Source organism: Amycolatopsis sp. NBRC 101858, assembly GCF_030269325.1.
In the GTDB taxonomy this organism is placed as follows: domain Bacteria; phylum Actinomycetota; class Actinomycetes; order Mycobacteriales; family Pseudonocardiaceae; genus Amycolatopsis; species Amycolatopsis ponsaeliensis.
The window spans coordinates 1-113109 of the sequence record NZ_BSTD01000007.1; the positions used below are offsets into that span (position 1 = coordinate 1).

The 113109-nt window shown below is 70.1% G+C and carries 113 protein-coding genes and 7 pseudogenes (1 of these 120 only partly in view); 49 read left to right on the plus strand and 71 right to left on the minus strand.

Translation table 11 applies throughout. From position 1 onward, the window contains the following. Window positions 1–223 (plus strand): hypothetical protein (locus QSK39_RS43415; RefSeq protein ID WP_285483652.1); only part of this gene is annotated, 223 nt, incomplete at its 5' end. A gap of 307 nt (window positions 224–530) precedes the next feature. Beyond that, entirely contained in the window at window positions 531–791 is a 261-nt protein-coding gene (locus QSK39_RS43420) for a DUF3040 domain-containing protein (protein ID WP_285483653.1), read from the plus strand. Between the two features lie 22 nt (window positions 792–813). On the opposite strand, the gene QSK39_RS43425 is transcribed toward QSK39_RS43420, so the two are convergent. From QSK39_RS43425 to QSK39_RS43435, 3 genes are all read right to left on the minus strand, one after another. Continuing rightward, complete coding sequence (locus QSK39_RS43425; RefSeq protein ID WP_285483654.1) at window positions 814–1173, minus strand: YciI family protein; 360 nt, start codon at window positions 1171–1173, stop codon at window positions 814–816. Between the two features lie 75 nt (window positions 1174–1248). Then, the gene (locus QSK39_RS43430) at window positions 1249–1746 is read right to left on the minus strand and encodes a hypothetical protein (RefSeq protein WP_285483655.1); all 498 of its coding nucleotides are present in this window, start codon (window positions 1744–1746) and stop codon (window positions 1249–1251) included. Further along, window positions 1743–2015, minus strand: a complete 273-nt coding sequence (locus QSK39_RS43435) for a hypothetical protein (protein ID WP_285483656.1) — start codon at window positions 2013–2015, stop codon at window positions 1743–1745. Before QSK39_RS43435 ends, QSK39_RS43430 begins: the two co-directional genes overlap by 4 nt. 199 nt (window positions 2016–2214) lie before the next feature. Between QSK39_RS43435 and QSK39_RS43440 the strand changes: the two genes are divergently transcribed. Then, the gene (locus tag QSK39_RS43440) at window positions 2215–6120 is read left to right on the plus strand and encodes a glycoside hydrolase family 2 TIM barrel-domain containing protein (RefSeq protein WP_285483657.1); all 3906 of its coding nucleotides are present in this window, start codon (window positions 2215–2217) and stop codon (window positions 6118–6120) included. An 82-nt stretch (window positions 6121–6202) separates the two neighbouring features. Here the strand turns inward: QSK39_RS43440 and QSK39_RS43445 are convergent, their stop codons facing one another. Both QSK39_RS43445 and QSK39_RS43450 read right to left on the minus strand, forming a co-directional pair. After that, complete coding sequence (locus QSK39_RS43445) at window positions 6203–6769, minus strand: DM13 domain-containing protein (RefSeq protein WP_285483658.1); 567 nt, start codon at window positions 6767–6769, stop codon at window positions 6203–6205. An 80-nt stretch (window positions 6770–6849) separates the two neighbouring features. Further along, window positions 6850–7785, minus strand: coding sequence for a universal stress protein (locus QSK39_RS43450; RefSeq protein ID WP_285483659.1), 936 nt, complete (start codon window positions 7783–7785; stop codon window positions 6850–6852). Window positions 7786–7936: 151 nt separating this feature from the next. Between QSK39_RS43450 and QSK39_RS43455 the strand changes: the two genes are divergently transcribed. Both QSK39_RS43455 and QSK39_RS43460 read left to right on the plus strand, forming a co-directional pair. Beyond that, on the plus strand, window positions 7937–9148 hold the full coding sequence (locus QSK39_RS43455) for an alpha/beta hydrolase (RefSeq protein WP_285483660.1): 1212 nt from the start codon (window positions 7937–7939) through the stop codon (window positions 9146–9148). Between the two features lie 9 nt (window positions 9149–9157). Beyond that, complete coding sequence (locus QSK39_RS43460; RefSeq protein ID WP_285483661.1) at window positions 9158–10372, plus strand: alpha/beta hydrolase; 1215 nt, start codon at window positions 9158–9160, stop codon at window positions 10370–10372. 16 nt (window positions 10373–10388) lie between these two features. On the opposite strand, the gene QSK39_RS43465 is transcribed toward QSK39_RS43460, so the two are convergent. From QSK39_RS43465 to QSK39_RS43480, 4 genes are all read right to left on the minus strand, one after another. Beyond that, window positions 10389–11687, minus strand: a complete 1299-nt coding sequence (locus QSK39_RS43465) for an FAD-dependent monooxygenase (RefSeq protein WP_285483662.1) — start codon at window positions 11685–11687, stop codon at window positions 10389–10391. A gap of 23 nt (window positions 11688–11710) precedes the next feature. Further along, a complete protein-coding gene (fadD11, locus tag QSK39_RS43470; protein WP_285483663.1) occupies window positions 11711–13594 on the minus strand; it encodes a fatty acid--CoA ligase FadD11 in 1884 nt (627 codons plus the stop codon). A gap of 56 nt (window positions 13595–13650) precedes the next feature. After that, window positions 13651–15999, minus strand: coding sequence for a Hint domain-containing protein (locus QSK39_RS43475; RefSeq protein ID WP_285483664.1), 2349 nt, complete (start codon window positions 15997–15999; stop codon window positions 13651–13653). Between the two features lie 82 nt (window positions 16000–16081). After that, window positions 16082–18532: a hypothetical protein gene (locus tag QSK39_RS43480; protein WP_285483665.1), complete on the minus strand. Its 2451-nt coding sequence runs from the start codon at window positions 18530–18532 to the stop codon at window positions 16082–16084. 359 nt (window positions 18533–18891) lie between these two features. On the opposite strand from QSK39_RS43480, the gene QSK39_RS43485 reads away from it, so the two are divergent. Beyond that, window positions 18892–19332, plus strand: coding sequence for a DUF6292 family protein (locus QSK39_RS43485; protein WP_285483666.1), 441 nt, complete (start codon window positions 18892–18894; stop codon window positions 19330–19332). A 31-nt stretch (window positions 19333–19363) separates the two neighbouring features. On the opposite strand, the gene QSK39_RS43490 is transcribed toward QSK39_RS43485, so the two are convergent. Continuing rightward, a complete protein-coding gene (locus QSK39_RS43490; RefSeq protein ID WP_285483667.1) occupies window positions 19364–20518 on the minus strand; it encodes a permease in 1155 nt (384 codons plus the stop codon). Window positions 20519–20809: 291 nt separating this feature from the next. Between QSK39_RS43490 and QSK39_RS43495 the strand changes: the two genes are divergently transcribed. Next, window positions 20810–21673 (plus strand): formate/nitrite transporter family protein, encoded by an 864-nt coding sequence (locus tag QSK39_RS43495; protein ID WP_285483668.1) that lies wholly within the window; start codon window positions 20810–20812, stop codon window positions 21671–21673. A gap of 34 nt (window positions 21674–21707) precedes the next feature. Here QSK39_RS43495 and QSK39_RS43500 read toward each other — a convergent pair whose 3' ends face one another. Both QSK39_RS43500 and QSK39_RS43505 read right to left on the minus strand, forming a co-directional pair. Next, window positions 21708–22310: a DUF4142 domain-containing protein gene (locus QSK39_RS43500; protein ID WP_285483669.1), complete on the minus strand. Its 603-nt coding sequence runs from the start codon at window positions 22308–22310 to the stop codon at window positions 21708–21710. Between the two features lie 323 nt (window positions 22311–22633). Next, the gene (locus QSK39_RS43505) at window positions 22634–23248 is read right to left on the minus strand and encodes a TetR/AcrR family transcriptional regulator (RefSeq protein WP_285483670.1); all 615 of its coding nucleotides are present in this window, start codon (window positions 23246–23248) and stop codon (window positions 22634–22636) included. A gap of 83 nt (window positions 23249–23331) precedes the next feature. Here QSK39_RS43505 and QSK39_RS43510 point away from each other — a divergent pair, with 83 nt between their 5' ends. Together QSK39_RS43510 and QSK39_RS43515 are read left to right on the plus strand one after the other, a co-directional pair. Next, the gene (locus QSK39_RS43510) at window positions 23332–24183 is read left to right on the plus strand and encodes an SDR family oxidoreductase (RefSeq protein WP_285483671.1); all 852 of its coding nucleotides are present in this window, start codon (window positions 23332–23334) and stop codon (window positions 24181–24183) included. Between the two features lie 345 nt (window positions 24184–24528). Continuing rightward, window positions 24529–25395 (plus strand): SAM-dependent methyltransferase, encoded by an 867-nt coding sequence (locus tag QSK39_RS43515; protein WP_285483672.1) that lies wholly within the window; start codon window positions 24529–24531, stop codon window positions 25393–25395. Between the two features lie 7 nt (window positions 25396–25402). Here QSK39_RS43515 and QSK39_RS43520 read toward each other — a convergent pair whose 3' ends face one another. From QSK39_RS43520 to QSK39_RS43530, 3 genes are read right to left on the minus strand one after another with little or no spacing between them, the layout of a single operon-like run. Next, complete coding sequence (locus QSK39_RS43520) at window positions 25403–25675, minus strand: hypothetical protein (RefSeq protein ID WP_285483673.1); 273 nt, start codon at window positions 25673–25675, stop codon at window positions 25403–25405. Beyond that, the gene (locus tag QSK39_RS43525) at window positions 25666–26193 is read right to left on the minus strand and encodes an ABC transporter permease subunit (RefSeq protein ID WP_285483674.1); all 528 of its coding nucleotides are present in this window, start codon (window positions 26191–26193) and stop codon (window positions 25666–25668) included. Before QSK39_RS43525 ends, QSK39_RS43520 begins: the two co-directional genes overlap by 10 nt. Then, a complete protein-coding gene (locus tag QSK39_RS43530) occupies window positions 26183–27085 on the minus strand; it encodes an ABC transporter ATP-binding protein (protein ID WP_285483675.1) in 903 nt (300 codons plus the stop codon). Before QSK39_RS43530 ends, QSK39_RS43525 begins: the two co-directional genes overlap by 11 nt. An 81-nt stretch (window positions 27086–27166) precedes the next feature. Here QSK39_RS43530 and QSK39_RS43535 point away from each other — a divergent pair, with 81 nt between their 5' ends. Beyond that, complete coding sequence (locus QSK39_RS43535; RefSeq protein WP_285483676.1) at window positions 27167–27622, plus strand: GbsR/MarR family transcriptional regulator; 456 nt, start codon at window positions 27167–27169, stop codon at window positions 27620–27622. Between the two features lie 15 nt (window positions 27623–27637). On the opposite strand, the gene QSK39_RS43540 is transcribed toward QSK39_RS43535, so the two are convergent. The 7 genes from QSK39_RS43540 to QSK39_RS43570 form a co-directional block, all read right to left on the minus strand. Beyond that, window positions 27638–28153: an ATP-binding protein gene (locus QSK39_RS43540; protein ID WP_285483677.1), complete on the minus strand. Its 516-nt coding sequence runs from the start codon at window positions 28151–28153 to the stop codon at window positions 27638–27640. A 32-nt stretch (window positions 28154–28185) separates the two neighbouring features. Then, the gene (locus tag QSK39_RS43545; RefSeq protein WP_285483678.1) at window positions 28186–28578 is read right to left on the minus strand and encodes an STAS domain-containing protein; all 393 of its coding nucleotides are present in this window, start codon (window positions 28576–28578) and stop codon (window positions 28186–28188) included. Then, a complete protein-coding gene (locus tag QSK39_RS43550) occupies window positions 28575–30686 on the minus strand; it encodes a transglycosylase domain-containing protein (RefSeq protein WP_285483679.1) in 2112 nt (703 codons plus the stop codon). The genes QSK39_RS43545 and QSK39_RS43550 overlap by 4 nt, the downstream gene beginning before the upstream one ends. Before the next feature lie 7 nt (window positions 30687–30693). Beyond that, window positions 30694–31152, minus strand: a complete 459-nt coding sequence (locus QSK39_RS43555) for a hypothetical protein (protein ID WP_285483680.1) — start codon at window positions 31150–31152, stop codon at window positions 30694–30696. A gap of 76 nt (window positions 31153–31228) precedes the next feature. Further along, window positions 31229–31687, minus strand: a complete 459-nt coding sequence (locus tag QSK39_RS43560) for a nitroreductase family deazaflavin-dependent oxidoreductase (protein WP_285483681.1) — start codon at window positions 31685–31687, stop codon at window positions 31229–31231. Continuing rightward, complete coding sequence (locus QSK39_RS43565) at window positions 31684–32877, minus strand: FAD-dependent monooxygenase (RefSeq protein ID WP_285483682.1); 1194 nt, start codon at window positions 32875–32877, stop codon at window positions 31684–31686. Before QSK39_RS43565 ends, QSK39_RS43560 begins: the two co-directional genes overlap by 4 nt. Window positions 32878–32895: 18 nt before the next feature. Continuing rightward, window positions 32896–33453 (minus strand): TetR/AcrR family transcriptional regulator, encoded by a 558-nt coding sequence (locus QSK39_RS43570; RefSeq protein ID WP_285483683.1) that lies wholly within the window; start codon window positions 33451–33453, stop codon window positions 32896–32898. A gap of 110 nt (window positions 33454–33563) precedes the next feature. Here QSK39_RS43570 and QSK39_RS43575 point away from each other — a divergent pair, with 110 nt between their 5' ends. The 5 genes from QSK39_RS43575 (at window position 33564) to QSK39_RS43595 (ending at window position 37425) form a co-directional block, all read left to right on the plus strand. Beyond that, complete coding sequence (locus tag QSK39_RS43575; protein WP_285483684.1) at window positions 33564–34244, plus strand: response regulator; 681 nt, start codon at window positions 33564–33566, stop codon at window positions 34242–34244. After that, a complete protein-coding gene (locus QSK39_RS43580) occupies window positions 34241–35602 on the plus strand; it encodes a HAMP domain-containing sensor histidine kinase (RefSeq protein ID WP_285483685.1) in 1362 nt (453 codons plus the stop codon). The genes QSK39_RS43575 and QSK39_RS43580 overlap by 4 nt, the downstream gene beginning before the upstream one ends. A 201-nt stretch (window positions 35603–35803) precedes the next feature. Then, window positions 35804–36019: a hypothetical protein gene (locus QSK39_RS43585; RefSeq protein ID WP_285483686.1), complete on the plus strand. Its 216-nt coding sequence runs from the start codon at window positions 35804–35806 to the stop codon at window positions 36017–36019. Then, a complete protein-coding gene (locus tag QSK39_RS43590; RefSeq protein ID WP_285483687.1) occupies window positions 36016–36723 on the plus strand; it encodes a winged helix-turn-helix transcriptional regulator in 708 nt (235 codons plus the stop codon). The genes QSK39_RS43585 and QSK39_RS43590 overlap by 4 nt, the downstream gene beginning before the upstream one ends. A 60-nt stretch (window positions 36724–36783) precedes the next feature. Next, a complete protein-coding gene (locus QSK39_RS43595) occupies window positions 36784–37425 on the plus strand; it encodes a DUF4142 domain-containing protein (protein ID WP_285483688.1) in 642 nt (213 codons plus the stop codon). 9 nt (window positions 37426–37434) lie between these two features. Here QSK39_RS43595 and QSK39_RS43600 read toward each other — a convergent pair whose 3' ends face one another. After that, window positions 37435–37773: a hypothetical protein gene (locus tag QSK39_RS43600; RefSeq protein ID WP_285483689.1), complete on the minus strand. Its 339-nt coding sequence runs from the start codon at window positions 37771–37773 to the stop codon at window positions 37435–37437. A gap of 172 nt (window positions 37774–37945) precedes the next feature. Between QSK39_RS43600 and QSK39_RS43605 the strand changes: the two genes are divergently transcribed. Further along, window positions 37946–38440 carry a MarR family winged helix-turn-helix transcriptional regulator gene (locus QSK39_RS43605; RefSeq protein ID WP_285483690.1) on the plus strand — a complete coding sequence of 165 codons (495 nt, stop codon included), beginning with the start codon at window positions 37946–37948 and terminating at the stop codon, window positions 38438–38440. A 185-nt stretch (window positions 38441–38625) separates the two neighbouring features. Here the strand turns inward: QSK39_RS43605 and QSK39_RS53145 are convergent, their stop codons facing one another. Further along, complete coding sequence (locus QSK39_RS53145) at window positions 38626–38862, minus strand: DUF6292 family protein (protein ID WP_353051114.1); 237 nt, start codon at window positions 38860–38862, stop codon at window positions 38626–38628. Continuing rightward, window positions 38859–39773, minus strand: coding sequence for a cytochrome c oxidase assembly protein (locus QSK39_RS43610; protein WP_285483691.1), 915 nt, complete (start codon window positions 39771–39773; stop codon window positions 38859–38861). The genes QSK39_RS53145 and QSK39_RS43610 overlap by 4 nt, the downstream gene beginning before the upstream one ends. Window positions 39774–39864: 91 nt before the next feature. On the opposite strand from QSK39_RS43610, the gene QSK39_RS43615 reads away from it, so the two are divergent. Next, window positions 39865–42102 carry a heavy metal translocating P-type ATPase gene (locus QSK39_RS43615; protein WP_285483692.1) on the plus strand — a complete coding sequence of 746 codons (2238 nt, stop codon included), beginning with the start codon at window positions 39865–39867 and terminating at the stop codon, window positions 42100–42102. Here QSK39_RS43615 and QSK39_RS43620 read toward each other — a convergent pair. From QSK39_RS43620 to QSK39_RS43650, 7 genes are all read right to left on the minus strand, one after another. Further along, window positions 42081–42653, minus strand: a complete 573-nt coding sequence (locus QSK39_RS43620; protein WP_285483693.1) for a vitamin K epoxide reductase family protein — start codon at window positions 42651–42653, stop codon at window positions 42081–42083. The two genes, QSK39_RS43615 and QSK39_RS43620, sit on opposite strands and share 22 nt — an antisense overlap. After that, entirely contained in the window at window positions 42650–43390 is a 741-nt protein-coding gene (locus QSK39_RS43625) for a DsbA family protein (protein ID WP_285483694.1), read from the minus strand. Before QSK39_RS43625 ends, QSK39_RS43620 begins: the two co-directional genes overlap by 4 nt. Window positions 43391–43418: 28 nt before the next feature. Beyond that, window positions 43419–45158, minus strand: coding sequence for a chloride channel protein (locus QSK39_RS43630; protein WP_285483695.1), 1740 nt, complete (start codon window positions 45156–45158; stop codon window positions 43419–43421). Window positions 45159–45203: 45 nt separating this feature from the next. Further along, entirely contained in the window at window positions 45204–45632 is a 429-nt protein-coding gene (locus tag QSK39_RS43635; protein ID WP_285483696.1) for an SPW repeat domain-containing protein, read from the minus strand. Window positions 45633–45906: 274 nt separating this feature from the next. Next, window positions 45907–47199 (minus strand): ArsB/NhaD family transporter, encoded by a 1293-nt coding sequence (locus QSK39_RS43640; RefSeq protein WP_285483697.1) that lies wholly within the window; start codon window positions 47197–47199, stop codon window positions 45907–45909. 16 nt (window positions 47200–47215) lie between these two features. Then, window positions 47216–47662 (minus strand): CBS domain-containing protein, encoded by a 447-nt coding sequence (locus QSK39_RS43645; protein WP_285483698.1) that lies wholly within the window; start codon window positions 47660–47662, stop codon window positions 47216–47218. A gap of 39 nt (window positions 47663–47701) precedes the next feature. Then, window positions 47702–48907, minus strand: coding sequence for a cation:proton antiporter (locus QSK39_RS43650; RefSeq protein WP_285483699.1), 1206 nt, complete (start codon window positions 48905–48907; stop codon window positions 47702–47704). A 201-nt stretch (window positions 48908–49108) separates the two neighbouring features. Here QSK39_RS43650 and QSK39_RS43655 point away from each other — a divergent pair, with 201 nt between their 5' ends. Further along, window positions 49109–50485: an APC family permease gene (locus QSK39_RS43655; RefSeq protein ID WP_285483700.1), complete on the plus strand. Its 1377-nt coding sequence runs from the start codon at window positions 49109–49111 to the stop codon at window positions 50483–50485. Window positions 50486–50488: 3 nt separating this feature from the next. Here QSK39_RS43655 and QSK39_RS43660 read toward each other — a convergent pair whose 3' ends face one another. Next, a complete protein-coding gene (locus tag QSK39_RS43660) occupies window positions 50489–51526 on the minus strand; it encodes an ion channel (protein WP_285483701.1) in 1038 nt (345 codons plus the stop codon). Between the two features lie 183 nt (window positions 51527–51709). Here QSK39_RS43660 and QSK39_RS43665 point away from each other — a divergent pair, with 183 nt between their 5' ends. Genes QSK39_RS43665 through QSK39_RS43675 form a run of 3 tightly spaced genes read left to right on the plus strand, consistent with a single transcriptional unit; the run spans window position 51710 to window position 54658 of the window. Then, a complete protein-coding gene (locus tag QSK39_RS43665; protein WP_285483702.1) occupies window positions 51710–52897 on the plus strand; it encodes a quaternary amine ABC transporter ATP-binding protein in 1188 nt (395 codons plus the stop codon). Further along, window positions 52890–53738, plus strand: coding sequence for an ABC transporter permease (locus QSK39_RS43670; RefSeq protein WP_285483703.1), 849 nt, complete (start codon window positions 52890–52892; stop codon window positions 53736–53738). Before QSK39_RS43665 ends, QSK39_RS43670 begins: the two co-directional genes overlap by 8 nt. Window positions 53739–53752: 14 nt before the next feature. Beyond that, window positions 53753–54658 (plus strand): glycine betaine ABC transporter substrate-binding protein, encoded by a 906-nt coding sequence (locus QSK39_RS43675; RefSeq protein ID WP_285483704.1) that lies wholly within the window; start codon window positions 53753–53755, stop codon window positions 54656–54658. 44 nt (window positions 54659–54702) lie between these two features. On the opposite strand, the gene QSK39_RS43680 is transcribed toward QSK39_RS43675, so the two are convergent. The 9 genes from QSK39_RS43680 to ehuB all read right to left on the minus strand — a co-directional run bounded on the left by QSK39_RS43680 (window position 54703) and on the right by ehuB (window position 60289). After that, entirely contained in the window at window positions 54703–55062 is a 360-nt protein-coding gene (locus QSK39_RS43680; RefSeq protein WP_285483705.1) for a nuclear transport factor 2 family protein, read from the minus strand. Window positions 55063–55164: 102 nt separating this feature from the next. Next, on the minus strand, window positions 55165–55515 hold the full coding sequence (locus QSK39_RS43685) for a hypothetical protein (RefSeq protein WP_285483706.1): 351 nt from the start codon (window positions 55513–55515) through the stop codon (window positions 55165–55167). Then, on the minus strand, window positions 55502–55909 hold the full coding sequence (locus QSK39_RS43690; protein ID WP_285483707.1) for a hypothetical protein: 408 nt from the start codon (window positions 55907–55909) through the stop codon (window positions 55502–55504). The genes QSK39_RS43685 and QSK39_RS43690 overlap by 14 nt, the downstream gene beginning before the upstream one ends. Window positions 55910–55911: 2 nt before the next feature. Then, window positions 55912–56775 carry a universal stress protein gene (locus tag QSK39_RS43695; RefSeq protein ID WP_285483708.1) on the minus strand — a complete coding sequence of 288 codons (864 nt, stop codon included), beginning with the start codon at window positions 56773–56775 and terminating at the stop codon, window positions 55912–55914. After that, window positions 56772–57191 carry an SPW repeat domain-containing protein gene (locus tag QSK39_RS43700; protein WP_285483709.1) on the minus strand — a complete coding sequence of 140 codons (420 nt, stop codon included), beginning with the start codon at window positions 57189–57191 and terminating at the stop codon, window positions 56772–56774. The genes QSK39_RS43695 and QSK39_RS43700 overlap by 4 nt, the downstream gene beginning before the upstream one ends. Before the next feature lie 87 nt (window positions 57192–57278). Further along, the gene (gene ehuA / locus QSK39_RS43705; protein WP_285484341.1) at window positions 57279–58043 is read right to left on the minus strand and encodes an ectoine/hydroxyectoine ABC transporter ATP-binding protein EhuA; all 765 of its coding nucleotides are present in this window, start codon (window positions 58041–58043) and stop codon (window positions 57279–57281) included. A gap of 1 nt (window position 58044) precedes the next feature. Continuing rightward, complete coding sequence (gene ehuD / locus QSK39_RS43710) at window positions 58045–58701, minus strand: ectoine/hydroxyectoine ABC transporter permease subunit EhuD (RefSeq protein WP_285483710.1); 657 nt, start codon at window positions 58699–58701, stop codon at window positions 58045–58047. Between the two features lies 1 nt (window position 58702). Beyond that, window positions 58703–59374, minus strand: a complete 672-nt coding sequence (gene ehuC, locus QSK39_RS43715) for an ectoine/hydroxyectoine ABC transporter permease subunit EhuC (RefSeq protein ID WP_285483711.1) — start codon at window positions 59372–59374, stop codon at window positions 58703–58705. Window positions 59375–59386: 12 nt separating this feature from the next. Next, window positions 59387–60289: an ectoine/hydroxyectoine ABC transporter substrate-binding protein EhuB gene (gene ehuB, locus QSK39_RS43720; protein ID WP_285484342.1), complete on the minus strand. Its 903-nt coding sequence runs from the start codon at window positions 60287–60289 to the stop codon at window positions 59387–59389. Window positions 60290–60507: 218 nt separating this feature from the next. On the opposite strand from ehuB, the gene QSK39_RS43725 reads away from it, so the two are divergent. The 4 genes from QSK39_RS43725 (at window position 60508) to QSK39_RS43740 (ending at window position 63126) form a co-directional block, all read left to right on the plus strand. Then, window positions 60508–61116 (plus strand): DUF4232 domain-containing protein, encoded by a 609-nt coding sequence (locus QSK39_RS43725; protein ID WP_285483712.1) that lies wholly within the window; start codon window positions 60508–60510, stop codon window positions 61114–61116. Further along, window positions 61113–61355, plus strand: a complete 243-nt coding sequence (locus tag QSK39_RS43730; RefSeq protein WP_285483713.1) for a YrhK family protein — start codon at window positions 61113–61115, stop codon at window positions 61353–61355. The genes QSK39_RS43725 and QSK39_RS43730 overlap by 4 nt, the downstream gene beginning before the upstream one ends. Window positions 61356–61447: 92 nt before the next feature. Next, on the plus strand, window positions 61448–62353 hold the full coding sequence (locus tag QSK39_RS43735) for an ABC transporter ATP-binding protein (RefSeq protein WP_285483714.1): 906 nt from the start codon (window positions 61448–61450) through the stop codon (window positions 62351–62353). Continuing rightward, window positions 62350–63126, plus strand: coding sequence for an ABC transporter permease (locus QSK39_RS43740; RefSeq protein WP_285483715.1), 777 nt, complete (start codon window positions 62350–62352; stop codon window positions 63124–63126). The genes QSK39_RS43735 and QSK39_RS43740 overlap by 4 nt, the downstream gene beginning before the upstream one ends. Window positions 63127–63386: 260 nt before the next feature. On the opposite strand, the gene QSK39_RS43745 is transcribed toward QSK39_RS43740, so the two are convergent. After that, window positions 63387–64415 carry an acyl-CoA desaturase gene (locus QSK39_RS43745; RefSeq protein WP_502873367.1) on the minus strand — a complete coding sequence of 343 codons (1029 nt, stop codon included), beginning with the start codon at window positions 64413–64415 and terminating at the stop codon, window positions 63387–63389. Between the two features lie 353 nt (window positions 64416–64768). Here QSK39_RS43745 and QSK39_RS43750 point away from each other — a divergent pair, with 353 nt between their 5' ends. After that, window positions 64769–65125, plus strand: coding sequence for an STAS domain-containing protein (locus QSK39_RS43750; RefSeq protein ID WP_285483716.1), 357 nt, complete (start codon window positions 64769–64771; stop codon window positions 65123–65125). 27 nt (window positions 65126–65152) lie between these two features. Here the strand turns inward: QSK39_RS43750 and QSK39_RS43755 are convergent, their stop codons facing one another. Both QSK39_RS43755 and QSK39_RS43760 read right to left on the minus strand, forming a co-directional pair. Further along, the gene (locus QSK39_RS43755) at window positions 65153–65377 is read right to left on the minus strand and encodes a hypothetical protein (RefSeq protein WP_285483717.1); all 225 of its coding nucleotides are present in this window, start codon (window positions 65375–65377) and stop codon (window positions 65153–65155) included. Next, window positions 65374–65976 carry a sigma factor gene (locus QSK39_RS43760; protein WP_285483718.1) on the minus strand — a complete coding sequence of 201 codons (603 nt, stop codon included), beginning with the start codon at window positions 65974–65976 and terminating at the stop codon, window positions 65374–65376. Before QSK39_RS43760 ends, QSK39_RS43755 begins: the two co-directional genes overlap by 4 nt. Before the next feature lie 214 nt (window positions 65977–66190). On the opposite strand from QSK39_RS43760, the gene QSK39_RS43765 reads away from it, so the two are divergent. Genes QSK39_RS43765 through QSK39_RS43775 form a run of 3 tightly spaced genes read left to right on the plus strand, consistent with a single transcriptional unit; the run spans window position 66191 to window position 68495 of the window. Further along, a complete protein-coding gene (locus tag QSK39_RS43765; RefSeq protein ID WP_285483719.1) occupies window positions 66191–66925 on the plus strand; it encodes a GAF and ANTAR domain-containing protein in 735 nt (244 codons plus the stop codon). Window positions 66926–66951: 26 nt separating this feature from the next. Then, window positions 66952–67701 carry a GAF and ANTAR domain-containing protein gene (locus QSK39_RS43770; RefSeq protein WP_285483720.1) on the plus strand — a complete coding sequence of 250 codons (750 nt, stop codon included), beginning with the start codon at window positions 66952–66954 and terminating at the stop codon, window positions 67699–67701. Window positions 67702–67727: 26 nt separating this feature from the next. Continuing rightward, a complete protein-coding gene (locus tag QSK39_RS43775; protein ID WP_285483721.1) occupies window positions 67728–68495 on the plus strand; it encodes a GAF and ANTAR domain-containing protein in 768 nt (255 codons plus the stop codon). Between the two features lie 33 nt (window positions 68496–68528). Here the strand turns inward: QSK39_RS43775 and QSK39_RS43780 are convergent, their stop codons facing one another. The 3 genes from QSK39_RS43780 to QSK39_RS43790 form a co-directional block, all read right to left on the minus strand. Next, on the minus strand, window positions 68529–68915 hold the full coding sequence (locus QSK39_RS43780; protein WP_285483722.1) for a hypothetical protein: 387 nt from the start codon (window positions 68913–68915) through the stop codon (window positions 68529–68531). Further along, window positions 68912–69466: a hypothetical protein gene (locus QSK39_RS43785; protein WP_285483723.1), complete on the minus strand. Its 555-nt coding sequence runs from the start codon at window positions 69464–69466 to the stop codon at window positions 68912–68914. Before QSK39_RS43785 ends, QSK39_RS43780 begins: the two co-directional genes overlap by 4 nt. 113 nt (window positions 69467–69579) lie before the next feature. After that, window positions 69580–71403, minus strand: a complete 1824-nt coding sequence (locus QSK39_RS43790; protein WP_285483724.1) for a GAF domain-containing SpoIIE family protein phosphatase — start codon at window positions 71401–71403, stop codon at window positions 69580–69582. A 1721-nt stretch (window positions 71404–73124) separates the two neighbouring features. Between QSK39_RS43790 and QSK39_RS43795 the strand changes: the two genes are divergently transcribed. The 8 genes and pseudogenes from QSK39_RS43795 to QSK39_RS43830 all read left to right on the plus strand — a co-directional run. Beyond that, a complete protein-coding gene (locus QSK39_RS43795) occupies window positions 73125–73502 on the plus strand; it encodes a hypothetical protein (protein WP_285483725.1) in 378 nt (125 codons plus the stop codon). A gap of 152 nt (window positions 73503–73654) precedes the next feature. Further along, the gene (locus tag QSK39_RS43800; RefSeq protein ID WP_285483726.1) at window positions 73655–75448 is read left to right on the plus strand and encodes a thiamine pyrophosphate-requiring protein; all 1794 of its coding nucleotides are present in this window, start codon (window positions 73655–73657) and stop codon (window positions 75446–75448) included. A 255-nt stretch (window positions 75449–75703) separates the two neighbouring features. Then, window positions 75704–75928, plus strand: a complete 225-nt coding sequence (locus tag QSK39_RS43805) for a hypothetical protein (protein ID WP_285484344.1) — start codon at window positions 75704–75706, stop codon at window positions 75926–75928. Beyond that, window positions 75925–78993 carry an FAD-binding and (Fe-S)-binding domain-containing protein gene (locus QSK39_RS43810; protein ID WP_285483727.1) on the plus strand — a complete coding sequence of 1023 codons (3069 nt, stop codon included), beginning with the start codon at window positions 75925–75927 and terminating at the stop codon, window positions 78991–78993. The genes QSK39_RS43805 and QSK39_RS43810 overlap by 4 nt, the downstream gene beginning before the upstream one ends. Then, a complete protein-coding gene (locus QSK39_RS43815) occupies window positions 78990–79298 on the plus strand; it encodes a hypothetical protein (RefSeq protein WP_285483728.1) in 309 nt (102 codons plus the stop codon). Before QSK39_RS43810 ends, QSK39_RS43815 begins: the two co-directional genes overlap by 4 nt. 12 nt (window positions 79299–79310) lie before the next feature. Continuing rightward, window positions 79311–80324: an SDR family oxidoreductase gene (locus tag QSK39_RS43820; protein WP_285483729.1), complete on the plus strand. Its 1014-nt coding sequence runs from the start codon at window positions 79311–79313 to the stop codon at window positions 80322–80324. Beyond that, window positions 80306–82066 (plus strand): glycoside hydrolase family 15 protein, encoded by a 1761-nt coding sequence (locus QSK39_RS43825; protein ID WP_285483730.1) that lies wholly within the window; start codon window positions 80306–80308, stop codon window positions 82064–82066. The genes QSK39_RS43820 and QSK39_RS43825 overlap by 19 nt, the downstream gene beginning before the upstream one ends. A gap of 193 nt (window positions 82067–82259) precedes the next feature. Further along, window positions 82260–82466, plus strand: a pseudogene (locus QSK39_RS43830) (cytochrome ubiquinol oxidase subunit I); the annotation flags it as partial. Between the two features lie 65 nt (window positions 82467–82531). On the opposite strand, the pseudogene QSK39_RS53150 reads toward QSK39_RS43830, so the two are convergent. The 3 genes and pseudogenes from QSK39_RS53150 to QSK39_RS43840 all read right to left on the minus strand — a co-directional run. Continuing rightward, window positions 82532–82759, minus strand: a pseudogene (locus tag QSK39_RS53150) (hypothetical protein); the annotation flags it as partial. Then, window positions 82653–83000 (minus strand): annotated as a pseudogene (locus tag QSK39_RS43835) (universal stress protein); the annotation flags it as partial. The pseudogenes QSK39_RS53150 and QSK39_RS43835, both read right to left, overlap by 107 nt. A gap of 169 nt (window positions 83001–83169) precedes the next feature. Beyond that, window positions 83170–83472: an adenine nucleotide alpha hydrolase family protein gene (locus QSK39_RS43840; protein ID WP_285483732.1), complete on the minus strand. Its 303-nt coding sequence runs from the start codon at window positions 83470–83472 to the stop codon at window positions 83170–83172. 42 nt (window positions 83473–83514) lie between these two features. Between QSK39_RS43840 and QSK39_RS43845 the strand changes: the two are divergent. Continuing rightward, window positions 83515–84621: pseudogene (locus tag QSK39_RS43845) on the plus strand (transketolase-like TK C-terminal-containing protein); the annotation flags it as partial. A 41-nt stretch (window positions 84622–84662) separates the two neighbouring features. Then, complete coding sequence (locus QSK39_RS43850) at window positions 84663–85538, plus strand: universal stress protein (RefSeq protein ID WP_285483733.1); 876 nt, start codon at window positions 84663–84665, stop codon at window positions 85536–85538. 105 nt (window positions 85539–85643) lie between these two features. On the opposite strand, the gene QSK39_RS43855 is transcribed toward QSK39_RS43850, so the two are convergent. From QSK39_RS43855 to QSK39_RS43865, 3 genes are all read right to left on the minus strand, one after another. After that, window positions 85644–87611: an aconitate hydratase gene (locus QSK39_RS43855; protein ID WP_285483734.1), complete on the minus strand. Its 1968-nt coding sequence runs from the start codon at window positions 87609–87611 to the stop codon at window positions 85644–85646. Between the two features lie 142 nt (window positions 87612–87753). After that, complete coding sequence (locus QSK39_RS43860; RefSeq protein ID WP_502873375.1) at window positions 87754–88653, minus strand: slipin family protein; 900 nt, start codon at window positions 88651–88653, stop codon at window positions 87754–87756. Between the two features lie 48 nt (window positions 88654–88701). Then, entirely contained in the window at window positions 88702–89121 is a 420-nt protein-coding gene (locus QSK39_RS43865) for a hypothetical protein (protein ID WP_285483736.1), read from the minus strand. Window positions 89122–89253: 132 nt separating this feature from the next. On the opposite strand from QSK39_RS43865, the gene QSK39_RS43870 reads away from it, so the two are divergent. Then, window positions 89254–89712, plus strand: a complete 459-nt coding sequence (locus QSK39_RS43870) for a MarR family winged helix-turn-helix transcriptional regulator (RefSeq protein WP_285483737.1) — start codon at window positions 89254–89256, stop codon at window positions 89710–89712. A gap of 250 nt (window positions 89713–89962) precedes the next feature. Here the strand turns inward: QSK39_RS43870 and QSK39_RS43875 are convergent, their stop codons facing one another. Continuing rightward, window positions 89963–90328 carry a cupin domain-containing protein gene (locus QSK39_RS43875; RefSeq protein ID WP_285483738.1) on the minus strand — a complete coding sequence of 122 codons (366 nt, stop codon included), beginning with the start codon at window positions 90326–90328 and terminating at the stop codon, window positions 89963–89965. Between the two features lie 105 nt (window positions 90329–90433). Between QSK39_RS43875 and fdxA the strand changes: the two genes are divergently transcribed. From fdxA to QSK39_RS43895, 4 genes and pseudogenes are all read left to right on the plus strand, one after another. Continuing rightward, on the plus strand, window positions 90434–90790 hold the full coding sequence (gene fdxA, locus QSK39_RS43880) for a ferredoxin (protein WP_285483739.1): 357 nt from the start codon (window positions 90434–90436) through the stop codon (window positions 90788–90790). 50 nt (window positions 90791–90840) lie between these two features. Beyond that, window positions 90841–91668 (plus strand): annotated as a pseudogene (locus tag QSK39_RS43885) (universal stress protein); the annotation flags it as partial. Window positions 91669–91800: 132 nt separating this feature from the next. Next, complete coding sequence (tal, locus tag QSK39_RS43890) at window positions 91801–92901, plus strand: transaldolase (RefSeq protein ID WP_285484345.1); 1101 nt, start codon at window positions 91801–91803, stop codon at window positions 92899–92901. Window positions 92902–92979: 78 nt separating this feature from the next. Beyond that, a complete protein-coding gene (locus QSK39_RS43895; RefSeq protein ID WP_285483740.1) occupies window positions 92980–93660 on the plus strand; it encodes a helix-turn-helix transcriptional regulator in 681 nt (226 codons plus the stop codon). Between the two features lie 30 nt (window positions 93661–93690). On the opposite strand, the gene ctaD is transcribed toward QSK39_RS43895, so the two are convergent. Then, on the minus strand, window positions 93691–95490 hold the full coding sequence (gene ctaD, locus QSK39_RS43900) for an aa3-type cytochrome oxidase subunit I (protein ID WP_285483741.1): 1800 nt from the start codon (window positions 95488–95490) through the stop codon (window positions 93691–93693). 718 nt (window positions 95491–96208) lie between these two features. Here ctaD and QSK39_RS53155 point away from each other — a divergent pair. Then, complete coding sequence (locus QSK39_RS53155) at window positions 96209–97105, plus strand: V-type ATP synthase subunit D (protein WP_353051122.1); 897 nt, start codon at window positions 96209–96211, stop codon at window positions 97103–97105. 375 nt (window positions 97106–97480) lie between these two features. Here the strand turns inward: QSK39_RS53155 and QSK39_RS43905 are convergent, their stop codons facing one another. The 6 genes and pseudogenes from QSK39_RS43905 to QSK39_RS43930 all read right to left on the minus strand — a co-directional run bounded on the left by QSK39_RS43905 (window position 97481) and on the right by QSK39_RS43930 (window position 100956). Continuing rightward, window positions 97481–97792: a hypothetical protein gene (locus tag QSK39_RS43905; protein ID WP_285483742.1), complete on the minus strand. Its 312-nt coding sequence runs from the start codon at window positions 97790–97792 to the stop codon at window positions 97481–97483. A gap of 50 nt (window positions 97793–97842) precedes the next feature. Beyond that, the gene (locus tag QSK39_RS43910; protein WP_285483743.1) at window positions 97843–98424 is read right to left on the minus strand and encodes a carboxymuconolactone decarboxylase family protein; all 582 of its coding nucleotides are present in this window, start codon (window positions 98422–98424) and stop codon (window positions 97843–97845) included. Next, on the minus strand, window positions 98411–98743 hold the full coding sequence (locus QSK39_RS43915) for a hypothetical protein (protein WP_285483744.1): 333 nt from the start codon (window positions 98741–98743) through the stop codon (window positions 98411–98413). The genes QSK39_RS43910 and QSK39_RS43915 overlap by 14 nt, the downstream gene beginning before the upstream one ends. Window positions 98744–98794: 51 nt before the next feature. After that, window positions 98795–99283, minus strand: coding sequence for an SRPBCC family protein (locus QSK39_RS53350; protein WP_285484346.1), 489 nt, complete (start codon window positions 99281–99283; stop codon window positions 98795–98797). 90 nt (window positions 99284–99373) lie between these two features. After that, a pseudogene (locus tag QSK39_RS43925) lies at window positions 99374–100594 on the minus strand (RNA polymerase sigma factor); the annotation flags it as partial. Beyond that, window positions 100591–100956 carry a YciI family protein gene (locus tag QSK39_RS43930; protein WP_502873376.1) on the minus strand — a complete coding sequence of 122 codons (366 nt, stop codon included), beginning with the start codon at window positions 100954–100956 and terminating at the stop codon, window positions 100591–100593. The pseudogene QSK39_RS43925 and the gene QSK39_RS43930, both read right to left, overlap by 4 nt. Window positions 100957–101061: 105 nt before the next feature. On the opposite strand from QSK39_RS43930, the pseudogene QSK39_RS43935 reads away from it, so the two are divergent. Further along, window positions 101062–101399 (plus strand): annotated as a pseudogene (locus QSK39_RS43935) (transposase); the annotation flags it as partial. Here the strand turns inward: QSK39_RS43935 and QSK39_RS43940 are convergent. From QSK39_RS43940 to QSK39_RS53355, 6 genes are all read right to left on the minus strand, one after another. After that, complete coding sequence (locus QSK39_RS43940; protein WP_285483746.1) at window positions 101387–102166, minus strand: methyltransferase domain-containing protein; 780 nt, start codon at window positions 102164–102166, stop codon at window positions 101387–101389. The pseudogene QSK39_RS43935 and the gene QSK39_RS43940 overlap by 13 nt on opposite strands. Before the next feature lie 14 nt (window positions 102167–102180). Beyond that, window positions 102181–102408, minus strand: coding sequence for an ArsR/SmtB family transcription factor (locus tag QSK39_RS43945; protein ID WP_285483747.1), 228 nt, complete (start codon window positions 102406–102408; stop codon window positions 102181–102183). Window positions 102409–102630: 222 nt separating this feature from the next. Then, complete coding sequence (locus QSK39_RS43950; protein ID WP_285483748.1) at window positions 102631–102801, minus strand: hypothetical protein; 171 nt, start codon at window positions 102799–102801, stop codon at window positions 102631–102633. Beyond that, window positions 102798–103166, minus strand: a complete 369-nt coding sequence (locus tag QSK39_RS43955) for a DUF488 domain-containing protein (RefSeq protein ID WP_285483749.1) — start codon at window positions 103164–103166, stop codon at window positions 102798–102800. Before QSK39_RS43955 ends, QSK39_RS43950 begins: the two co-directional genes overlap by 4 nt. Window positions 103167–103584: 418 nt before the next feature. Then, window positions 103585–104850 carry a universal stress protein gene (locus tag QSK39_RS43960; RefSeq protein ID WP_285483750.1) on the minus strand — a complete coding sequence of 422 codons (1266 nt, stop codon included), beginning with the start codon at window positions 104848–104850 and terminating at the stop codon, window positions 103585–103587. Window positions 104851–105931: 1081 nt separating this feature from the next. Beyond that, window positions 105932–106327 carry a hypothetical protein gene (locus QSK39_RS53355; RefSeq protein WP_502873368.1) on the minus strand — a complete coding sequence of 132 codons (396 nt, stop codon included), beginning with the start codon at window positions 106325–106327 and terminating at the stop codon, window positions 105932–105934. A 762-nt stretch (window positions 106328–107089) separates the two neighbouring features. Between QSK39_RS53355 and QSK39_RS43970 the strand changes: the two genes are divergently transcribed. After that, a complete protein-coding gene (locus QSK39_RS43970) occupies window positions 107090–107572 on the plus strand; it encodes a MarR family winged helix-turn-helix transcriptional regulator (protein WP_285483751.1) in 483 nt (160 codons plus the stop codon). Between the two features lie 293 nt (window positions 107573–107865). Beyond that, window positions 107866–109632, plus strand: coding sequence for a chloride channel protein (locus QSK39_RS43975; protein ID WP_285483752.1), 1767 nt, complete (start codon window positions 107866–107868; stop codon window positions 109630–109632). A 46-nt stretch (window positions 109633–109678) separates the two neighbouring features. On the opposite strand, the gene QSK39_RS43980 is transcribed toward QSK39_RS43975, so the two are convergent. After that, window positions 109679–110098, minus strand: a complete 420-nt coding sequence (locus QSK39_RS43980) for a nitroreductase family deazaflavin-dependent oxidoreductase (RefSeq protein ID WP_353051123.1) — start codon at window positions 110096–110098, stop codon at window positions 109679–109681. 357 nt (window positions 110099–110455) lie between these two features. Then, window positions 110456–110689 (minus strand): hypothetical protein, encoded by a 234-nt coding sequence (locus QSK39_RS43985; protein ID WP_285483753.1) that lies wholly within the window; start codon window positions 110687–110689, stop codon window positions 110456–110458. 805 nt (window positions 110690–111494) lie between these two features. Between QSK39_RS43985 and QSK39_RS43990 the strand changes: the two genes are divergently transcribed. Beyond that, window positions 111495–112712, plus strand: coding sequence for a globin domain-containing protein (locus QSK39_RS43990; RefSeq protein ID WP_285483754.1), 1218 nt, complete (start codon window positions 111495–111497; stop codon window positions 112710–112712). 305 nt (window positions 112713–113017) lie between these two features. Here QSK39_RS43990 and QSK39_RS43995 read toward each other — a convergent pair whose 3' ends face one another. After that, a protein-coding gene (locus tag QSK39_RS43995) for a hypothetical protein (RefSeq protein ID WP_285483755.1) crosses the window boundary here: on the minus strand, window positions 113018–113109 show its 3' end. It continues 145 nt past the right edge of the window; the window shows 92 of its 237 coding nt (coding positions 146–237); the start codon falls outside the window, past its right edge; it ends in the stop codon at window positions 113018–113020.

Below are 113109 nucleotides of genomic sequence, written 5' to 3' on the forward strand. Positions count from 1 at the left end.
GCAGGGCCGTCACCACGGCAGCTGGAAGCACGAGGGCACGAAGTCGGCCACCACGGTGACCTCGGGCAACTCGGGTGACACCGGCGCCACCGGCTCGACCGGCGACGCCTGGAACACCAGCACCACCCACGGCGGGAACTCCGGCTGGGCGGGCAACGGGGGCGACGCCGCGGTCATCGCCACGGGCTGGAACACCGTCGCGCACACCCCGCACACCGTCTGACGGTTTCGCGGGACAACTGAACACGGAGTGGGGCACCAGGTTTGATCCTGGTGCCCCACTCCCGTTTCGCGGCGTGTCCGGGCGGCGCTGGCCTCCACTGCGGATCATTACGCGAGCGCGCAGCTTCCCCAGCCCGCCAGGCGGGTGGTCGAGTCAGCCGAGCGAACCTGACCGCCACGCCGGCAGACGACCCACGGGCGCGGCGCGCGGGTAACACCTTCGGGTGACTTGCCTCCGGTCGGGTGAAGAAGCCCGTGCGGATGGGCATTCCTCTCCGTTGCGACTTCGTGCGGCGAGAGAGGTGCCCATGTTTCCCGAGGACGAACGGCGCGCGCTCGAGCGGATCGAAGCAGAGCTCTCGGCCACCGATCCTGCCCTCGCCGACCGGTTCTGCCGGCGACCCGACAAGTGGCGATGGTTCTTCGTGCTGCTCGCGGTCACCGGCGTATGCGCGCTCGTCGTGGGACTTCTCGTGGGCAGCGGAAGCCTGACAGTCGTGGGAATCCTGACAATCGGCGTGCTCGCCGTCGAGTACGTTTCCCGGCGGCCGCGCACGCCTCACGGGTGACCTCGGTCCCCGGCGATCAGGGTCAGGCTTCGAACCCCGCCAGCGGCCGCACCTCGATCGGCACGCCGATCGCGGCCGTCACCCGGCCGGCCCACTCCAGGGCAGCGTCGAGGTCCGCGGCCTCGACGAGGTAAAAGCCGCCGAGGTGCTCCTTGCCTTCGGCGAAGGGACCGTCGGTGACCAGCACCTCGCCGTCGGACTCGCGCACCACCCGCGCCGCGCCGGGTTCGCCCAGCCGGGCGCTGAAGAGCCAGCTCCCGGTCGACTTCAGGTCCTTCTCGACCTCGCCGAGGAGGTGCATCGACCGACGCATCTCCTCCTCGGTGGGCGGTTCACGGACTTCGCCGTCGACACCGTGCACGGACAGCAAGAACCGGGCCATGACCTCACTCCTCCCGACGGACGTCCGCCGCCGCTCATCCTCGATACGAACGAGCGTGCTCCGGATCGACAGGCGTCACCGAGCCATTTTCGCCGATGGCCTACTCGGCGAGGTCACCCCGGGCGCACTCGCCGTGATCGTCGACAGGCCCGCGTTCAGCAGCCGGATCGCCTGCGCCCGGGTCCAGCCGGTCGCCTCGACGATCTCGGACACCGACCAGCCCTGCCGGACCGCGGACCGGACCGCGAACTGCTGGCGCGGTGGCAGGAGCGCGAGCTCGTCCAGCAGGACCGCGTCGGCCAGGGCCTCGTCGACGACCTTGGCCGCACGTCGGCGCACCAGCTCGGACCGCACCGCCCGGACGACGCGCATCCGCACCAGCCGCGCGTCGGCAGCGCGCTCGGGCGGCTGGCCGGGCTGCACCGCGGGGACGTGGCGAGCACACAGCCGCGCCGCGGACCGCCGTGACACCCCGGCCCGGAGCGCGGCCCCGTACACCAGCGCGACCAACCGGCCGGTGCTGGAGTCTTCCGACCGAGCGGCCGGTTCCGACGGCCCCGCCACCGCGGTCATCGATCGGCTCCGGCGCGCGCGAGAGCGCCGGTCCCGCTCACCCGGACCTCCGGGACCGAACGCGAGTCCGCCCCGAACACCTCGTGCACCAGGGAGGTGACCTCGTGGGCGGCCACCTCGCACCGGGAGACGTCCAGCACGACCGTCCCCCGGCACAGCGAGCGAGCGACCTCCAGCTCGACCCGCAAGGCCGCGGCGTCATGCGTCCTCCAGCGCCCGGTCATGACGATCTCGATCATCCCGTCGGAAACCCGCACCCTGGTCGCCACCGGCCCCGCCTCTCGTTCCCACCGCCACCGAGCGGTCGCGGGTACCCGGTTGATCGAACTCGCACACGCTCGCGAACGCACATCGGGCTTGCTTTCAAACAAGAATCAACATACTTCCGTTGGTTTCTGATCAACAGTGTTGACTCGGTCAAGGTGAAAACGCGACGCTGTAGGCCGTCGAGGAACGGGGTGGTTCACGATGTCCCAGGTTTCGCCCGATCCGGCCGCACGCCGCGCGGGGTTCAGCCGTCGCAGGTTCCTGGAGGGAAGCGCCGCGCTCCTGGGGACACTCGCCCTGCCCGCCATGATGCCCTGCCCGGCCGCGGCGGCGAGCACACTCGACGCTCCGCCCAACGGCTTCCCCGAGTGGAACAACAACATCGGCATCTTCGAGATCGGCACCGAGCCACCCCACGCCACGCTCATGCCGCACGCCGACCTCGGCGATGCGCTCGCCGGCGACCGCACCCGTTCGCCCTTCCGGTTCGATCTCGACGGCGACTGGAAGTTCCAGCACGCCGACCGCCCCGACGCGCGCGATCCCGACTTCCACCGCGAAGACGTCGACGACAGGTCGTGGGCCACGATGCCCGTGCCGTCGAACTGGCAGCTGCACGGCTACGACTTCCCGATCTACGTCAACATCACCTACCCCTGGTGGGGCGCCAACGGGCAGAACGAGAACGCCCAGCCTCCCTTCGCCCCGACGCGGTTCAACCCGGTCGGCCAGTACCGGCGGAGCTTCCGCGTCCCGCCGGGCTGGGCGGGCCGGCGCACGTTCCTGCACTTCGAAGGCGTCAAGTCGGCGTTCTACCTGTGGATCAACGGCACGCTGATCGGCTACCGCGAAGACTCCTACACGCCCAGCGAGTTCGACATCACCGAACATCTCCGGCCGGGAACCAACCGGATCGCCGTCGAGGTCTACCGCTTCCCCGACGGCGACTGGATGGAAGACCAGGACATGATCCGCCTGGCCGGCATCTTCCGCTCGGTCTACCTGTTCTCGACACCGGCGGTGCACCTGCGCGACTTCCGCCTCGACACGCGGCTGCGCGACGGCTACACCAACGCCGACCTCGCCGTCACCGCCCACGTCCGCGACTACAGCGGGACGGACAAGCGCACCTACACCGTGGAGACCCAGCTCTACGACGCGGACCGGCGGCCGGTCTGGCCGCGTACGTTGAGCCAGCGGGTCGACCTCGGCTCGGCGGCCGCCGGGCAGGACGTCACGGTGAGCGCGGCCCAAGGCGTGCGCGCGCCGAAGCTCTGGTCGGCGGAGCGGCCCGATCTCTACACAGCGGTGCTCCTGCTGCGCGACCCGGCCGGGAAGGTCGTCGAAACCCTCTCGGCCCGCGTCGGCTTCCGCGAATTCAGGCTCGCCGACGGGCTGATGCGCATCAACGGGCAGCCGGTGACACTGCGCGGCACCAACCGCCACGAGATGCACCCCGGCCACGGCGCCGCGCTCACCCGCGCCGACCTCGTCGAGGACGTCGGGCTGATGAAGCGCCTCAACATCAACGCTGTCCGCACTTCCCACTACCCCAACAACCCCACCTGGTACGAGCTGGCCGACGAATACGGTCTGTATGTCGTGGATGAAACCAACCTCGAGACGCACGGGGTCCGCGACAGCTACCCTGGCTCGAACCCGGACTGGACCACCGCGGTCGTCGCCCGGGCCCAGCGGATGGTGCATCGCGACAAGAACCACCCGTCCGTGGTCATCTGGTCGCTGGGCAACGAAGCCGGCGCGGGCAGCAACTTCGTCGCCATGCGCGACTGGATCCGCTCTTACGACACGACCCGCGTGGTCCAGTACGAGGGCGACAACCGGCCCGAGGTCAGCGACATCCGCTCGCAGATGTACGAAACCCCTTCCCGGATCAGGGAACGCGCCCTCGACCCGACTGACGCCAGGCCGTACATCATGATCGAGTACGCCCACGCGATGGGGAACTCGAACGGGAACCTCAAGGAGTACTGGGACATCATCCGCGCGCACCCGATCCTGCAGGGCGGGTTCATCTGGGACTTCGTGGACCAGGGACTGCACTGGCCGACCCCGCCGCGCAAGCTGCTCGCCGAAACCGGGCCCGAAGCCCTGGCCGCCGAGCTCGCGCCCGCCGCGAAGTTCGACCGCGCCCAAGGCGTCTCGGGCGGCGCGGTGTTCGCCTCCTCGGAAAGCCTCGAGCTGACCGGTTCGCTGACGCTGGAAGCCTGGGTCACCCCGGCTGCGGTGGGCGGGCACCAGCCGATCGTCGCCAAGGGCGACCACCAGTACTCACTCAAGCTCTCCGAGAACAGTCTCGAGTTCTTCATCTACGCCGGCGGCTGGATCGCGGCCACCGCTGCCCTGCCCGCGGACTGGACGGGGAAGGAACACCACGTGGCCGGCGTCTTCGACGACGCGGCGAACACGCTCACGCTCTACCTCGACGGTGAAGCCGTGGCCACCACCGGCACCGACCGCGCGCCGGAGAGCACCGCGGTCCAGCTCGCGCTCGGCACGGACGCCGAAAACCCCGAGCGCGTGTTCAGCGGGTTCATCCGCGCCGCCCACGTGTACGCGCGCGGGCTCAGCGCCGCGGAGCTCGCGACCGCGACACGCGACCCGCGTGATCCGGCTCTCCGGTTCTGGTTCGACGCGGCCACCGCGACCTACACCGAGCAACAACCCGCGGAGCGGACCTTTCTCGCCTACGGCGGCGACTGGGGTGACAACCCCAACGACGGGAACTTCTGCGCCAACGGCATCGTCACCGCCGACCGCCGGTCGGGCGGGAAGGCCACCGAGGTCAAGCACGTCTACCAGTCGATCAACGTCACCGCGGGCCCCGACGTCGCCTCGGGCCGCGTGACCATCACGAACGAGAACCTCTTCACCAACGTCGACTCCTACGACGGCAGCTGGGAACTCGTCGCCGACGGCAAAGTCGTGCAGCGAGGGCAGCTCACGCGCGCGCAGCTCGACGTCCCGCCCCGGTCGAGCCGGACGATCACCGTGCCGTTCCGCCGGCCGGCCCGCCTCGAACCAGGAGCCGAGTACTTCCTCCGCCTGTCCTTCACCACCCGGACGCGCACGGCCTGGGCCGACCGCGGCTACGAAGTGGCCAAGCAGCAGCTGCCGGTCGACTTCGGCAGCCCCGCGGTGCAGCCGGTGCCGCTGACGCGGGTGCCGGCCGTCACCGTCGGGGACACCGACCAGGCCGTCACGGTCACCGGCGACGGGTTCACCGTGACCATCGCCAAGGACACCGGTGTCATCACCTCCTACGAGGCTCGCGGGGTGCGGCTCGTGACGGCGGGGCCCGCCCCGAACTTCTGGCGGGCGCCCACCGACAACGACATCGGCAACGGGCAGCCGAGCCGCAACGCGACCTGGCGGCACGCGGGCAGCCGCCGCCACGTCACCGGCGTCACCGTGCGGCCCCTCGCCGGCAAGGCCGCCGTGGTGACCGTCAGCGGCACCCTGCCGACATCGGTCCCCTCGACCTACACCACCACGTACACGATCTTCGGCAACGCCGAGATCAAGGTGGACACCACGCTGCACCCCGGGTCGCCGACCCTGCCCTACATCCCCGAAATCGGCACGATCCTGCTCCTGCCGGGCGAATTCGACACCCTCGACTACTACGGCCGCGGGCCCGAGGAGAACCACTGGGACCGCAACACGGGCTCCGACGTCGGCCGGTACTCCTCGACGGTGGCCGGGCAGTGGACCGAGTACATCCGACCGCAGGAAAACGGCACCAAGACCGAGGTGCGGTGGGTCGCGCTGACCAACCGGCGCGGCGTCGGCCTCCTCGCGAGCGGCGAGCCGCTGCTGGAGGTCAACGCGTCACACTTCACGCCGGAGGACCTGTCGGTCGGCGCGCGGCACAGCTACCAGCTCACTCCTCGTCAGGAGGTGGTGCTGCGCTTGAACCACAAGCAGATGGGTGTCGGCGGCGACAACAGCTGGGGCGCGCAGACGCACGACGAATACAAGCTGTTCGCCGACCGCGACTACAGCTACACCTATCGGCTGCGCCCGCTCCCCCGGCGGGACCAGGCAATGGCGCTCAGCCGCCGGCCCACGGCGACGTCGCCGTAGAGGGAGGGGAACCGGCGGGTTGGCTCTTACCGGCACCCGCACCGGCCGTGACGGGCAGGCCGGTGCGGGTGTGCTGCGCCCGTCAGGCGGGCCGGCTCGTCAATTCGGCGGCACCGAAGGACACGTCGAAGCGGTCGCACCAGATGCTGACACTGGTGTAGCCGGCCAGATCGGTACCCGCCGGGAGGGTGTAGTTCTGGTTTCCCTTGTTGCCTTTGAGCTTTCCGGCGTCGAGGTACTTGCCGTCGTCGAAGACGTCCCAGCCGTCCTTGCCCGGCCGCACCGGCGCGTCGGTGAGCCAGACGTGGACGTCGGGGCCGCTGCTGGTGGCCAGGTCTTCCAGGCGCAGTACGAGTGATCCGTCGGCCGCGCGCAACACCCGGACCGTCCCGGTGGTCCGGTGCTCGTGGCTGATCAGGGTGCCCGCCGCGACCTCGACCGGCGCGACCGGTTGCGCGGCCGTCGATCGAGTCACCGGCGCAGCAGGCTGCGACACCGATGCGGCGGCCGGAAGGCTTTCCTGCACCGTCTCGTCCACCCACAGCCGCCACGGCTGGAACCAGTACAGACCCGCCGCGACCGCGACCAGGCCCGTCACCAAGACGCCGATCAGCCAGGACCGGGCGCGCCGGCGGGTCGTGCCGTTCATCTCGTCTCCTCTATCGTTCGCGATGCCCTATTCAACGGGACGAATCGCCCACCTGTGCTCCAGGCGCGGTTACCGATCTCTTACGGCCGACCGCTGTTGTCGAGCTCGCGCAGCACAGCGACCGGGCACCCTGCTCGCTGGAGCACCTGGTGGCTGACCGAGCCGAGCACCGCGCGGCGTACCGGTCCGCGCCCATGGCTGCCCACGACGAGCAACGCCGCGTCCTCGGCCTGCGCCAGCAGTACGTCCGCGGGCCGCCCCTCCGGCTCGAGACGGTCGACCGGAACCTCCGGATAGCGGTCACGCCAGTCCGCCAGCTGCGACGACACCAGGGCGTCCGCCGTGGCTCGCAGACCGCCCTCGCCGCCCGGCCCGGACAGGACCGGCTCGAGCACCGGGTCCAGCAAGCTGTCCGTCCACGCATGCACCACACCCACCCGGTACCCGTGCCGGGCCGCGAAGTCGAGCGCGAATCCCATGGCCCGGCGGCTGGTGGGGGTGCCGTCGATACCCACCACGACCCGCTCGGCAGCGGAACGCCGGGCGGTACCACGGACGACGACGGCGGGCCGGTGCGTCGTGCGCACCAGCTCCGAAGCCGTCGAGCCCAGCAGGGCCCGCTCCACCGCGCCGGCCCCCGAAGCTCCGATGACCACCAGTTCGGCGTCGATCTCGTCGGCGACCGTGGCCAGCGCGAGCGCCGGATGCCCGTCGGTCACCACCGCGCCGACGTCGACTCCGGGGTTCGCGCGCCGGATCTCGGCGACGCCCCGGTCGAGCTGGGCTTGCACCGCCGACCGGACCTGACCGCCATCGTCAGGCAGCACCGACACCGCGGCCGGCGTCGGCACGGGCATCGGCGGCCACTGCCACTCGAACGCCCGCACGACCACGAGCGGGCGCCCTCGAGCCTCCGCCTCCCGCGCAGCCCACGTCGTCGCGGCCGTTGACTCATCGGAGGCGTCGAACCCGACCACGACCGCCTTGCCCGCCAACACTTCCCGAGAACTCGTCACCTTGACCTCCTTCGTCGGTACCTGTCCGAAAGGACTGCGTTCCCGCGCACGCGCACCGCCCACACCCCGCCGCCGGGATCGCAAGCTGATCGTCAGGTTGCCACGGCATTCGGTGGCCGTTTCGAGACGCGAGAAGCAGTAAGCTGCCTCGGTGGGCTCGGTGACGTACCACTTCGGTGAATTCGATCTGGATCCGAGCCTATGCCGGCTCGGCAACGGCGGGAGGCCGATCAACGTCGAACCACGGGCGCTTGCCCTGCTCTGCTATCTGGTGGAGCACCGCGACCGGTTGGTGCCGAAGAAGGAACTCCTCGATGCGGTGTGGGGCAGCGATTTCGTCAGCGACGCCGCCGTCACCACCGGGCTGCGCACGGCCCGGCTGGCGATCGGCGACACCGGCCGCCGCCAGCAGTTCATCCGCACCACGCACGGGCGGGGCTACCAATTCGTCGCCCCGGTGACGGTGACGCCGCAGGAAACCACGGAAGCGGCGACGACCGCGTCGACCCGCGACACCATCCGGTTCTGCCGGACGCCGGACGGCACCCGCATCGCGTGGGCCGTGACCGGCGCCGGGCCACCCCTGGTGAAGACCGCGAACTGGCTGAGCCGGCTGGACATGGAACGGGCCACGCCGCTCTTCGCCCACTGGTTCGAGGGCCTGACGCGCGGCCGGCGACTGATCCGGTACGACGGGCGAGGATCCGGCCTGTCCGACTGGACCTCGGGCTTCACCGCCGCCGAGTGGATCGAAGACATCGACGCCGTGGCCGACGCCGCGGGGCTGGACCGCTTCCCGCTGCTCGGCGTCGCCCAGGGCGGTCCCCTGGCGGTGGCCTACGCGGCGAGCAGGCCGGAACGAGTGAGCCGGCTGGTGTTGAGTGCGGCCTACGCTCGCGGTCGGCTGGCCCGGGCGCACGACGCGGCCGAACGCGCCGAAGCCGACCTCGACCTCAAGCTCACGCTCGCCGGCTGGGCAGCCCAAGACCGCAGCTACCAACGGTTCCTCGGTGCCCAGTTCCTCGCCGCGAGCCCGCCGGAGCGATGGGACGAGTTCACCGCCTACCAGCGGCAGACGGTGTCGGTGGCCAACGGAGCACGCTTCCTCGAAGCGCAGTCCCGGATGGACGTCGCGGACCTCGCCCGCCGGATCACCTGCCCGACGCTGATCGTGCACTCGCGGGACGACCCCCGCGTCCCGATCTCGCAAGCGGCCGAACTCGCCGAGCTCATCCCCGACAGCCGGCTGGTCCTGCTCGACGGCCGCAGCCACCTGCTCACCGCCGACGAGCCGGCCTGGCCCCGGTTCCTCCAGGAGCTGTATGCCTTCCTGGCCGAGGAGGACTCCGGCCGGGGCCGCTAGGCTGCCGCGATGACCGGGGAGGCGTTCCGTTTCGGGGACCACGAATTGGACGTCGCCGGTCACCGGCTCCGGCGGGGCGGGGAGCCGGTCCACGTGGAGCCGCGAGCCTTCGACCTGCTGTGCCACCTGGTGACGCACCGGGATCGGGTGGTGCCGAAGACCGAGCTGCTCGACGAGGTCTGGGGCGACCGGTTCGTCAGCGAGGCCGCGCTCACGACGGCGTTGCGCACCGCCCGGCGGGCGATCGGGGACACCGGGGTGCGGCAGCGGCTGATCCGCACCGTGCACCGGCGGGGCTACCAGTTCGTCGCCCCGGTCACGGAGGTCCGCCGCGCACCCGAAACCGCACCCGAGTTCGAGGCGGCCGGAGAACGAACTCTCCCGGACAGCCAGGTGATCCGGTTCTGCCAGGCCGTCGACGGCACCCGGATCGCCTACGCCGCCATCGGCACCGGCCCGCCGCTGCTGAAGGCCGCGAACTGGATGACCCACCTCGATCTCGAGCGGTCGACTCCGGTGTGGTCGCACTGGCTCGACGGGCTCGCCCGCGACCGCAGGCTGATCCGCTACGACGAGCGGGGTTGCGGCCTGTCGGACTGGGATGTGCCCAGCTGCACGTTCGACGATTGGGTCGACGACCTGGACACCATGGTCGAGGCGGTCGGGCTCGACCGGTTCCCGCTGCTGGGCGTCTCCCAGGGCGGCGCGGTGGCCGTGGCTTATGCCGCACGCCGGCCCGAGCGGGTCAGCCGGCTGGTCCTGGCCGGGGCCTACGCGCGGGGACGGCAGGTCCGCGCCCGCGACGACGCCGAACGCGAGGCTGCGGCCATCGACCTGGAACTGGCCCGCGTGGGGTGGAGCCACCAGGATCCCCGGTTCCTGCAGGTGTTCGCCTCCCAGTTCCTGCCGGACGGCACCACGCGGGACTGGGCGGACTTCACGACGTTCCAGCGGCAGACGACCTCTCCGGCCAACGGCGTCCGGTTCCTCGACGAGTTCGCCCGGATCGACGTTTCCGGCATCGCCCACCGGGTCACCTGCCCGACCCTGATCCTGCACTCCCGCGACGACGCACGGGTCCCTGCGTCGCAGGCCGGTGAGCTGGCCGCGCTGATCCCCGACAGCAGGCTGGTCCTGCTCGACAGCCGCAACCACCTGCTCACGGCCACCGAACCGGCCTGGCCGGAGTTCCTCGCCCGCATCGACGCCTTCCTGGCCGAATAATCGGCTCCGGCGCGGATCAGCCGGGTGGAGTCTGCCCCGACGCGATCCGCAGGATCATCACCGGTGTCAGCAGGGTTTCCGGCCGGGCGAGCAGGTTCTGCACGCGCTGGGCCCGGTGCGCCACCGAGGCCGAGGCGCGGGCCGCGCGGCTCACCCGGTCCAGACCGCGGTTGACGAGGTCGGTTCCGGGCGGCCGGGTTCCGCTGATCCGGGGATCGGCGAAGTCGGCCCAGGCCGCCAGCTTCCACGGCGTGGCGACCACCTGACCGGCGGCCCGGTAGAAGACGCGGGCCAGGTCCGGGGCGAGCGGACCGTGGCGGACGAGGGCCCGGTCGAGTTCCCGGGCCTGCAGTGCCGCCGAGGTCATCCCCTGCCGGTAACGGGGATTGAGGCTGCAGATCGCGTCGCCCAGCACGAGGAATCCCGCCGGCGGCCGCTTCAGCCGCTCCACGTGGCGACGCAGGCTCGTGGGGGTCCGGTGGGTCAGGATCGGTGCCCGCCCTTCGGCCTTGGCCAGGACTGCGGCGATCAGGGGTGACGGCAGGGACCGGGCGAAGTCCTCGAACGCCGCCGGTTCGGCTGGCACGTCGTCGTGCCACGAGCAGAGGGTGACGATCCACTCGCCGGGCCCCGCCGGCACCACGGTGCCGGTCCGGTGACCGGGTGCCTGCTCGGCGGCCACGACGGCCGGGGCCCCGTCGAGATCGCCTGGCCGCCGTGGCACCACTCGCGTCCAGCAAGCCGAGTCGTTGCGCACGACCGAAACGCCGGGGACGGAAAACCCTTGTTCGGCCTGCTGGGCCAAGAAGCGGTCGTGGCGCCCGGTACACGCGACGACCAGGTCGGCCCGGTGTGCCGTACCGGCCACCCGGACGCCGACCACCCGCCCGCCCTCGAAGACCAAGCCGTCCACCGCCGTCTCGTCCACGACCGACACCGTCCTCCGCTGCCGCAGCAGACGTGCGCGAACCGCTCCCTCCAGCGCTGGCCTGCTCGCGGCCAGCGCGAGGAAGGCCGGATCCGCCGGGAGCCGGAGCCACCCCAGGTCGCCGGCGTCGACCGGGACGGCGCCCCCGGCGACCAGGTCGTCGGCGAGGCCCGGGAACCAGCCGTCCAGCAGCTGCCGGCCGGTGGCGTGCAGAACGTGGGCGTGGCGTCCCTGCGGGACACCGCCGCGTGCCACCGGCTTCCTGGGCAGGCGATCCCGTTCCAGGACCAGCACGCGGTCGACGTGGTCGCTGAGGACGCGGGCGGTCATCAGCCCGGCCATGCCCGCGCCGATGACCACCGCGCTGGTGCCGTGCCGCCGGTGCACGTCCGCCGCCGCTCGATCCCGGGCTACGACGCGGCGGGTTCGAGCACGCCCGCTTCCGGCGAATCGGCGTACAGAGCGTCGATTTCGGCGGCGTACTTCAGTGCGACCGGCTTGCGGCGCAGCTTCGAGGTCAGCGTGAGCTCGTCCCCGCCCGGCTCCCAGAAGACAGGCAGCACCCGGAACCGCTTGATCTGCTCGGTCCGCGACAGCTTGGCATTGCCCTCGCCGATCCCTGCCGTGATCAGGCGAACGATCTCCGCGTCGGCGGCGAGCATCTCGGCGGAGACACCGACGAGACCGCGCCGGGCGGCGTAGGCGGCCGCGGCCTCCTCGCCCAGCACGACCAGTGCGGTGTTGTACGGCCGCCGGTCCCCGATCGTGGCGATGCCCCCGATCAGCGGGCTGGCCGCCTTCATGACGTTCTCGATGCGCGCCGGTGACATGTTCTTGCCGGCGGCGTTGATGATGAGCTCCTTCTTCCGGTCGACCACGGTGAGGTAGCCGTCCTCGTCCACGGTCATCACGTCGCCGGTGTGCAGCCAGCCGTCCTCGTCGACGGCTTCGGCGGTCTTCGCCGGTTCGCCGCGATAGCCCTTCATCACCAGAGGCCCGCGCACCAAGAACTCGCCGTCCGCCGCGATCTTGCCCCGCATCCCGGGCAGCAGCCGCCCCACCGTGCCCAGCCGGTGTTCGGCCGGCGATGCCACCGTGGCGACGCAGCTCAGCTCGGACATGCCCCAGACCTCGCAGATCGGGACCCCCAGCCCGCCGAAGAAGGCCAGCACCTCCTTCGGGATCGGTGCCGCGCCGGAAACCGCCCACCGCAACCGGTCCAGCCCCAGCTTCGCGCGCAGCGCGGACAGCACCCGCTCGTCGGCTTGGGCGTACTCGGCGGCCAGCGGCGCGGGCACCGGCGCACCGGTCAGGTCGGCGTCGGCCTTGCGCCCTGCGACGCCCAGCGCCCACTGCAGCCCCTGCCGACGGGCCTCGTCCTGCTCGGCGGCGACGCTTGCGAGGATGCCCGCCTTGAGCTTCTCCCACACACGGGGCACCGACGCCCAGATGGTGGGCCGGCAGTCCGCCAGCGCCACGCCGATCTGCCGCGCGTCCGGGACCACGGTGATCTGCGTGCCCATCGTCTCTTGGAAGTACAACGCGGCCACCCGGTCGGCGATGTGCGCACTGGGGAGGAAGGACGTGGTCCGGTCGCCGAACCGCACCGGCAGGACCTCGGCGACGGCGTAGACCTCGAACAGCAGGTTCTCGTGGGTCATCTCGACGCCCTTGGGCTCGCCGGTCGTACCCGAGGTGTAGATCAGCGTCAGCACGTCCTCCGGGCGCACCGCCCGCCACGCCGCCTCGAAGTCGAAGCCCGGCGAGCCGCCGCGGACCAGGTCCTCGACGCTGACCGTGCCTTCGGGTGCGCCGTCGACGCACACGATGTGCTCGACGGCGGCGCCCGACTGCCGGATCCGCTCGACGTACTGCGCCTCGCACAGCACGACCTTGGCCCGGGCGTTGGACAGCACGTGGGCCAGCTGGTCGGCGGGCAGCGTGTTGTACACCGAGAAGGACGTCGCACCCAGGTGCTGCGCCCCGACCTCCAGCGGGTAGAACTCGACCCGGTTGGCCATCATCAGCGCGACGGTGTCCCCCCGACCGACCCCCAGCGCGCTCAGCCCGGCGGCCGCCGCGCGAACCTCGGCCGCGTACTCCCGCCAGGTCAGCGTGTGGGTGCCGCCGACGGTGCGCAGCGCGACCGCGTGCGGCTCGACGGTCGCGATCCGTTGGAACGCCTGGCAAAACGTCCGGGGTCTCTCCTCGGTGATCGCCGGCCGGGGCTCCGGGCGGCTGCCGGGCCCGGCGGTTCCGGCGACTGTCGCGGCGGTGCCGCTGAGCGTGCTCATTGGTCGATTCACTCCAGTGTTTCGGCTCCCCCGGATCGGGGAGCGGGACCGTACGATCATCCGGCCGGACGCGTGGCCGGCGCTTGGTCGAGGTCTGAGGGTTCCCTGAGGGAGTTTTGAGAGCCGGGCTTCCGGGCCGGGGCGGCCAGTCCGGCCAGGATCGGTTCGACCATGGCGGCGCCGACCGCGTTCGCGTAGGCGCGTGCGGTGGTCTCGGTCCATCGGCCGCTGCCGGTGAGCTCCCCGGAGGCGGTGTCCGGGTCGAGCCGCCGCGTATCGAAGCGGACGGTGCCCACGACCACGCCCCTCGCATCGCGCAACGGCGCCGACTGCAACGTCAGTGCCGCGCTGCCGATGGCTTCGGGCACCTCGGCGGACAGCACGGGGATGGTCGCGCCTTCCGCGGTCACCGTGAAGGACAGGTCCCCCGGACCACCGGCCTCGGCCGTGTCCAGGTGAATGATCTGGTCGAAATAGCGGTGGAAGCGTGTGTTGGCCCGGCCGCGCCGGTCCCACAGCGAGGTCGTCGCGGCGGAGCGCCGGTCCGTCACCGTGACGTCCAGCCGGATCCCCTGGTCCGGGCCGAGCGGGCTGTCCGGCGTCAGCACGATGTCGAACACCGTCACGGCGGTGATCTCACCGGCCGGGACCGGCGCGGTACGCCAGCCGAGTGCGACCACCGAGGCCAGCCATTGGCCGACCGCGCCCAGCGTGGTGTCGAAGAGGCTCGCGCCCACCGCGGCCGTTTCCGCCGGGACGTTCCCGAGGCCGCGGTGGAGGCGGTCGATGCGGCTTTCGAGCGGTATCCGGGCCTCGGCCGTGCCGAACGAGGGTGTCGTGGCGAGGGCCCGGGTGAGCGCGTCGTGGACGATGCCGGTGCCGAACCGGTTGACGGTGTCGACGATCCGGGTGTGCCAGCCCGGCTCGTCCGGGTGGCCCGCTCCCAGCAGGCCTTCGGTGACCGCGGCGACGGCTTCCGCCGCCGGACCCGCGTCCTCGAACCGGGGGTGCTCGGGGGTCACGAGGTGGAAGCTCTTGCCGTCCCCGGCCCAGAACTCCGGCGCGACACCGGGTTTCGTGACGAGGCGCAGGTCGTACAGGTAGGTGCCGGCGTCGGCGTGCGGCACCTCCTCGACTCCGGAGACCGTCACGCCGGCCGGTGACCGGCGGCCGGAAACGTCGCGGTGCTCGATGAGGCTGCCGGTCCGCAGGGTGCCGATCCCGTGCTCGCTGAGGGTCGGCACGTCCCACGCGAGCGCGGCCGGCGTCACGGCCAGCAGTTCGGGACCGGTGCCGGCCTTGTCCGCGTTCACGAACGGATGCGTGCCGGTGAACACCGGGCCGCCGCCGGTCAGGCGGTACAGCGGGCGGCCGGCGTGCAGGGGCTTCGCGACGTAGGCGACGGTGGCGGTGCCGTCGCGGGTCAGCACGGCGTCGCCCGGCCGGACGTCCCGGATCGGGACGGCGCGCCCGGTCCCGTCGAGAACCGTGGTGTCGCCGGTGAAGCACGAACCGCCGGGCACCCGCCGGTAGGGCGCGCCCGGCTGGCCGTGAGCGGTGAACTCGAAGCAGTTGCCGTTGGGCGTCGAGATCGGGGTGGCGGACGAACCGATCGGCTGGTTCACGGTGCTCGCGGCGATCGGGCCCGCACAGGCGCCGATGATGTCGGCGACGTCGACGGCCGGCTTGTCCCGCAGTTCCTCGGCGTACGAACGCCAGCCTTCCTGGGCGACCGAACGAGGGACCGGCAGCCCCGCGGCGGCCAGTTCGCCGATCAACATGTCGACCTCGGCGTCGGTGGCGCCGAGTGCGATGTACTTGGCGTACTGGTTGAACAGCTCCCAGTCCGGGCTGGTCCACATGCCGGCCTGGTACCACAGCTGCCAGGTGAGCACGTTGTCCAGCAGCAGGTCGTGGAACTGCTGCTTCGCGGTCGCCGGATTCACCTGCCCCAGCAGTGCGGAAAGGGGCTCAAACGTCGCGGTGAGGACGTCCACGTAGGCACGCGCGGACCGTGCGGCGAGGATGGCGTTGAACGACGCCACGTCGGTGGTGATCTTGTCGCTCAGCATCTGCCCCCGGATGCTGCTGCCGCGTTCCTCGATCGCCTGGCACAGCACCGCCACGGAGAAGTCGCGCCACCACGACGATCCGAGGCCCGTCGCGTCGGTCGTCGCCGACAGCGGATCGGCTTTCCACCGGGGGAAGAACACGCTGCGGAACGTCGGCCCCGTACCGATCAGCTGGGACATCCTGCCGGGCAACGCGCTCTGCAGCTTGTTGACGTACAACGCGTGGAGGCGCCGGCCGGCGCTGTAGTCGGGGGTCAGGTTGACCAGGCGCGACAAGATCGGGTCGGTGGTTCCCGCCAGCGCGATGGCCGGCGGGGGCACGGGGATGAGCATTCTTCTCCAGAGGTCTGGTGGTGCCTGGCCGGCGGTGGCGCCGGGCCGGCCGTGCTTCCGCACGGCCGGCCCGGCCTCCCCGTCACGCCGAGGCGTAGCCCTTGGCCACCATCGGACCGGTGACGAACTCGGTGATCGGGTCCGCCGGCGGCTTCGGCGGGTCGATCAGGTTCCAGATGAGCTGAACGAGCACGATGATCACGCCGATCGCGGCCACGGCGAGGCCGACCGGCCCGGCCCAGGCGAAGCTCATCAGCTCGAAGCCGAGCGCGGCGACGGTCGCCAGCGCGAAGAAGGTGTTGAGCGCTTCGAACACGATTTCGCGCTTGACGCCCGACTCGATCGCGTCGGCCAGCATGAACGCCGACAGGACCACCCCGCACAGGGCCATCGCCGGCCCGAGCCGCCTGGCCAGGAACTTCGCCGAGTTGTCGCCGAACACCGCCACGAAGACCGTCCCGATCCTGCCTTCGGGGATGATCTCGCCACCGGCCTTGAACCACGTTGACACCTCGCCGGCGAAGACGCGGAACGCACCGCCTTCACCGGCTTCCGCGAACTCCTGCAGGAAGCGGCCCACCTTGGTGGACAGCAGCTTCTGGATGCTCTTGACCGCCAGTCCCAAGGCCATGACGCCGAGGCCGATCTTCGTGGTGACGGACGTGGGGGTCACCGGACTGTCGTCGTCCTTGACGATGGTGTAGATCAGGAACCCCGCTGCCGCGCCGTAGAGCAGCGGGCTCAAGACCCGGGTGGCCTTGCCCGTCCTCGTCAGCTCGTTCCAGGCGTTGAGCTGTGTTCCCTCGAGGTGCTCGCCGATGGCGCCGTGCAGGTTCGCGTCGCCGGCGAGCTGCTGGAGCGTCTTGTTCAGCTCGCGGGCGCTCAGGGCGGCGGCGATGGCGTTCCCCAGCTGAGCACCCGTTTCGGCGGTACTCGCCAGTGTGAGCAGAAGTTCCCGCTGCTCTTCGATCGAAGTCGCCGTGACGTCGTCCACGACGGTTCCGTCGACGACACCCGCGATCGCGTCGCCGATCACCGCCAGCAGGAACGGTGCGATGTCCTCGGACCACTTCGCCTTCGAGTAGCAGACGCCGAGCAAGGCGGCGTAAGCAGTCGTCATGAACTGCGTGCCGTAGTCCTTGTCCGGTGCGAGCACCTGGAGCTTGACGTACCACTCGTACATGCGGGTCTTGACGTTGTCGAACATGCCGCTGGCGATCTGGATCTGCCAGGTGAGCAGGTTGGCCTCGTCGGACAGCCAGGTGAAGTAGTCGAGCGCCCACTTCTCGGGGTCGTCGTCCAGGTAGGGCTTCATGCCCGGGACGCTGTCGCGGTACCCCTCGATGTAGAGGGCATTGCTCACGTCCTGGTACGCCGGGCCGGTGAGCTCGCTCTGGCCCATGTCCTTCCAGGCGGCTTCCATGTTGGCTTCCTGCACTCGCTTGAGCAGGTCCTTGTACGCGGCGCTGGCACCGAAGTTGTCGTAGAGCATCTGGCCGGTGCCCAGGACGGCGTTGTCGGCGAAGAACTGCTTGGACGAGTCGAAGACGTGCTGCACGCCGGCGGGCACGCTGTAGGCGTGGCCGTAGATGCCGTCGATCCACTTCCGGTCGAGGGCGTTGACCAGGCACTTGTTGAAATAGCCGCCGCAGGTGGTCTGGGCGTGGTCGACCGTGTACGGGTTCCCGTCGGGGTCGGTGACGACCTGGATGGACGAGATGTTGTCCAGGTCCTGCAAGGACATCGTGGCGGTGGGCGCGGCGCCGGACAGCGCGGCGGCGCGGGAGCCGCGAGCCGCGGCGGCCGCTTTCACCTGCGGCAGCGGCTCGGTGCTGCCGCGCCACGTGTAGACGGTGCCCTCGCCGTCGTCGAAGGTGCCGGCGAACGAGCGGCTGCCGGAGGCCAGGACGATCGCGAAGGAGTCCGGCCGGAAGGCACCGCTGAACTCCGGGGGCATCTCGAGGGTCGTTTCCCCCTTGGGCCGGTCGACCTTGGTGACGCGGACGCGGTCGCTGACGTCGTCGGTACCCAGCAGGTAGGTGACCGTCAGGATCCCCTCGACCCACGCGGTCCTGATGGTGAAGTCGTCCCACGGCTCGTTCGGCGCCTCCGGGTCCGTCGCGAGCTGCCGTGACGTGTGGTACACGACCTCGATGCCCGTACCGCGCACAGCCACCGGAGTGCCGTCAGCGGCGGACATCGTGCCGATGAAGCCGTTCCCGTCCTCGGTCAGGTTGAGCCGGGCCCGGAACGCGGGGTTCCCGGCCTTGCCCTTCATGACGAGCGCGTGCGTCGCACCGTGGTACTCGACGGTGTGGACGTGGTCCCCGCCGTGCAGGACCAGGTCGCGCAGTACGACGAGCTGCCCGTCGGGGACCCACCCGTCACCGTCGTGCACCTCGATGTCGTACACGCGGTCGTGCGCGGCACGGCAGTCGCTCAGCTTGAAGGCGACGGGTCTGCCGCTCAGCTTGGGCAGGGCGGCTCGGCTGCCCAGCTTGACGGAACCGGTTCTGTCGCCGGTGACCAGCATGGTCTGAATCCCCTCATCGGTTTTCGGGCTTTTGCCCGGACCGTTCAAGCATCGGACCGGGCGGCCCGGCGGCGCTTGGGGGAACTGTGAGGGTTTCTTGAGGAAGGGGCGCGGGCGTGGAGAGACCGGCTCGTCTCAGCCGCCCTCGGAGAGTCTCGCGCACCGAGCGGGAGGCGGGTGGCCGGCCGAATCGCAAGGTATTCGTCAGGTTCGGCACGTCAGTGGTCCGGCATGCTGGGCGTGCGCAGGGAAGCGGTGCTCCCGCGACCGGTCGCGGATGCCTGGGGCCGGACGGCCGCAGTGCCCGGTGCTGTGCCCGCCGTCGTTCGTTTCGCCATGGCCGGAAGGAGCAAGAGCAGGTGCTGCAGCGCGGACCTCGGTCCTGGGAGGTCGGCCTGGCCGGTTACCTCCGGGCGGTCTGTACCGCGGTCGGCGTGCTTCCGGGCGGTGTCGGCCGGGACCTCGACCCGCCCGTCGCCTATCTCGCGTTGAGCCGGCAGTGCGCACGGCACCCCGAGCGCGGCCTCCTGCTCGTCTGGTCGGCCGAGGCTGGCTGGGAACTGGTGCTCGAACACACCGAACGGCGCCCCGGCGAGACGCTGGCCCGATTCGGGGAACCGCTGGTGCCCGAGCCTGTCGCGGTGGCGCACTTCGTCGACGAGGCCGTGGCAGGACGGCGTGAGGGTGGGCGACCGGCACGCGGCGCCACGTCCGATCTCCACGAGTTGTTGACGGGTTACGCGGTCCTCGTCTTGCCACCGAAGAGCATCCGGGCAGCAGACCCGGACCGCCCTGTTTGAGACGACCTTCGGCTCGCTGAATCGTGACCGGTCACCGCTCGGCGGCCGGCTCCTCGGGCTTCCCGTTCACCATCCGCAGCGTAGGCACCCCGCCGGCGCGGACGAACCGGACGACGAGGACCGCGGCGAGGACCAGGAACGCGATGTTCAGCCACGTCGTGTAGTTCCAGGAAACCCCGCTCTCCAGCACCGCGGCATCCCGCTCTCGCGGGATGAGCCCGGCGACGCCGAAGAGCAGTTCGACCAGGTAACCGGCGGCGACCATCGCGGCGTAGAAGGTGCCGAGCAGCACGAGCGCCATCCTGGCGCCGTAGTACTTCCGATAGATGTTCAGGATCGGCAGGATCAGCAGGTCCGCGAAGAGGAACGCGATGACGCCGCCGAAGCTGATCCCGCCGGTCCACAGCACCGCCGCCAGCGGGACGTTGCCGATCGAGCAGACGAACGACAGGATCGCCACGACCGGCCCGATGAGCGGTCCCCACACCGCGGACAGCACGGGGTCGTCGGTGAAGAACAACGCGTGCCACCACGAGTCCGGCACCCAGGCGCCGACCGCGCCCGCGATCAGCAGCCCGATGAGGACGTCCCGCAGGATGGCAGCCCATTCCATGACGAACACGTGCGCGACCGCGGTGAACCCCTCGCCGGAGAGCAGCCGCGCCGCGAAGGAACCTTCCCGGCGGACGGACATGTCCATCGCGGCGTGGCCCTCCATCGACCCGGCCACGCTGCGCTCGGCCTGCCGCCGGGCGGCGTCGAGCAGCCGGCCACGGACGAACAGCCGGAACAGCACGGCCAGCACCACGATCATGATCGGCCCGCCGACGAACTCGGCGGCGGTGAACTGCCAGCCCAGCAGCAACGCGAGGATGACGCCGAGTTCGACGACGAGGTTGGTCGAGCCGATCTCGAACGCCATCGCGGCGGTGAAGTGCGCGCCTTTGCGGAAGAGCGACCGGGCCAGCGCGACCGCGGCGTAGGAGCACGACGACGAAGCCGCGCCGAGGCCGGACGCCACGGCGAGGGTACGTGGCCGGTCGTCACCGAGCAGCCGCACGATGGTCGACTTGCGCACCACGGCCTGCACAACCGCGGACAACGCGAACCCGAGGATCAGGGCCCACAGGATCTCCCACAGCATCGAGCCGGCCATCCCCAGCGCCCGGCCGATCGCGAGCCACACCTTCGCCCACCTCCGACGTCTCCGTGATTTCAGGCCGCATCAGTGGGTACCTACCCAGGCGGGAGATGCACCGGCCTTTAGGCAACGCCCGGAACTCTACCGGTGCCGATCACCTCCCAGGTCGGATTTGTCGGTTAGCTACAGTCTTGTGTGGACTCACCGCTCCGTTTCGACGGCGTGCGGCCGTGGACACCGGACCGTGACACCGAGGTCACTCCGATATCGCCGGCAACAGTTTGACTGGGCAAGTGATCAACCGATCGCAGGAACCGACCTCCCGCAGGAGCGACTGTGCCCATCCCGCTTCATGAAGCCCTCGACCTCCAGGCGACCGCAGCACGGGAGAAGATCGGCGAGCTGCGCCGGCCGGGTCGCTATCTCGTCAGCTCGGCGTTGGCCGGTGCTTACATCGGCGTGGCGGTGGCGCTGCTGCTGGCCGTCACCGGACCGTTGAACGCCGCACAGTCGCCGTGGACCAAGCTGGTCCAAGGGCTGGTGTTCGGGATCGCTTTGACGGCAGTGGTGTTCGCCGGCGCCGAACTGTCAACCGGCAACATGATGACGATGGTGCAGGGGATGTTCGCGCGTCGCGGCGGCGTGGGCTCGGGGCTCGCGGTGATCGGCGGCTCGTTCGTCGGCAACCTGGTGGGGTCGGTGGCGTTCGCGTGGCTGGTGCACGAAAGCGGGATCCTGCAGACCGGTGCCACGACCGGGCATGCGGCGCCGGCGGCCGCGCTGCTGGCCGCGACGGTCAAGGCGAAGGCTGCCGAGTCGGGCGTGATGCTGTTCTTCCGTGGTGTGCTGTGCAACTTCCTGGTGTGCCTCGCTGTGTGGATGTCGGCGCGGACGAAGTCCGACGGCGCGAAACTCACTTTGATCTTCTGGTGCCTGCTGGCGTTCATCGGCTCCGGCTTCGAGCACGTGGTCGCCAACATGACCGTCTTCTCACTGGGGATGTTCGAGGACGCGCCCGGTGCCACCCTTGGTGCATTCGCGGTCAACCTGGTAGTGGTCGGACTCGGCAATCTGGTCGGCGGCGGCGTGCTCGTCGGTGCGGGGTATGGGTTTCTCGCGCGGTCACGCCGGTCCGGGCCGGCGGCGGCCTCGCCGTCCACGGAGGCGGTGGAGCCCGTGGCTTCGGCTCGCGTGGGGTGAAACCGGCGCGGTCAGCGTGAGAACCGCTGGCCGGTCACTTCGCCGGGGCCACCGCGGCTGCGACATCGGCAAAGGTCTCCGGGGCCACGAGCCCGGTGTCCTCGAGAACCTCCATGTGGTCGAGCACGGTCTGATTGGCCTGCCGGGCGTGTCGCCGGATGAGGTCGTTCTGGGTGCTGGCGCGTACTTCCCCGATGGTCGCGAAGATCTTGCCGTGCGAGGACCGCAGGAGGTTGGCGAAGAGCTTGTCGAATGCGAGGCCTTGGGCGGCGGTCAGCTGCCGGACCCAGCCCTGCTGCTCCGGTGTGGCCTGGTCCGGCAACGGGACGCCGAGGATGTTCGCGTCCTCCCGCACCAGCTGGTCGAGCTTGGAGTGGCCGTCGATCACGTGCAGCCCGGCGCGTTTGACGGCTTCGCTGCTGGCGTGGGTCTGGGCCAGCTTGCCCGCCGGAATTTCCCAGAGCCCGGCTTGGCGGACCTTGACCAGGAAGGTCTTGTCGATCTCGGTCAGTGCCCCCGCGCCCGGCGTGGTCTGGTTCGCGCCCAGCGCGGCTTCGGCGACCGGCCCCACCGGCAACCCCGCGGCGGCACTCTGATCGGCGGCTTGGCTCGCCTGTCCCGTCTCTGTGTGCAACACGGCCACTGCCCCTGCGCCGAGGACGGCGACAAAAGCTGCCCCGATCAGGGTCGTCCGCGCTCGGACGGTGAAAGGCGTTCCACGGCGACGAGGCATGGTGTTTCTCCTTCTGGCGACGGCATCGAGCCGTCAGCGACGAGGACCTCCTGCACCTTGTAGTACGGACCGCAGAGCGCGAACGTTCACATTTGTTGGGGGAAACTTTTGAAAGTGGTTACGTTGCAGGGTGATCCACCGAGGATTCCGCAACCGCCAGTGACACGTTTGTGGTGGTCAAGTGTTGCTGGGAGTAAGAGTCCTGGCACGCGGCCGTTCGACCTGGCTCAGCCGGCCGCGTGGCCGCGGATGTGCGCGATCACGGCGTTCAAGGCGGCTTCCAGAGCACTGGTGCTGCGGTGGGCCTGGGCGAGCAGGAGGCCGCCCTGGACTGCCGCCAGCAGGGCGAGAGCGAGAGCGTCGGCGTCCGTTTCCGGCCGGAGGACGCCGTTGCCGATCATCGCGGCCAAGCCGTCGCGAATCGCGCCGGACCAGGCGCCGAAACCGGCCGCGAGGACGTCGCGGGCCCAGGGATGGTCGTCGGACAGCTCGCTGGACAGGCTGCCCAGTGGACATCCGCCGGCGCCGCCCTGCCGGCGTGCCGCCTCCACCACGACGTCTCGCCACGAGTCGAGGGCAGCCAGGCTGTCGAGGGTGGCCAGCAGGGGTGTCTGGTGCGCCAGGATCGACTCGGACTGGTAGGCGATGACCGCCCTGGTGAGGTCGTCCTTGTCGGCGAAGTAGTGGTAGATCTGCGACGAGCTGACCCCGGCGGCGTCGCGGACCGCGGGCGTGCTGGTGCCGGCCACACCGTGGCGGTACATGAGGTCGGCAGCGGCCGCGACGATCCGGTCCCGGGTCGCGCGCCCCTTCTGCGTGCTCGGCGCGATCTGCGACGTCATCTGCTCACCTATCTCAGATTGGACTTGACGATCCAATCTTAGCGAAGCTACTTTGGATAGATCAATCCATTCTGCGGAATCTCGTGAAGGAGACCACGTTGATCCTGGTCACCGGCGCGACCGGCAAGGTCGGCTCGGAAGCGGTCCGGCAGCTCGCGGCGCAGCACCACCCCGTACGGGCGCTGGTCCGCGATCCGTCCCGCGCACCCCGCGGCGATGTCGAGGTCGCCATCGGCGACTTCGATCACCCCGACACGCTCGACGCCGCGATGCGCGACGTCGACACCGTGCTGCTCGTCAGCCCCGCGGTACCGGCCCAGGAAATGGCGGTCATCGACGCAGCCGTCCGCCACGGAGTGACGCACATCGTCAAGGTCAGCAGCAAAGCCTCGGCCGACTCCCCGGTCGCCCGGCGCCGGGGGCAGGCACGGATCGAGGCCCACCTGGAAGCCACCGGCCTCGCGCACACACTGCTCCGGCCGAACGCCTACCTGCAGAACCTGCTCGCGCTGGCGCCGATGGTCTCCCGGACGCGGAGCTTCCCGATGTCGGCCGGCGACGGCCAGGTCGGCATGATCGACGCGCGGGACGTCGCCGCCGCCGCGACCGCAATCGTGACCGCGCCGAGCGAACACACCGGCCGGACCTACTGGCTGACCGGACCGGAACTGATCACCTACACCGACGTCGCGAAGGAACTCACCGCCGCACTGGGACATCCCGTCGAATACCGCCGGATCACCCCGGCCGAACACCGCGCGGCGATGATCGGCGCAGGCGTCCCCGAGACCGTCGCGGACTCCAACGCCCAGGCGTTCGGCTTGATAGCCGAAGGCGACGCAGCTTGGCTGTCGGACGACGTGAAAGCGCTCACCGGCGAAACACCGTGCAGCCTGCGCACCTTCCTCGCCGAGCACATCGAAGCCTTCTCCTAGCGCGCTGCCGGCCGCGACCGGCCGGCAAGCGCTCGAACCCGTCTCCGCGCAGCAGGCGGCGTACCCTCGGATCGCTTGATGTCATGCGGCCGCCACGTGACTGGAGGAGGACGTCGTGTCCGATCTGCTCGACGCATTGGCTCTCATCGCCGGTTTCGCCGTGCTCGCGACCGCCCTCCGGATGACGCACCGCCGATTCGACCGCGGAGGGCTCCCCGGGACCGCACCGCCTCGGAACACCGCCGGTCCGGCCCTTCACCCGCCGGACGATGATGGGTAGCCTGAGCAGCGGTGTGCCGGGAAGCCTGGTCGGCGTCGTTCAGTCGTCGACACGAGGAGCACGCCATGCCGCAGGGCCCCGACGGAACCGCGCTCGGACCGATGGTCATCGTCGCCACCGACCAGTACGAAGCCTCGCCGCTGGTGGCGGACAGCCTCGCTCGCAGGATGCTTCCCGCCGCCGGCCGGATCACCGTCACGTTGGCTGCCTGGCGACCGCTGCGGAAGGCGCTCGTTTCGGCGACGGAAACGAAGATACCCGGCTTGTGGGCGAGCATGTTGTGCCGCAAGCGGTTCATCGACGACAAGCTGCTTGCCGCCGCCGAAGCGGAAATCGATGCGGTGGTCATCCTGGGTGCCGGCTTCGACACCCGCGCGTACCGGCTTACCGCACTCCGGGGCATTCCGGTCTACGAGGTGGACCTGCCCGAGAACGTCGCCCGCAAGAAAACCGCGCTGCGGAAGGCGTTCGGGAGGACACCCGAGACCGTCACACTGGTTCCCGTCGACTTCGAGACCCAGGATCTGGCCGCGGAGCTCGGCAAGCACGGTTATCGACGTGATCAGCGGACGTTCTTCGTCTGGGAGGCCGTGACCCAGTACCTGACCGAGGCCGCCGTGCGCCGCACCCTGGACACTCTGTCCGCCGCACCGGCCGGCAGCAAGCTGGCGTTCACCTACATCCGCCGGGATTTTCTCGACGGCACGGAGACTTTCGGCGCCCAGGCCGCCTTCGACGAGTTCGTGGTGAAGCGCCGGTTGTGGCATTTCGGGCTGAACCCGGACGAGGTCGGCGCGTTCCTGGCCGAATACGGCTGGCAGGTGGTCGAACAGTGCGGCCCGGCCGAGTTCACCGACCGCTACGTTCGCCCGAGCGGGCGCGAGCTGCCCGTGTCGGACGTCGAACGATCCGTCTACGCCGGACGTCGCTGATCCCGGTTCAGGTAGCGAGATCGCGCCGGGTGAAGCTCGCCGCAGCGACGGCGATCAAGATCCCCGTCGTACCGGCGAGCACCCCGGCGTCGGCCCACTGGATGCCGTTCTTCAGCGGTTCCCCGCCGATGTAGTACCGGAACGGGGACAGTGCGCGCGCCCAGCCGGCCCCGAGCTGAACGGCGAACGTGTTGGCCGCGTACGCCAGGATGGCCAAGGCAGCAGAGACGCCGAGCACCCGGCCACGCCGCCCGGTGACCGCGCCGAGCATCATGGCCACGGCACCGAAACGACCCCGAGAAGCGCGGCGGAGAGGCTTTGCGCGGCGAACCCGCCGATCGCGACGGTGTCCAGCTGGGCGGCGCCGCGGATCACCAGCATGGCCAGGAACACGACAGCGCCGATGCCCGCGCATCCGACAGCCAAGGCAGCGAAGCGGTGCAGGAGAAGCCGCGTACGGCTGACCGGGTGGGTGACTAGCACGTCGAGGTGGCCTGCTTCCTCGTCACCGGCGATCGCGCGGGTTCCCGTCGTGATGCCGTAGCCGACGATGAGCAGCGGGACGAGCAGCCCGAAGGTGGTGGACTGCAGGTAGCCGGCGGCCGAGGACAGGTCGTCGAGGTGGAAGGCCTCGCGCAGCGCCTGCGGGAAGTTCGCGACCATGTCCCGCATCGCACCGCCGGAGACCTGGGGGTAGAAGCTCGCGTACATCGCCGCGACGGCCGCGGTGGCGACCGCCCAGACCGGCAACGTCCGGCGGTGATCCCGAAGAGTCTTGGTGAAAACGCTACGCAGCAACGCGGTCACGTCCTTCGTAGAAGGTGAGGAAGAGGTCCTCGAGGTCGGGTTCCTCGCTGAGCAGGTCGGTGACGGTGTGCCGCGCGACGGCTTTGAGCAGGGCATCGGGACTGCCCGCGACGCGGCAATGCAGCACCGCACCGTCCAGCCGGAGGTCGTCGACGCCGGGCAGGCCGGCGAACTCGTCGGCCGGCGGCGGCTCGGCGAAGATGATCCGCACGGTGCGAACCGCGCGTTCACGCATGCCCGCGACCGTGTCGAGGGCGATCAGACGGCCTTCCCGGATGATGCCGACGCGATCGGCGACGCGCTCGACCTCGCTCATGACGTGGCTCGACATCAGCACCGTCTGGCCCGCGGCGCGAGCCTCGGCGACCAGCCGCAGGAAAGTCTGCTGCACCAGCGGATCGAGCCCTGAAGTGGGTTCGTCGAGGATCAGCAGCTCCGGCTGGTGCATGAACGCATGGACCAGGCCGACTTTCTGCCGGTTGCCCTTGGACAAGGTCTTGATCCGCGCCGGCAGCTCCAGGTCGAGCTGCTCGGCGAGGTCGGTGACCCGGGCCCGCGGGACGCCGCCGCGCAGGTTCGCCAGGAACGTCAGGCACTCGTCGACGCTCTGCCGGGGATCGACGACGAAGTCGCCGGCCAGGTAGCCGACCCGCCGGTGCACCGCCACGGCGTCGCGCCGCGGGTCGAGGCCGAGCACCCGCGCCCGGCCACCGTCCGGACGGATCAGGTCGAGCAGCAGCCGGATGGTGGTCGACTTCCCCGCCCCGTTGGGCCCCAGATATCCGAACACCTCCCCGCACCGGACCTGCAGAGAGAGGTCGACGAGGCCGCGCCGGCGGCCGTAGCTCTTGCTGAGGTGGTCGAGCTCGATGGCGGCTTCCATGAGGGAGAATGTACTCGATGTTCTGACATTTTCGAACACTCGGAAAGGTTAGGATTCCATCAAGGCGACGGACGGAGAAGCATGACCGCGGCGGAAGAGTTCGCACTCACGCTCACCCAGCACGGCCTGCAGCGCATGACCGCGCGAGTGCTGGCCGCGTTGCTGTTCAGCGAGCAGGAGACCACCACTGCCGGTGAGATCGCCGACCAGCTGGGGGCCAGCCGTGGCTCGGTGTCCACCGCGATCAAGGCACTGGAGCCGGTAGGACTGATCGAACGCGTCCCGGCGCCCGGCAGCCGCCGTGAGCACTTCCGCTTCCCCGCCGACGGCTGGGCCCGGCTGATGTCCACCCAGAACGCCGTCGTCGGGCAGATGCAGAAGGCCGCCGAACGCGGGATCGAAGCGGCGGGCGACAACAGCCTGGCGGCGCAGCGGCTGGCCGACATGCGCGACTTCTACACCTACATCATGCGCGAACTCCCCGCCGTGATCGATCGCTGGCGGGCCGGCGAGGCGGAGACACCCAGCGCCACTTGACGACACGCGGCCGGACTACCGCCCGTCCGGCGGCGAGGCGGCGATGTCGGCCACCGGTCTGCTGGTGAACCGGATCCGCGTCCCCTCCGCGGAGCGTTCGACCACGAAGTAGAGCCCCGCCGCGCGCATCAGGTCCAGCCCGTACCCGCGTGGAATCGGCCCCTGCCCCGGTTCCCGCCAGGTCCCCGCGTCCCGGACCGTCAGCTCGACGTGGCGGGCACCGACGGCGGATTGCTTCACGGCGGCGGTGACTTCGATCTGTCCGGGATGAGGCAGCAGCGCCGAGTCCACGGGGACGCCGTAGCCGTGTTCGATGCTGTTGCTCACCGCTTCGCTCACCGCGAGCACGAGGTCGTCCACCTCGTCCTCCGGCCAGCGGTGCGCCCCGAGCCAGTCCCGGAACCGGCTCCGGGCGACGGAAGGGGAAATCCAGCCGGCGGCGAGCACGAGCCGGAGAGCCGCGCCGGCGCGGAACGGTCGCGCCTGCCACCGGTTGACCGCGTCGTCTTCCTGCCCGGATGTCGATGGCACCGGTTCGTCACCTTTCCTTCGACCAGCACATGTCACTCGGCGAGCGCATCGCTCACCTCGTGGTACAGCGCGAGCACCTTGTCCAGCCCGGTGATCTCGAGCGGGCCCGGCACCGGCCGGTTCCGGTCGACCACGACGCGCAGGGTCCGGTAGCCGGGCACCATCGCAGCCAGCGCCGCGGTGTCGAACAGCAGGCGCAGGCCGGGCGCGCCCAGGAAACCGACCGCGGTCAGATCGACCACCAGCACGCGGCCGTCCAGCTCGGCGAGCGCCCAGGTGACGGCACCGCGCAGCCGGGCCGCGGTCAGGCCGTCGACCTCTCCGGCAAGGGTGAGCAGCACGGCGTCGTCGCCCTCATCGACCGCCACGGTCAGCAGCTGCTCCGGTGCGGGCCCGGGTGGCGGCCCCATGCCATCGCCGGTCATCGCGCCCTCAGGTAACGGGGGTCGGCCGGGGGAACGGGCTGGTCCGGCTCGCCCGCGAGCAGCCGCTCCATCGCGCGAAAGTACGGCGGCGCGGCGACCGTCCCACCGAAGGCACCGTGGCCGCATTCGCCGAGGTGCACCGGCGGACCGGGGCACACCGTCCGTGGCGCCGGACCGTCGGCGAACACCAGCGAGGAGACGGCGAAGTCGTTCACACCGCCGACGAAGGCGACCGACCTGCTGTCCTGCGTCGTGCCGGTCTTGCCGAAGTCCGGGCGGTCCCACCCGGCAACCCGGGCCGCCCGCGCCGACGTGCCGGACACGGTGTCTTCGCTCAAACCATCGCGCAGCGTGTCGGCGAGATCCTTCGGGACGACGCGCTCGCACGGTTCCCCCTGGACCGGAACCGGAGCGCCGTCGCGTCCGGTCACCGACAGGATCGGGTCCGGCGGGCACCAGACGCCGCCGCTCATCAGCGTCGCCGACACGTTCGCCAACTCCAACGGGCTCACCGGGCTGGTGCCGAGGGTGAACGACAGCAGCCCGCGGAAGTACTCCGCTTGCGGCCGGCCGTAACGGGGATCCTTCGAGCGCACGTCTCCCGGATCGGTGATCGGCGCGCCGCCCGCGGCGTTGGTCGCGAGGGTGCGGCGAAGACCTAGCCTGCGGGCCATGTCGAGCACCGCCGGGACGCCGACACGCTGCTCGAGGCCGACGAACGCCACGTTGGGTGACGTGGCGAGGGCGTCGGCGAGCGTGATCGGATCGGGGTAGGTGCCGAGGTTGGCGACCGGGTAGCAGCGCGTGTGCCGATCGGCCTCGGGTGGTGTAAAGCAGTCGCTGCGTGGATTGGGCAGCGGCGTGCGGAGCCCGGCCTCGCCGGCTTCGAGGGCCGCGGCGGCGGTGAAGATCTTGAACACCGAGCCGGCGCCGAACGGATCGCTGACCCCGCCGACGACGTCCGTGGATCGCTCGCCTTCGTCGGCGTCGACGCCGTAGTCGCGGTTCGCGACCATCGCCAGGACCTCGTGCCTCTGCTCCCCCGGGCGGATCACCGCCATGGTGCCGGCGACACCCGGTTCGCGGGTGTGCACGTTCTTCGACACGGCTTGTTTGGTCACCTCGGCGACCTTCGGGTCCAGGGTGGTGCGGATGGTCAACCCCGCGGTGGCGAGCCGGTCCGGCGTGAAGCCGTGCCGTTCGAGGTAGTCCACCGCGTAGGCGCAGAAGAATCCGGCCTCGGGCTTGGCGCTCAGGCAGTTCGGGGCCGGCGTCCGAGGGCCTCCGGGGAGGACGCCCAGCGCGGTGGCCTTCGCCTCGCGCGCGGCGGGCACAGGGAGAGAGCCCGCATCGGCCATCGCGTCCAGGACGACGTCGCGCCGGGCCTTGGCCGCGTCCGGATGGGCATAAGGGTCGAAGCGGGAGGGGCTGTTCACCATTCCGGCGAGCAAGGCCGCCTGCGGGACCGTGAGCTTCGCGGCGCTCGTCCCGAAGTAGGCCTCGGCCGCGGCGGCGACGCCGTAGACCCGGCCGCTGAACTGGACGACGTTGAGGTACGCCGCCAAGATCTCGTCCTTGCTCATCGTGCGATCGACCCGGACGGCCAGCTTCGCTTCCCGAAGCTTGCGAGCCACGGAGTTCTCGCGATCCTTTTGCTGAGCCGCAAGATCGCCACGGTGCACGACGTTGATGAGGAAGTTCTTCACGTACTGCTGGGTGATCGTCGAGGCACCCTGGGTGTCGCCGCCGGCGGCGTTGTTGGCCAGCGCCCGGAGCACGCCCCGCGGATCGACCGCGCCCTCGTCGTAGAACCGCCGGTCTTCGACGGCGATGACAGCCGCCTTCATAGCGGGCGAAATCGCCTCGGCGGTGACCGGCAACCGGTACTGGTCGTACAGGACGGCGATCGGCTGTCCGTCGCGGTCGGTCACGGTCGTCGTCAGCGGTGGCTGCTCGGCCGCGAGATCGGCTTCGATCGCCGCGACCGAGTCACCGACCTCATTGGACAGGAGCCCGGCGGCGATGGCCGGTGGTGCCAGCACCCCGGCCAGCAGGACGCCGGCCATCGCGTAGAGCCCGGCCAGCCGTGCGGGTCGGAATCGTCGCATCGGTGGTTCAGGCGCTGCGCTTCATCGGCGCCAGGGCGCGCCGGTCCGCTTCTTCCGCTGCCGCCAGGTGCCGGCGTGCCGCAGCGTCGTCACCGGCGGCAGTGGCCGACTGCGCCGCGGCGCGTTCGTGGTGGGCTTCCGCCCGGCGGATCGCCGCGAACGACTCCTCGACCAGCCTCGCCCACTGTGGAGTGTGTCGCGGGTACCGGCGAGCTTCGCCGCGTGCTTCAGCAGCGACTGCAAGTTCCTGGTAGGCCATCGCGTGGTAATCGGCTACGTCCGCGAGACACCGCTGCAGCTTGCCTCGGTAGAGACCATCGGGTTCGGCACCGGTCTCCAGCTCGACCGCCAGGCTGCGGTGCGCTCCCGCTGCTTCCCAGACCCGTTCCGCGTCCAGGCGCAGCTTGCGGACCTCGGGAAGCTCCCAGGTCGTGGAGGTCTCCGTCACCGCTACGTCGGTCGTCATGTCGTGCTCACCTTCCTTCTCCTTCGCTCGGGTTTCACCCTGACACGGGAAGAAGGACTTTCAACTGACGACTGCCTTACGATCGCGGCCGCAGTCCGACCAAGGGCAGCTGCCGCGCCATCCGGCGGCGCGCGAGATCGGTGCCGTCGTAACGCCATCCCAGCAGCTTCCCCAGCGCGAACCGCACCACGGGTCCCGCCATCCGGTTGCGGTGCTCGTAGCCGGCGATGGCCGCGACGGCCTCGTCTTCCCCGAGGACCCGGTGTTCGGCCGGGAACCGGCTCCGCCCGACGACCACCTCGACCGGCGGATGGGCCTGGATGTTGCGGTACCAGTCCGCTCCCGCACCGAGCCCGGCCACGACGACGAACTCCTCACCGTCCTGGCCGACGACTTCGAGCACCGTCCGGTACATCCGCCCGGACTTCCGCCCGAGGTGGGTCAGGCACAGGAACCGCCCACCGAGCAGCCGCCCGAATCCCCGGTCGTACAACCGGACCGGCGCACGGAAGACGAACCTGACAATCCGGTTCACCGCGCTGCCCCGGCAGCGGCCCGGCGGAGGTTCGTGACCACCGCGGTGGACTTGCCCGCGAGCACGCCGGCGACGTAGCGGTCGAGAACGGGAACCCGGGCCAGCCGCAGCGCCGCACGCCGGATCCCCAGCTGGAGGGGGCTCTCCGGCAGGAACCAGCGGGCACTGCGGCGGGCCACCTGCTGCTTCTCCTCGACCACCGGCCGCATCAGACGCTCGTACTCGGCGAACGCGTCGGTGACCGCCTGGTTCCGCAGCAGCTGTTCACCTAGGACGAAGGCACCGGCGACGCCGAGCGAGGCGCCTTGCCCGGCGATCAGCGAGACGGCGGAGCACGCGTCCCCGGCGAGCACGACGCGCCCATGGCTCCAGCGGGGCATGACGATCTGGGCGACCTGGTCGTAGTACACGGCCTCGCTCGGTGGACACCGCCGCAGCGCGCGAGGCACCAGCCAGCCCAGCGAACCGTATTCTTCCCGCAGCGCCGCCCTCGTGTCCTCGGGCAGCCGGGCATCATCGGTGCGGTGGACAGCGAAGGCGGCGACCCGGCCGTCGCGCAGGCCGTAGAAACCCATCTGCCGCCCGATGGTGTCGGTGAGGCAGAACCGATCACCCACCGCGTGGTGGATCTCGGGGTCGGTGAACACGAACGCCGCGGTGTGGAAGCCGAGGTACCGCAGGAACCGGTCGTCCGCGCCGAACACCAGCCGTCGCACCGCGGAGTGGATCCCGTCGGCGCCGACGAGCACGTCCGCCTCGACGACCTGGCCCCCGGCGGTCACCCGCACGCGGTCGCCCAGGTCCTCGACCGCCGTCACTCCGGCGCCGAACCGGAGGTCCACAGTGGACGGCAGATGCTCGCGCAGCGCCAGCTCGAGGTCGGGCCGCATGATGCCGCACAAGCGGTCCCGCAGTGTCCGGGCGAACGTCGTGTACCGCGCTCCCGCGCGACGGCGGCCTCGTTCGTCGAGCAGGCTCGCCTCGTCCACCCGGTAGGCCAGCTGCAGGATCCGTGGCAGCACGCCCAGGTCCTCGGCCGCGTCGAAGCCGGCACCGAAGAAGTCGATCATGTATCCCTGTTCGCGAGGTGCCGGCGCCCGCTCCAGCACCACCACCTCGGCTCCGTCACCCGCGAGCTTGTTCGCCACCGCCAGGCCGGTGATCCCGGCTCCGCACACCACGACTTTCACCGTTCTGCCTCCTTCGTTTCAGACGATCCGCCGCAGTACTCCGGCCACCCCGGCCGGAGTCGTGTCCGGAGCCACCGCGCGGTGCATGAGCAACCCGTCGATCGCGGCGCCGAGCACCACGGCCGTACCGTCCGGATCCACCACGCCGAACTGCCGGAGCCGGTCGCCGAGCACGCCCCGAAGATCGGCCAGGACCGCCGCAATGCCCGCGCGCAGCGTGGTGTCCCGAGTCGAGGCGAGATAGCCCTCGACGAACAACAGCGACATGGGGTCGGTGCCGGTGTACTGCTCGACCGCCGCCACCATCGCGTCGACCACCTCTTCCGCCGTGCTCGCCGCGGCGAGCACGGGACCGAGTTCGGCCGACACCGCTCGCATCGCCCCCAGCACCGCTTCCACCAACACGGCTTGCACCGACGAGAAGTGGTAATGCACCACGCTCGGCGTGACATCGGCCCGCTCGGCCAGCACGCGGGTGCTCACCGCCGTCCACCCGCGTTCCGGGATCAGCTCGACGGCGGCGGCGACCAGTCGCCGCCGGACGGCCTCGCCCCGGGTGGCGGACGGAGACGGCATCACGACCTCCTCCAGGGCGATCGCCCTGAACACTCGCCCTGCAATGACCGGATCAGACTAGCACAACTATTCGTCTATGCAACAATTTGTCTGCTGATAGGATCCGGAGAATGCCGACGCGAGTACTACTCGTCGAAGACGACGTGATGATCAGCGAGGCCCTCAGTCTCGCCCTGGAAGACGAAGACTTCGCCGTGACGACCGCGCCGACCGGCGAGGACGGCTTGGAGCTGCTGGAGTCCACCACGGTCGACGTGGTGCTGCTCGACCTCATGCTGCCGGGCATCGACGGGCTCACCGTCTGCCGCGCCGTCCGCGAGCGCGGTGACCTCCCGATCATCGTCATCACGGCCCGCACCGATACCCAGGACGTCATCGCGGGCCTCGAGGCGGGCGCCGACGACTACGTCACCAAACCGCTGGTGGCCGGCGAGCTCGCGGCCCGCATCCGAGCCCTCCTCCGCCGGGCGACGCCGGACCGTCCGGCCCGCTTCACCCTCGGCGGCCTCGAAATCCGGCCGGACGAGGAAGCCGTCCACCGCGACGGCGTCCCCGTGCACCTGACGCGTACCGAATTCCGGCTGCTGGCCGAGCTCGCCGCGGCCGAGGGCAAGGTCGTCACCCGCGAGCAGCTGCTGCAGCGGGTGTGGGGGCACGACTACTTCGGCGACACGCGGCTGCTCGACGTCCACATCAGACGGCTGCGCCGCAAGGTCGAGCCCGACCCCGACTCCCCCACCCTGGTGCTGACCGTGCGGGGCAGCGGCTACCGCATCGCTTCCGAGCCGTGATCCGCCGGCTTTCGCTGCGCTGGCGGGTCGCGGCCGCGTTCGGCATCGGCCTGGCACTGGTGATGACCATCCTCGCGGTGGCCACCTGGAACCTCACCACCGGTTACATGCTCGACCAGCGCGAGCAGAGTGTCACCCGCCAGTCGGAGGTCAACGTCCGCCTCGTCATCACCGCGCTGGCCGAGCACGCCGACGACCTCGACGAGCTGCTCACCGGGCTGGCGACCGGCCCGGACTCCTCGATCCTGCTGTCCCGCCCGGCCGGCTGGCTGACCAGTGGCCGTCAGGTCGATCCGGCGATAGTCCCGGCCGGCCTGCTCGACGAAGCCCATCGCGGGGTGTCCGCGCGGCAGCGGTTCTCCGCCGACGGGATTCCGGTGCTGGGCGTGGCGACCCCGGTCGGCCCGGACAGCGTCTACGTCGAGCTGTACCCGCTGCTGGAGCTGGACCGCACGTTCCGCTACCTGAGCACCCTGCTCATCGCCGGCACCGTCGTGGCCGCGCTCTTCGGGGTCGGCCTCGGCGCCTGGGCCGCGCGCCGGGCTCTGCGCCCGTTGACCGCCCTGACGACGGCCGCGTCCCGCGTCGCCCGAGGAGACCTCGCGGCCCGGCTCCCCGACCAGTCCGATCCCGATCTCGCGCCCTTGGCCACGAGCTTCAACACGACCGCCGGGCAGCTGGAACAGCGCGTGCGCCGAGACGCCCGGTTCGCCTCCGACGTCAGCCACGAACTGCGCTCCCCGCTGACCACCATGGTCAACGTGAGCGAGGTGCTGGAACGCCGGCAGGACGCCATGCCGCCGACGGCGCAACGTGCACTGCGGCTACTGCGAGCGGAACTGCGGCGGTTCCAGCGGATGGTCGTCGACCTCCTGGAGATTTCGCGAGCCGACCAGGACGAGGCCGACAGTGCCGTCGAACTGGTCGACCTCGGTGAGCTCGTGCGCAACGTCGTCGACAGCAGACTCGCCGCCGACGTGCGCATCGAGACCGATCCCGACACGCCGCTGGTGTCCGCGGACCGCCGCCGGATCGACCGGGTGGTCGCCAACCTTCTGGACAACGCCGACCACTACGGCGGCGGCGCGATCTCCGTCACCGTCCTGCGCCACGACGACCGGGCCCGGATCGTCGTCGACGACGCCGGCAGCGGCGTCCCACCCGCCCTGCGCGAACGGATCTTCGAACGGTTCGCGCGCGGCCTGCACGCCGCCCGCCGCGACCAGGACACCGGCAGCGGCCTCGGGCTGGCCATCGTCGCCGACCACGTCCACCGCCACGGCGGCCACGTCTGGGTCGAGGACCGCCCCGGTGGCGGTGCTCGCTTCGTCGTCGAACTCCCGGAGGCCACGACATGAGAACCGCTCTGGCACTGCTGATCGTGGCGTGCGTCGCAGGCTGCGGGGTCACCACCGAAGACGAGCCGGAACCGATCACGACCCCGGTGCCGACCGCCACCCCGACCGTGACGAGCCGGCCCGCCCCGCCGACGCCGTGCCCGCCCGAATCGTCAGCCAGTCGTCAGGTGCAGCCCTCGCCCTCGCCCACACAATGAGGGCATGACCGTCCAAAGCCACCAGGCCGACTCCATCACCGACGAGGTCAGCACCTGGCTGACCGGTGAGTTCGCCTCGCTGCTGCCCGCAACCGACATCACCGCGATCGTCCGGTCGGCCCGCACCGATCTCGAAGGCCAGATCGTGCCCGAAGCGATGGGTGAGATGCTGCACCGGCTGGCCCGGTTCCGCGTCCTGCGCACGCTCCAGCACGCATGACCGCCTACCGCCAGCACTGCCCGGTGGCCGCGGCGGCCGAGGTATTCGGCCACACCTGGACCCTGCTCGTGGTCCGCGAACTGCTGCACGGCAACAGCCGTACCAGCGAGATCGCCCGGGGTGTGCCGGGAATGTCGTCCGCGCTGCTGGCCCGCCGGCTCAAACAGCTCGCCGAAGCCGGCGTGGTGACGCGGCTCTCGTCCACCGGCGAGGGACGTTTCGCGCTCACCCCGGCCGGCCGCGCCCTCGCGCCGGTGATCGAGCAGCTGGGTCATTGGGGTCGGCGCTGGATGCCGCCACCCCGCAGCGGTGACCTGAAGCCGAACCTTCTGCTGCTCGACATCTGCCGGGGCATCGACCCGGCCCGGCTCCCCCGGCAGCCGGTCTCCCTGCACCTGAGGTTCGCCGAGACCCCGCCACCGCGCTGGTGGTGGCTGGTCCTGTCGCCGGAAGGGGCTTCGCCCACCGATAGCGATCCCCGGTTGCCCACGATCGCCCGGATCGATTGCACGGTGTCCGCTCTCGCCGGGGTCTGGCTTGGCCATCGGACCTGGCGGGACGCGCTGGCCGACCGGGTGATCCGGTTCGACGGAACCCGCGAAGCGGTCCGGAACACGATCGCCTGGCTCGGCCGCAACCGGTTCACCGAGTCAGCCCTGAACGTTTCCGCATCGAACAGAATGACGGCACAACAGTTTGACTGAACCATCAGCCTCCGGGATCCGTGTCCCCAACGGAAGACACCGAACCCCTGGAGGCCGACGATGAAGTCCCGGAAGCCGTGGATCGCGCTGTGCGGCGCGCTCGCCCTCGCCGTCACCGCGTGCGCTCCACCCAACGCCCAGGTCGTGACGGCTCCCCAGGCACCGGCGGCGACCAGCCAGGCGGCCGCGGCCGCACCGCGGACGCTGACCGAAGGCAACCTCACCGAGACGCCGTTCGGGCCGATCAGCCCCGCCGGGAGGAAGCTGCTCACCATCGTGGAACAGACCAGCCTCCGCGAGATCACCACGTCGACGTGGGCCCTGCAGCGCTCGGCCAACCCGGCCGTCCAGGACGCCGCCCAGACCATCATCACCCAGCACAAGGACCTCGAAAACCGCGACACCGACATCAGCACCCGGATGGGCCTGGCCGTTCCGACCCGGCCCGCACCCGACATGCAGGCCGGGATCGACCGCATGCGCGGCGAATTCGGGGACGCGTTCGACCGGGACTACGTCAACACCCTGCGCAAGGCCCACGCCGAGGCCCTGATCCTGGTGTCCACAGTGCGCGCCGACACGCGCAACACCCTGGTCCGGCCGTTCGCGGATCTCGCGGGCGACTACATCAAGACCCACATCAACCTGCTGGAGAAGACCGGCGACGTCGACTACGCCCAGCTCCCGGTGCCAGACCTGTGAACCAGCGGGTCAGCGGCGGTACGGCGCCCCGGGCGCCGGCTGCCGCACCCCGGGCCGCGGCCGGCGCGGATCCGGCCGTACCGCGGGCGGACGCGGGCGGCGCACCGGCGCGGACATCGCCTGCGCCGACGGTCGGGGTCGCCGGACGGGCGGCACCGGACCGGGCCGGTTGGCCCACGAGTCGAACACGACGATCAGGCCGGCGACGACCGCGACGACGAGGCCGACGGGGACGCTGACCAGCACTCCCACGATCCCGGCGACGAACAGCATCGGCAGCACGGCGAGCAGGCAGTACGGGTCGATCGTCCCGAACATCGAGCGGCCAGGCCCTTCACGCGGGCACATGGGCACCCCTTCGAATACTGTTCCCTCCACACATTGTTGCAGTATGCAATACTTTTGTCAGCACTGCCAGTGGCGTTGCTCAGTTGGACATGGCGGGATCAATCGGGCGGATCGCGAAGATACGGCGCGGCTGACCGGCAGCCCCCCGTCGACGTCAGGCACACTGGTGGGTATGCCTCGCAGCTCCCCTGCCCTCGACGCGACGGACGTCGACGCTGTCACCGACGCCGTGCTGACCGCGTCTCGCCTGCTGGTGGCCGTCTCGGCCCGCTCGATCGCCGCCGCCGGCGACGCGATCACACTGCCGCAGTTCCGGCTGCTGGTGGTCCTGCAGACGCGGGGACCGTTGAAGCACGCCGATCTCGCGGAATACCTGCAGGTCACGCCCTCGACCGCAAGCCGGATGGTCGACCGCCTGGTCACCGTCGGCATGGTCGACCGGCAGCACAGCACCGTATCCCGGCGGGAGATCGTGCTGGCCTTGACCCGCGAAGGCACGAAGGTGGTCCGTCAGGTGACCGCGCGCCGACGCAAGGAGATCGCGAAGATCGTCGCCCGGATGCCGGACGAGGCCCGGCACGGCCTGGTCGACAGCCTCACCGCGTTCGCCGAGGCCGGCGGCGAACCTCCCGCTTCGGCCGTCGCCCCGGAAGCCGTCTGGACCTGACCCACGTCACCGGAACCGCGGCGCGTTCCGGCCGGCAGCGTAGCCGGACAGCAACTCGGTCAGCCCTGGTCCATCGCCGGGCATTGCCGAGGCCGATCGGCCCCCTTTGCGACGCCCAGCGAGCACGTCGGCGACGAAGTCCCGGACGTCGGCCAGTGCCGCGATCACCCACGTCCCGAGCCGAGCTACCACCGCCGACGGGTGGTGGACCCGTGTTCTCCAGGCAGACCTTTCCAGCCACGCTCGGCCGACCAGATCACCATGACGTCACGCTCGGGGTGGCCGGCGCAGCGGTCCGGGAGCGCGAGGTAGGCCGCCGGGCGGCCGCCGAGTTCCCAGGCCGCGGCCTGACGGGCACGCCCACCGCACGGCGACGGCGCGCACGTAACCGGCCAGCCCGAACGCCTCACGAGCCACCTCATCGTCCGGCATCAGGCCCCCTTTCGCGGCCGGCGAGCCGGGCGAGCATGGCATTGTAGGAACGCAGCGCTTCCTCGTCATCGTCGACCGCGGTGCCTTCGCCGAGGTCGAGCGCCGACCGGCGCGCCGACTCCAGCCACGTTCCCAGATCGTCGCCGTGGTCCATCGCCGACATCCACCGGCTGATGACGAACACCGCCAGCGCCCCCATCAGGGCGTCACCGCCCACCCACATCGCCGCGCCACCCCAGTGCAGGTCTTCCACCGGGCCGGGCCCCCAGTCGCGGACCACGGCCGCGTACGCCGGGAACGGCTCGGCCGGGGTCATCATGAGCACGACGCCGACCACGGCGTCCACGACCATCGCCCCGAACAGCACGACCAGCCGCGCCAGGTGGGACAGCGGCGGCTTTCCGGGCCGCACCCCGACCAGGGGCAGCAGCAGGAGCAAGCCGGAACCGAGGTAGAGCGCTTCCTCGACGCCGTGCACGACCGGCTCGGTGAGCGCGCTCTGCTGGAACGGCGTCAGGTGCGTGCCGACGACCACCGCGGTGTAGCAGGCGAAGCCGACCGCGGGATGTGCGAGGGCCGCCAGCGGTCGTGCGAACACCCGGCCGCGAATCAGCTCGAGCGGCCGGCCGAGCAGCAGCAGGGCCGGAACGACCATGATCAGCAGCAGGTGCTGAGCCATGTGCATGGAGAACAGGACGGCACTGTAGGCGTTCACGGCGCCGCCGACCGCGAACACCGCCAGCGCGATCCCGGCCAGGAACGCGACCACCCGGCGCCGCGGCCATCCCGGCAGCCGGACGGCCGCGGCGGCGTAGGCGAGCACGGCTCCCCCGAACAGAATGACCGCGAGAACCGGCACGTCCCATTCGGTACCCAGCGTCGACCACGTCAGTGGCGGCATCGCACCCCGATCCCGCGCCCGTCACACCCTGAGAGCACTATTGCCCTAAGCAACATTTGCATCATGCTACTCAGGACGGGAGGGTGCGGCGATGGCGGTGGTCTCTCCGGCGCCACGGCGAGCCGAGCTCGCCGTCGGCGGCATGACCTGCGCAGCCTGCGCGGCGCGGGTCGAACGGAAGCTGAACAAGCTCGACGGCGTCACCGCGAGTGTCGACTACGCCACCGAACGCGCCGTCGTGCACACTGCGGTACCGGACGAGGTTCTCGTGGACGCGGTCGCGCGTGCCGGCTACCGGGCCGCGGTCCTGACCCGGCGGCGACCGGACGGGCCGGCCGGCGAGGACCGCCGGCTCTGGCGGCGGCTCATGACCGCCCTGCTGCTGGGCGTTCCCGCCGCGGATCTGTCGTTCACCCTCGCGCTGGTGCCGTCGTTGCGCTTTCCCGGCTGGCAGGGGGCGGTCCTGGCCTTGGGACTGCCGGTGGTGACCTGGTGCGCGTGGCCGTTCCACGCCAAGGCCGCGGCCGCGCTGAAGCAGCGGACGACCTCGATGGACACCCTGGTGTCGACCGGGATCGCCGCCGCGACCCTCTGGTCCGCCCACGCCATGACCCGGGGCACGACGGTGGCGGACGGTGGCTGGGGGCTGCTGCTGCGGCCGGCCGGCTCGCTGTACCTCGACGTCGCGGTCGGCGTGACCATCTTCGTGCTCGCCGGACGGCTCTACGAGGCGAAAGCCAAGCGTGCCGCGGGGGACGCCATGCGCGCACTGGGCGCGCTGGGCGCCAAAGACGTCACCCTGGTCGACGCCGACGGCCGGGAACGGCCGGTTCCCGCGGCGGACCTGCGAGCAGGCGATCACTTCGTCGTCCGGCCCGGCGAAGCGGTCGCGACCGACGGAGTCGTCGTGTCCGGCTCGTGCGCGGTGGACGGCAGCGCGATGACCGGTGAGTCCGTGCCCCGCGAAGTGGCCGCCGGAGATCCGGTGCTCGGCGCGACGGTCGCCGTCGGCGGGCGGATCGTCGTCCGCGCCACCGCGGTGGGCCGCGACACCCGGCTGGGCCGGCTCACCCGGCTCGTCGAGGACGCCCTGTTCGAGAAGGCACGGGTACAACGGATCGCTGATCGGATCTCCGCGGTGTTCGTGCCGGTGGTCCTCGCCTTGGCGATCGGCACGTTCGCGGTCTGGTTCGCCGTCGCCGGCGCGGCCGAGCCCGCCTTCGGCGCCGGACTGGCGGTGCTGATCATCGCCTGCCCGTGTGCCCTCGGGCTGGCCACGCCCACCGCGATGCTCGTCGCGTCCGGGCGCGGGGCCCAGCTCGGCGTCTTCCTGAAGGGGCACCCGGCGATCGAAGCGGCCCGCACGGTCGACACCGTGGTGCTGGACAAGACCGGGACCGTGACGACCGGCCGCATCGCCGTGACCGGAATCCACCCCGCCGGCGTCGACGCCGAAGACGTGCTGCGCCTCGCGGCCGCCGTAGAGCAGGCTTCCGAACACCTCATCGCCAAGGCCATCGTCACCGAGGCGGACCGGGTGATCGGTGCCGTCCCGATGGTGACGGGCTTCCGCGCGCAGGCCGGGCTGGGCGCGCGCGGCGAGGTCGAGGGCCACGACGTCGTGGTCGGCTCACTGCGGCTGCTCGCCGATACGGCCGTCGCGGTCCCACCGGCCGTGCACACCGCGGCGGCTCGCTGCGAACGAGCGGGATCGGGGGTCGTGGCGGTGGCCCGCGACGGTGTGGCGATCGGCGTCCTGGCCATCGCCGACACGCTCCGACCCGGCGCGGCCACGGCCGTGGCCGAGCTGCACACCCTGGGCCTGCGGACGATCCTGCTGACCGGGGACCGCGAGCCGACCGCCCGTGCGATCGCCGCCGAGCTCGAGATCGACGAGGTCGTCGCCGAGGTGCTCCCGGACGAGAAGGCCGACGTGATCGAGCGCCTGCACCGCGAGGGCCGGACCGTCGCCATGGTAGGCGACGGGATCAACGATGCGCCCGCGCTGGCCCGCGCCGACCTGGGGCTCGCCCTGGTCACCGGAACCGACGTCGCCGCGAACGCCGCCGACGTCGTCCTCGTCGGCACCGACCTGACCGTCGTCGCCCAGGCGCTGAGGCTGGCCCGGGCGACGCTGCGCACTATCCACGGCAACCTGTGGTGGGCGTTCGGGTACAACGTCGCCGCCATTCCGGTCGCGGCCGCCGGGCTGCTGAACCCGGTGATCTCGGCCGCCGCGATGGCCGCGTCCTCGCTGTTCGTCGTCTCGAACAGCCTCCGCCTGCGGTCGTTCGACACCGCGCGGACTCAGACCACCGACACCCAGTAGTCCCAGAAGGCCTGCACGATCAGCCCGGCGATGACCACGTACCACAGCGCCAGCAGTCCGGTGTGGACGCGGCGCAGGCCGGCGCCGAGCCGGGTGCCGGCGAGGTTGTGCAGCGTGGTGTACCAGAAGATCGCGATGGTCACGACCCACACGACCATGCAGTACGGGCACAGGGCGTGGATCCGGTACAGGCTCTGGAACACCAGCCAGTGCACGAACACCACGCCGAACGTGACCCCGAGCTGCAGCCCGGACCACACCCAGCGCGGCGGCCGGTACCCGGTCAGCAGGGCGACGCCCGCCGTCACGACAACGGCGAACGCCGCGATGCCGATGAGCGGGTTCGGGAATCCGAAGGCAGCAGCCTGGGGGCTGTCCATCACCGAGCCGCAGGACACCACCGGGTTGAGCGAGCAGCTCGGGACGTAGTCCGGATTGCGGAGCTTCTCGATCTTCTCGATGGTCAGGGTGATCGCGGCGACCAGGCCGAGCGCTCCACCGATGATGTAGAGCCAGGCCAGGCCGCGGTGGGAGCGGACTGCGGCGGTCACAGCTCGAGGTCTTTGTCGAGCAGGGTGCGCAGCTCCTGGCTGATCATCGGGTACGTGTTACCGGTCGGCCGGAACTGGGTCCCGTTGACGAACAGGGTCGGGGTGCCGGTGACCCCGGCCTGCTGCCCGTCGGCCTTGCCCTGGTCGATCCGTTGCTGGACCGCCGGCGAGGCCATGTCTCGGTGGAAGCGGTCGAGGTCGAGGCCGAGGTCCTTCGCGTACGCGTCGAAGCGATCCTGTGCGCGCTTCTCGTCGCTGCTGACGTTCTGACCGTCCGGCTGGAGGGCCCACGTTCGGTAGTCGCCGTAGAGCTTGTCGTACATCTCGCGGTACTTCCCCTGCAGCGCGGCGGCCTCGGCCGCGCGCGCCGCGGGCACGGCGAGCGGGTGCATCGGCAGCGGGAAGTTCCTGGTCACCAGCGTGATCCGGCCGGAGTCGTCGTTCGCGAGCTTGCCGGTGACGTTCTGGTAGTAGGCCTCGCACACCGGGCATTGGTAGTCGATGAACTCGACCACGGTGACCTTCCCGTTCTTCGCCTCGGTCACCGTGTGACTGTCCGGGTGCCGCAGCACGTCCGCCGCCACGGTGTCCTCACCCGTCGCGGGTGAATCCTTGTGCTGGAAGATCAGCACTCCGCCGATCACCAGCACGGCGACCACCAGGACGGCGATCGTGGTCCACGCGTTGGCTGACAATCCCTTCTTCGCGGTCACCGGATTTCGCTTGCTCTTTGCCATCGCTCCTCAGGTTCCTTCCGTGGTTCGGTCACTGCCGGGCGAGCGCGGAGAGCACCGCTTGGTGGGTGAGCCATCCGGTCAGCTGGTGGTCGCCGTCAAGGACGGGCAGACCGGTGCCGGGTGCGTTCGTCAAGGCGGTCAGGGCGTCGGCGAGCGACGTCTCGCAGGTCACCAGGGGCGGCAGCTCGGCCAGGTCTCCCACAGTGCCGTCGTGGTCGTCGCCCAGTGCCTCGGCCACGGCCTGCGCCGTGACACAGCCCTGGTAGCGCCCTTGTTCGTCGGTCACGGGCAAGATGCCGTGCCCGGACACCGCCAAGGCGTGCGCAGCCCGCTCGAGCGACGTGCCGGAAGGAAGCGGTTCGGGCAGGGGCTCGGCGACGCCTTCGACCATGGTGGCGGCCAGCCTGCGTTCCTGGGGATGCCGGTCGAGGTCGACCCCGCGGCGGCGCAGCTTCAGCGTGTAGATCGTGTCATGGGAAAGCGCCCGGCTGGTGGCCGTGGCGATCACGATCGCGGTGAGCATCGGCAGGATGATCGTGTACTGGCCGGTCAGCTCGAACAGCACGATCACCGCGGTGATCGGCGCCCGCGCCGCTCCCGCGAACGCGGCCCCCATCCCGATCAGCCCGTAGACGCCGGGCGAGGCGGTCAGCGACGGCAGCCACGCGTGCACCACGATCCCGAACGCCGTGCCGCCCATCGCCCCGATGAACAGCGACGGCGCGAACACCCCGCCCGAACCGCCGATCCCGATCGTCAGGCTCGTCGCGACGATCTTGCCCACCAGCAACAGCAGCAGGAACCCGATCAGATACTTGCCTTCGACCGCGTTCTGCAGCACCGGGTAGCCGACGCCATACATCTGCGGCAGCAACAGCAGCAACCCGCCGAGAAACACTCCGCCGACGGCCGGCCGCAGCCACTCCGGCCCGCGCCATACCCAGTCGCAGAAGTCCTCGATCCAGTACAGGACCCGGGTGAACAGCACCCCGCACGCACCCACGACGACCCCGAGCACGACGAACAGCAGGTATTCCACCGGGTTGCGCAGGGTGAACGGGGGCAGGTCGAGGAACGGGGTGTTCCCGAACGCCGCGCGGCCGACGACGCTCGCGGTCACGCTGGCCAGCACCACCGCGCCGAACGACTCGGCGGCGAAGTCGCGCAGGATCAGCTCCATCGCGAAGAACGGGCCGGCCAGTGGCGCGTTGAACGTCGCCGCGATCCCGCCCGCCGCGCCGCACGCGACAAGCACCCTCAGCCGGGATTCGGGCAAGCGCGTGACCCGGCCCAGAGTGGATCCGAGCGCGGACCCGATCTGCACGATCGGGCCTTCCCGCCCGACCGAGCCACCGGAGCCGATGGTCAACGCCGAGGCCAGCGCCTTGACCGCACTGACCTGCGCGGGGATCCGGCCGCCGCGTTCGGCGACCGCGTACATGACCTCGGGCACGCCGTGGCCGCGGGCTTCCGGCGCGAACTTGTACACCAGCGGCCCGTAGACCAGCCCGGCCACCACCGGTGCGAGCAGCAGGAACCACGGTCCCAGCTCGGGAAACCACGGGTGCGCGGCGCGGCCGGCGTCGGCGTAGTCGGCCTGCCCGGAGACCAGGTGGGTGAACGTCGTGATCAGCCACCGGAACACGATCGCGCCCAGGCCCGCGCCGGCGCCGATGAGCACGGCGAGACCGACCAGGCCGGACCGGCTCTCCCGCAGCCACCTCCCGACCGGCTGCCGGACCGGAACCGGGACCCGCCTGACCGACATGCTGTTACCTGAAGACACTATTGCATTATGCAACACTTGGTTCGGTCACGCGGCGGGGTCCCCCACCTGCACCTTCACCCGCTGCCGATAGGTCAGCGCCGCACTGAGCCCGCTCAGCACCAAGAGCAGCACGCCCACGACGAGATCGGTGACGATCACGCGGGCCAGCTCGTACCCCAGCACGAACGGCGCGACGACGAGCACCAGTCCCAGCACCGCGTTGACGACACTGAACACCGGGAAGTCCCGGGGTACCACCGTCCGGACCAGCGCCAGCACGCCGACCACCAGCGCCACCAGGACGTCGATGCCGTCGGCGAGCCCGCCCCGCACCTCACTGAAATGCAGCACGTAAGGCGCGAACCCCAGCCACAGCGCGGCCACGAAGGCCAGCGAACTGGGCAGGCTCGGCGTCAGCGCGCCTTCGGTACCCGGACCGATCCAGAAGTGCCGCTCGACACCACGGGTGACCATGATCCCTCCGGTGTTCCTCGTCGGTACTATTGCATACGGCAATAGTTTACGCCTCTGACGAAGAACTGGCGCGGCGGCGAGGCACGACTCTGTGCCCCGCCGCCACGTCACGACGCCGCTTCCGCCCGGGCCGGAGCGTTTCGGCACCCTCGGGTCCGCGCCCCCAAACCCATGACGCGTTCCTCGCTCACGACGGCCGCTCCGGACCCGCCGGCGCCGGAGTCCACTGTCCCGTGAATCGCTCCCGGTGGACCTGACGTTTTCCTTGCGATCCTCAGCCGAGCACGAAGTAGCGCAGCCACAGGTAGGGCGCGGCGATCAGCACGGTCAGCAGCGTGACCTGAGCGCCCTTGCGGGTGAATTCCCAGAACGAGATCGGACTCCCCGACCGCGCCGCGATCCCCAGCATGACGACGTTGGCGCTGGCTCCGATGGCGGTCATGTTGCCGCCGAAGTCGGCGCCGAGGGCCAGCGACCACCACAGCGCCTCCGAGTGCGCCGGGTCCGGGATGTCCTGGGTGAGTGCGAGGACGAGCGGACTCATGGTCGCCACGTACGGGATGTTGTCGATCACTCCGGACAGCACCGTGGAGACCACCAGGATCAGCATCACCGCGAAGAGCGCGTTGCCGCCCGTGGCATCGGCTGCCAGCTTGGCGAGGTTGCCGATGACTCCCGTCTTGACCAGCGCGCCGATCATCACGAACAGGCCGGCGAAGAACAGGAGGGTCTCCCACTCCACCCCGGCCAGGAACTGCTCGGGACTCGCCCGGGAGATGAGCACCAGCACGCCGGCACCCAGCAGGGCCACGACCGACGGCTCGATGTGGAACAGCGAGTGCCCCACGAACCCCACGAAGACCGCGAGGAGCACCGCGCCGCATTTGACGAGCAGCCGGTGGTCACGAATCGCCTCGCGCTCGTTGAGCCGCATCACGTCCGCGACCCGCGCCGGATCGACCGAGAACGAGCCTCGGAACACCCAGCGCAGGGCGAACGCGAACGCGACCAGTTCGATGGCGACGATCGGGGCCATGTTGACCAGGAAGTCGTTGAACGTCAGGCCCGCGCGGCTGCCGATGATGATGTTGGGAGGATCACCGATCAGGGTCGCGGCGCCGCCGATGTTCGACGCCAGCACCTCCGCGATGAGGAACGGCGTGGGCTTGATGTCGAGCCGGTCGCAGACCAGCAGGGTCACCGGGGCGATCAGCAGGACCGTCGTGACGTTGTCCAGGAACGCCGAGGCCACCGCCGTGATCAGGGACAACAGGAGCATCACGCGCAGGGGTGACCCCTTGGCCCGTTTCGCCGCCCAGATGGCGATGTATTCGAACACGCCGGTCTTGCGCAGCACACCGACGATGATCATCATGCCGAGCAGCAGGAAGATGACGTCCCAGTCGACGCCGGTGTCGTGGGAGTAGAACGCGTCCTCGGCGCCGGTCACGCCGAGGGCCAGTACTACCCCGGCCCCGGCCAGCGCGGCGACCATCTTGGGGATCTTCTCGGTCGCGATGAAGATGTAGGCGACGACGAAGACGACGATGGCGACGACGGTGCTCATCGCGCCGCCGCCTCGGTCAGCGGGCGGTGAGCGCCAGCTCCAGCAGCCGGGATGCCGAGATCACGCCGAGCAGCCGCTTGTCCTCCATGACGGCGACGAGCGGGCAGCGCAGGCGGGCCATGATCGCCGCGACCTCCACGATCGTGTCGTCGGCCTGCACCCGCGGCAGCTCCGCCGGCTTCTCCGGCAGCAGCGACCGTACTGTCTTGCCGCCCAGCTTGTCCGCGGCCCGATCGGCCATCGATTCGTCCAGTACTCCGGCCAGCGACGGGTCGTCCTGCACGTACTGCGGCACCAGGAACTGCACGACCTGCGAGGCGGGCAGGATCGAACACGGGCACCCGGACGCGTCGGTCACGACGATGCCCGGCAGCCGCCGCTCGGCCAGCAGTTTCGCGGCCGCGAGCGCGTCCGAGTCGACGTCCACGACCGGGTACTCCTCGGCCATCTCCACAGCGTGCATCTGTCCAGCGTACGGCGGGCGGGCCGGTTTCGTGCGGCACTATCCGGCGCTCCTTTCGGTTTCTTGACGGCCGGTCGGCAGGTTGTCCGGCGGCTCGAAGCTCAGCGCCTTGGCGACCGGGACGTCGGTCGAGGAGTGCAGGACGATCGACAGCGCGATCGTGACGGTGACCAGGTCGAACACCAGCTCGGCGTCGGGGATGCCCGACTGCAGGGCCAGCAGCCCGTAGACCACCGAGGCGAACCCCTTCGGCCCGAACCACGCGGCCGCCGCCCGCTCCCGGCCGGACATCTTCGTCCGCAGCAGCGACAGCAGCATCGCGGCCGGGCGGACCAGGACGATCGCGAGCACGGCGAGCACCCAGCCGCCCACGCTCAGGTGGCCCAGCCGCTCCGGAGTGACCAGCGCCCCGAACACCAGCAGCGCGGCGAACTTGGTGATCTCCGACAGCAGGTCACCGAGCGGTTCGAAGTGCTCCGCCGCCAGCTTGTCCATCGTGGCCAGCGTCGACCCGGCGGCGAAGGCGGCCAGGTACGGGTTGGCGTGGGTCAGGTGGCACGCGGCGTAGAGCATCACGGCGATCGCGAGCGGGCCGAGCGCCTGCAGCCGCGGCTCGGCGGTCAGCACCTTGAGCCGCCACGCCAGCGTGACCAGGGCCGGGATGGCGATGCCGAGGACCAGGCCGAGCACCAGCTCGATCCCGACCGTCCCGAGGTCGGAGTCGGCGTGCGCGGCGGTGGCCAGGAAGATCAGCACGAACGGCAGCGCGAGCCCGTCGTTGAGGCCCGACTCGACGTTGAGCAGCCGCCGCAACCGCAGCGGGACGTCGTCGCGGCCGACGATCGCCGCCGCGAAGACCGGGTCGGTCGGCGAGAGGATCGCACCCAGCAGCAGGGCCGTCGGCCAGTCCAGGCCGACCAGGAAGTGGGCCGGGACCGCGATCCCGATCATGGTCAGCGGCATGCCGAGGCCCAGCGCCCGGCCGGAGAGCCGCCAGCCCTCCCGCAAGGCACGCACGTTGGCGCGCTGGCCGTCGGTGAACAACACCGTGAAGAGTGCGATGTCGGCCAGTGCCGTGACCAGCGGGTCGTGCGGCGCGATCTTCACCAAGCCGAAACCGCCTTGGCCGATCAGGGCGCCGGCGAGCAGGAAGAGCAACGCCGTCGAGAGCACCGTCCGCGCGGCGACGCCCGAAAGGGAGACGCTGATCAGCAGGACGACGCCGAACGCCAGTACGAGCGCCATGGAAATTCCGTCCTCGAGCCACGACCTCCACCCACGCCGGGCGAAGGGCCGACCAGACTTCCCGGCACTCCACGCGTAAAGATGCCGCAAAGATCCGCGCGGGGCAAACCGGATCCGCTTATCGGGCCGCCAGGGTGGGCACGCCCACACCGTCGGGTTTCCGCAAGGATCCGGCAGCTCGGCTTGACACGGAGGAGCCGCTTGACCCAGCTGAAGAGCCCGCCTGGCCCGCCGACGCACCGCCGCGGAGTACTGCTGTTCGCGTTCGCGTTCGCCGTGATGGCCGACCCGGTGTCTTCGGTCGCTTACGCCATCGAAGCCGCGCTGCGGGCCTTGCGGGGTGATCTCGCCCTCCTGCTGCCCACGATGGCGCTCGTCGTCGGGATCGTCGTGCTCGTCATCGTCAACTATCACCAGCTGGTGGCCCGGTACCCCCAGGGCGGCGGCGCGGCCGCCGCGACCGGGGAGGCGTTCGGCGAGGGCACCGCGTTCCTCCCGATCGGCGCGTTGATCGTCGACTTCGTGCTGACGATCGCGATCAGCTCGGCGGCGGGTGCATCTGCCGTGATCGCGTTCTTCCCGGCTCTCTCGCCGTGGCGGATCCCGATCGCGGTGCTGCTGGTCGCCGGAGTGGCCGGCGGCACCTGGTTCGGCCACCTGGGGCGCACGGTGTTCGCCGTGATGACGGTGGCGTTCATCGTGCTCACCGTCGCGGTCCTCGTGTCGGCGTTCTTCGTGCCCGTTGCGGCGGCCACACCGGCGCCCGACCCCGGCCACTCCCCGTTCATCGCGGTGGCACTGGCCTTCCCGGTGGCGATGGCGCTGGCCACCGGGATCGAGGCGCCGTCGTCGGCGATCGCCCAGCTCGGGCAGCTCGACGACCCCGGTCGTCGCCGCTTCGGCCGGGTAACCCTCTGGCTGACGCTCGGGGTGGTCGGTACGAGCACGCTGGGCCTGACCGCGCAGGCCGTCCGGCTCGGCATCGGCGTCCCGCACGAGGACACCACCCAGATCGCCGAACTCGCCCGGGCCGCGACGTCGACGCCGGTCTTCGCGGCCTTCCAGCTCACCACCGCGCTGCTGTTGCTCTCGGCGGCGAGCTCGTCGTTCCAGGCCGGGCCAGGGTTGTTCAAAGCGCTCGCCCGCCGCCACCACCCCGACGGAACGAGCACGGGCATCCTGCCGGCGTGGCTGGGCCGGACGAACAGCCATCACACGCCGTACTGGGGTGTCGTGGTCTTCATGGCGGCTGCGGCCCTGGTTACCGCGGCCGCGGGCGGCCGTGACCAGGAACTGGTGCTCTTCTACGCGGCATCGGTGTTCGTCAGTTTCTTCGCCGGTCTGGTGGCGATGGCGCGGTTCTCCTGGCGGGATCGCCGGTTCGGTTTCCTGGTGATCAACTGCGCCGGAGCGGTCGCGGTGGCGTTCACCTTGGCCGTCAACCTCACGCGTGGTGACCCGGTCGTCTCGATCGCCGCGGCCGTGCTGATCGCCGCCGCCCTGTACGGGCTGTGGGTGCGGTCCGGGCGTCCTCGGGGCATCCGCAACGTTGCGGCCGAAACCGAAGGGGACGGATGAGCGTCAGAGGACCGGCTCGCGGAGTGCACTCGCGACTTCAGTGGCGGTGAGCCGCCGGGGGCCCACGTAGTACAGCGTCGCTCCGACCGGAAGCTCACCGTCCCAGCCGGGGTTGACCACCAGGCCGTCCGCCGCGCGGGCGGCCAGGACAGTGGCGCCGAACGCCCGGCCCAGTGCCACCCGGCACCGCTCGGTCCGCAGGGCCCCGAGCGACTCCGGCACCGCCACGGAATAAGTACTCGCACCTCCCGCGGTCATCAGCTCCGCGTAGACGTCGGCGATCCCGGGCGAAGTCAGCTCCTCGGTGACCATCCGCGGGGTGTGCCACTGCACGCACTTGATCTTCGGATCGACGTAGCGGACCAGCTCGGCCCGTTCCATGTCCCGCAACGCCACCACGACGTGCGCCGAAGGGTTCGCGTGGTCCACCGTGACCGCCACGGCCAGGGCCTCGTTGTCATCGGCCATGTCCACCAGCACGGTCGCCGCGCGGTGCACGGCCGCGCGGGCCAGCACGTCGGCGGCTGTCGGGTCGCCGCGGACGAAGTCCACCGGCTCTCCCGGCATCGGGTGCACCGGCACCTCCTCACCGGTGCAGAGGACCAGTCCGGTCACGTCGTCGGCCAGCAGCTGGGCCACGATCCGCTCGGTCCGCCCGGCCGTGTACCCGATCAGCACCGTGTGGCCGCTCGCGCGCACCGGTTCCGTTCCCTGCATCCGCCGTCCTTTCGCTTGCTCGAGCGCCGTGGCGAGCCTCGTGAACACCGTCGTGAGGGTGGCGATCCCGCCGATGATCACGTATCCGCCCACGAAGTGGCCCGCTGTGGTTTCGGGTGAGTAGTCGCCGTAGCCGACCGTGGCGGCTGTCACGACGAAGTACCACCAGTAGTTGCCCGGACTCACCAGCTCGCTGCCCGCGGGTTCGGCCAACGCCATCAGCGGCCAGCTCGTCGCGAACACGAACACGACGACCACCACCGGCAGCAGCCACCCGCGCGTCAGCACCCAGCGCGAGAGCAGCCGCGACAAGAAGAACGTCATCTCCTCCCCTTACCGGACACGACGGCGAATCCCGCCAGCCGACCACATCATCGGATCGGACACAACGGACTTTACCGGACCGTAATCGCTTTAACCTGAGATCGAGTAAATATTGTCATGTGCAATGATGCCGCTGGGCAACGTTGCCCGTGTTCCGGTCCCCCAAGGAAAGTCGGGAGTCCATTGCCGACAGTCAGAGCCGAGAAGCTGTACAAGGTGTTCGGCAGGCGCGCCCAGGAAGCCGTCCGCCGGCTCGAGAACGGCACGCCACGCGACGAACTGGACGGTGCCACCGCCGCTGTCGTCGACGCCTCGTTCGAAGTCCGTGACGGCGAGATCTTCGTCGTGATGGGCTTGTCGGGCTCGGGCAAGTCGACGCTGGTGCGGATGCTCAACGGCTTGCTGCCGGCCACCGCGGGACGGGTGCTCGTGGACGGCCGAGACCTCACCGCACTGTCCAAAAGTGACGTCCGGCAGCTGCGCAGCCGGCGGATGAGCATGGTGTTCCAGCACTTCGCTCTCTTCCCGCACCGTTCTGTGCTTGAAAACACCGCCTACGGACTACGGGTCCAGGGCGTCGCCCGCGACGAACGCACCCAGCGCGCGGAAGAGGCGCTACGGCTGGTCGGCCTGGACGGCTGGGGCGACCGCCTGCCCGGCCAGCTCTCCGGCGGCATGCGCCAGCGCGTCGGCCTCGCCCGCGCGCTGGCTGCCGACACCGACATCCTGCTGATGGACGAGGCGTTCAGCGCACTCGACCCGTTGATCCGGAAGGAAATGCAGGACCAGCTCCTGCAGCTGCAAGCAGACCTCGGCAAGACGATCGTGTTCATCACCCACGACCTCAACGAAGCGATGCGGCTCGGTGACCGGATCGCGATGATGCGCGACGGCCGGATCGTCCAGCTCGGCTCGGCGGACGAGATCCTGAGCAGCCCGGCCGACGACCACATCGCCCGGTTCGTCCAGGACGTCGACCGGTCCCGCGTGCTCACCGCCGCGTCGGTCATGCGGCCGCCCGGGAAAACCCTCGCGGCTTCTTCGGGTCCGCGCGCGTCGATCCACACCATGCGCAAGCTCGAGGTCACCGAAATGTTCGCCATCGACCCCGACGGCGGTCTCGTCGGCATCGTCACCATGGCCGATGCCGTGTCCGCCGCGGCCCGTGGCGCCAACACGATCACGAGTGCGGTGAGCGATGGCTTCGTCGCCGTCGCCCCGGACTCCCTGGTGTCCGAGCTGTTCGGCCCCTCCACCGGGGACCGGCCGATCGCCGTCGTCGACGACCGCCGCCGTCTCCTCGGCGTGGTGACCCCGGCCGCCATCCTCGGCGGTCTCGCTCACACCAAGGAGGTGACCACCGATGCGTGAAGCAACCTGGCAGGTTCCGCGGATCCCCGTGGGGGACTGGTTCCAAACCGTCGTCGACTGGCTGCAGAACAACATCGGCCCGTTCTTCGACGCCGTCGACACCCTCATCAAGGGCGTGGTCGAAGGCCTTTCCGATGCCCTGCAAGCGCCGCCGGCACCGGTGCTGATCGTCTTGTTCGCCGCGCTCGGCTGGTGGCACCGTGGCTGGCGCTTCGGCGTCGGCTCGCTGATCGGCTTCGCCCTGATCGACAGTCTGGACCGGTTCCCCTCCGCCATGCAGACGCTCGCCCAGGTGCTCGTCGCCGGCGTCGTGGCCGTAGTGATCGCCGTGCCGATCGGGATCCTCGCTGCACGTAACGCCGCGGTGAGCCGGATCGTCCGGCCGGTGCTCGACTTCATGCAGACGCTGCCGGCGTTCGTCTACCTGATCCCGGTGATCTTCTTCTTTTCGATCGGCCCGGTCCCCGGCGTCGTAGCAACCGTGGTGTTCGCGCTGCCGCCCGGAGTGCGGCTGACCGAGCTCGGCATCCGGCAGGTCGATCCGGAAATGGTCGAAGCCGGCGAGGCGTTCGGCTCGCCACCGCGGAAGATCCTGACCGAGATCCAGCTCCCCCTTGCCCTGCCGACAATCCTGGCCGGGGTCAACCAGATCATCATGCTGTCGCTGTCGATGGTGGTGATCTCCGGCATGGTCGGCGCACCCGGCCTCGGCGCCGAGGTCTACGCCGCGGTCACCAGCCTGAAACTCGGCTCCGGCTTCGAAGCCGGCCTCGGCGTCGTCGTCCTGGCGATCTACCTCGACCGGCTCAGCAGCACCCAGCCCGAACGGAAAGACCGCTAGAGAAAGGAAGAAACGTGCGGAACACCCCGAAGATCCGCCGGATCGCCGCCCTCGGCGCCGCCGTGCTCTCGGCACTCGCCCTGACCGCCTGCGGCGGCCGCGAAGCGCAGTCCGGCAACGACCAGGGCTCGAAGTCGGTCACCATCGGCTACATCAACTGGGACGAGGACGTCGCGCTGACCAACCTCTACCAGGCCGTCCTGGAGAGCAAGGGCTACCAGGTCAAGACCCAGCTGCTGGACGTCGGCCCGATCTACGCCGGCCTGGCCAAGGGTGACGTCGACCTGTTCCTCGACGCTTGGCTGCCCGCCACGCACGAGCAGTACTGGAAGCAGTACTCGAACCAGCTCGAGGACCTCGGCACCTGGTACGACAACGCCACGCTCAACCTCGCGGTGCCCGACTACGTCCAGGGCGTCGACAGCATCGCCGACCTCAAGGCCCACGCCGCCGACTTCGGCGGCAAGATCACCGGCATCGAGGCCAGCGCGGGCGAAACCGGGATCGTCGAGAAGACCGCGATTCCCAAGTACGGCCTCGACGGCACGATCATCCTGCAGAACTCCTCGACCACGGCGATGCTCGCCGCGCTCGATTCGTCCATCAAGGACAAGAAGCCGATCGTCGTGACCCTCTGGCACCCGCACTGGGCGTACTCGCGCTACCAGCTCAAGGATCTCAAGGACCCGCAGGGCGCGATGGGCAAGGGCGAGCAGCTGCACGCCATCGGCCGCAAGAGCTTCGGCACCGACTTCCCGGCCCTGGCCAAGGTCGCCAAAGGCCTCAAGCTCACCGACGAGCAGCTCGGCTCGCTGGAAGACCTCATCCAGCAGGCGCCCAAGGGCCAAGAGAAGGCCGCCGCCCAGAAGTGGATCGACCAGCACAAGGCGTTCGTCGACCAGGCCTTCACCGGCCTCTGAGAACTCGTGCGGCCGCCGCCACGCGCCGGTGGCGGCCGCACGACTCAGCGGCGGGTCCGCTGGTGGAACGTCAGCTTCCAGCCGCCGGCCCGGCGCGCGTAGACGCTGCTCACCTGTGCCGAGTACGGCAGGGCCGAGCGCGTCGCCGCGATGCTGTAGCGCACCACGCCAGTGCCCTCGCTGACCTGGACGCAGCGCAGCCCGTGCAACCGGAACTCCTCCCAGACCGCACCGCACAACGCGTCGAGCGCCTCGTCCCGGGCCCGGATCGGCGGCAGGTCGGACAGCAGTACGACGACCCGGTCGTCGAAGACGCTGTCGTAGAACTTCCTCGCCGCCGCCGGGGTCGCCATGAGCGCCTGCCAGCCCTGCTGTTCCAGGTCGATCAACTCTTCGTGCGCCACCGGCCGTCCTCCACCACGGTCCGGCCGTCGCCGGTGCCACGGCCAGCCTTCCGCATCCGGGCGTGGGTGAACCTGACGATCAGCTTGCGATTTCGCCTGCTGTCACCGATGCGGCTCGTCGTGCGCGGGAACGGCCGCGGCCCGGTGGTGGTGCGCCTCGGCCCGCCGAAGCGCCGCGAACGACCGGTTCATCGCCGCACTCCACTCCGGCGAGGTGCGCGGGCGCCCGGCAGCGGACGACCGCGCCTCGACGACGTTCGCCAGCTCCTGGAAGGCCATCGCGTGCTCGGCCGCGACCTTCGCAAGCCCGCGTTCGGCGCGCACCTGGAGTTCGCCGCCTGGCTCGCCGGACATCGCCAGCCTGCTGGCCCGGGCGCGGTGCACGGCCGCGGTGCGCCACATCAGCTCGGCGACCTCCCGCAGCCGCGACTCCTCGGGATCACCGTCCCGCACGGCTGGGCCCCTCGCTCATCCGCTTGAGGTGGCGTAGCTCCGAACGGGTGTGCTCGCGGTCACGGGCGACGCCGCCGAGCAGCCGGGAGAACGCGAGCTCCAGAAGCCGCGCCCGGAGACCGGCGCGAAACTCGGCCCAGACGTGGGCACGGACCACGGTGCCGGCGTACCCGTACCGCTCGACGCTCCACGTCACGCACTCGGCGACGTCCACCCGCACCCCCAGCCACCGGTACCGGGCGAACGAACTGCGGTTCAAAACCTGAGCCGGCCGCGAGCACGAGGACTCGGTCACCGCGGCAGGACCGCGCCAATCGCCCTCGAGGCTGCGCAGCGTCTCGCGCACCGCCGGCACCGGGGCCGCGATGACGATCGCCTCCATGTAGTCGAACACGGCTACTTTCCCACCCCCACCACGCTCACCGGGCATGGTGCGTAATGCAGCACGGTCCGGCTCACCGAACCGCACACGGCGCGCCTGAGGAAGCTCTGGCGGCTGTCGCCGACCACGAGCAGTGAGGCCTGCCTCGCGCGGTCGAGCAACGCGTGCTCCGGGAAGTCCTGGACGATTTCGTGCTCGAAGGGGACTTCGGGGTAACTGGACAACCAGTCCGTCAGCTCGGTCACCATCGGCTCCGACAGGGCGGTGTTCCTGCGGAACCGGCCGGTCATCGCGTGGACGAGGTGCACCGGGACGGCGTGCCGCCGGGCGAAGTCCAACGCGAACGCGAGCGCGGCGGAGTTGTCGGCAGCCGGGTCGAGACCGACGACCACGGGGTATCGGGTGGCACCTTCGGCGGGATCCTCACCTCGGACCACGACGAGGGGCCGCCCGGACGATTTCGTGAGCCCGGCGGTGGCGGAGCCGAAGAACGCCCGGCCGAGCGGGCCGGACCCGGGCGGCCCCACCACCACCATCACCGCTTCGGCCCGGGCGGCGATGCGGGCCAGCGCCGGACCGGGCAGGTCTTCGAGCAGGACCATCCGCACCTCGAGGTCGGGGTGTGAATGACCGATCTCGCGAACGGCGTCCCGCGTCTGCTGCTCGGCTTCCCGGCGCAGCCGTTCCGCTCCCCCGCTCAGCGGCGCGAGCACCACTTCGGGATAGCTCCCGCCCGGCCAGCTCCAATCCAGGGCGCGCGCGACGACGAGCGTGTTCCCTCGGCGATCGGCCTCCGTCGCGGCCCAGAACACCGCGCGAAGCGACTCCGGGGTGCCGTCGTAGCCGGTGACGACCACCGGGGCCTCTGTCGTGGTCACCGCTCTCCCCCGTCGCGCAGTGCGCGGCTCAAGATCGCCACGGCGATCGCCCAGAGCGCGAGGAGCACGGCTCCGGCCGCGACGTCGCTGGCGCTGGTGGCCGGCGCGGGAGTCCCCTGGTTGTAGCCGAGTGCGGTCGGCGCGACCACCAGCCAGGCGCCGGCGAGCGGCAGCACCGGACGCCACACGTGCGCGGCGGCCGGCGAAACCAGCTGCGCGGCCCCGCAGACCACCACGACCGCGCCGACGAGCACGTCGTTCCAATAGCCGTTGAAGCCGCCGCCGCTGAGCTCCTGATCCAGCTGGAAAGGCGACAGCACCAGCCAGAGACCGGTCAGGAAGGTCAGGGCGTTCACCACGGCCAGCGCCAGGCTGTGTCCGGCCACACCGCCGCGGGTCCGGGTCAGGGTCTTCACGGGTCATCGGCTCCTTTCGTCGCGCGTGCGGCCCCAGCCTCTCGCGGACGGGCCCCAGGGGACCTGACGATCAGCTTGCGATCGCGGTCAGCCCCGTTCGAGCACCGCCTTCAGGAACGTCCGCGTCCGCTCCCGGGTGGGCTGCGTGAACAGCTCCTCCGGCGGGGCGTCCTCGATGATCCGGCCATGGTCGAACATCAGGACCCGGTCGGAGACGTGCCGGGCGAACTCCATCTCGTGGGTCACGCAGAGGATCGTGATGTCGGTGCCCGCGGCGATCTGCTTGAGCACGGCTAGGACCTCGGCGACCAGCTCGGGGTCCAGCGCCGAGGTGACCTCGTCGAGCAGCAGCACCTGCGGGCGCATCGCCAGAGCGCGGGCGATCGCCACCCGCTGCTGCTGACCGCCCGAAAGCCGAGCCGGGTGGGCGTCCATCTTGTCGGCGAGCCCGACCAGCTGCAGCAGCTGCGCCGCTCGAGCGTCGGCCTCCACTTCGGACAGACCGAGCACGCGCCGCGGCGCCTCGACGATGTTCTGCCGGACGTCCATGTTCGGGAAGAGGTTGAAGTGCTGGAAGACCATGCCGATGCGCTTGCGCGCCGACCGGAAGTGACGCTCGTCGGCCGGGACGAGGCCGCCGTTCTTCACCCGGTGGCTGAGGCACTGGCCGCCGACGTGGATCGTGCCGCCGTCGACCCGTTCGAGGGTCATCAGCAACCGCAGGATCGTGGTCTTGCCCGACCCGCTCGGCCCGATCAGGGAGACGAACTCGCCGCGATCCACGCGGAAGCTCAGCTCGTCGAGCACGACGTGGTCCCCGAACCGCTTGGCCACCCGGTCGAATCGGATCATCTCAGAGCTGTCCGACACGGCGCTCCACCTTCCGCACGAGGATCGACGCGGGCAGGCTCACCAGGAGGAACAGCAGGCCCGCGAGGGTGTAGGGCTCGATGACGCGGAAGGTCTCGGCGCCGACCTCCTTGGCCCGGTTGAGCACGTCGAGCACGCCGATGGCGAGCAGCAGTGGGACCTCCTTGAACATCGAGATCGTGTAGTTCCCGAGTGCGGGCAGGACCCGTGGGACGGCCTGCGGGAGCACGACCCCGGTCCATACCCGCCGTCGGGGCAGGTTCAACGCCACCGCCGCCTCCCACTGCCCCAACGGGACGGCCTCGATCCCGGCGCGGTAGACGTCGGCGGTGTAGCAGGCGTAGTGCACTCCCAGCGCGAGCACGCCGGTCACGAACCCGGACAGCTTCAGCCCGATGGCCGGCTCGACCAGGTAGTAGAGCGTGAAGACCTGGATGAGCAGCGGCGTGCTCCGGACGAACTCGACCGCTCCGGCCACGACCGCGCTCAGCACCGGGATGCGGGCGCGGCGCAGCAACGCGAACACGATGCCCAGCGCGTAAGCCAGCACCGATCCGAGGAGAGTCAGTTCGACGGTGACGAGCAACCCGTCCAGCAGGAGCGGCACCGACGCGGCCGCGCTGTCCCAGTCCCAGTCCACGTCACACCCCCGCGGCCCGGCCGAGGCGGCGTGCCCCGGCCCGTTCGAGCACCCGCATGCCGTACTTGATCAGCAGCGCCAGCACCAGGTACAGCACGAGCTCGGTGCCGTAGATCCAGACGATGTCGCTGCCGAAGACCGGCCGGAGCAGCTCACCGTGTTCGGCGATGTCGCCCGCCGAGATGAACGACAGCAGCGCGGTGCTCTTCAGCAGCTGGATGAACAGGTTCGTGAACGGCGGCAGCATCTCGACCACGGCTTGCGGCAGCAGGACCCGCCACATCCGCTGGGCGGGCGACAGGTTCAGCGCGATCGCCCCCTCGTACTGGGCCCGGGGGATGGAATTCACGGCGCCGCGGACGATCTCCGCCCCGTAGGCGCCGTGGTTCAGGCCCAGCACGAGGATGCCGGCGAACAGCGGGACGAGCTTGAAGCCCACCAGGGCAGGCAGCACGAAGTAGAGCCAGAACAGCTGGACCACTTCGGAGGTGCCCCGGAAGACCTCGACGTAGACCCGGCTGATCGCCCGGACCACCCGCGAACGCGAGACCAGCGCCAGCCCCGCGGCGAACGCCAGCACGACCGTCAGGGCGATCCCGCCGGCCGCGGCGGACACCGTCGTCGTCAGGCCCTGCAGGATCGACGACAGGATCGTGCCGAAGGAGTCAGGCAAGGCGCTCTCGCCTCATGCGCCGCAGAGTTTCTCGGTGGTGACGTCCGGCTTCGGCAAGTTGCTGTCGTCGAAGCCGAAGGGCGTCGCGATCTTGACCCATTCGCCGCTGTCGTGCAGCTTCTTCAGTTCGGCGTCGAACGCCACGCGCAGCGTGTCGTCCTCCTGGCGGAAGACGAAACCACCGGCGGATGTCACGGGCTTCCCGTCGGCCATCGGGACGAAGCCGGGCGTCACCTCGACCGCCGCAGCCGGGTTCTGCTTGACCAGCCACTTGAGCGAGATGTCGGTGAGCGCGGCGGCGTAGACGCGGCCGTCGGCGACCGCCCGCAGCAGGTTGTCCTGCGTGTCGAGCGTCTGGATCTGATCCTCGGCCACACCGGCGCCGGTCAGGTAGCCCTTCTCGACCGCAGCCGAAAGGACCGCCACCTTGACCTTCTTGGCGGCCACGTCCTCCAGCTTCAGCACGCCCTGCGGATTCCCCTTGGGCACGAGCAGCGCGGTGAGTGCGGAGTAGTCGGGCGCCGAGAAATCCGCTGCCTGGCAACGCTTCCCCGTGATGTTCATCCCCGCGGCCACGACGTCGAACTGCTTCGCGGTGAGCGCGGGGATGAGCTGGTCGAACGGGACGACACTGGCCTGCACCCCATCGATGCCCAGTGCCTTGAACACCGCGCGGGCCACCTCCGGTGCCTCCCCGGTGGTTTTCCCCGAGCTGTCGGCGAATCCGTACGGCGCCTCGTTCGCGATGCCGATGCGGATCGTCTTCGCGTCCTTGGCTGCCTGCAACGCATCCTGGCCCTCGGCGCCGCCGGTGCTTTCGCAAGCCGACATCAGCACACCACCGCCCAGCACCGCCGCCGTGGTGAGCGCCGTCCGTCGCAGCAGGTCACGGCGGGTCCATCCCTCGTGCGCCATTCGCATCCCTTCACGATCCGAGTGGCCACGAACGTAGGCGCGGATTCCCGTGACCACAACGTCCTCACCTGACGATCACCTTACGATTCGCGCCCGGATCGTAAGAGGACCGTCAGGTCGAGGACGCATCACGCGTCGCGTCTCGGGTATCCCCTTTTGGTAGCCATCGAACGATCGGCTCGAAGGAGGAAATCTTGCTTCGACATAGGAATTCGCGATTGCTCCCCGTCTTCGCCGCTACGGCCGGCGCTCTGGGACTGGCCGGCTGCGGGAGCGGTGATCTTTCCGCTGCCGCTCCGAGCGCGTCCGCGCCGTCCTCGTCCGTCTCGCCGACCTACACCGTCACCGCGAGTACGGCCGAACCCACCCCACCGCCGTCGACCTCCGCCGCGCCCACCGGGACGGGGCTGTGTACCGCGAAGGACGTCAAACTGGCCCTCGGCGAGGGAGACGCCGCCGCGGGGTCGTTCTACCGGCCGCTGCTGATCACCAACGCCGATGCGGAGCCGTGCACGGTTCAAGGCTTCCCCGGTGTGTCCTATGTGGCCGGTGAGGACGGTCACCAGGTGGGCGAGGCGGCCTACCGAAGCGGCACGAAAGGCGACCAGGTCCGGCTGAACCCCGGGGACACCGCGGCGGCCGTCATCCAGTTCGTCAACGTGCACAACTACCCCGACGACCTCTGCCGGCCGACCCCCGTGCGCGGCCTGCGCATCTACCTGCCGCAGGAGACCGACGCGAACTTCGTGCCCATGCCGGGCACCGGTTGCGCGAACCCCGACCTTCCCGGAAACCAGCTCGCGGTCAAGACGGTGCACCCGGCATGAGGGTACCGATCAAGGCGTTCGTCCGTGAGTTCCCGACCGTGCACCTGGTCATCGGACTGGCCGGCAACCTGATCTTCTTCGTCGGCAGCGTCCTGTTCGTCTGGCACGCCACCGAGCTGCTCGCGATCTGGCTGTTCATCGTGGGGTCGTTCGGCATGCTGCTCGGCGCGGTCGGCCAGGCGCTGTACCGCCATGAACGGCACCGGCTCTCGGGCGCGCCGGGTCGGTCGCAATCGTGATGCGTTCACGAGCACCGTAGGCGTACAGTGACCTCCGGTGTGCCGGGAAGCCTGGTCGGCGCGATATCCGTACGCGCGGAACGAGGCTTCCCATGACCATCGACGCGACCGGCCTGACCAAGCGGTACCCGCACGTCCTGGCCGTCGACGACCTGACGATGCACATCGCCCCCGGTGAGATCTACGCCCTGCTCGGGCTCAACGGGGCCGGCAAGACGACCACCATCCGGATGCTGCTCGGCATCCTCCGGCCCACCGGCGGACAGGTCTCCCTGCTGGGCGAACCGATCGAACCTGGCCGCAACGCCGTCTGGGCCAAGGTCGGCTACCTGGTCGAAACGCCGTCCGCCTACCCGGAACTCACCGTCACCGAGAACCTGCAGGTGATGGCCCGGCTACGCGGCCTGCGCGACGAGAAGACCGTGACCGGCGCCGTCGACCGGCTCGGCCTGCGACCGCACGCCCACCACCGCGCGGGCACGTTGTCCCTGGGCAACAAACAGCGTCTGGGCCTGGCCAAAGCGTTGCTGCACCGCCCCGAACTGCTGATCCTCGACGAACCGGCCAACGGCCTCGACCCCGCCGGCGTCGCCGAAATCCGCGACCTGCTGCGCGACCTCGCCCGGACCCACGGCGTGACGATCCTCCTGTCCAGCCACATCCTCACCGAGGTCGCCCGCCTGGCCGACCGCATCGGGGTGCTGGACCGCGGCCGCCTCGTCTGGGAAGGCGGTACCGCCGACCTGACCGCCCAGGCCCGTCCCCGGCTGCACGTCGCGGTCCGCGACCACGTCCGCGCCGCGGCGGCGTTGCGGGCAGCCGGCCACCGCACCGAGGAAGGCGGAGACGGCGGGCTCACCCTTACCGCCGAACAGGCGGTCCGGCATCCCGACGACATCGCCACGCTGCTGGTCACGGCGGGCTGCCCGCCCACCCGGCTCGCCGTCGAGCAGGACGACCTCGAGACGTGCTTCCTCCGCTTGGTCGGCCCGCGGTGAACGCCGCGTGGGCCGAGCTGCGCAAAGCGCGCCGTTCCCGCCTGCCCTGGGTGACCGCGCTCGCGTTCGCCGTCGCGGCCGGGTTCGGCGGGCTGGTCATGTTCATCCTGCAGGACCTGCGCAGGGCCCGGGCTTTCGGTCTGCTCGGCACCAAGGCGACGCTCACCGGCGGCACCGCCGACTGGCCTGCCTACTTCACCCTGCTCGCCCAGAGCATCGCGGTCGGCGGCGCCGTGCTCTTCGGCGTCATCGTGATCTGGACCTTCGGCCGGGAGTTCAGCCAGGACACCCTCAAGGACCTCCTGGCCCTGCCCACCGCGCGCACCACGATCGTCGGCGCCAAGTTCGCCGTGGTGGCGGTCTGGTGCGGCTTGCTCACGCTCCAGACCTATCTGCTGGGCCTGGTGATCGGCGCGGCCATCGGCCTCCCCGGCTGGTCGGCCGCCACCGCCGCCGGCGGGCTGGCCGACGTGCTGCTCGCCTCGGCCATGACCATCGCGCTCGTGACCCCCTTCGCGTTCGCCGCGAGCGTCGGCCGCGGCTACCTGGCCGGAATCGGCGTCATGTTCCTCACGGTGTTCCTCGCCCAGGTGATCGCCCTGCTCGGCTACGGCGCGTACTTCCCGTGGTCGGTGCCCGCCCTCGCCACCGGCATCGCCGGCGCGGACCACGACCCGCCCGGTCCGCTCGGCTACGCCTTGGTCGTCCTCGTCGGCGGCGCCGGAACAGTCGGTATTGCGCTGTGGTGGAAGCATGCCGACCAGGACCGCTGACGGCGTCCCGGCTCGCCTCGCCTGCCGCCGCACGTCGATGTCGGTGGCTCGTCGTCACGTCAGGTCCGGCCGGCGAAAGGCGCGGCCGGGTGACGGCACTGTCGAACGGTGTTCCTCGTGAGCGCGTGGTCTCGGCCCTCCCGGCGCGGCAACCTCAGAGTAACGCTTCGCGCGCATTCCGTCACTCACGTCCAGCGCACGGTCTTTCTCGTCTGGCGGTCCTGATCGTCGCCGGGCCGGTCGCCGGGGACCGCACTCCGTCAACGGGTCCGAGGCCCGCCGGACACGCCGTCCACCAATCCGCGTTCGAGACCGGCGACCCCACGGTGAGAGGACGCGTAACCGGGGTTGAGCTTGCGGTCGAGGCGTTCGGGGCGCGGCCAGCGGACGTCCGTGGCCCAGCCCAGGATTTCGAACAGCCGGATCAGCCGGGCCGACATGTCGAGCTGGCCGCGGCGGACGCCGTGGCGGGCGCCGGTGGGGTCGGCGTGATGGGAGTTGTGCCAGGACTCGCCCATCGAGGCGATGGCCAGCGGCCAGAAGTTCGCCGACTTGTCACGCGCGGCGTAGGGCCGGTCGCCGATCATGTGGCACAACGAGTTCACCGACCAGGTGACGTGGTGCAGCAGCGCCACCCGCACCAAGCCCGCCCAGAAGAACGCGGTCAGCGCGCCCCACCACGACATCGAGATCAAGCCGCCGAGCAGCGCCGGCGTGAGCAAGGTGACCACGGTCAACGCGGGGAACCAGCCGTTGATCCGCGCGATGTCACGGTCGGCCAGCAGGTCCGGGGCGAACCGCTGGGCGTTGGTCTTCTCCCGGTCGAACAGCCAGCCCATGTGCGCATGCCAGAACCCCCTGGCCAGCGCGGCCGGAGTGCTGCCGAAGCGCCACGGCGAATGCGGGTCGCCATCACGGTCGGCGAAGGCGTGGTGCCGGCGGTGGTCGGCGACCCAGCCGATCACCGGGCCCTGCATGGCCATGCTCCCGGTGAGCGCCAGCGCGATCCGCAGGCCGCGGTTCGCCTTGAACGCGCCGTGGGTGAAGTAGCGGTGGAAGCCGATCGTCACGCCGAGGCCGGTGAGGAAGTAGAACCCGGTGGCCAGGCCGATGTCGGCCCAGCCGAGGCCCCAGCCCCAGGCGAACGGCACCGCCGCGGCCAGCGCCAGCAGCGGCACCACAGCGAACAGCTTGACCAGGAAGTTCTCCGTGCGGGTCTTCTCGCCCGCGAGCATCGGCTCCGCGGCTCGAGGTGGCTGCGTTCGCACGCGTTCGGCGGTTTGAGTCATACCCAGTTCTCTTTTCGGTGGCGTTGTCCAGCCGCCGGGGTCCTGGGCGATCAGAATCGGGTAGCACGCCGACGGCGCAACCAAACCCTGAGGTCCACGCACGATGGTGCGCGGTCGATGGTGTGCCGGCGTCCGGCTCGGACGCGTCAGCAGCCCTTTCAACACCCATCAACGACCCAAGTCCGGCAAAAATTCCGTGGCCGGTCAACGGGAGCCACGATCTCGCGATCCCGGGCGGACTGGACTAAAATCCTGGCCGAGTGCCTGGACCCCGCGCTCACGACGACTTCGCAGATCACCGATCCGCGGGTTCGATCCACCCTTTTCCTGTGGTGCAAGAGAAGCGGGGCCAGATGAGCAACACGGACGGGGGCCCGTACATCATGGTCTCGGTGGCCGAGGCGCGACCCGGCCTTCCGGTCGTCACGGCATGCGGCGAGATCGACAACAGCAGTTGCGACCTCGTCGTACGGAGGTGGACCGCAGCCATGGCCGGGCAGCCGAACCGGCTGATCGTCGACTTCGGCGCCGTCACCTTCTTCGGGTCGGCAGGCGTCACCGCGCTGTTGCGGCTTCAGCACCTCTGCACCGAACGGTCGGTCAAGCTGGCCGTGGTCGCATTGCGCCCGGTCCAGCGGGTACTCGACATCGTCGGCCTGGACAAGACCTTCGCCACCTTCGGATCCCTCGACGAAGCAGTTTCCGCCTGAGGACCACGCACGCCCCCGCCCGGGCGCTTAGTGTCGGGAGGCGTTCGCGACCAGCACGTCATCGCTGTGCGCGCGCAACAGAGCGATCTTCTCGGCGGTCAAGGCGCGAACGCGCTCCGCCATGCTGGAAGCCTCGAGCGCAGTGAACAGCCCGTAGCGGGTGGCGTGGCGGATCGCGGCGAGCACACGCCGTTCGAACCGCAACGCAGCCTCGACGGAGTGGAACGGGTTCCGATCCGCCGACGCGGTCATCGCGCGCCCTCCCGTTGACGAGGCAGCCTCGTCTCCCCGTTCTCGAGTGGGACATCGGCGGAGTGGCTGCCGCGAGAATGACGCAGACTCGCCAAGGCGTCACCCAACCGGGAGATCGCCGCCGCCTCGGTGATCCCGAGCAGCTCGGCGGCTTCGACCAGTGACTGCCCGCCGCAGTAGGCCCACACCAGCACGTCGCGGGACGCGACGGGTACCGCGGCCAAGAGCTGAGCACACGACCGGCACCCGCCGGGATCGGCGACCTCCTCGCACGGCACTGTTCGATGCGACCCGGACGCCCCGACGGGAGCTGGCGCGGTTCGGATCCGGTCGAGGACGTACCGCCGAGCCGTGGCCAGCAGCAGGCAGGACGCGTCATCGCGGCCGGGATCGTACTGAGACGCTGTCCGCCACGCCTGCACGTACACCTCGAAGGTGACGTCTTCGGCCTCTTCCACATCCGGCAGAACGCTGCGGATCAGCCCGTACACGGCCGGCGCGGTGCGGTCGTACAGCTCGGCGAACGCAACGGTGTCGCCTTGGCCCGTACGCTGCAGCAGCGTCCGGCAGATTTCTGAGGTTTCGTTGTCGATCAGCACGGCCGCTCCCGGGGACGCACAGAACTCGTACCGCCGGGGGCTCGGGCAGCCTTGGAGATCCCCAAGATACCCCCAGGTGACCGGTCGGCAAACGCAGCGTCCGGCAGGCAAGCGCGCCCGAGTGCCGTGTATCGGAGTCCCTCCATCGCTCTCCGTATGTGTCGCGGTCGTACGCTCTGTGTAGTCGCACGAGGGTCGAGCGCCTGGAGGAGCGATGGTCGAGAACCGGCGTCAGCGGATGCAGGCGTTGCTGGCCTCCGACGGCGCCGCCCACCAATCCGCGTCGGCCGTGAGCCTGGCGTGCGAACGCTGCGTGCTGGAGCTGGCCGTGTCCGGCGCGGGGGCCACCGTCCTGAGCAAGACGCCCAGCGGCAACGGCGACGGATCGACCCCGAGCCGCGGTCTGGTGCACGCGACCAACGAAATCAGCGCCGGACTGGAAGACCTGCAGCTCACCGTAGGTGAAGGACCGTGCCTGGACGCCTTCGCCACCGGCGGCCCCGTCCTGATCTCCGACCTGGCGTCCGCGACCCCGCGGTGGCCCGCATTCACCCCCGCGGCGTGCGACCTGGGCGCGGCGGCGGTGTTCTCCTTCCCGCTGCAGGTCGGCGTGGTCCGGCTGGGATCACTGGACCTCTATCGCGACACGCCCGGACCGCTCACGCGCATCGAGTTGGCCGATGCGCTGATCCTGAGCGACCTGGCCACCCAAGGCGTGATTGCCGATCTGGACGGGCACCGCACCGAGGACGTGAGCTGGCTGGCAGACCCGCACGCCCAGGTGCACCAGGCCACCGGCATGGTGCAGGTCCAGCTGAATTCGACGACCGACGTGGCGCTGATGCGGCTGCGCGGCCACGCCTTCACCCACAACATGTCGCTGGCCGACGTCGCCCGGCAGGTCGTGGACCGGTCGCTGCGCTTCACCGATACCGAGGACGAGCAATGACACACAGTGACAGAAGGGCCGACCAGATGAGCGATGCCCGGGACCAGCGGCTCGCGGACACGTTCGTGGCACTCGCCGACACCCTGGTGGCCGACTTCGACGTCCTCGGCTTCCTCGGCACGCTCACCGAACGAGCCGCGGAGCTGCTCGACGTCGACGCCGTCGCGGTCATCCTCTCGGACCAGCGCGGGGGCTGGCAGCCGACGGCCGGGTCCTCCGAACAGGCCGAGCTGATCGAGGTGTTCGCCGCGCAAACCCTCCAGGGGCCGTGCCTGAACTGCGTCGCCACCGGAGTCGCGGTGGCCAGCGCGGATCTGGCGGCCGAAACCGACCGCTGGCCGCAGTTCGCGCCGGTTGCGGTGAGCGCGGGGTTCCGCGCCGCGTGCGCGGTCCCGATGCGGCTGCGCGACGACGTCATCGGCGCGCTGACCCTGTTGAGTACCACGCCGGGAGCCATCGACGACGCGAGTGTCGCCCTCGGCCAGGCGCTGGCCGACGTCGCCACCATCGGGATCCTGCAGCAGCGCGCGATCCGCCACGACGAGGTCGTGTCCGAGCAGTTGCAAGCCACGTTGCACTACCGCACGGTCGTCGAGCAGGCCAAAGGCGTGCTCGTGGAAGCCGGTGGGCTGAACATGCACCAGGCGTACCTCGCCTTGCGCGACTACGCCCGGGCGCACCGCCGACGGCTGTCCGACGTCGCGCACGACGTCGCGACCTCGGCCCTCGCGCCCGGCGAACTGCTCGCGGACACCACCGACGTGTCACGATCCTGACGCGGAAAACCGGGTACCCCCTCCTCATGACTCACTCCCGTGAGGTCCTGGAGCAGACGCCGCTAGAACGCGCGTTGCGGATATCGCGCACGTTCGTCAGCCTCGCGGACACCCTGGTGGCCGACTTCGACGTGGCCGACTTCCTGAACATGCTCACCGAACACTGCACCGAACTGCTCGGCGTATCCGCTGCCGGAGTGATCCTGCGCGACGCCGACGGAAGCCTGCACGTCGCGGCGACCTCCTCACAGCGGGCCGAGCTGCTGGAGCTGTTCGCCGTGCAAACCGACGACGGCCCCTGCCTCGACTGCATCCGCAACGGAACGCCGGTGTCCTGCACCGATCTGCCGGCCGAAGCGCACCACTGGCCGAGGTTCGCCGCGGCCGCCGCCGAATGCGGGTTCCGCGCCGCGCAGGCCCTGCCGATGCGGCTGCGCGACCAGGTCATCGGGGCGCTGACCCTGCTGAACACCGAAGCCGTCGGCGTGGGCCCGGAGGAGATCGAGCTCGGGCAGGCAATGGCGGACGTCGCCACGATCGGCATCCTGCAGCAGCGGAGCATCGAACGCGGCGACCAGCTCGCCGACCAGCTGCAGACCGCGCTCACCAGCCGTGTGGTCATCGAACAGGCCAAGGGAATCCTCGCCGGGCACGGCGCGGTCTCGGTGGACGAGGCGTTCACGCGGTTGCGTGGCCACGCCCGCGCACGGAACCTGCGCCTGACCGACTTGGCTCGCGCGGTCGCCGACGGCCACGCTGATTTGGCTGCGATCCTGAAGCGCCCGCATCGGTGACACCATCCAGCGCGTGATCCCGTGCCCGCCCGGCTAGGAGCAGTTGGTGACCGTGCCGATGCTGACCGGAGTGAAGGTGCAGGTCGCACCGTCCGGGCCACCGTCGACTTCGCCTTCTTCGTCGTTGCTGGGGGCCTGCTTGCCGGTTTCGTTGTTGCGTCCGCCGGTGAGGGTGATCTTGTCGAGGCCCGGGCCGCCGAGGACCTTGCCCGCGAGTTCGGGATCGGCGGCGTCGTTGCCGTTGGCCTCTCCGGTGGCGGCGTTGCAGGTCTCGGTCCGGGGTGCGCCGCCGGTGAGGGTGATGGTGTCGGCGCCGTCCCCGCCGTCGACCGTGCCGCTGTTGGCGGCGTCCCCGCACTGGGTGGCCCCGCTGCGGCCACCCTGGACGGTGATGACGTCGTCGCCGGCGTCGCCGGTCACGACGCCCGTTCCGGCGTTGGCGATGTTGACGTTGTTGTCGGCGTTGCCGCCGTAGAGGTGATGGTGTCGGTGCCGTTGCCGCCGTGGATCTGCCCGTCGTTGCCGTGTGCGCCGAAGTCGTACCCGGCGCGGCCGAGGGTGATGGTGTCGTCACCGTCGTCGCCGTTGATGATGCCGAGGTTGGCGGCGCGACCGTTGACGATGGAGGAGAACGTGTCGTTTCCCGGCCCCAGGTTGACGGTGTCCGGCGGGCCGTCCGCTTCGGCGGGGTAGACGCCGCCGAAAAACACGGTGTCATCGCCGGGACCGGCGTTGACGATGACGGATTCCTTGCCGTCGTTCAGGTCGGTGACATGGCATTTGATGGTGTCGTTGCCGGAGGTGCCCTCGATGTCGAAGTGGTCGCCCTTGTCGACGCCGTTGGTGGCCACCCCGTTGACCGTGCAGACGGCTTCTTGTTCAGGGGCAGCGGAAGCAGCGGGCGCGTTCAGCACGGCGAACGCGACGGCCGCGCCCGCGGCGAGAGCACGGTAGGTCGATTTCCTGCGCATTTCAGGCCCCTTTCCCAGGTGCCTTCAGCATGCCCAGTGAACGCCGGACGAGCGACGGGAAAGACACCGACGGACACGTTTGCCACTCGTCCGAGCGTCACCCGGGAACCGGCTCAGGTACGGATCGCCAGCACGACGACGTCGTCTTCCTGCCGAGCCGGGTCGAGCAGCCGCGACACCACCGTGTCGACGACGAACTCCGCCGGCTGATCGGCCATCCGCTGGACCAGCCGACTCAGGCCGGTGAAGGCGGCATCGAGGTCCGCGCCACGACGTTCGACCAGCCCGTCGGTGTAGAGGAACACCAGCGAACCGGGCTCGAGGTCCAGGTGCTGATCGACGCGCGGCTGCTCGAGCATGTCCGGGTAGCCGAAGAGCATGTCGTGCTCGCGCGACACCAGCAACGATCCGTCCGGCCGGAGCACGATCGGCGGCGGATGCCCCGCGTTCGTGTAGGTCATCCGCCAGCCGCCGTCGTCCAGCCGGTGCAGGTGTGCGTGAACCAACGTCCCGGCCGCGGGGACGGACAGGCCGGCGAGCGCGGTTTCCAACGCTTGGAGGGTCTCGGCGGGGCCGGCGGCGGGCAGGCTCCAGGCCGCTTGGCGGAGCATGCTGCGTACCTGTCCCATCAGCGTCGAGGCGTGCACGTCGTGGCCGACGATGTCGCCGACCGTGACCGCCAAGGCGCCGTCACCGGGGAGCAGGATCGCGTCGTACCAGTCGCCGCCGACCGCTTCGTCGGTCGCGGACGGCAGGTACCGCGCGGCCATCGTCAGGCCGGGCACCTCCGGAAGCTGGGTGAGCATCGCCTCTTGCAGCTCCCGCGCGACGCTGACCCGCCGCTCCAGGTGGCGGACCCGTTCCAGGGCCTGCGCGGTGTAGGTCGCGATGAGGGTGATGACCGCGCGTTCGGCGGCGTCGAGCCCGTGCGGGGCGTTCCAGCCGATGGCCAGGCAGCCCAGGACGCTGTGGGTCCCGACGAGCGGGGCGCAGACCAGGGAGTGCAGGTCCATGTCGCGGTAGAGCGCGACCGTCGCGGGTGGAAAGTCCTCGGCCACCGAGGCCGGGTCGGGGTAGCAGAGCATCCGCCGCTCGCGGATCGCCTTGGCCGTCCCGAGCGGCGCGTCGATCGAGTAGGTCTCGAAGGCCCCGAGGTCGGCGGGGGTCGGGCGACCCCGGTCCGCGACCCGGCGCAGCCGGCCGTCCTCTTCGGTGACGACCAGGCCGACGTAGGACGGCGTGTGCTCACCGGAGACCAAGCCGGCGACCTGGTGACGGATTTCGTCGAGCGTGCGGGCCCCCGCGAGTGCCTGGGCAGCGCTGAGTAAGAGCTGGTCACGGTCGTGAGAGCGTTGCAGGAGGCTGGACACCGCACGGACGTGTTGCTGTTCGTGGGTTCCCTGCCGGGTGGCCAGCCGTAGCCGGAGCTCGGTGGTGCACATCGCGGCCATATCGGCGAGGCCGGCCAGTTCGTTGCCGGTCCACTCGCGAGGCTGGGTGTCGATCGCGCAGAGCGAGCCCAGCACCTGCCCGTCGACGGTGGTGAGCGGCATACCGGCGTAGGCGACGACACCGAGGTCGGGAACGGCCAGGTTGTCCCGGACCAGCGGGGAGAGCCGGGCGTCGTCGAGGATCAGCGGTTCTCCGCTGGCGACGATGTGCTGGCAAAACGAGCGCGCCAGCGGGGTCTGGCGATCGGTAGCCCACGGTTCGGGCAAGCCCTGCATTCCAGGGAAGATCTGCCGGCCGGACTCGACCAGGGACACCAGCGCCACCGGGACCTGCAGCTGGACGCAGACCATGGCCGCGAACCGGTCCATGGTCACGTCCGGGGCGGCGGAAAGCCCGCTTTCGTGCACGGCCGCGACACGGTCGGGGTCCCGCACAGGCGGCGAAGGCTGTTCGAGCACTGACGGTCCGTCCGTCTCAGCGCGCATCCGACCACCCCGGAGCACACGCAGAATCCCGCCGGGTCGGCGCTGCGGCGATCGCGACGACATCACGGTCGCCCCTTCTCACCATCGGACCAGGAGGTCTGGGGCGCGATGCCTTCGCCGCGGGTGTTGGTCGACGGGACAATCCGAACCGGGGAACCATCGCTTTTTCGTTGACACAGTGCCCATGGGCGCCTCCAGCCTGCTGACGATGCTCAACGCAGCCATCGGCGGGGTCCGGGCCGGGGGCGAAACGTCACGGGCGTGCTCCCCGTGGGCCCAGATTAGTGTTCGACCAAGCCGAAGGCCAGCGCAGGCTTGACGCTGTCCTACGGCGGTTCGGGGCTTCGGTCGGCGGCGGTCTCGTCCGGGTTTCACCGGATCGGGCCAAACCGAGGCGGAGTGAGCACCGAACCACCGATGAATCGATACGTTCAAGTTGCCGCTCCGGACCCCGGCGGCCCGATGAGACGCCGGAGCCCGCCATGAACATTCACTCCCCAGCAGAAAAGCTTCACGCGCGAGCCTTCCCACCCGTGGAGAAAGACGCCGTCGAACGACACCTGAGCCGACAATGGACACCTGACGCCGGCCGGGCAGCGAGCGCGCGCCCGGCGACGGCGCCGTCCGGGTGGGCGGATCGATGGGCCATCGGCCTGCTGACGCCGGCTCCTCCTCGCCGTACCGGGGAACAGTGTCGTCAGGACGCATTCGGCCGTCGTCCCGCCAGCTCGTGGTGGCGGCCGATCGTCAGGTTCCTTGCCGGCCGTCGCCCACGATCGGTCTGACGCGCCGACCGGCAGATCCGCCGAGCACCGGGACCGGCCCATCGTCACGCTGCACACCACACCGGCCATCCACAACGCGGCCGAATGGCTTCGTACGAACAGTTGTGTGCCGCGCGGAGGTCGGCGACCGCGTCTTCGGACAGCACGCCGGTTCGAGGACGGAGATCTCCTCTTGCCGCTACGCATCGTTCGTGCAACGCTGAGCACGATCTTGCGTACAGGTGTTGCGGATGCGTCGACCGTCGCGCCCGCCCCGGCTCGCACCCGCCCCGGACCCTGGCGGCACTCGTATTCGTGGTGCACCAGAGACGTGGGTGATCACAACTCCCTGCCTGCTGACAGCGGTCGCTCCGCGGACGCCAGGCCACACTGCTTCCGGTTCACGCCGCCGGCCGTCCCGGATCGCGATAATTCCTTAAGGACAAAGGGATACCGCGTGCCGCGACCTCAACAGTGCGGGCCGTCACGCCTGACCGTCTGCGATCCACATGCAGCCTGTTCACAACAGCTGCCAACCCCACCGAACCCGCGCTTCGGACCCCACGGCATCGCGGGTTCTCGAAGACCGTTGTCCTCACTCAAAGACTGGGAAGCCGGAGGACGACAGGGAGGGGACAAGGTGCCGGGCTCGCGAAGGGGGCGGGCCCGGCACCGCCTCACTCCTCGCCTTACCTCGATGATCATGACATCCAAGCGCTCGACAGCGCCGGACACAGCTCACGTAGCAGTGACAGCGGACGCTGCACCTTCTCCGCTCGCCGTGAAGAGGATTACCCCGGCTTGACCGCGCCGCCGAGCTCAGTCCTCGCCGGATGACTCGCAGCCCGCCAAGCGTTATGCTCCGATCACCACGCCGGGAGAGCCGAGACCACGCGCTCGCGACGATCACCATCGACAGCCACTCCTCCGCGGGAGGTCGGCGTCCAGGAGCTGATCGTGGACCACACCCATCCTCGCGCACTCGCCGGATCGCGCCCGTCACCAGGTGAAATCGGCCATTCCGCCGTTCCCGCCCTGAACGCAGCCCTGGCCGTCGCCGAACGCCCGCCACCGCTCGGCACCCGTCTCTCATCCGGTCACCGGTTGGCGGCCGCGCTGCGCAGCCGCCGCTGCGAAACCACGGTTTTCGGCGGTGCCATGGGGACGGCTGCGATGTGGGACGAGCCGGCGCTTCTGCCGCCCCGCGATCGGTTCACCGTCTGGACCCGGGCTCACGAGGTGCGCTCGCTCAACGCCGGGCCGTCCACCATCACCAGCTGGGCCAAGGAAGTCGAACCCGTTCGCCGGACACGTGAGCACGTTCGGACGGACTGATCTCGTTCGAAACCGGACCGGCCGGAGGACTTCGCGGCCGCGGCTCCGACCGAACCGGACATCCGCCCGCAATGGCGATGTTCAAGGCACTCCCGCATAGCGCGGCCGGGAGCGGGTATCCGAAAAAATCCGAGGTAGCGAAAGGATTTTCCATGGCTCAGACGGTTGGTGACTACCTGCTCCAGCGGCTGCGCGAATGGGGTGTCGAACAGGTCTTCGCCTATCCCGGTGACGGGATCAACGGGATCGTCGCCTCGTTCGGCAAAGCGGACAACCAGCCACGGTTCGTGCAAGCCCGTCACGAGGAGATGGCCGCGTTCTCCGCAGTCGGCTACGCGAAGTTCAGCGGGCGCGTCGGTGTCTGCCTGGCCACCTCCGGTCCGGGCGCCATCCACCTGCTCAACGGGCTCTACGACGCGAAGCTCGACCACGTGCCGGTCGTGGCGATCGTCGGGCAGACCGCGCGCAGCGCGATGGGCGGCAGCTACCAGCAGGAAGTCGACCTCCAGGCGCTCTACAAGGACGTCGCGAGCGAATACCTCGTCGAAGTCAACGTCGCCGAGCAGCTGCCGAACGCGCTCGACCGCGCGATCCGCACGGCCGAAGCCGGCCGCTGCCCGACCGCGCTGATCATCCCCGCCGATCTCCAGGAAGAACCGTACGAAGCGCCGAAGTACGCGTTCAAGCAGGTGCCCTCCAGCCCGCCGGGCACGTCGTGGTCCGCGCCGGTCCCGTCCGAACCGGACCTGGACGCCGCGGCCGAGGTGCTCAACGCCGGGGAGAAGGTCGCCATCCTGGTCGGGCAGGGCGCGCGCGGCGCGGCCGAGGAAGTCCGGCAGCTGGCCGAGGTGACCGGCGCCGGAGTGGCGAAAGCGTTGCTGGGCAAGGACGTCCTGTCCGACGAGCTGCCGTACGTGACCGGCGCGATCGGGCTGCTCGGCACCCGGCCGAGCTACGAGCTGATGCGTGACTGCGACACCCTGCTGATCGTCGGCTCCAACTTCCCCTACAGCCAGTTCCTGCCGGACTTCGGCCAGGCACGGGCCGTGCAGATCGACCTCGACGGCAAGTTCATCGGGATGCGCTACCCGACCGAGGTCAACCTCGTCGGCGACAGCGCGGCCACACTGCGCGCGCTCCTGCCGCGGCTGACAGGCAAACCGGACCGGAAGTGGCGCGAGACGATCGAGAACAACGTCGCCTCCTGGTGGGACACCGTCGAAAGGGAAGCCGCGGTCGGGGCCGCCCCGGTCAACCCGATGGCCATCGTGGCCGAGCTGTCGCGCCGGATCCCGGAGAACGCCATCGTCACCGCCGACTCCGGCTCGTCCACCAACTGGTACGCCCGCAACCTCCGCATGCGGGGTGACATGCGCGGCTCGCTGTCGGGGACGCTGGCCACCATGGGGCCGGGCGTGCCGTACGCCATCGGGGCCAAGTTCGCCCACCCCGACCGGCCGGTGATCGCCCTCGTCGGCGACGGCGCCATGCAGATGAACGGCCTGGCCGAGCTGATCACCATCGCCCGCTACCACACGTTGTGGAGCGACCCGACCTGCGTGATCTGCGTGTTCCACAACAACGACCTCAACCAGGTCACCTGGGAGCTGCGCGCGATGGGCGGCGTCCCGAAGTTCGAGGAATCCCAGAACCTGCCGGAGGTGGACTACGCCGGTTTCGCGCGCTCGCTCGGCTTCGAAGCGGTCACCGTCGACCAGCCGGACCAGCTCGGGCCTGCCTGGGACACCGCGCTCGCCGCGAACCGGCCGGCCCTGCTCGACGTGCACTGCGACCCCGACGTGCCGCCGATCCCGCCGCACGCCACCTTCGAACAGATGAAGTCCGCCGCCCAGGCCGTCCTCAAGGGCGACCCGGACGCCTTCCACCTCGTCGTCCAGGGCGTCAAGACCAAGCTGCAGGAGTTCCTGCCCGGCAGGAAGGAATGATGACGCGACAGCCGCCGGTCGTCGACCGGGTGCGGGCCGGGGCCTACCGGGTACCGACCCCGGCACCCGAAGCCGACGGCACCCTGACCTGGGACAGCGTCGTGCGTGCCGTTGATCGAGTCCGAGCCGCCCCGGTGGTCACCGGGCAGCCGGTGACCGACGTTCCGGCGTGCTGGGCGGCGATGCAGTACGCCATCCGCAAACCTCGGGCCTCCTGGCCTCGTCTCCTGTGCGCTCTCCGCGGTCGACATCGCGCTGTGGGCCGCCGCGGCACGCTGGCTCGAGCTGCCGCTGAGCCGGCTGCTCGGCCGGGTCCACGAGCAGGTCGACGTCTACGGCAGCGGCGAGCGGCTGTTCTTCGACGACTGCCTCGACCCCACCGGCGGCACCGTCAGCCCAACCCTGTCCGCACCCGGCCATGGACTCGCCTTCCGCACCGACGTCGCGGCCGAACACGCAGTCCGAAGGAGGAATCCGTGACCCAGGTGAAGCTGCCCGACCCGGTGATCCGGCGCCCGGAGCACCCTGACCTCGACATCACCGCACTCACCGGCGCATTGCGGGAACGCGTCCGCGGTGAAGTCCGGTTCGACCGCGGTACCCGCGCCGCCTACTCAACCGATGCCTCGAACTTCCGGCAGGTCCCCCTCGGCGTCGTCGTTCCCCGCACGCCCGAGGACGCGGTCGAGGCCCTCGCCGTCGCGCGCGAGTTCGGCGCCCCAGTGCTGTCCCGTGGCGGTGGGACGAGTTTGGCCGGGCAGTGCACTAACACCGCCGTCGTGCTCGACTGGTCCAAGTACTGCACGACACTCGAGTCCGTCGACGAGCAGACCCGCACCTGCGTGGTGCAACCGGGCATCGTGCTCGACGAACTCAACCGGCAGCTGGCCCACACCGGCCTGCGGTTCGGCCCGGAACCGGCCACCCACATGAACTGCACCCTCGGCGGGATGATCGGCAACAACTCCTGCGGCGCCACCGCCCAGCGCACCGGCAAGGTCGTCGACAACATCGCCCGCCTCGAAGTCCTCCTCGCCGACGGCACCCGCTTCTGGTGCGGCGAAACCACCGACGCGGAGTACACCGAGATCGAACGCCACGGCGACCCGCGCGCCGCGGTCTACCGGCAGCTGCGCCGCCTGCGCGAGGAGTACGCCGACGAGATCCGCCGCCGCTATCCGGACATCCCGCGCCGGGTGTCGGGCTACAACCTGGATTCCCTGCTGCCGGAGTACCACTTCGACGTCGCCGGGCTGCTCGTCGGCTCCGAGTCCACCTTGGTCACCGTGCTGCGCGCCGAGCTGAAACTCGTCCCGATCCTGCCCGAACGCACGCTCGTCGTGCTGGGCTACCGCGACATCGCCGCCGCCGCTGACGCTGTGCCCGCCATCCTCCCGTACGAGCCGGTCGCCCTCGAAGGCGTCGACCACAAGCTGATCCGGGACCAGCAGATCAAGGGCATGAACCCGCACGCGCTCACCGAACTCCCCCACGGACGCGCGTTCCTGATGGTCCAGTTCGCGGCCTCGACCCACGACGAGGCCGAGCGCCAAGCCCACAAGATGCTCGACGCGCTCCGCGGCACCGAACACGCAGCCGACGTCGAGTTCTTCGACGACCCGGCGCGGGAACACGAGCTGTGGCAGGTCCGCGAAGCCGGGCTCGGCGCCACCGCACACCTGCCGGGCAAGGCCGACACGTTCGAAGGCTGGGAAGACTCCGCCGTGGCCCCGGACCGGCTCGGCGACTACCTGCGCCGGTTGTCGACGCTGTACGAGGAGTTCGGCTACGCGAGCGACACCGCGCCCAGCCTCTACGGCCACTTCGGCCAGGGCTGCGTGCACACCCGCATCCCGTTCGACCTCTACACCGCCGACGGCGTCGCCACCTACCGCCGGTTCGCCGAGCAAGCCGCCGACCTCGTCGCGGAGTTCGGCGGCTCGTTCTCCGGCGAGCACGGCGACGGCCAGTCCCGCGGCGAGCTCCTGCCGAAAATGTTCGGCTCCGAGATCGTCACCGCGTTCGGACGGCTGAAGGCGATCTTCGACCCGGACGACCGGATGAACCCCGGCAAAGTCGTCGCGCCCTACCGCCTCGACGAGAACCTCCGCCTCGGCGGTGACTGGGCGCCGGCCGACCCGCAGAACCTGCACTTCCGGTTCCCCGACGACGGCGGCTCCTTCGCCCAGGCCGCCAACCGCTGCGTCGGCGTCGGGCGCTGCCGCCAGCACACCACCGAAGGCGGCGAAGTCATGTGCCCCTCCTACCAAGTGACCGGCGAAGAAGAACACTCGACGCGAGGCCGCGCGCGACTGCTGTTCGAGATGCTCGACGGCCACGGCGACAGCCCCGTCACCGACGGCTGGCGGTCCACGGAGGTCAAGGACGCCCTCGACCTGTGCCTGGCGTGCAAGGGCTGCAAGTCCGACTGTCCGGCCAATGTGGACATGGCCACCTACAAGGCGGAATTCCTCGCACACCACTACGAGGGACGTCCGTGGCGGCGCCCGCGCTCGGACTTCACGATGGGCTGGCTGCCTGCTTTCGCCCAGGTCATCGGCAAACTCCGCCTCGGCAATTCGGTCAACGCCCTCACCCACACGCCCGGCCTGGCACGGCTCGCCACGCTGGCCGCGGGGGTCGAGAACCGCGAAATCCCGCTGTTCGCCGGAGAAACGCTGCAGCAGTGGTTCTCCCGCCGCACGCCACGCGGCTCCGGTGCTCGCGGCACGGTGCTGCTGTGGCCGGATACCTTCACCAACTCCTTCCACCCGCACGTCGGTCAGGCGGCGGTCCGGGTCATGGAGGACGCCGGGTGGCGGGTCACCATGCCGGCGAACCCGGTCTGCTGCGCCCTGACCTGGATCTCCACCGGTCAGCTCGGCGCAGCCAAGCACATCCTCGCCCGTACCGTCCGCGAGCTCGCCCCGCACCTGCACCACGGCGGGCTCGTCGTCGGCCTCGAGCCCAGCTGCACCGCTGTACTGCGCTCCGACGCCTTCGAGCTGTTCCCCGGCCACCAGGACGTCCGGCGGCTACGCAACCAGACCGTCACCCTCGCCGAGCTGCTCACCGAGCACTCCCCCGGCTACCGGCCACCGCAGCTGGACGCCAAGGCGATCGCGCAGGTCCACTGCCACCAGCACGCGGTCATGGGCTGGGACGCCGACCAGCAGCTGCTGAAAGCTGCCGGCGTCGACACCGAACACCTCGACTCCGGCTGCTGCGGCCTGGCCGGGAACTTCGGCTTCGAGAAGGGACACCTCCAGGTCAGCGAGGCCTGCGCCGAGCGGGTGCTCCTGCCCCGGGTGCGCGAAGCACCGGACGACACCACCGTCCTGGCCGACGGCTTCAGCTGCCGCACCCAGATCCACCAGCTCGACAGCAACGACCGGGAAGGCGTCCATCTGGCCGAACTGCTGGCGACCGGGCTGGGCGACGATCCGGTCCGCCCACAGCCGCCCCGGCGTGCCGCATTGATCGCCGGCCTCGCGATCGGCGCCGCCGCCCTCGGGATTGCGTTCTCACGCCGGAGGGCACGGTGAAGGCGCGGCAGGTCGCGGCCGCGCATGCCGTGTGGGGTGGCGCGCTGGTGGCCACTTCGCGGTCGGTGTTCCGGGAGCAGCGGGAGATGGCGGCGGTGGGCACCGCGCTGGGCGTGCGCCACGTGGTCCAGGCGGCCGTCACGCTGGCGAAGCCGGAAAGCACTCGGTGGATGTGGATCATCGACGCCGCGCACGGCGTGAGCATGCTCGGGCTGACCGCCGTGGCACCCCGGTGGCGGACCTTCGCCCTGACAGGCGCGGCCAGCGCCGCCACATGGGCGTTCGCTGCCCGCAAGGCTCGGTAGAGAGGAACAACCATGGCAGAAACCCGGAACCAGGTGGTCGTCGTGACCGGCGCCAGCGGCGGCATCGGGCGTGCGGTGGCCCGAGCCTTCGGGGCCCGGCACGCCAGCGTCGCGCTCCTCGCCCGCGGCGAGAAGGGCCTGAAAGCAGCCGCCGACGACATCCGCGGCGCCGGCGGCACCGCCCTCACCATCCCCACCGACGTCGCCGACGTCGACCAAATCGAATCCGCCGCAGACCGGGTCGAGGAGGAACTCGGGCCGATCGACGTGTGGGTGAACGTCGCGTTCACCTCGGTCTTCGCCCGCTTCGCCGACATCCGGCCCGAGGAGTTCCGCCGCGTCACCGAGGTCAGCTACCTCGGCTACGTCTACGGCACCATGGCCGCGCTCAACCGCATGAAGCCCCGCGACCACGGAACGGTCGTGCAGGTCGGCTCCGCCCTCGCCTACCGCGGAATCCCGTTGCAGAGCGCCTACTGCGGCGCCAAGCACGCTCTCCAGGGCTTCCACGAGTCGCTGCGCTGCGAGCTGCTGTCCGAGCGCAGCGGCGTGCACGTGACGATGGTGCAAATGCCCGCGGTCAACACCCCGCAGTTCTCGTGGGTGCTGTCCCGCCTGCCGCACCACGCCCAGCCCGTCCCGCCGATCTACCAGCCCGAGGTCGCCGCCCGTGCGGTCGTATACGCCGCGGACCACCCGCGACGGCGCGAGTATTGGGTCGGCGGGAGCACCGTCGGCACGCTCATCGCCAACGCCGTCGCGCCCGGTATCCTCGACCGTTACCTCGCGAAGGTCGGCCTGAGGTCCCAGCAGACCCCTGACCCCAAACCGGCCGACCAACCGGCCAACCTGTGGAAACCGGCCGACGGCGCGGGTGGCCACGACTACGGCGCTCACGGCGAGTTCGACGGCAAGTCCACCCCGCGCAGCCTCCAGCTGTGGGCGAGCCAGCACCACGGCCTGCTCGCCACCTGCGGCGCCGCACTCGCCGGAGCAAGTCTCGCAGCGTGGCGTTCCCGATCATGAGTGCCTGGCAGGACTTCCCGCCGCACGTCCTGCGCGAGTACGCTCTGCTGGCCGACGGCGAACGCGGCGCACTGTGCGGCCCACGTGGCGACATCGCCTGGCTCTGCGCCCCCGGCTGGTCCGACAGCGCTGTGCTCTCGTCCTTGATCGGCGGCCGCGGCGCCTACTCGGTCAGCCCGGCGGCCACCTGCGTCTGGGGTGGCTACTACGAGTTCGGCACGCTGATCTGGCGCAGCCGGTGGGTCAGCACGGACACCGTCGTGGAATGCCGCGACGCGCTCGCCTACCCCGCCGATCCTCGACGCGCTGTCCTCCTTCGCCGCATCGAAGCCGTCGAGCGAGACGTCCGGATGCACGTCCAGCTGGATCTGCGGGACGCGTTCGGCGGCCGCTCGATGCGCAACCTCGCGCTCAACGAGGGCGTCTGGACCGCCCACACCGGTGACCTGCGGATCCGCTGGTCCGGCGCCACGTCCGCCCAGCCCGACGATCAGGGCCGGGTCAGCTTCGACCTGACCGTGCCCGGCGGTACCCAGCACGACCTGGTCCTGGAGATCAGCGACCGGCGACTGCCACCGCCTCCCGAAGCCGGCAAGCTATGGGCCGCGACCGAGCACACCTGGCACACCGCAGTGCCCAGGCTCGAGGGCACCGTCGCACCACGGGACGCCGGGCACGCCTATGCCGTACTCCGCGGCCTGACCACCGCAGGCGGCGGCATGGTAGCCGCCGCCACGATGGGCCTGCCCGAACGCGCCGAGGCCGGCCGCAACTACGACTATCGCTACGTCTGGCTGCGCGATCAGTGCTACGCCGGAATCGCCGCCTCGGTCGCCGACGCCCACCCGCTGCTCGACGACGCCGTCGCCTTCACCACCGCCCGTGTCCTCGAACACGGAGACAAACTGCTGCCCGCCTACCGGTCCGACGGCACCCCACCACCCGACGAAACCACCCTGCACCTGCCCGGCTACCCCGGCGGGAACCCGGTCTCGGGCAACCACGTCAACGGCCAGTTCCAGCTGGACACGCTCGGCGAAATGCTGCAGCTCTACGCAGCCGCGGCCCGCCACGACCACCTCACCGCCGACGTCGAACCCGCCATCGACCTCTGCGTCGACCTGATCACCCGACGCTGGGACCAACCCGAAGCCGGCGTGTGGGAACTGCAGGACGACTGGTGGAGCCACTCCCGCCTCGCCTGCGTCGCCGGCCTCCGCGCGATCGCCCGGCACCACACCGCGCACCGCGGCGCCGAACTGTCCGGCCTGGCCGACAAGCTCCTCGCCGAAACCACCCGCCGCTGCACCGGCCCCCGCGGCGCCTGGCAGCGGAGCCCAAACCTTCCGGGCACCGACGCCGCACTCTTACTGCCGTCGGTCCGCGGAGCCCTGCCGGCCGATGACCCCCGCACGACCGCCACCCTCGCCGCCGTCCGATCCGACCTGTGCGACGACGGCTACGCCTACCGTTTCGCCCCGGACGACCGTCCCCTGGGCGCGGCCGAAGGCGCCTTTCTCCTGTGCGGATTCGTCATGTCGCTGGCCGAGTGGCACCAAGGCCACGACGTCGAGGCGTTCCGCTGGTTCGAACGCAACCGCGCCGCCTGCGGCCCACCCGGCCTGCTGGCCGAAGAGTACGACGTCCGGCAACGACAACTGCGCGGCAACCTGCCCCAAGCGTTCGTACACGCCCTGTTGCTCGAAACGGCACATCGGCTCACCACCACGCCCCCGCACTGAACCACCACAACCGCCGCCGCCGATTCTTGAGATGAACGCAGACAAAGGTGAAAATAGGATTTGATGCCGTTGTTCGGTGTTGACGTCATGAATTGCAAGGCGCATCGATCACCGATGCGAGTAGCATGTTCCATCAACCCGGCGAGTGAACCCGAATCGAGGCATCGATGACGGCAGCCGAAACTCACCCCGCATCTGCCGTGCGGCGCCGCGAACCCAAGGGGGTGTGCTGCTCGCCCTGCTTCGCACCACCGGCCCGAAGCAGATCGGGCTGCTGTACCTGACGACGTCGTTCGCCTTCTTCATGGCGGGTGGCGCGATGGCGCTGCTGATACGCGGCGAGCTGGCCCGGCCCGGGCTGCAGTTCCTCTCGCCGGAGCAGTACAACCAGTTGTTCACATGTAGATCAGCGGGTGGTTTGAGCTGGTCGGCGACCCTGACGATCGCCCTGTGGCGTTTGGGGGACGGCAGTTCGTTGGGACCGTCACTGGCCAGCCGAGAGCTCGCGTCGGACGGGGACAGCCGCGGTCGGGATCGGTCCCCGCAGCGGCGAGGCTCGCACCGACCGCGACCGCGTGTGCGACGGTCATCGCGGGTCGGCGGCGCGCACGACGAGCAGCGGGCAGATCGCGTGGTAGATGAGGGCCTGGCTGATGGAACCGAGCAGCATGCCGGAGACGCTGCTGTGTCCACGGCTGCCGACCACCAGCAACTGCGCGTCCGCCGAGTTCTCCAGCAGGCCTCGCACGGGCCGGTGACGGCTGACGACACGGGTCACGGTCACCGCCGGGTACTTCTCTGGCCAGCCGGCCAGCCGGTTGTCGAGCGACTCTCGTTCTTCGTCCTCCAGCGCGGCCCAGTCGGCCGCGTATTGGTGGGCGTGCGGGTTGACGGCGATCGAGGAGACCTGCCAGGCTCGCACGTCACGAGGCCGGTGCCGCGCGAGGACGCCTGGTCGAAGGCCGCGGCCAGCGCCACGTCACTGGTGAGCGTGTCGTCGACACCCACCACCACAGGCCCAGCCGACCACGGCTCCGCATCATCGGCTCCCCGCGGATCACCGCGACCGGGCACGGGCAGCGCGCTGCCAAGGCGACTGCGGTCTATCCGACCAGGATGCCGGTGAAACCGCCGAGTCCACGAGTTCCCAGCACGATCAGACATGCCGTGGTGGACTCCTTCACCAGCGCCGACACGGCGTCCGCGTCCCGTAGCTCGGTCTCGATCACCAGCGCCGCGTGTGTGCTACTGATCGAATCGCGGAGTTCATCGAGCATCTCGAGCCCGTTGGCCTCACTCACGCGGAGGAAGCCGCGCGGGACGCCAACCCTGCGGACGTGGTTATAGGCAGCGAAATTTATCGTGAACAGCAGCCGCAGCGGCACCTGCCTGCGTACCGCTTCCACTGCCGCCCACCTGGCCGCGTGCGCCGCCGAGAAGGAGCCGTCGACGCCTGCGACGACTTCGGCCTGGACGCACTGTTCGCGTCCAAGAAGATCTACTCGCCCCACGGACAGAACTACCTCTCGGTCGACCGGGACCAGATGCTCAGCTACCAGGAGTCCACCAGCGGGGTCCTGCTGCACGAAGGCATCACCGAGGCCGGCTCCACAGCGTCCTGGACCGCGGCCGGCACCTCCTACGCCACCCACGGCGAACCGATGATCCCGGTCTACATCTTCTACTCGATGTTCGGGTTCCAGCGCACCGGAGACGGACTCTGGGCCGCCGCGGACCAGATGACCCGCGGATTCCTGCTCGGCGCGACCGCAGGACGCACCACCCTCAACGGCGAAGGCCTGCAACACCAGGACGGCCACTCGCTGCTGCTCGCCTCGACCAACCCGGCGTGCATCGCCTACGACGCGGCCTACGGGTTCGAACTGGGGCACATCGTGCGCGAGGCCCTGCGGCGCATGTACGGCGAACCACACCCCGGCGAAGACCAGAACGTCTTCTACTACCTCACCCTCTACAACGAACCGATCCCCCAGCCGGCCGAACCCGACGGCGTCGACGTCGAGGGCATCCTCGCCGGAATGCACCGCTACTCCCCCGCCGAGCCGGGCGACGGTCCGCACGCGCAGATCCTGGCGTCGGGCATCGCGGTGCCGTGGGCACTCGACGCCCAGCGCCGGCTGCTCGAGGACTGGAACGTCCACGCCGACGTGTGGTCGGTGACCTCGTGGACGCAGTTGCGTCGTGACGCTCTCACCACGGACGAGTGGAACCTCACCCATCCCGGACAACCCCGTCGCGTTCCTTATGTCTCACGCCGGTTGCGGGATGCGCCGGGCCCGGTGGTGGCCGTGTCGGACTGGATGCGGGCCGTGCCCGACCAGATCGCGCCGTTCGTGCCCGGCGGCTGGTGTTCGCTGGGAACCGACGGGTTCGGGCTGTCCGACACCCGCCGGGCCCTGCGGCGGCACTTCAAGATCGACGCCGAGTCGATCGTGTACCGGGTGCTGCACGAACTGGTCGACCGCGGTGAACTGGGCCAGCTGGTGCTGGCCAGGGCCGCGGAGCTGTACCGGCTCGACGGGACGTTCGCATGACACCCGGCGGCTGCCCGCGGCGTCGAAGGATGCGGTGAGCCGTGCGGCGCAGACGTTCGATCGTCGTCGGGGTGGACGGAACCGAGTCCGCCCGGGACGCTCTCGACTGGGCCGCAGCGGAAGCGGCCGTCCGGCGGCTCCCGCTGCGCGTCGTGCACGCCTACGCGGCCACGCCATCCTGGGCCGTCCTCGGCGAACTGCCGAAACCGTATGACGGCATCGGTGCTCCCGATGCTGCTCGGCTGGTGACCGAGCAGGCGGTGCAACGCGCGCGGTCCGTGGCCTCCGAGCTCGAGATCCACACCCGGCTGCTGATCGGGACCGGGGCGCACGCGCTGCTTGCCCAAGGCGCGGAGGCCGAACTGCTCGTCCTCGGCAGCCGAGGCGTGGGAGGCGCGCGCGGCCTGTTCGGCGGATCCGTCAGCTTCCGGGTCGCCATGCACGCCGCCTGCCCGGTCGTGGTGGTCCGCCCGATGCGAGCCACGACACAGGGGCGCTCGGCCACGCGTGTGGTGGTCGGTGTGGACGGATCTCATCGCTCCGGCCGCGCCGTCGAATTCGCTCTGCGTGCCGCGGCTCAGCGTGGCGTGGGCGTCACGGCTGTCCATGCCTGGTCCCCGCGCGGAGAGGCCGGCCTGGCCGCGGTCACCGAGGACTGGTCGCTGGCCGAAGCCGCCGAGTGGCGCACGTTGCAGCGTGTCTTCTCCCCCTGGGGGGTACAGGTGCTCGGCGAGCAGGTCGAGCTTCGGCTCGCCCGGGGCCGCCCCCAGGATGTGCTGGTCGCCGAGTCCGCCGGCGCGGCGCTCGTCGTCGTCGGGTCACGGGGCCGCGGGAGCGTGCGGGCAGCTTTGACCGGGTCGGTGAGTCAGGCCGTCTTGCGCCGCGCAAGCTGTCCCGTCGTCGTGGCCCGGGGGTAGCCGACGTGCCGGCCCGGCCGGGCTGATACCGCGGAATCGCGATTCGTCCCGCGATCGCGGCCGCCCCGACCGTATCCGGCCGGCCGGGACGGCCGCAGGCGTGGCTCAGCGGGGTGATGGGGGTTCTTGGTTGCGCAGCCAGGGAATCATCCCACCGGCCAGGACCATCGCCACCTGCCGGTCGGACAGGCGGTGCCGGGCGAGGTACTCGTCGTCGCGGGTCGTGTTGCGGATCGTGATCGCGGTTCCCGCCTCGATCGCGTCCCGCAGGTTGTCGACCACGAGGACGTCGTCCTGCTTGATCCGCAGGTAGTCCTCCGGGTCGCTGAACTCGAGCGCGAGCACCCCGAAGTTGGCCAGGTTCTGCCAGTGGATGCGCGCGAACGACACCGCGAGGACGAGTCGCAGGCCGAGATAGCGGGGCGTGATGGCGGCGTGCTCCCGCGAAGACCCCTGGCCGTAGTTGGTGCCGGCCACCACGATGTGCCCGCCCCGGTCCCGGCTCGCGAGCGCGCGGGCGGCGTAGGTCTCGTCGATCTGGCCGAAGGTGAACTCCGCCAGCTTCGGGATATTGCTGCGATAGGGCAGGACCCGGGCGCCCGCGGGCAGGATCTCGTCGGTGGACACGTCGTCACCGGCCTTGAGCACGACCGGTGCCTCGACGCGGTCGGGCAGCGGTGGGAAGTCGGGCAGCGACGCGATGTTGCGGCCCTTGACCAGTTCGGTGCGGTCGGCGGTTTCGTCGGTCGGCGGTTCGAGCATCGCGGTGTTCACGCTCGACTCGGTCGGCAGTTCGATCCGCGGGTAGGGGATGCCGAGCAACCCGGGCAGATCGCGCGGGTCGGTGATCCGCCCCGTGAGGGCCGCGGCCGCGACGGTCTCGGGTGAGCACAGGTAGACCGAGTCCTCGCGGGTGCCGGAGCGGCCGGGGAAGTTGCGCGGGACGGTGCGCAGGCTGTTGCGTCCGTTCGCTGGTGCCTGGCCCATGCCGATGCAGCCCATGCAGCCGGACTGGTGCAGCCGGGCCCCGGCGGCGATGAGGGCGAACGTTGCGCCCGTCTTCGTGAGGTCCTGCAGGATCTGCCGCGAGGTCGGGTTGACGTCGAACGATACCCGCGGGTCGGCCTGCCGGCCGGCGACGATGGCGGCGACCACGGCGAAGTCCCGAAGGCCGGGATTGGCCGACGAGCCCAGCACCACCTGCTGCACCTCGCGCCCGGCGACCTCGCGGACGGCAACAACGTTGCCCGGTGAGCTGGGCAACGCGATCAACGGTTCCACAGTGGACAGATCGATTTCGTCGGTGACATCGTAGGTGGCGTCGGTGTCGGCAAGGATTTCGACGAAGTCGTCCTCGCGCTGCTCCGCTCGTAGAAAGGTGCGTACCTGCTCATCGGACGGGAACACCGTGGTCGTGGCGCCCAGCTCGGCACCCATGTTGGCGATCACGTGCCGGTCCATGGCGCTCAGCGTGGCCAGCCCGGGCCCGTGGTATTCGATGATCCGGTTGACCCCGCCTTTGACGCCGTGCCGGCGCAGCATCTCGAGGATGACGTCCTTGGCGCTGACCCACGCCGGGAGCGTGCCGGTCAGCCGGATTCCCCAGATCTCGGGCATCCGCAGGTGGATCGGCTCGCCGGCGATGGCCATCGCGACCTCGAGTCCGCCGAGCCCGATGGCCAGCATGCCCAGTGACCCGGCTGCGGGGGTGTGACTGTCCGACCCGGCCAGTGTCGCGCCGGGGCGGCCGAAGCGTTGCATGTGGGTGGGGTGCGAGACGCCGTTGCCGGGTTTGGAGTACCACAGGCCGAACCGACGGCAGGCGGAGCGGAGGAAGTCGTGGTCTTCGGCGTTCTTGCTGTCGGTCTGCAGCAGGTTGTGGTCGACGTACTGCACCGATACCTCGGTGCGCGCGCGGTCGAGGCCGAGTGCTTCCAGTTCGAGCATCACCAGGGTGCCGGTCGCGTCCTGGGTGAGGGTCTGGTCGATGCGTAGCGCGATCTCCTGCCCCGGGGTCATCTCGCCCGAGACGAGGTGTGCTGCGATCAGTTTCCGGGCGACGTTCTGTCCCATGCCGTGCCTCCTGGCCGTGTCGGGATGGTGTCCCGGTCACCGGTGGGGGGGGAATCCACCGGTGACCGGGAGGCGCCCCGCTCCTCGCCGGGGCGCGATTCTGCGGGCGCTGCACCCGCAGGGGTGTTGTCGACGGGCGGCCCTACTGGACCGGTCGCCCGCCGACGGGCACGGCGTGCTCGGCGTCGCCGGCATCGATGACGTGCGGCGTGAACGACGCCGGGTGGCCGTTGCTGGTGGGTGTCGCCGGTTCCGGTGCCGGGGCGGCGCCGACCGGCTGCTCCGCGTCGCGCGGGGTGGCGCGTTCCAGGAACCGGAGCAACTCGACGGGGAAGGGCAGCACGAGGGTGGAGTTCTTTTCGGAGGCTACCTCGACGACCGTTTGCAACAGCCGTAGCTGCAGCGCGGCCGGGTGTTCGGCCATGGTCTCGGCCGCCTGGGCGAGCTTCGCCGAAGCCTGCAGTTCACCGTCGGCGGTGATGACACGGGAGCGTCGCTCGCGTTCGGCCTCGGCCTGGCGTGACATCGACCGCTTCATCGACTCGGGCAGCACGACGTCCTTGATCTCCACCCGGTCGATGTGCACGCCCCAGTCCTGCGCTGGGCTGTCGATCATCAGCTCCAGGCCCTGGTTGAGTCCTTCCCGGTTGGACAGCAGGTCGTCCAGCTCGCTCTTGCCGATGATCGAGCGCAGTGAGGTCTGGGCGACCTGGCCGATGGCCGAGACGTAGTCCTGCACATCGACGGCCACGCACCGCGGGTCGATGACCCGGAAGTAGACGACGGCGTCGACGCGGACGGTCACGTTGTCGCGGGTGATGCCGTCCTGTGCGGGAACTGGCATCGTGATGATCTGCATGGTGATCTTCTGCATGCGGTCCGCGATCGGCACGAGCAGCGCGATGCCCGGACCGCGGATGGCCGGCTGGACGCGGCCGAAGCGGAAGACGACTCCGCGTTCGTACTGTTTGATGACCCGGATGCTCGCCTTGAGCCAGATCGCGCCCAGCAGCAGAATGGTGAGCAGCAGGTAGGTGACGATCATCGTTCCTCCATGGGGCTTGTCGAACCTGGGTCCCTCGCCGGCTTCTCAGGCGGCAACGGGAGATGCGTGTCGCTGTGGCGTCGGAGAGCCGACAGAACCGTTGCGGGCCAGCGGTTCCGACGTTTTCGGCAGCCGAAGAACGTGGTACTGGCTGAGTTCGTCCAGTCCGGACAGCGACTGGGCGTGGGTCCAGGGAAGGTAGTCCAGGTCGGTCAGCTCGGGAAGCGAGCCTGGTGTAGCGCAGGACCGTCGCGGCGGCGAGGTCATCCGGGCGCGGATTTCCTTCTCGGTCAGGACGTTCGGGCCGACGAGCATCAGCACGAACAGTGCCGTCGCGACCAGGGCGGCGGTCGTGCACATGGGTTGCCGGCGATCGCCGGGGAACAGCCGGGCAGCGCTCTGCTCGTCCGTCACAGACTGGTGCTGGATCTTTCGCGGCGTTTCACGTTCGCGTGCCTTGAGCATGCCACACCTCCTGGGTGCCTCCCGGCTGCGGCGGGAGGGCCGGTCAGCCAGGCAACTTGTATCGTATCACGATATAGTTGTGATTGGGCCCGTCGTCGCGATGCTCATCGTCGCGCGTGGTCTCATGAAGTCATGACGACGAAAGATGAGAGCGTGGGATCGAAGCGCCTCACCAAGCAGGACTTCGAGGAGCTCGCGCGCTTCCGCTTCGGCATCCGCCGCTACCTGCGCTTCAGCGAGGAGACGGTGCGCCGCCACGGCCTCACTCCGCAGCACTATCAGCTGATGCTGGCGCTCAAGGGATTCCCGGGCCGCGAGTGGGCGACGATGCGGGAGCTGGCCGAGCGGCTGCAGTTGCGGCACCACAGTGTCGTCGAACTGGTCAACCGCGCCCAGAAGCAGGACCTGGTGGAGCGGGTACCGGACACCACCGACGCGCGCGCCGTGCGGGTCCAGTTGACCGCCGGCGGACATCGGGCCCTCGCGCGGCTGAGTCCGCTGCACCGCGATGAACTCCGGCGCCTGGGCGCCGCGCTCACGCTCCCGATCTGGGACGAAGCACCGGACAACGGTCAAGGCGGTGGAGCATGATGGAGCGGCCGCGAGTGCGGCGCGTACGACGAGCCAGAACCCGAGGACGGCATCGCGATGATCTCGGCACCGCCACCGGCCTCGCGGCACTCGACCGGCTGGGCGGCGGCGACCCGGCCTGCCGGGCTCTCCCGCGTCTGCCCGGAATGCGGCCGGTTCGTCGAGGACACCCGGGTCACCCCGGAGTCACACTGCCCGACCGCCACCAGGTAGTCGATCTGTCGAGGCCGGCCGGGTCACTGCGGCCGGTTCACGATCGGCGGTCGTCGGGTGCCGGGTAGGCGTCGCCGCTCTTGGCGACGGTGAGCAGGACGGCCGAATTCTCGAGTGCTTCGAGGGAATGCCGTGCCTGCGGCACGATGAGCAACTCCCCCGGCCGCCCGTCGCAGACGATGTCCTCGGAGATGAGACGAACCCGGCCGCGCAGCACCTGCACGGTCGCCTCGCCGGGATTGTCGTGCTCATCGAGCGAATTCCCGGCCGCCAGAGCCAAGAGGGTGTGCCGGAGTACCTGGCCGTGTCCGCCGTACACCGTGTGCGCGCTCCGGCCGCTCGAGGCAGCCTGGGCGAGGGCCAGCTGCTGCCGCACGAGGTCGTCCAGCGAAGACTTCTCCATCGATGCGCTCCTTCGGTCGCGGCCGGGCTACCGACCGACCTTTTTTACGAGTAGTCTAGTGTTAAATAGCCGCGGCGGAAGGCCGGCGAGCTGAACGGAGCACCGATGGCCTACGTGATCGCCGAGCCCTGCGTCGACGTGATGGATCGCGCCTGTGTCGACGAATGCCCCGTGGACTGCATCTACGTCGGGGAACGCTCTCTCTACATCCATCCCGACGAGTGCGTGGACTGCGGCGCGTGCGAGCCGGTCTGCCCGGTGGAAGCGATCTTCTACGAGGAGGACCTGCCCGAGCGCTGGCAGGTCTACCTCGAGGACAACGCCCGGTTCTTCACCGACACCCTCGCGACCCGCTCGGCACCGCTGGGGAGCCCCGCCGGCGCCGCGAAGGTCGGCGATGTCGGTGCCGACACCGCACTCGTCAGCTCGTTGCCCCGCCCGGAGCCGGCGCCAGGAACCTGACGGCCGGGACGCGCGGGGATCCCGTGTTCGTCGCCAATGTGGAGGTAGCTATGACCGACCGGACTCGCATTGTGGTCGGCTTCGACGGTTCACCGTGCAGCACCCAGGCGGCGAACTGGGCCGTGGCCCAAGCAACGCGCGACGGGAGCGAGGTCGTCCTGTGCCACGTCGGCCGTTACCGGAGCCCGGCCGACAAGGGCGAGGACACCGTGGCCGAGCAGCTCCTCGAACGCGGCACCCGTCATGCCCAGGCGCGGGCGTCCGGAGTGGACGTGGTGTCCACGGCGATGTCCGGCCATCCGGCACGCCGGCTCATCGACGCCGCATCCGACGCCACCCTGCTCGTGGTCGGCATGCGCGGCGCCGACGGACCGCACGAATTCCGCCTCGGCTCGGTCAGCGCCCAAGCCGCGCGGCACGCGCACTGCACGGTCGTGGTCGTCCCCGACCTCGGCGACCACGTCGACACCGATCGCCGGAGGCTGGTCGTGGCCGGGGTCGACGGCTCGCCGAGCTCACACCTCGCCCTCGCGTTCGCCTTCGAGCAGGCGGAACAGCGCCACGCCGAGCTGCGCGCCATCCACGTGTTCGACGCCGCCACGATCCAGATCATGGCGAACCTCCCGCAGGACGATCTGCGTCGCCTGCACGTGACCGCCGCGGACACGCTGCACGGCCTGCTGTCCGCGCACACCCGGAACCACCCCGGTGTCCGGCTCAGCTCGGCCGTGCTCTCCGGCGCGCCCGCCGCGACGTTGACCGCGGCCGCGGCCGATGCGGAACTGCTCGTCCTGGGCTCACGAGGCCACGGCGACGTCGCCACGCTCATGCTCGGATCGACCAGCCACACCGTGCTGCACAACGCGACCTGCCCAGTCGCCGTCGTCCGCGGGAAGCACCCGTTCGCGGCACCGGCAGGCCGGGCGGCGGTCCGGCGACCGGGCCACGCGGTGCACTCCGCGACCGGCCGCGATACGACGAGCTCCGACGAGGGTCCTGAGGCCGGCGCGCTGGCCACCTTGACCGAGCACGGTGTGTCGCTCTGGCTCGACGACCTCAACCGCGACCGGCTGACTTCGGGCAGCCTGGCCGGCCTGGTCGCCCACGACCACGTGGCCGGCGTGACGACCAACCCGGCCATCTTCGCCAAGGCCATCACCGGCAGCGACGCCTACGACGACCAGGTGCGGAGCCTCGCCGTGCGCGGGGTGGACACCGGCGAGGCCCTGCGAGCGCTGACCACCCGCGATGTCCGTGACGCCTGTGACGTCCTCCGCCCGGTCTATGACGCCACCGACGGGGTGGACGGGCGCGTCTCGATCGAGGTCGATCCACGGCTCGCCCACGACTCCGACGCGACGGTCGCCGAAGCCGAAGCCCTGTGGTGGGCGATCGACCGCCCGAACCTGTTCATCAAGATCGCCGCCACCCGGCAGGCACTGCCGGCGATCACCGCCTGCCTGGCCGACGGCATCAGCGTCAACGTCACGCTGATCTTCTCCCTGGATCGCTACGACGCGGTGATGGACGCCTACCTCGACGGGATGGAGCAGGCACACCAGGCCGGCCACGAGCTCTCCCTGATCGGGTCCGTGGCGTCGTTCTTCGTGTCCCGCGTGGACACCGAAGTCGACGCCCGCCTGGACAAGATCGGGACCGCGGCCGCGGCACGACTGCGCGGTCGCGCGGCGATCGCCAACGCGCGGCTGGCCTACCGGCATTACGAGCGGGTGTTCTCCTCACCGCGCTGGGAAGCACTCGAGGCGGCGGGAGCCAAGCCGCAGCGACCGCTGTGGGCATCGACCTCGGTCAAGGATCCCGCCTACTCCGACACCCGCTACGTTGTCGGGCTGGTCGCCCCCGGGGTGGTCAACACCATGCCCGAAGCCACCCTGCGCGCGGTCGCCGACCACGGCCGGGTCCCCGACGACTCGATCCGCGGCCACTACGACGACGCGCAACGCGTCCTCGACCAGCTGCGGCAGATCGGCGTCGACTACGACGACGTCGTGCGCACCCTCGAGGACGACGGCGTGGCGGCGTTCGACACCAGCTGGGACCACCTCACGAACCAGCTGGCGGAGAGCATGCGCACCGGCACCGGAACGTGAAGACCAGCGATGGCGAGCCGGCAAGCCCGAAGCGCGAAGGCTGGTTTATACGAATACACGTCGCCTAAACTATCCGGCATGAGTGAACGGCCGTTGACCGATGCCGCATCGGGACCCACGCTGGGCGAGACCCGGGCCCGGGTGCTGCGCCTGCTGCGCGCGGCGGATGAACCCCTCGGCGTGCAGCAGGTCGCCGCGGCGACGAGCTTGCACGCGAACACGGCCCGCTTCCACCTGGACAACCTGGTCGAATCCGGTCTGGCCGATCGGCAGGTCGAGGACCGCACCCAGCCCGGCAGGCCGCGGATGGTGTACCGGGCGACGGCGCAGGACACCGCCGGTCAGCGCAGCTACCAGCTGCTCGCGACGATGCTGACCACGCTGGTCGCCGGCGAGCTCCCGCAGCCGCGGCAGGCCGCCATCGCGGCCGGCCGGGAGTGGGGCCGTTATCTGGCCGAGCGGCCGACGCCGTTCGAGCGCGTCGACGCCGAGGACGGGATCCGCCGCCTCTCGGCCGTTCTCGCGGCAGCCGGCTTCGCGCCCGGCGCGGTGGACGACGCCGGCAGCCCGGTCATCCCGCTGCGGCACTGCCCGTTCCGGGAGATCGCTCAGCAGCACCGTGACGTGGTGTGCTCACTGCATCTCGGCCTGATGCAAGGCGTCCTGGCCGAGGTGCGCGCCCCGGTCGCGGCTGAGCGGCTCGACCCTTTCGTCGAGCCGTCCCTGTGCCTGGCCCACCTGACCGTGTCGAACACCTGACGCCAGCCCGGGCCGGGAAACCCGCGCCGGCTATTGCGCGTCCGGGCCGGGCGCGTCGTCGCCGCCATCGGGATCGCCGGGGTGCACGGCTGACGCGAATGCTTCTGATGGTGCGTCGGGTGCGGCCTCGCTGGGCACGGTGCGGCCGGTGAAGGTGATGTGGTTCTCCGCACGCAGCCGCTCGATCATGTGCGGGTAGTGCAGTTCGAAGGCCGGGCGTTCGGACCGGATGCGGGGCAGTTCGGTGAAGTTGTGCCGCGGCGGCGGGCAGGTCGTGGTCCACTCCAGGGAGTTGCCGTAGCCCCAGGGGTCGTCGACCTCGACGACTTCGCCGTAGCGGTAGCTGCGCACGACGTTGTAGACGAACGGCAGCACCGAGGCGCCCAGCACGTAGGAACTGATGGTGGACACGGTGTTCAGCATGGTGAAGCCGTCGGTGGAGAGGTAGTCGGCGTAGCGGCGCGGCATGCCCTGGTTGCCCAGCCAGTGCTGGATCAGGAAGGTGCCGTGGAAGCCGAGGAACGTCGTCCAGAAGTGCCACTTGCCGAGGCCCTCGTCGAGCATCCGGCCGGTCATCTTGGGGAACCAGAAGTAGATCCCGGCGTAGGTGGCGAACACGATCGTGCCGAACAGCACATAATGGAAGTGGGCGACGACGAAGTAGGTGTCGGTGACGTGGAAGTCGATCGCCGGTGACGCGAGCATCACCCCGGTCAGGCCGCCGAAGAGGAAGGTCACCATGAACCCGACGCTGAACAGCATCGGCGTCTCGAAGCTCAGCTGCCCCTTCCACATGGTGCCGATCCAGTTGAAGAACTTGATCCCGGTCGGGACGGCGATGAGGAAGCTCATCAGGGCGAAGAACGGCAGCAGCACGGCGCCGGTGGCGTACATGTGGTGCGCCCACACGGCCATCGACAGCCCGCCGATGGCGATCGTCGCGAAGATCATGCCCTTGTAGCCGTACAGGGGTTTTCTGCTGAACACCGGGATGATTTCGGTGACGATGCCGAAGAACGGCAGCGCGACGATGTACACCTCGGGGTGACCGAAGAACCAGAACAGGTGCTGCCACAGGATCGCGCCACCAGCCTCCGGGTCGAACACGTGGGCACCGAGCTTCCGGTCGGCCAGCAGGCCGAACAGCGCCGCGGTCAGGATGGGGAACGCAACCAGGATCAGGATGCTGGTGACCAGGATGTTCCAGGTGAAGATCGGCATCCGGAACATCGTCATCCCCGGGGCGCGCAGGCACACCACAGTCGTGACCATGTTGACCGCACCGAGGATCGTACCCAGACCACTGACGATGAGGCCGGTGATCCACAGGTCGGCTCCGACGCCCGGTGAGTGGATGGCGTCCGAGAGCGGGGTGTAGGCGAACCAGCCGAAGTCGGCGGCGCCGCCCGGGGTCAGGAAGCCCGACAGCACGATCAGGCCGCCGAAGAGGTACAGCCAGTAGGAGAAGGCGTTGAGCCGGGGAAACGCGACATCCGGCGCGCCGATCTGCAACGGCAGGATGTAGTTGGCGAACCCGAACACGATCGGTGTGGCGTACAGCAGCAGCATGATCGTGCCGTGCATGGTGAACATCTGGTTGTACTGCTCCTGCGACAGGAACTGCAGCCCCGGGCGGGCGAGTTCCGTACGGAGCAGCATGGCCATGAACCCGCCGACCATGAAGAACCCGAACGACGTGACCATGTACATGATCCCGATCTGCTTCGGATCCGTCGTCCGCATCAACCTCAGCAGCGTGGCGCCTTTCACCACCGGCCGCACCGGATGAGGGTTCGTCTCGATCGGAACCGGGCCTCGCGTCGCAGTCATTGTGAACTCCGTCCCACGACGTCAGTCCCACCTACCCAAACTTGCGGTTTTCGCGTCGTGTCTGCGTGGGAGGTCAGGATCCGCTGGTGAGCCGCGATTGTCGATGCGCGACGCGGACTCCCGTCGCCGACAACCGATCATTTTTACGAACCATAGTGCAAAAAGGGATGCGTGGGTACCCCCGCCGTGGCCAACCAAGTTGACCGGCGACGACCGCGCAGAGCGCGGAGGACGCGATTCCACATCCCCGGCTGGGTCGGCTCAGTTGATCGACAGCACGGACGGGCACAGAGAAGGTTTGGCACCAGGCCAAATGCCTGCCTGCCGGTGAGCTAGTACACCGTATGCTCTGTGGATATTCGTGGCGAGGCGGCAGGGACTCTCGGCCGTCGTGCCTGAGCGTTACGCCACGCCTCCTCACTCCGGTGCGGCGAGCCTCGCCGAGGCTCACGTTGCCGAACCTCGGCAAGGTGAGGACGATGGACTTGTTGGTCGGAGACCTATCCGTGGTGGCACGTGAGGGTCAACATTGTTGGTACGCAGTCGATTCCGACGGCGCCACCCATTCAACCATCGCTGCGCTGCAGGGAGTCGGTTCACGTGAACGTGTCGACAGTCGCCACAGCGCCGATCGGCCATCGAGATCGTTTCGACGGCGGAGGCCGGTGATGGAGCAGGTCTGTGCGACGCGGAGCGAACTGCTTGCCCGCATGCGCGGATCAGGCTCGCGGTGCAGGGCATGGAGCTGCTCAGGGAGCGGCGTGGCGCGCTGATCAGGGAGTTCGATCGCCTCGGCGCGTCTGTACCGCGGTCGATGCACCTTCTCGACGGCGAGGTCTCAGGCGCGTCACAGTTCCTGGGACTCGCGAGCGCGGACGAAGGCCGGGAACCGCTGGACTCGGCCGCGTTCGCCGCAGAGGAGGGCGTCGAGCTGACAGTTCGCACGCGAAGTGTGGCCGGGGTGCAGATTACCGAGATCGAAAAGGGTGAGGTCGGGCGGGCACGCACCGGCCGGGGCCACAGCCTGGTCGCGACGAGCGCCCGGATCGATGCGGTGGCCGAGCGGTTCGAGTCCGTGCTCGACAGGCTGCTGGAGGTCGCCGCACTCGAGTTGTCAGTGCGGCCCCCGAGGCTGTCAGGGCTCCCACGCTGCCGCACGGCCGGCTCGACGACAATCGCCCGGAACCGACGACATGCGCTCTGGCGGCTGAACCACACCACACCTCCGGCCGTCGCACGCCGCACCTCCGTCAAGGCCGAAAGCACCCGCTGGCTATCCAGAGGCTGTCCACACGCAGCCGTCGTTGTGGACGATCGATTTGTCGATGTCGCGATCCCTGCGCCGGGCACCGCCGCCGGAGCTGGCGATCACCGAACAGTTCGACCATCCCATCGCCCGCGTCGACGAGGCCGCGTTCATTGCCAAAACGCTCGGCGACATCCCGCCGTCGTCCACTGTAGCGATCTCCGTGCCTGCTCCGATTCGCCGCATAAAAGGGTCGGTGCAACGAGCGCGCAATACGCGCCCGAACCGGCGGAGAGCAGCCCGCACGGCCGAGGCATCCCGCCTAAGATCCGGCCATACACATCCACGCCAACTGGATCACCTCGATGAACCCGCAGATACTCGGCGCGATCATCGCGGCCGGCGCGGCGGTGGTGGGTTTCGTCGGCACGGCAATCGTCGCCATCGCCGGGGTTCCGCAACGCTCAGCGTTTGGCCACCACGACGCTGCGGGTGCAGCGGAGCCACGCCATCGACGAGCGCAGGTTAACCGTCTACCAGGACACCGTGAAGTATCTGCTTCGGGTGACACGGCGGCGTCCGGAGTCCTACGGCTTCTGGCCCGAGATGAGCGAGCGGCCGGGCGATGCCGAACTTCCCGTCGCAGACCGCGGGCGATCGAAGCCAAGTTCAAGACCTGGGGCTGCGGAGCACACCCGGACGCTGTGGCTGGCATTCGAGGCAGCCGAGCACGCAACAGATGCCTCACGCGGTCTGCTGCGATTCCTTAAGGGACAGAAGGACCTCGTTCCGGCGGAACCGGTCACGCAGTAGACGATCGCCCAGCACGAGGATGCGACGAACACCAACCATTGAGGCCGACCGCGCGCGGACCACGCTGGTCACAGCGATCCGCAACGACCTGCTCGCCGAGAACGCACCACCACACAGCAACAACGATTCAGAGGCAATTGGCACGGCAGGCGCGGTAAAAAGGACTGTCTGGAGCCGCGTGGACTCGTCGATACCGGCGAACGGGCAGCGCGCGTCGGCTGCGACACCCGAAATCCGGTTCATCGCCGGCTCTCGGGTGTCGCGATCACGGTGATACGTCGACCAGCCGGAGGTCAGGCGTAGCCCCGTTTGAGCATCATGCCGGCGGCCTTGTCGAACTCGGCGTCGGTCGGGATGTCGAAGCCCAGCGCGTTCGCGTAGCGGGTGACGATGTTGAACACGGCCGCGACCGCTGCCGCATCCTCGAGCTGTCCCCGGGTGACACCCGCGGCCAGTGCGGCGCCGACCTGGTCGCCCTGCAATTCATCAGGGCGCACGGTGATGGTTTCCAGCACGGCGAGCGTGGCGCGCAGGGACTTCGAGATGGGCGCAGTGTGGTAGTCGGCGAGGACTGCGTCGGCCACCGCCTTGTCCATCCCGTGCACGGCGATGGCCCGGTGCGCCCCGACGCAGAAAGTGCACGAGTTCCACTGGGCGACCATCGCCGCCATCAGTTCCCGCTCGGATACGGACCATTCGCTCGGTCCGCGCAGCGCAGCTTGCGTCCATGCGCCGAGAGCCGTGCCGACGAAACCCTTGTGGTAGAACGCAACCCGGGCTGCGTCCGGGAGACGCGCACCCAGCGCCATCGAGATGACCCGGATCAGCATTCTGGTGCGGAGACCGTCCCCGCGTTCGACCTCAGGCAGGCGCATCGGTCGCCTCCTCGATGACCCGGACCGCGGCGTCCCAGCGCGCCAAGCCGGCCCCGACGCAGGCGGACATGACGACCTCGAACGCTGCCTTGTCGCTGCCGGCCACGTTCCGGACGGCAGCGACCTCGGCGTCGGTGACCCGGTAGGAGGCTTCGCCGATCTGCCGAGCCAGCTCGTCGTACGGTTCGGCAACGGCCGGGCCGCCCGCTGCCCGGCGGGCCACCGCGGTCCGGAGCGCCGCTTCGGTGACTCCGGTATCGATGCCCACCGCGGTGCGCAAGGTTTCCGCTCGGTCGCGGTGTGAGTGGTGGGTGCTCATGTGGCCTCTCCTCGGTCGCCAGGATCGGGTCCGGTGTGGACGGTATCGGCTTCAGGCCCCTGCGGCATCCCGTTGCGTGGCGGCGCGGAACCGGTCGAGGTACAGCGGCCAGCCGGAGCCGAGGCTGGTGAAGCTTTCCCAGCCTTCGCCGTGCCGGTCGAGGTGCCGGTGTTCGAGCACGACCCGGGTGCGTCCGGCGCCGTCGGCGGTGAACCGGATCTCCACCTCGCTGGTGTGATCGAAATCGGTCTCGAGCTGCCAGCGCGGGCTGATGTCCCAGCTGAGGACCAGCCGGTCCGACGGCTCGTAGGCCAGGACCCGCGCCCAGGTGCACCGGGTGTCGTCGGTGCCGACGTCGTATACGCTGCCGCCGGCCTTCGGCTCGAGAACCGTTCGCTCGATCGGCACCGCGAGCAAGTTGTGCTCGCGCGGCTTGACCTCGTCGAACCGCTCAGTGAACACCCGGAAGGCCTGCTCGACGGGAACATCGACGACGACGTCGGCGTGAACCGAGGTCGCGGCCGGTGACGTGCTGCTCATGGGTGATGTCCTTTCGGCGGTCGTCGGTTGACTCACCAGAGGACGAACAGCCGCCCGGGTTCTCGACAGCTCATCACTCCACTTTTCACTTTTTTCGAGGGTGTGGATGCGGCCGGCGAGGTAGCGCTGGTCAGCAGGGTTGGTGGCGAGGTCGCGAGCACGCTGGTACGCCGCGATGGCCGCGTCGGCGCGGCCGAGGCGGCGCAGGAGATCGGCGCGGGCGGCGTGCTGCAGGTGGTAGCCGTCGAGCCCCTCGATCCGGTCGATCAACGCCAGTCCCTCGGCCGGGGTGGTGGCCATCGCGATCGCCACGGCGTGGTTGAGGGCGACCACCGGCGACGGCGTCAACGTGAACAGCTGCCCGTAGACCGCGGCGATCGCGGCCCAGTTCGTGTCGTCGGCCGTCGGCGCCTGGGCGTGCAGGACCGCGATGGTCGCCTGCAGTTGGTACGGCCCGGGCGTGCCGAGCCGCAGCGCCCGGTCCAGCAGCCCGACCGCTTCGGCGATCTCGGCGCGGTCCCACCGCGAGCGGTCCTGATCTTCGAGCAGGACGACGTCGCCGTCCGCGTCGTACCGAGTGGCGGCGCGCGAGTCCTGCAACAGCATCAGCGCGGCCAAGCCGAGCGCTTCCGGCTCATCCGGCATGAGGGTGGCGACGAGCTTGGCCAGCCGGATCGCTTCCTGCTGCAGCTCCCGGAACTCGGGCTGGTCCGGGCCGGCGGTGTAGCCGCGGGTGAAGATCAGGTAGATCACGGCGAGGACGCCGGAGAGCCGCTCGGGCAGCAGGTGATCGGCAGGGACGTCGAGGCTGATGCCCGCGTCGCGGATCTTGCGTTTGGCCCGCACGAGCCGCTGAGCCAGCGCCGGCTCGGCGACCAGGAAGGTCCGGGCGGTCTGCCCGGCGGTCAGTCCGGCCACGGCCTGCAACGTGAGCGCGACGTGCGCTTCCTCGGCCAGTGCTGGGTGGCAGCAGGTGAAGATGAGGCTGAGCCGCTCGTCACCGACACTGAGCAGGCGATCTTCGTCGAATTCCACGGTCGTCGCCTCCGGTGGTTCTCCGAGCTGAGCGAGCTTTTCGCGACCTCGGCGGGCACGGCGGAGCCGGTCGACGGCGGTGTTGCGGTCGGCGGTCAGCAGCCATGCGACCGGGTCGTCGGGTGGCTGGTCGTCCCAAGTGCGCAGGGCGAGCGCGCACGCGTCCTGCAGCGCGTCTTCGGCGAGTTCGAAGTCGCCCAGCGCGCGGACCAGGGCGGCGAGCATCTTGGTGCGGTAGTCGCGGTAGGTCTCCTGCAGGATGGGCGTGGCCGTCATGCGCCTGTCGACGGGCGGTGGTCGAGGTCCGGGACGCCGGCGATCGGGCGGACCTCGATCGTGCCGTCGGCGGCCATCGGGCAGAGCGCGGCCAGCTCAAGTGCTTCGTCGAGGGTGCGGCAGTCCAGGACGTAGGTGCCGCCGAGGTGCTCGTGGGTCTCGGGGAACGGGCCGTCGGTGATCAGCGTCTTGCCCTCGCGGACGCTGACGGTGGTGGCGGTGTGCTCGCCCATGAGCGGGTGGCCGGAGACGAACGCGCCTCGCCGGCGGCATTCCTCGGCGAAGGCGTTCACCTTGGCCAGCGCGTCGGGGAAGGCCGGGTCGCCGGGTTCGGGGCGGTCGCAGTTGTAGATCAGCAGCATGTACTGCACGTGTCCTCCAGCTCGAGCTGTGGTGCTGTCGTCGAAGAGGATGACGAACGGATCGACCGTAACTCGACAGCCCGGTTCGAGCGTTCTGAGACTCGCCGTCCTCTCGACGCCGTGCATGCGGCGATGTTCATCGACGCGATCCACGTCAAGGTCCCGACGGGCAGGTCGTCAACCGGCCCGTCAACGCCGCCATCAGTGTCACCGTCGACGGTCGCATGGACGCCCTCGGCCTGTAGACGGGCACCGGTGGCGAGGGCGCAAAGTTCTGGATGAGCGTGCTGATCGACCTGAAGAACCGCGGCACCCGGAACGTGTTCTTCGTCGTCTGCGACCGACTCAAATGCCCGCCCTGCGTCGTGGCGAACGTGTGGCCGCAAACTATTGTTCAGACCTGCATGGTTTACTTGATCCGCAACACCTTTCAGCTCGTGTCCTGACCGGACTGGGGCGCGGTGAAACGCGACAATTCGAGCTTCCGGTAGCGATCGTCGGTGAGCGCGCCACCGAGGCACTCGACCGAGCCTGCGCGGGCCGCGCGTTCGGCGTCGGTGAGGGTGCCGTCGGCGAGGATGTCGGTGACGACGAGGCGGCCGCCGGGTCGCAGGACTCGGGCGATCTCGCCGAACACCGCGGGCTTGTCCGACGACAGGGCGATGACACAGTTGGAGATGACGACGTTGACCGAGGTGTCCGGTAACGGGATCTGCTCGATGGTGCCCTTGAGGAAGTCGACGTTGGTGACGCCGACCCGCTCGGCTTGCCGGCGGACGAGGGTCAGCATCTCGTCGGTCATGTCCAGTCCGATGGACTGGCCGGCCGGGCCAACGCGGCGGGCGGAGAGCAGGACGTCCAACCCGCCGCCGGAGCCGAGGTCGAGCACGGTCTCAACGGCCTTCAGCTCGGCGACGGCGAGCGGGTTACCGCAGCCGAGATCGGTCGCGGCCACCTCGACCGGAACCTCCGCGCCAGCGTAATGCACGGCACCGAGCCGGTCCGCGTCGCCGTCGCCGTCACCGTCACCGTCACCGGCCAGCAAGCCGGTCCCCTCCCCTGACAGAGCGCGCCGGGCGGCGGTGGCATCGCGGTCGTGGACGGCATCGCGATCGGGATTCATCAGGCCTGCTCGTCGATGGTTTCGGCGAACTACCGGACCCCGCGCCCCATGACGACGTCCGCGGCGCTCGGGAAGCAGGCCACGCACTCTTCGTTGACCCGCTAGAGCCGAGCGTTCCCCCGCGGCTCAACCAGCACGAACCCGATGTCGGCGAGGACCTTGAGGTGCGCGGGTACGGTGGACTGCCCCACGCTGACCTGCTCGACGATCTCCCCCACCGTCACCGGCGCGCCGGTGACGGCGAGCAGGTTAAGAATCTGCACCCGCGTCGGATCGGCGAGCGTCCGAAACCACTCGGCGTAGGTTTTGGCAGTGTCCCGATCCAGCACGACAACCCCTTTCATCGCCCATCGACGATAGACCTGACACCCGCAAACTGCCCGGAGCTGATCCCGCGTCGCGACCCGGCTCCTCAGGTAAACCGACCACTCGGCACGCCGGTGCCAAGCACGGCGGGGCGAAACGATCTCGTGGCGTACGGTGCATTCCGCGAGGTTCGCCGACGACCGGAAGGGACCATCCTCCCCCTCCGGTTGCGGAAGACACGGGCTTCACCAGTCCACTCGGGACTGTCCCTGATCGGCTGGTTCGACGGACTCCGCGCAGTGCGCCTCGGCCTCGGCCGGGCCGCCGTCGACGAACCGGCCGCAGTCCGGGCACACGTGGGAAAGCCAGCACGCCGAGTCTCCGCCGCGCCGGCCCGACTCCTCCTCCGAGGTCACGGGAGCTGCCGGAGAAGTTCGGCCAGGACGGCAGCGTGGCTGTGCTCCACGTCCTTGGTCGCGGTGAGCAGTGTCAGCGCCCGGCCGCCGGACAGCGCGCCGACCCGCTCGAGTTCGGCGCGACCGGCGTCGGTGTCGAGCTCGGCGCGATATCGGGAGGCGAACTCGGCGAACTTCGCCGGGTCGTGACCGAACCACGCCCGCAGTCCAGCGGACGGCGTGACGTCCTTGTGCCACGCGTCGAGGTCGATCGCGCCCTTGCGGATCCCTCTCGGCCACAGCCGGTCCACGAGCACCCGAACGCCGTCGCCGGCGGCGGACTCGTCGTACACCCGTCGGACTCGGATGGTCCTCTTCCGGGTCATTCATCGCCTCCTTCGTCCCAGATCGGCAAGGTCAGGGTTATTCCCAGGCGCCCGAACTCGTCGCGGTGCAGCGCGCTCAGCCGGCCAGCGCCCGCTGTCCGGGCTTGATGAGTTGAACCCGCACGGCGCGGGCGTCGCTGGGCTCCGGGTCCTGCTTCTTTGCCCGGTCGACCAGTTCGACAACGCTGTGGTGGCGCAACTGCAGACGCTCGGCCAGTTATCGCATGGTCGCCCACCCACGGGCGGAAAGCCCTTGAGCGCCAGCATCAGCTGGTACTGCTCGGGCCTGAGGCCGTGACAGCGCACGGTTTCTTCGCTGAAGCGCAGGTAGCGCCGGATCTCGAACCGGAAGCGCGCAAGCTCCTCGAAGTCCTGTTGGCGAGCCGCTTCGATCCCACGCAAGTTGCCCTCATCGTCGTCACTGCGTCCGGACGACCGCGACGGGACAGTTGGCGCGCTGCAGGACAGCCTGGCTCACCGAGCCCAGCAACGCCGCGCGAACACTACTCCGGCCCCGAGAACCGACCACGACCAGCGCCGCGCCCGACGACTCGCCGACCAGGACGTCCGGGGCGCGGCCCTCGATCAGCCGGAGTCCGACGTGGACTCCGGCCACCTGGCGGCGCCAGCGCGCGAAGACACCCTGCAAGGATTGCCAGGCTGCGGCTTCGGAGAGGGACCAGTCATCGGTCACCGCAGTGATGTCGATGCTCTCGTGCCGAGTCCAGGCGTGCACCGCCGTCACCGTGAGACCGCGTTGGGCCGCCGCCCGCACGGCGAACTCCAGGACTCGTTCGGACTGCCCGGTCCCGTCGATCCCGGCCACCACCCGGGCGACCGAACGGTGCGACACACTGGCCCGCATCGGACGGACCACGACCACCGGGCAGGTCGAGTGCATGACGACGCGGGAACCGGTCGACCCGCCCAGCAGGCCGCGCAGCCCGCTCAGTCGCCGGCCGCCGAGAACCAGCAATTCGGCATCGCCGCACTGGGCGAGCATCGCCGGCGCACCCGCCGCCGCCACCGATCGGACCTCGAGATCCAGGTCGGAGGCCACCCGCCGCACGCGCCGCACCGCTTGCGCGAGCACCGCCCCGGCCATGACGGGGATGTCGCCGCCGTCCCCGGATGACGGCTCCCCGCTGTGCGCCACCCACGACGACGCGGCGGCATACGCGTGCACGACCCGCAAAGGCAGTCCGCGCGCCGCCGCCTCGGCGGCGGCCCAGTCGAGGGCATCGTGGCTGCGCCCGGCCCCGTCCACGCCCACCACGATCGAAGGTTGACGCCGCACGGCCCACCTGCCTCTTCGCCTATCGGACGCGCCCACATGTATCGTATCACGACATATTTTGGCCGTCTGCTGAAGATTCCGGTGACGACCGCAAGGCTCCGCGTCGACCAATGTGACGTGCACCATCGCACCACCAGGCACCCAGCAGGTTCGTCTCTCGCCCGGCTTCGCACCCGCCAGCGCACGCCCGATCGTCGAGTCCAGTGAACAAACCTCGAAATCATCGTGGTCCGCGTCGTCGCGTGAGGCGAGCCGGAAGGTTTCGTCGGTGGTGACGTCGTCGTTACGAAACGTGAGGACCATGCCCGGCTCGACGATGCCATCGTCGGGCGGATCCTCCCCGACAACGACATCGCGCGGGATGTCCTCTATCTGACGGATCCGCACCTGACGGTGCCGCCTCCGCGCGAAGCTGTCCTCGTGGCGCCGCCCGCCGTTCCTCCGCGCCCGAGCACCGCGTCGAGTTCGGCGACCAGGCACGAGTAGGCGTGGGGAGTCGGCCAGGGACGTTTCGTTGCGTCCCGCGACGGTCAGCGGGACTCCAGCCTGTCGACGCGCCGGGAAAACAAGGGCACCGGCGTCGGCCGCGAATCCGATGGCAGCTTTCAGCGGGATGACTCTTTCGGCGCGCAGCAAGGTGTTTTCGGCACGGAGCCGAGCCAGTTCGACTTCCAGGCCGTGAGCGGTGCGGGCTCGCTGTCCGGCGGCATGGTTCGATGCGTCGGATCGAACGGACGGAGTGCCTCGGGCTGCTTGCCCGTGGTGATGTGCTCGGCCAACAGGCGTCCGGTGACGGGCCCCTGGCCAGCCCCCACATGCCGTGCCCGTCGGCGACGAACAACCCGGAGCACTCGCTGCGCCGATTACCGCGCGCCCGTCGGTGGTGACCGGCCAGGAACCGACCCAGACGTCGGTGCGTTCGACCCACCGGCGCCGGTGAGCAACGCCCTGTCGACGCGATGATCGCCTCGACCCGGGCTTCGTCCAGCGGTGCGTCCGGCGGCCGGAACTCCGACGTCCCGGCCCCCCGCAAACCATCGCGGTACCGCGTGCAGGCCACCCGGATGTCCGGCAGGTAGAGCGGCCCCGGCACCGGGTGGTCGGTCGGCATCGTGAAGGAGTAGCCGCGGCCGCCCGGACCGGCACGGATGACCCCGAGCCGCCCGTCGAGCTCGCCCAGACACGCCCTGGCCGCCAGGACGACGGCGTTGGCGGACAACGCCTGGCCCGCGGCCGACTGCACGGTGACGGCGTGCGCATGCCGGCCACCGCCGCGACGGTGAAGCGGTGGCGGATCGAACCACCACGGCCGACCACCGAACGAGCGAGCGACTCCACGAAGCGCCCCCGGGCCACGTACCATTGGCCGTCGATCCGGACGCCGGCACCGTTGCGTGCGTTCACCTGAGGGAACCGCTTCGCGAGATCAGTGGCGGTGAGCCCCGTGTGGGAGATCTCCTGACCGGCTTCATCCAACCGCTTGAGCTCCGCGAGCAGCCTGGCCGCGCGCTGGGCGGGTCTCGAACACCGCCGTGATCGGCGCGTCGATGGTCCACGCGTCGACCTCGTTCGAGGTGAGGACGTCGAACGCTTCGAGGCATTCGTCTTCCAGCGGCAGGTTCGCCCGCACCGCACGGCCCCATGCCTTGCCGGTGCAATGCGTGGCGAACCGGGCCAGGAACAACCACAACCGGGGATCCGGGCTCGCCGGGACGTGCAGCGGCGCTTGCCGGTCGAGCAGCGTCCGCAGTCCGTAGCTCAGCACGCCCGGCTCGTTGAGCGTGATGGCGAGCCCGGGCGAGAGCCAGCCGGCTTCGCACCAGGAAGCACCGGCCGCGATGCCGTCGCGATCGACGACCGTCACGCACCCCGTTCCTGAAAGGACCACGCGGTCGACAGGCCGCCCATGATCACCGAGCACGGGCCGCCGTCCATCGATCGAGCTCGGGCATGAAGTCCTCCGTGGCGCGAAGTGCTGCTTGTACCACCACGACCAGGGGAGATCGCGACGTAGCTGGGCCGTGTGCCGCGTCGTGACGAGCCAGCTCGGAGATCGGCCCGCGGGCCGGAGCCCGGCCGACCGCCGCCACCCGCACCCGCAGCACCGGGAGGTCGTCCCGGCACCTTGCCGAACTCGAGCCCATCCGCACGTCGCCGCCCTGCCCCGCCGTCTGCCCACGGAACCTCGCGCGGCAATCTGCCTCGGGCTGTTGTGCGTACCGCGCCGAAAACCACGCCCCATCTCTCCTTCGGCCGTCACGAGCAGTCCGACGACTCTTGCGCACCGACCAACTGTTGGCGAGGCGGAGTATCGTGAGCGCCGGCGCCGGACCTGCTCCGGCGCCACTGGCCGCCCACACTCGGCCAGGCAGGGGTGCTGCCGCTCCATCACCGCCACGAGGTTGCGGCAGCACCCTGTGCCATCCGGGCGGCGTCGCGAACAACTACCCGACCGGCGTGCGGCCGATCAGGTCGCGCACTCACGAACGCTCCTGTTTCTCGCCACGGCGTTACCGATCGTGCCGGTGGAGTTCCGGCAGGGGCGGCAGCGCGTTGTCAGCGTCGGGCGAGCCGACACGCCACCACCGACACTCGCCCCCGCCGTCGCTGCGGCACACTGGAATCCATGCCCTGCGCGGAACCCGGCGCTGACGTCGATGCCCTCACTGATGCTCTCCTCACTGCGTCCCGGCTGATGGTCGCGGTGTCGGGCCGCTCCATCAGTGCGGTCGAGAACTCTTTGACGCCGCCGCAGTTCCGGTTGCTCGTCGTGCTGGACAGGCATGGCCCGCTCAGGCACGCCGACCTCGCCGGCTTCTTGGGTGTGACCCCGTCGGCGACCAGCCGCATGGTCGGCCGGATGGTCGCAGCCGGTTTCGTCGACCGGCGGCGCAGCTCGGCGTCACGGCGCGAGATCGTCCTCGAGCTGAACCACGACGGCGCCAGGCTCGTCCGGCGAAGCACGACCCGACGACGCAGGGAGATAGCCAGAATCGTCACGAAGATGCCCGAAGAACACCGGCATCGGTTGGTCGAAGCCCTGACCGCGTTCACCCAAGCCGGTAGCGAACACCCCGTCGACGGGGACACGGGAGCCATCTGGGGCTGACCTCGAGCCGCCTGCGAGCCAGTTACCGGGCAAGCAGCGTCGGCGTCTCGATCGTGGCGGACGAGAAACCGGCTCGCGGGTTTCGTTTCGGCCGGGGCCCGAAGTGTCGTGCCGAGTGGCGCCATCGCTGGCGAGGCCGGTATTCGGCGCGCCACCAGTGGAATCACCGCGAAACCCATTCCTGGATGCGTGAACTTGGCCACTCACCGACCGTCCTGGCTTGACCAAACCATTCGCCACTACAAGTATTGCAACCCGCAATACCAGACGACGCGGACCCACCGGAGGCCCTGATGAGCGGCGGTGCTCCGCCACTTCCCCGTGCCACACACCTGGGCGACTTCCAGGTCCGGCCGCGCATGCTGCTGATCGCCCTGCTCGCGGTCCCCGTCGGCGGCGCCGCGGCCCTGGCCGCGCTGGCCCTGCTGAAGCTCATCGGCCTGATCACGAACCTCGTGTTCTACCAACGGTTCGACACCGCGCTCGTCGCACCCGGCGCCACCGCACACCCGTGGTGGCTGGTGCTGTTCGCGCCGGTCGCCGGCGCGCTGGTGATCGGCCTGATGGCGCGGTTCGGCTCGGAGAAGATCCGCGGGCACGGCATGCCGGAGGCGATCGAGGCGATCCTGACCGGGGAGAGCAAGGTCGCGCCGCGCGTCGCCGTCCTGAAGCCGGTGTCGGCCGCGGTCAGCATCGGCACCGGCGGCCCGTTCGGCGCCGAGGGCCCGATCATCATGACCGGCGGCGCCGTCGGGTCGATCCTCGCGCAGCTGCTGCACCTCTCCGCCGACGAACGCAAGACGCTGCTGGTGGCCGGGGCCGCGGGCGGCATGGCCGCGACGTTCAACGCCCCGCTGGCGTCGATCCTGCTGGCGGTGGAGCTGCTGCTGTTCGAGTGGCGGCCGCGCAGCTTCGTCCCGGTCGTCGCCGCCGTCCTGACCAGCACGCTCTGCCGCGGCTTCCTCCTCGGCACCGACCCGGTCTTCGGCCTGCCCGCCGCGCCGGCGCCCGGCGCGGGAGCCGACGTGCTCGCGCTCGTGCCCGGCATCACCGGCGGCCTGCTCGCCATCGCCGCGACCGCACTGGTCTACCTCGCCGAGGACGGGTTCGCCCGGCTGCCGATCCACTGGATGTGGTGGCCGGCCATCGGCGGGCTCGTCATCGGCGCCGGCGGGCTCATCGAGCCCCGCGCGCTCGGCGTCGGCTACGACGTCATCGACCAGCTGCTGACCGGCCGGGCCACGACGTCGCTGATCGTCGGCGTCCTGCTGGTGAAGACGCTCATCTGGTCGCTCTCGCTGGGCTCGGGCACGTCCGGCGGCGTCCTCGCACCGGTGTTCATGATCGGTGCGGCGCTGGGCGCGGCCGAAGGCGGGCTGCTCCCCCACGTGACGGCCGGGTTCTGGGCGGTGTGCGGCCTGGCGGCCGTGGTCGGCGGCGTCATGCGCTCGCCGCTGACGGGCATCGTGTTCACGCTCGAGCTGACGCACGCCTGGAACGACCTGCTGCCGCTGGTGGTGGCGTCGGTGTCGGCCTACGCGGTGTCCGTGCTGCTGCTCAAGCGCTCGGTGCTGACCGAGAAGATCGCCCGGCGCCGCCTGCACCTGACGCGCGAGTACACGACCGACCCGCTGGAGACGTTCTTCGCGCACGAGGTGATGACGGCCAACCCGGTCGTCCTGACCCGCGACGAAACGGTGTACGAGACGTTGCCGCACAGCCGCCACGCGACGCTCTACCCCGTGGTGGACGGCCAGGACCGGCTGATCGGGGTGACCACCCGGCACGCGCTGCTGACGTGCGCGGGCCGGACCGTTGCGGACGCGACCACGCCCGCGCACGCGACGTGCCACCCGGACGACACGCTCCGGGAGGTGGCGAACAAGCTCGCTACGGGCCACGTGACGCAGGCGGTGGTGGTCGACCGCGCGGAACCGGCCCGGGTGCGCGGGGTCGTGACACTCGCGCAGCTCCTGCACGCCCGGCGGCGCGACCTGCACGAGGAGCACCACCGGGAGCGGGTGCTCGCGGTGCGGACGCTGTCGCCTTCGGATCACTGAGTCCCGGTGAAACGCACTTGCCGGCAAGAACTCCCGGCCGGCTCCGTCAACCGCTGATGCCCTCGACCGGGCGAAACGCCACGACCGGAAGCTGCCGGGCCAGCCGGAGCCGGGCAGCGTCGCTGCCGTCATAACGCCAGCCCAGCAGATTGCTCAGCACCCGGCGGATCACCGGCAGCGCCAAGCGGTTCCGCCGCTCGTACGCCGCCAGCACCGCAACGGATTCGCCTTCGCCGACAACGCGCTGCGCGGGCACGAATCGTCGTCGTCCCACGATCACCTCGGCGGCGGGAACCAGCTCGATGTTGCGGTACCAGTCCGCCGCCGGGCCCAGCCCGGCGATGGCGAAGACCTCGCCCGGCGCCCGATCGGTGCCGGTCACCTCCAGCACCGTCCGGTACTGACGCCCGGACTTCCGTCCGACGTGGGTCAGGCACAGGAACCGGCCGCCCAGCAGCCGGCCCAGATCCGTTCGTAAAGCTTCGCGGGCGCCCGGAAAACCAGGCGCAGCAGTGAGTTCGGCCGCACACGGCGTGCTGTGTTCACTCTTGTTCTCCGTTCGTGACGGCGGCCTGCAGTCCGCGACTGCCGTGCCGCAAGTTCGTGATCACCCGAGGTCGGCTCGTCGACGAGCGCGCTCGCCGAGCCCAGCCGGCCATCGGCGGACGGGCCTTGTCCCGACCACGGGCAACCGGATCCCATGCTTGTGCCCGTCGACCCCGATGGACACGCCCGCGTCCGGAGCTGACCGTCGGCGGACGTCAGCCGGCCGCCGACCGGCAGACCGCGGCCGGCCCGGCGGTACCCGCACCGCAGACCACCTTCATCCCGATCGCCCTGTTCGGGTCCGCTCGACGAGCCGACGCAGCACAGCCGCCGTCGCCTCGGGATCCGGTACCTCGTGCCGGCTCAGCTTTCCGGCGAGCCGCGCCCGGAAGTCGGCGACCAGGTCCCCGATCCCCACACGCAGCGTCTCGTCGCGGGTGGCCGCCAGGGACGCTTCGACGAACAGCAGGTGGCCGCTGACACGAAGGATCGACGGCAAAGCAACAGCCACCCTCCTGCGTCACCCCGCACCCCGTCACCCCAGAAACCCTGGAGGCCGCGCTTCCCACCGACACGAGCGCACAGTGTGCGGACCGGTTCAGGTGCCGGCGGCGAACCGTTCCCGACCGGCCGGCACCGGTCCCCGCACCGGCCCCGCTGATCAAGGACCGAAAATCCGAGCGACACCAAAGCGATGACCTTGGGCGACTCGAGGGCCACGCAGGCGACATGAGCACGCGAACGAGGCAGATCGGCCGCATCCGGGGCACTCAAAACCAGGTCCGTGCGGCGGTTCGACAGCGGCCTGATCGCCGGCAACTGGAACGCGAGCAGGACGAGCACAAGGGCGACCAACACGCTCGCCGGGACAGCGAACCCACCCAGCGCGACGACGGCGACGAGGCAGGCCACGATACCGATCCAAGTGAACATGAAGGCGCCCACAAGCGCTCCGGAAGCGTGCCCCGCAGCGGAAGCTCTCGCGAGAGTTTCCGCCCGGCGGACGAAGTCGGCCCACTGAGACGGAGTTTACACTAGTGCAATCTAGTAAAAACCGTGCCGACCTGGTGGACTGTTGATGTACGGAGCACGCGGAGGGTGTGGCACGACATCAGCCATGACCAACGGCGAGGAACGAATCGCCGCGCCTGCTCCGTTCAGCCGAATCCCGCTGACAACCGAGGTCCTGGCTCGGAACCCGGAGCGCGCTCGTGCGCCTGCCTGCCACCCGGCGGGACCGGAAACACCGCCCCGGTGAGAAGCGGGCATCGGTGTCCAAGCCGGTCCCCCACTGCCCAGTGAGAAGGAGAAACTCCTTGCTGTCTCCAGCATCAGCCGCGGTCGTGCGCGCCACCCTGCCCTTGGTGCGCGCGCACGACGTGGCGATCACCAGCGAGTTCTACTCCTCGATGTTCGCCACGCACCCGGAGCTGCTCGACCTGTTCAACCAGGGCAACCAGGCCGACGGCCGGCAGAAGCTCGCCCTGGCCTCCGCTGTGGTCGGCTTCGCCGAGCACCTGACCGGCAACGGAAAGACGATGCCGTTCGACCGGATCGCCGAACGGATCGCCCACAAGCACGTGTCTCTGGGTATCCGGGCCGAGCAGTACCCGATCGTCGGCAGGCACCTGCTCGACGCCGTCGGCACCGTGCTCGGCGCCGAGGTCACGGCAGCCGTCTTCGCCGCGTGGCACGAGGTCTACTGGCTGCTCGCCTGCCGCCTCATCGCGGCCGAAAGCCGCCTCTACGAGCGCGGCGCCCTCGACCCTGCCGACCACTGGCGTCGCTGGCGCGTAGCCAAACGCCTCGACGAGACCGTCGACGTGGTTTCGTTCACCCTCGTCCCCGACGACGACACCACTGTGCCGGACTTCCTCCCCGGCCAATACGTTTCGGTCGCGGTCGACCTGCCCGACGGCCGGCGTCAGCCTCGCCAGTACTCGCTGTCCCAAGGCCCCGGGCGGGGCTCACTGCGGCTCACCGTCCGCCGTGTGCGCGGCCGGGACGGCACGCCGGACGGCGCGGTGTCGACCCACCTGCACGACCACCTGACCGAAGACGAGACCCTGTTGCTCGGGCCGCCCGCCGGTGAAACGACGCTGACCTCCGACGACGACCCGGTACTCCTGGTCAGCGCCGGCATCGGGATCACACCGATGGCCGCCATGCTGGACCACCTCGCCCGCGCCCAGCCCACCCGCCGGATCGTCCTGGCCCACGCCGATCGCTCGCCCGCCCATCATGCGCTACGCCGGGAATGCGCCCGGACCGCCGGCGGTCTCGCCGATGTCGAAGAGCTGCTCTGGTACGAAAGCGGGAGCGACGAGCGCTCCCGGCCGGGCTTCATGGACGTCGACGCGCTCCCGGTGCCGCCGGGGGCCACGGCTTACCTGTGCGGTCCGCTGCCGTTCATGCACCACATCCGAGCCGGGCTGATCCGCCGCGGGCTCGCCCCCGAGCGCGTTCGCTACGAGGTGTTCGGTCCCGGCATGCTCGATCGGGTCGACCGGCCGGCTGCCGGAGCGCGACGGTGAGGAGGACGACGGCGTCGTCGAGCGCCGTCATCGCGTGCCGTTCCGTAGGGATGACGGCCAGCTGTCCGTGCCGCAGAGTCCATTCCGCGTCGCGGGTCCACAACCGAACGGTGCCGGCGACGACCTGAAGGGTGGCGATCAGGGTGACGCGCTGCGAAGTACCGGACACGAGTGTCCGGATGGCCCAGCGCGCACCGTGCTTCCGGGCTTGGGCCGAGTCACGGTGGAGCGGCCGATCCGGACCCGCCGACGCGCGGGGCCACGTGTCACCACGCGCGGTCGGCTGGCACCCTGCGGCGGCGCCGTCATGAACTCAACCCGCCGTCGCCGCGATCGACGACCTCGCGCCGGACTGCTGGCTCGAGGTGGCCCCAGGCGAACCGCCCGGACAAGCCAT

Bases quoted from the DNA above. Each gene is read 5' to 3' on its own strand.
- QSK39_RS43425 (WP_285483654.1), bottom strand. From the start codon at position 1,173: ATGGCCCGGTTCTTGCTGTCCGTGCACGGTGTCGACGGCGAAGTCCGT.
- QSK39_RS43590 (WP_285483687.1), top strand. From the start codon at position 36,016: ATGACCGCCTACCGCCAGCACTGCCCGGTGGCCGCGGCGGCCGAGGTA.
- fadD11 (WP_285483663.1), bottom strand. From the start codon at position 13,594: ATGAGCACGCTCAGCGGCACCGCCGCGACAGTCGCCGGAACCGCCGGG.
- QSK39_RS43575 (WP_285483684.1), top strand. From the start codon at position 33,564: ATGCCGACGCGAGTACTACTCGTCGAAGACGACGTGATGATCAGCGAG.
- QSK39_RS43865 (WP_285483736.1), bottom strand. From the start codon at position 89,121: ATGCTCAAGGCACGCGAACGTGAAACGCCGCGAAAGATCCAGCACCAG.
- QSK39_RS43905 (WP_285483742.1), bottom strand. From the start codon at position 97,792: ATGAACCGGATTTCGGGTGTCGCAGCCGACGCGCGCTGCCCGTTCGCC.
- QSK39_RS43800 (WP_285483726.1), top strand. From the start codon at position 73,655: ATGGCTCAGACGGTTGGTGACTACCTGCTCCAGCGGCTGCGCGAATGG.
- QSK39_RS43440 (WP_285483657.1), top strand. From the start codon at position 2,215: ATGTCCCAGGTTTCGCCCGATCCGGCCGCACGCCGCGCGGGGTTCAGC.
- QSK39_RS43765 (WP_285483719.1), top strand. From the start codon at position 66,191: ATGGTCGAGAACCGGCGTCAGCGGATGCAGGCGTTGCTGGCCTCCGAC.
- QSK39_RS43460 (WP_285483661.1), top strand. From the start codon at position 9,158: ATGACCGGGGAGGCGTTCCGTTTCGGGGACCACGAATTGGACGTCGCC.
- QSK39_RS43635 (WP_285483696.1), bottom strand. From the start codon at position 45,632: ATGGTCACCCGTGGTGTCGAGCGGCACTTCTGGATCGGTCCGGGTACC.
- QSK39_RS43585 (WP_285483686.1), top strand. From the start codon at position 35,804: ATGACCGTCCAAAGCCACCAGGCCGACTCCATCACCGACGAGGTCAGC.
- QSK39_RS43595 (WP_285483688.1), top strand. From the start codon at position 36,784: ATGAAGTCCCGGAAGCCGTGGATCGCGCTGTGCGGCGCGCTCGCCCTC.
- QSK39_RS43515 (WP_285483672.1), top strand. From the start codon at position 24,529: ATGCCGCAGGGCCCCGACGGAACCGCGCTCGGACCGATGGTCATCGTC.
- QSK39_RS43930 (WP_502873376.1), bottom strand. From the start codon at position 100,956: ATGCTGCTGATCTACAACTGCGACCGCCCCGAACCCGGCGACCCGGCC.
- QSK39_RS43785 (WP_285483723.1), bottom strand. From the start codon at position 69,466: ATGCGCAGGAAATCGACCTACCGTGCTCTCGCCGCGGGCGCGGCCGTC.
- QSK39_RS43640 (WP_285483697.1), bottom strand. From the start codon at position 47,199: ATGAGCACCGTCGTCGCCATCGTCGTCTTCGTCGTCGCCTACATCTTC.
- ehuB (WP_285484342.1), bottom strand. From the start codon at position 60,289: ATGGCGCACGAGGGATGGACCCGCCGTGACCTGCTGCGACGGACGGCG.
- QSK39_RS43480 (WP_285483665.1), bottom strand. From the start codon at position 18,532: ATGCTGGTCACCGGCGACAGAACCGGTTCCGTCAAGCTGGGCAGCCGA.
- QSK39_RS43555 (WP_285483680.1), bottom strand. From the start codon at position 31,152: ATGACGACCGACGTAGCGGTGACGGAGACCTCCACGACCTGGGAGCTT.
- QSK39_RS43875 (WP_285483738.1), bottom strand. From the start codon at position 90,328: ATGGAGAAGTCTTCGCTGGACGACCTCGTGCGGCAGCAGCTGGCCCTC.
- QSK39_RS43770 (WP_285483720.1), top strand. From the start codon at position 66,952: ATGAGCGATGCCCGGGACCAGCGGCTCGCGGACACGTTCGTGGCACTC.
- QSK39_RS43955 (WP_285483749.1), bottom strand. From the start codon at position 103,166: ATGACCCGGAAGAGGACCATCCGAGTCCGACGGGTGTACGACGAGTCC.
- QSK39_RS43790 (WP_285483724.1), bottom strand. From the start codon at position 71,403: ATGCGCGCTGAGACGGACGGACCGTCAGTGCTCGAACAGCCTTCGCCG.
- QSK39_RS43430 (WP_285483655.1), bottom strand. From the start codon at position 1,746: ATGACCGCGGTGGCGGGGCCGTCGGAACCGGCCGCTCGGTCGGAAGAC.
- QSK39_RS43600 (WP_285483689.1), bottom strand. From the start codon at position 37,773: ATGTGCCCGCGTGAAGGGCCTGGCCGCTCGATGTTCGGGACGATCGAC.
- QSK39_RS43630 (WP_285483695.1), bottom strand. From the start codon at position 45,158: ATGTCGGTCAGGCGGGTCCCGGTTCCGGTCCGGCAGCCGGTCGGGAGG.
- QSK39_RS43660 (WP_285483701.1), bottom strand. From the start codon at position 51,526: ATGACGTTCTTCTTGTCGCGGCTGCTCTCGCGCTGGGTGCTGACGCGC.
- QSK39_RS43420 (WP_285483653.1), top strand. From the start codon at position 531: ATGTTTCCCGAGGACGAACGGCGCGCGCTCGAGCGGATCGAAGCAGAG.
- QSK39_RS43645 (WP_285483698.1), bottom strand. From the start codon at position 47,662: ATGCACGCTGTGGAGATGGCCGAGGAGTACCCGGTCGTGGACGTCGAC.
- QSK39_RS43750 (WP_285483716.1), top strand. From the start codon at position 64,769: ATGAGCAACACGGACGGGGGCCCGTACATCATGGTCTCGGTGGCCGAG.
- QSK39_RS43855 (WP_285483734.1), bottom strand. From the start codon at position 87,611: ATGGGACAGAACGTCGCCCGGAAACTGATCGCAGCACACCTCGTCTCG.
- QSK39_RS43915 (WP_285483744.1), bottom strand. From the start codon at position 98,743: ATGAGCACCCACCACTCACACCGCGACCGAGCGGAAACCTTGCGCACC.
- QSK39_RS43755 (WP_285483717.1), bottom strand. From the start codon at position 65,377: ATGACCGCGTCGGCGGATCGGAACCCGTTCCACTCCGTCGAGGCTGCG.
- QSK39_RS43605 (WP_285483690.1), top strand. From the start codon at position 37,946: ATGCCTCGCAGCTCCCCTGCCCTCGACGCGACGGACGTCGACGCTGTC.
- QSK39_RS43735 (WP_285483714.1), top strand. From the start codon at position 61,448: ATGACCATCGACGCGACCGGCCTGACCAAGCGGTACCCGCACGTCCTG.
- QSK39_RS43970 (WP_285483751.1), top strand. From the start codon at position 107,090: ATGCCCTGCGCGGAACCCGGCGCTGACGTCGATGCCCTCACTGATGCT.
- QSK39_RS43910 (WP_285483743.1), bottom strand. From the start codon at position 98,424: ATGCGCCTGCCTGAGGTCGAACGCGGGGACGGTCTCCGCACCAGAATG.
- fdxA (WP_285483739.1), top strand. From the start codon at position 90,434: ATGGCCTACGTGATCGCCGAGCCCTGCGTCGACGTGATGGATCGCGCC.
- QSK39_RS43530 (WP_285483675.1), bottom strand. From the start codon at position 27,085: ATGGAAGCCGCCATCGAGCTCGACCACCTCAGCAAGAGCTACGGCCGC.
- QSK39_RS43610 (WP_285483691.1), bottom strand. From the start codon at position 39,773: ATGCCGCCACTGACGTGGTCGACGCTGGGTACCGAATGGGACGTGCCG.
- QSK39_RS43505 (WP_285483670.1), bottom strand. From the start codon at position 23,248: ATGACGTCGCAGATCGCGCCGAGCACGCAGAAGGGGCGCGCGACCCGG.
- QSK39_RS43545 (WP_285483678.1), bottom strand. From the start codon at position 28,578: ATGACCGGCGATGGCATGGGGCCGCCACCCGGGCCCGCACCGGAGCAG.
- QSK39_RS43745 (WP_502873367.1), bottom strand. From the start codon at position 64,415: ATGACTCAAACCGCCGAACGCGTGCGAACGCAGCCACCTCGAGCCGCG.
- QSK39_RS43570 (WP_285483683.1), bottom strand. From the start codon at position 33,453: ATGCCGTCTCCGTCCGCCACCCGGGGCGAGGCCGTCCGGCGGCGACTG.
- QSK39_RS43670 (WP_285483703.1), top strand. From the start codon at position 52,890: ATGCGTGAAGCAACCTGGCAGGTTCCGCGGATCCCCGTGGGGGACTGG.
- QSK39_RS43820 (WP_285483729.1), top strand. From the start codon at position 79,311: ATGGCAGAAACCCGGAACCAGGTGGTCGTCGTGACCGGCGCCAGCGGC.
- QSK39_RS43535 (WP_285483676.1), top strand. From the start codon at position 27,167: ATGACCGCGGCGGAAGAGTTCGCACTCACGCTCACCCAGCACGGCCTG.
- QSK39_RS43625 (WP_285483694.1), bottom strand. From the start codon at position 43,390: ATGGCAAAGAGCAAGCGAAATCCGGTGACCGCGAAGAAGGGATTGTCA.
- QSK39_RS43730 (WP_285483713.1), top strand. From the start codon at position 61,113: ATGAGGGTACCGATCAAGGCGTTCGTCCGTGAGTTCCCGACCGTGCAC.
- ehuA (WP_285484341.1), bottom strand. From the start codon at position 58,043: ATGATCCGATTCGACCGGGTGGCCAAGCGGTTCGGGGACCACGTCGTG.
- QSK39_RS43870 (WP_285483737.1), top strand. From the start codon at position 89,254: ATGACGACGAAAGATGAGAGCGTGGGATCGAAGCGCCTCACCAAGCAG.
- QSK39_RS53350 (WP_285484346.1), bottom strand. From the start codon at position 99,283: ATGAGCAGCACGTCACCGGCCGCGACCTCGGTTCACGCCGACGTCGTC.
- ctaD (WP_285483741.1), bottom strand. From the start codon at position 95,490: ATGACTGCGACGCGAGGCCCGGTTCCGATCGAGACGAACCCTCATCCG.
- QSK39_RS53145 (WP_353051114.1), bottom strand. From the start codon at position 38,862: ATGAGGTGGCTCGTGAGGCGTTCGGGCTGGCCGGTTACGTGCGCGCCG.
- QSK39_RS43895 (WP_285483740.1), top strand. From the start codon at position 92,980: ATGAGTGAACGGCCGTTGACCGATGCCGCATCGGGACCCACGCTGGGC.
- QSK39_RS43775 (WP_285483721.1), top strand. From the start codon at position 67,728: ATGACTCACTCCCGTGAGGTCCTGGAGCAGACGCCGCTAGAACGCGCG.
- QSK39_RS43975 (WP_285483752.1), top strand. From the start codon at position 107,866: ATGAGCGGCGGTGCTCCGCCACTTCCCCGTGCCACACACCTGGGCGAC.
- QSK39_RS43445 (WP_285483658.1), bottom strand. From the start codon at position 6,769: ATGAACGGCACGACCCGCCGGCGCGCCCGGTCCTGGCTGATCGGCGTC.
- QSK39_RS43550 (WP_285483679.1), bottom strand. From the start codon at position 30,686: ATGCGACGATTCCGACCCGCACGGCTGGCCGGGCTCTACGCGATGGCC.
- QSK39_RS43615 (WP_285483692.1), top strand. From the start codon at position 39,865: ATGGCGGTGGTCTCTCCGGCGCCACGGCGAGCCGAGCTCGCCGTCGGC.
- QSK39_RS43475 (WP_285483664.1), bottom strand. From the start codon at position 15,999: ATGCTCATCCCCGTGCCCCCGCCGGCCATCGCGCTGGCGGGAACCACC.
- QSK39_RS43650 (WP_285483699.1), bottom strand. From the start codon at position 48,907: ATGGCGCTCGTACTGGCGTTCGGCGTCGTCCTGCTGATCAGCGTCTCC.